The sequence below is a fragment of the Streptomyces sp. NPDC048507 genome, from assembly GCF_043199995.1.
Lineage (GTDB): Bacteria > Actinomycetota > Actinomycetes > Streptomycetales > Streptomycetaceae > Streptomyces.
This window is the reverse complement of record NZ_JBICWZ010000008.1, coordinates 225,441-329,798: the sequence shown is the minus strand read 5'-3', so window position 1 is coordinate 329,798 and position 104,358 is coordinate 225,441. Positions and strand designations below refer to the sequence as shown.

Below are 104,358 nucleotides of genomic sequence, written 5' to 3'. Positions count from 1 at the left end.
GCACGGTTGATGCCGTCGATCAGCGAGTGGCGGCAGCCGTACTTGTTGTCGAACTTCGACTTCGTCACCGCGTCGTTCACGTTGATCGCCGGGAACAGCAGGGTGCCCTCGGACATCATCTCGTAGAGGCGGTGGACACCGGTGGTGGTCTCCTCCGTCACGCCGCGGATCTCGGACGCGAGCTGCGTCCACTTCTGCGGGGACTCGCCGAGGGTGCGGTTGAGGAGCGTGAGGATGTACGCGTACTCCTCGGAGTCCGCGGTGGACGGGTCCGGGGCCGCGCCGGCCTTCTCGAACTCGACGCCCTTGTGGACGAGGAGGGTGGCGTCGCCACCGTCGTCGAGGATCATGTTGGGGCCGCCGGTGGGGGTGTTCGGCCAGGTCAGCGCCTGCTCCGTGCACCACCAGTACTCGGCCAGCGTCTCGCCCTTCCAGGCGAAGACGGGAACGCCCTGCGGGTCCTCCGGGGTGCCGTTGGGGCCCACCGCGATGGCGGCGGCGGCGTGGTCCTGGGTGGAGAAGATGTTGCAGGAGGCCCAGCGGACGTCGGCGCCGAGCGCGACGAGGGTCTCGATCAGGACGGCGGTCTGCACCGTCATGTGCAGGGAACCGGTGACGCGGGCGCCCGCGAGCGGCTGCGCCTCGGCGTACTCCCGGCGGATCGACATCAGGCCGGGCATCTCGTGCTCGGCGAGGGTGATCTCCTTGCGCCCGAAGGCGGCGAGGGAAAGGTCGGCGACCTTGAAGTCCATGGGTGGTGCTCCTCATGGGTCGAGAGGGTGGGTACGGCTGAGCCTGGCACCGGCCGCGTCTGGGCACGGCGGCGCGTCGAGCACAGTCCGTCGGGGGCCCTCTCTCCCCTCGGCCGGTCGCGAGGACCGCCCGACCGCCATCAGCAGCGACGCCTGACACTGGGGTCGAATCTACACCGATCGGCCTAGCGGGCGCAGGCGGCCGGGCTGTGTGCCGGGTGCCGGTTTCGGGCCCTCCGGCGGAACGGTTCGGGGCCTTTCGGACTTTTGATGCGCCGCTTACCTGGGGCAGGATGCCAAGTGGACCGGGTCGCGTGCGCGGTCCCGCAGGACCTATGGCTGAAGGAGATTCCAGTGACCAGTCCAGCAGGCCCTCCCGGTGACGGGGACGCAAGCGGGCGCAGGCGCCTGAAGTTCGTGGCCGTCACCGCCTGCCCGACGGGGATCGCCCACACGTACATGGCCGCCGAGAAGCTCCAGCAGGCCGCTGCCGAGCTCGGCGTGGACATGAAGGTGGAGACGCAGGGGTCGATCGGGGCCGAGAACGTACTCTCTGACAACGATGTCAGGGAGGCGGACGGCGTCATCATCGCCGCCGACAAGGAGGTCGACCGGGAGCGCTTCGCGGGCAAGCGGGTGCTGTCCACGGGCGTCGCCGACGGCATCCACCAGCCGAAGGAGCTGATCGAGCGCGTGCGCAGCGCGCCGGTGCAGACGGGCGGCGCGGCCGACGCGTCCGGCGGCGGGGGCGGGGGCGGCAAGGAGCGCAGCCTCGCCTACAAGGCGCTGATGAACGGCGTCTCGTACATGATTCCGTTCGTGGTCGTCGGCGGTCTGCTGATCGCCATCGCGCTGGCCCTGGGCGGCCACGCCACGGACAAGGGGTACGTGGTCACCCCCGGCACCTTCTGGGACCACCTCTTCCAGATCGGCGTCATCGGCTTCACCCTGATGATCCCGATCCTGTCCGGTTACATCGCGTACGCCATCGGGGACCGGCCCGCGCTGGTGCCCGGCATGATCGGCGGGTTCATCGCGAACACGGGCGCGCTCTACGACTCGAAGTCGGGCGCCGGCTTCATCGGTGCCATCGTGACGGGCTTCCTGGCCGGTTATCTGGTCTTGTGGATCAAGAAGGTCAAGGTCCCGAAGGTCGTCCAGCCGATCATGCCGATCATCGTGATCCCGATCGTGGCGACGACGGCGCTCGGCCTGTTCTTCATCTACGTCATCGGAAAACCCATCTCGTGGGTCTTCGAGAGCCTCACCAGCTGGCTCTCCGGCATGACCGGCACCAGTGCGATCCTGCTCGGCGCGATCCTGGGCCTGATGATCGCCTTCGACATGGGCGGACCGGTCAACAAGACGGCCTTCCTCTTCGGTACGGGGCTCATCGCCTCCGGCAACTACGCGGTGATGGGCATGTGCGCGGCGGCCATCCCGGTCATGCCGCTGGGTCAGGGCCTGGCGACGGTGCTGCGCCGCCGGCTGTATTCCGACCAGGAGCGCGAGACGGGCATGGCGGCCCTGTTCATGGGGATGTTCGGCATCTCGGAGGGTGCCATCCCGTTCGCGGCGGCGCGGCCGGCGATCGTCATTCCGTCCAACATGCTCGGCGGCGCGGTGGCCGGTGCCATCGCCGGTGTGGCGGGCGTGGGCGACCACGTGCCGCACGGCGGGCCGATCGTGGCCGCGCTGGGCGCGGTGGACGGGGTCGTCTGGTTCCTGATCGCCATCGTGGCGGGCACCGTGGTCACGGCGCTGACGACCAACGCGCTGATCGGGATCAAGGAGCGCGGCAACGGCCGCCCCCTGCCCGCGGGCGCCCCGGCCGCGGCCCCCGCGCCGGTGCCGGCGATGGCGGGCGCGGGGGCCGGCCCGGCGGCGATGACGGCGGCGCAGGCCGCGCCCGTCGCCGCCGTCGCCGCCGTGGCGGCCTCCGGGGCTGCGGAGGCGGAGGCGGAGGTGCTGTCGGGCTACCTGACGGAGCGCACCGTCAAGACGGAGCTGGCCTCCGGCTCGAAGGAGGCGGCGATCCGGGAAATGGCCGAGATGCTCGCCACCACCGGCAACGTCCGTGACGTCGACGAGCTGGTGCGGGTGGCCCTGGCCCGTGAGGCGCAGGGCACGACGGGGCTGGGCGAGTCGATCGCGATCCCGCACGCCAAGACCGACGCGGTCGCGCGCCCGACGGTGGGCTTCGCCCGGTCCGGCGAGGGCATCGAGTGGGGTGCGCTGGACGGGACGAAGGCCCGGCTGGTCTTCATGATCTCGGTGCCGGAGGCCGCCGCCGGTGACGAGCACCTGCGGATCCTGGCGCTGCTGTCGCGCAAGCTGATGGACACCGGTTTCCGCGAGCGCCTGCAGTCCGCGCCGGACCGGGCGGCGATCCTCGACGTGCTGCGCGAGATCCGCTAGCGGCGCCGCGCGCCACCGGCCGCATCGGGCCCCGTACCGCTCCGGTACGGGGCCCGGTCGCGTGCGGGCGGTGTCCGAATCGGTATGTCCGGAGTTGGCACAGCGGCCCCCCGGCGGCATCGGGGGCGTCCCCGTCGACCTACGATGCAAGGCAGGTACATCGGAAGGGACGAAATGGAACACAGGCCAGGACACAGACGCGGGATCGCGGCGATCGTCCTGCTGGTGCTCGGAGCGTTCATCCTCGGGGGGGTGACGGTGGCGAAGGCCGTCAGCCCGCCCGCGCGGTACACGGAGGGCAGGCAGGCCGGCTGGACCATGAGGCCGACGTATACCAACGGGGACAGCATCTACCTGGAACCGGTCGCCAAGGGCGGGCTGCGGCGGGGCGACGTCGTGCTCGCCTCCGTGCCGTGGTCCCTGCAGAAGACCCAGATGAACCGGGTCGTCGCAGTCGGCGGGGACCGCATCCGGTACAAGCCCAGCAGCAAGGTCGCGGGCCAGTACCGGCTGGTGCTCAACGGTGCGCCGCTGGACGAGCCGTACCTGGAGGACTGGAAGCACCCGTCCGGCGTGGCCTTCGACATGACGGTGCCCAAGGGGTACGTCTTCCTGATGGCCGACGACCGGATGAACTCGGACGGCTCCCAGTACCCGAACAACGGGCCGGTCCCGGTGGGCAAGATCACCGCGAAGGTCGTGTCGTACCCGATGGCGAAGCTCGCCGTGTGGGGTCAGCTGGCGGGCGGGCTGGTCATGCTGATCGGCGTCGCGCTGGCGGGTGTGGCCCGCCGGGCGCGCGGGCGGGCTCAGGTGGAGGCCGCGACGGCGGCTGCGCCGGCGGCCGCGGTGCCGGCTCCCGCGGACGGGGAGGCACAGGCGCCGTCGGCGGCCGCGGTGCCCGCTCCCGGGGGCGGGGAGGCGCCGGTGGCGCCCGGCGGGCGCGCGGACGTGTCCTCGTAAAGCTTTCCACGGACGTACGAAGGCCCCCGCGGCAGCGCGCCGCGGGGGCCTTCGTGCGTCCGTGGGGGCGCGGCGGGTCAGTTCGCCCCGGCGTTTCCCGCCGCCTCGGGGTGGTAGATGTCCGGCTCCAGGTAGATCACGCGGGCGATCGGGACGGCCGCGCGGATGCGGGCCTCGGCGGCGTTGATGGCGTTGGCCACCTCGGTCGCGGTGTCGTCGTGCTGGACGGCGATCTTGGCGGCGACGAGGAGTTCCTCGGGGCCCAGGTGCAGGGTCCGCATGTGGATGACCCGGGTGACGGTGTCCCCGTCGACGACGGCGGCCTTGATCTTCTCGACCTCTTCGGTGCCGGCGGCCTCGCCGAGGAGCAGCGACTTGGTCTCCAGGGCCAGCACGATCGCGATGACGATGAGCAGGATGCCGATGCAGAGGGTGCCGATGCCGTCCCAGACGCCGTCGCCGGTGAGCAGGGCGAGGCCGACGCCCGCGAGGGCGAGGACGAGGCCGATGAGCGCGCCGGCGTCCTCCAGGAGGACCACGGGCAGTTCGGGGGCCTTGGCGCGCTTGATGAACTGGCGCCAGGTCTGGTTGCCGCGGGTCTCGTTGGACTCCTTGATCGCGGTGCGGAAGGAGAAGCCCTCGGCGACGATCGCGAAGACGAGGACGCCGACGGGCCAGTACCAGGCCTCGATGGCGTGCGGGTCGTGGATCTTCTCGTAGCCCTCGTAGATGGCGAACATGCCGCCGACGGTGAAGAGCACGATGGAGACGAGGAAGGCGTAGATGTAGCGTTCCCGCCCGTATCCGAAGGGGTGCTGCGGGGTCGCCTCGCGCTGGGCCTTCTTCCCGCCGAGGAGCAGCAGGCCCTGGTTGCCGGAGTCGGCCACCGAGTGGACGCTTTCGGCGAGCATCGACGAGGATCCGCTGAAGAGGAATGCCACGAACTTGGCTACAGCGATGGCGAGGTTGGCGGCGAGTGCCGCCACGATCGCCTTGGTACCGCCCGACGCGCTCATGGGTGCCGTTGTCCCTTCCTAGCCACTGACTCCGGCCGCACATTGTTGCAGCCGACTGTGGGGCCGACGGTACGTCAGACCACCACAGTGGCGCGGAAGACGGTACCGGAACCGGACAGTTCGACCTTTTCGCCCGCCGGTACGAAGACGGACTCCCCCGGGGCCAGGGCCAGTTCGCCCGCCACGGGGGTGCCGGCGGTGCAGAGCAGGATCTGCGGGGCGCCGTCCGCGAGGACCTGGGGGGCGCCGCCGGGGGCGAGGACGAAGCGGGACAGCCGGAACTCGTCGATGGGGGTCTCGTAGACCTCCTCGCCGTCGGCCTCGGGGCGCAGGACGCCCGGGGCGCTGGGCTCGAAGAGGACGACCTTCAGCAGCTCGGGGACGTCCACGTGCTTGGGGGTGAGCCCGCAGCGCAGCACGTTGTCGGAGTTGGCCATGAGCTCGACGCCGAGGCCGTCGAGGTAGGCGTGCGGGATGCCGGCGCCGAGGAACATGGCTTCGCCGGGCTGGAGTCGCACGTGGTTGAGCAGCATGGCCGCGATCACGCCCGGGTCGCCCGGGTAGTCGTGGACGAGCGTGGCGTAGGGCGCGTACCGGCCGCCGAGGCGTTCGGCGGCGGCCGCGGCCTCGCTGACCGTACGGGTCATCTCGGCGCGGTCGGCGGTGAGGACGGCGGTGAGGACCTCGCGCAGGGCCGCCTCGACGGGGTGGGCGCGCAGCAGGTCGGCGTACGGCTTGAGGGAGTCGACGCCGAGGCCTTCGAGCAACTCTGCGGCCTCCAGCGGCGGGCGGAAGCCGCACAGGCCGTCGAAGGGGGTGAGGGCGCAGATCAGCTCGGGCTTGTGGTTGGCGTCCTTGTAGTTGCGGTGGCCCGCCTCGATCGGGACGCCGCGGCGCTCCTCGTCCTCGAAGCCCTCCTTCGCCTGGGCCAGGTCGGGGTGGACCTGGAGGGAGAGCGGGGCGCCGGCGGCGAGGAGCTTGAGGAGGAACGGCAGGCGGGGGCCGAACTTGGCGACGGCGGCGGAGCCGAGCTGGCCCTCGGGGTCCGCGGCGATGACGGCCGCCAGAGTGGTCTCGCCCGCGCCGCGGTCGAGGCGGGAGGGGGCGCCGGGGTGGGCGCCCATCCACATCTCGGCCTGGGGTTCACCGGTGGGCTCGGCGCCGAGCAGGGCCGGGATGAGGGTGGTGGATCCCCAGGCGTAGGGGCGGATCGTGTTCGTCAGGCGGTCCATCGTGGTCTTCCGTCGTTCTTCCTGGATCTGTGGATCTTCGGGGCGGGCGCGGGTGTGCGCCTCAGCTGTGTCCCCTGGAGGCCAGCGCCAGGTAAGCGGTGGCGAAGTCGGTGACGGCGAGGAGTTCGGCGAGCTGTTCCAGCTCGGTGCCCTCCTCCGGTTCGAGCTCGCTGATGGCCGTGTCGTGGCTGAGGGCGAGCTCGCGGGCGGCGGGTGCGGCGGAGAGTCCGCCGGTGGGCCGGTCGCGCAGCAGGACGACCCGGGCGCGCAGGGCCTGGGGCTCCTCGACGCGGTCGCGGAAGAAGTCGTCGGGGTCGGCTCCGGCCGCGAAGGCCCCGGCGAGCAGCACGCCGTGGGCGGGCAGCGCCTCGGGGAGGTCGCCGGCGAGCGCGGGACGGCCGGCGAGTTCGGCGAGGGTGGCGGCGAAGCGGCGCCCGGCGGGGCCCGCGGCGGGGCCCTCGCTCCAGATGAGCGGCAGGGAGTCGGCCAGCTCGGAGGCGAGGGTCTTGGCCGGGTTGGAGTAGGTGACGATGGCCGGGCCGCAGCGCTCGGCGGTGCGGTCGAGGCGGTCGGCGACGAGCTGGAGGGTGCCGGGGGCGGCGGCCACCAGCCCGAGCTTGTCCAGCAGGACCAGCAGCGGGGTCAGCAGCGCCCACAGGGCGCCGGGGCCGGCCGCGGCGGACTCGTCGTACTCCTGGTACGGGGCCTTGGCCATCGGTACGAGGACCCCGTGCGCGCCGTCCACCGCCTCGCTCAGCGGCGAGCGTTCGGGGGCGACGGCGACGACGGTGCAGCCGCGCCGGTAGGCCTGCTCGGCGAGGACGGCGAGGCCGGGTTCGGTGCCGTCGGTGGTGACGATGAGCAGCAGGTCGACCGGGCCCGCCCAGCCGGGGAGCGCCCATCGCAGGGCGCCGGGGGCGTGCGCGACGCCGGTGGGGTGCAGGCGGATCACGGGGGCGCTGGCTCCGGCGAGGGCGCCGAGGAGGTCGGCGACGCCGGTGGCGGCGGTGCCGGGCCCGGCGATCAGCACGGCCCGGGGCCGGCCGTCGGGGCGCAGGTCGGCGAGGCCCGCCTCGGTCGCGTGCCGGGCGGCGGTGCGCACCCGCGCCCCGGCTTCGGCGGCGCCGCGGAGCAGGCCGCGGCGGTCGGCCCGGGCGAGATCGTCCGGTGCGTCGAGGAGCGGCTCGTCGAGCATGGCGGCCTCCGGCGGAGTTGACGGCGTCTGCGGTCTGCGGCTGCGCTGCGCTGGTCGGGCGGGGTTCGCGGGGCGGGCGGTGTTACGCGGGGCGGCGGGCCTCGTCGACGAGGAGGACCGGGATGCCGTCGCGGACCGGGTACGCGAGGCCGCAGTCCTGGCCGGTGCAGATCAGCTCGGGTGCCGTCTCGTCCGCCGAGTTGTCCTGGAGGGGAGCGTGGCAGGCGGGGCAGGCGAGGATCTCCAGCAGGCCGGCTTCGAGCGGCATGGGGCGGTTCCCTTCGGGGGTGCGGATCGCTTGGCGCGGATGGGGCGTGGTCAGCGTACCGCCGAGGCGCCCGTCGGTGCGGCTCGGAGGCGGGGCCGGCCACCGGGCCGGGCCGCCGCCCGGGGTGGGCGGCGGCCGGGCCGGCGGCACGGGCGGGTGCGGGCCGGGGGCCCGCACCCGGATCCCGCGCCGCGGACGCCGCCCGCGGTGGCGGTGGCGTCCGGCGGGCGGGGTGGGTCAGGCGCGGACGAGCGCGAGGACCTCGTCGCGGACCTTGGCCAGCATGACCTCGTCGCGGGCCTCGACGTTGAGGCGCAGGAGCGGCTCGGTGTTCGAGGGGCGGAGGTTGAACCACCAGTCGGCGGCGGAGACGGTGAGGCCGTCCAGCTCGTCGAAGGTGACGCCCTCCAGGTCCGCGTAGGCGGCCTTGACGGCGGCCGTGCGGCCGGCCTGGTCGGCGACGGTGGAGTTGATCTCCCCGGAGCCGCGGTAGCGGTCGTACTCGGCGACGAGCGCGGAGAGGGTGCCCTCCTGGCCGCCGAGCGCCGCGAGGACGTGGAGCGCGGCGAGCATGCCGGTGTCCGCGTTCCAGAAGTCCTTGAAGTAGTAGTGCGCCGAGTGCTCGCCGCCGAAGATGGCGCCGGAGGAGGCCATCTCCGCCTTGATGAAGGAGTGGCCGACGCGGGTGCGGACCGGGGTGCCGCCGTTCTCGCGGACGACCTCCGGGACGGACCACGAGGTGATCAGGTTGTGGATGACCGTGCCCGCGCCGCCGTTGCGGGCCAGTTCGCGGGCCGCGACCAGGGCGGTGATCGCGGACGGGGAGACGCCCTCGCCGCGCTCGTCGACGACGAAGCAGCGGTCGGCGTCGCCGTCGAAGGCGAGGCCGAGGTCGGCGCCCTCGGCGATCACACGGGCCTGGAGGTCGACGATGTTCTTCGGGTCGAGGGGGTTGGCCTCGTGGTTGGGGAAGGTCCCGTCCAGTTCGAAGTACATGGGGACGAGGTCCAGCGGGAGGCCCTCGAAGACGGTGGGGACGGTGTGGCCGCCCATGCCGTTGCCCGCGTCGACGACGACCTTGAGGGGGCGGATCGAGGTGAGGTCGACCAGGCCCTTGAGGTGCTCGGCGTAGCCCGGGAGGCTGTCCAGCTCGGTGACGGTGCCCGCGGTGGTGCCGGCGGGGATCGCCGGGGCGCCCTCGTCGGTCCACTTCTCGGCGAGCTCGCGGATGGTGGCGAGGCCGGTGTCCTGGCCCACGGGTGCGGCGCCGGCGCGGCAGAGCTTGATGCCGTTGTACTGGGCCGGGTTGTGGGAGGCCGTGAACATGGCGCCGGGCAGGTCCAGCTTGCCCGAGGCGTAGTACAGCTGGTCGGTGGAGCACAGCCCGATCAGGGTGACGTCCACGCCGCGGGCGGTGGCGCCGCGGGCGAAGGCGGCGGACAGGCCGGGCGAGGAGGGGCGCATGTCGTGGCCGATGACGATCGCCGTGGCGCCGGTGACCTCGACGAACGCAGCACCGAACAGTTCGGCCAGGGGCTCGTCCCACTCGTCCGGTACGACGCCCCGCACGTCGTATGCCTTGACGATGTTCGAAAGATCTGCGGCCACTGCCTGCCCTCCTGAAGGTTCTGTGCGGTGGGGCAAACCTACCCTGTGCGCAGAGTGGCCCTTCAGACGATCCGGGTGTCAGGAGTCCGGCGAGCGCAGGACGCGCAGGTGTCCGCGGCGGGTCTCGCCGGTGACCTGGGGGCCGGGGCCCGCGCCGCCGGCCTCGGCCGCGCGCTCCGGCGGACGGGCCGCCTCGCGCACCGCGTTGGCGAGGGCTTCGAGGTCGTCCCCGCTCGGGCGGGACGGGCCGGACCCGTCGGACAGGCGTACGACGTCCCAGCCGCGCGGGGCGGTCAGGCGCTCCGAGTGCTCGGCGCACAGGTCGTAGCAGTGGGGTTCGGCGTAGGTGGCGAGCGGGCCGAGAACTGCGGTCGAGTCGGCGTAGACGTACGTCAGTGTGGCGACGGCAGGGCGGCCGCACGCGGTGCGCGAACAGCGACGTACAAGGCTCACGACGTTGGACGGTACCGCACTCTTGACCGGGCCGCGACGACTCACCCCCCGGCCGGCCCCCCGTGTCGCCTCCGGCGGGGGCCGCCGCGGGGGCCGCGCGGGCGCTCCGGGGGCCCGGCGGGGGCCGGATCGTTGGGGATGTGACACCGCCGCGACACCAGCTCGTGACCGGATCGGGGCCCTTCCCGCCGGTCGGGTGAGGGCTACCCTGCGGGGGTGACGGACAGTTCCCTTCCTCCCCGGCCCGCGCCTCCCGCCGACACCCCGCCCCCGCACGAGCCGCGGCCGCGGCGGCGCGACCGGCACGGCCGGGGGATGCGGGGGCCGCTGGCGCCGCCGCAGGTGCCGCTGTCCGCGAGCCGTGCGGAGCTGTTCGGGGACCTGGTGCGGGATTCGGTGGAGCGGCTGGAGCGGCGCTGGGCGGCGCAGCTCGCCGAGGTGGAGTTCGTGGTCGCGGACGTGCCGGGGCCGCCGGGCGGCGCGGACGGCGGCTGGAACGACGAGGCGGTCCCGCTGGGCGGGCTGGTCGAGGCCCGCGACGGGCGCCCGGCCCGGGTGGTGGTCTTCCGGCGGCCGGTGGAGATCCGGGCGAAGACGCGCGACGAGCGGGCGCTGCTGGTGCACGAGATCGTGGTCGAGCAGGTGGCGGAGCTGCTGGGGCTGTCGCCGGAGACCGTGGACCCCCGGTACGGGCAGGACTGACGTCCGTACCGGGGCCGGCCGGTCAGCGGATCAGGATCGAGGGGTCCTGGACGGCCTTGGGGACGGAGACCGCCGAGCGGTCGTCGGCGAAGGTCTGGACGGTGAACATCGGGATGCCCTCGTGCGGGAGCGTCAGGGTGCGGGCCGCGTGGACGGGGCCGCCGGAGAGGGTCTCCAGGGTCAGGGCGTAGGCGCCCTTGCCGCCCGTGGGGGCCGGCGCGGGGTTCACCGCGAGGGTGGTGCCCGCCTTGACGGTGACCTCCTTGACGGTGGCCTCGCCGCCCTCGGTGCCCGCCGAGGCGGTGACGCGGACCTTGGCGTCGGCGCCCGTGGCGGTCAGCGCGAGGACGGTGGCCTTGTCGTCGGTGCGGTTGTCGCTGAGGGTGGCCCGCGCCCCGACGGGGGCGCTCGCCGGGACGAAGCCGAGTTCCTGCTTGGCGCCGGTACCGCGGACCACGCGCAGGGCGGCGACCACCGGGACGGCCTTCTTCGGGTCGGCGGGCGTCAGCAGGAGGGAGCCGGCCTCGCCGCGGGTGAGGTTCCCCAGGTCCGCGCCCGCCGTCATGCCGGCCTTGAGGTGGAGCTGGTCGTTGCCGGCCGGGCTGATGGAGCCGGTGGGGCCGGCGAGCTTCAGGCGGAGGTCGGCGTCGTCCTCGCCGGGGGCGAAGGCGACCAGCCGGACGGAGGTGGCGTCGGCGGGGATGCCGGGCAGGACGAGCGAGCCGGCCGGGCCGGTGGACGCGGGCAGCCAGTCGGCGCCGACGCCGTCCTCGCCGATCTGGGCGGAGGCCCCGACCCGGCCCGAGCCGGTGGTCACGTGCGCGGTGACGTCGGCGAGCTGGGCGTCGGGTGCCAGGGAGGACAGCAGCACCTTGGTGGTGGAGCGGGGGTCGACCGCGATGACGGCGTCGGCGGTGCCCGGCTTGCCCTTGACCAGTCCGTCCGGGCCGTACAGCTTGATGTCGACCTCGGCGACGCTGTCGTCGGGGTTGGTGAGGTGGAGGTAGTCCTGGCGGCCCTTGGCGGTGCTGACGCCCGGGAACCAGAAGTCGGTGCCGGGGGCGGTGCAGGCCACGCCGAGCAGCCCGCGGGCCTGGCCGACGGCCACCTTGGTGGTCTGCTGCGCGCTCCAGCCGGGGGCGAGGACCCCGTCGGCGGCGCCCGTGAGCGCGGGCGCCTCGGCGCCGGAGGCGGTGGCCCCGACGGGCTTGCCGGGCTGCTTGGGCTCCAGGACCGCCTTGCCGTCCTTGGTGAGCAGCCGGGCCGTGCCCTTGCCCGTGGCCTTGCCGGGGGTGAGGGAGGTGTACGTGGTCTCGGCGATGTCGGAGGCGCTGGGCGAGGGGCACACCAGCACGGAGCGTTCCACCGGCATCCGGGCGGCGGCCGGGCCGCCGCCGGCCGGGGTCGCGGCGGGGGCGGTGAGGAAGGCCAGGCCGCAGACCGCGGCGAGCGCCGCCGTCACGGCCGCGAGCGTCAGGGGGGCGCGCTGCTTCACTGCTGGGGGCTCCCGTCCGGACGCGGGTCGTGCTGTCCGTAGGTGTCGTACCGCGGGTCGTACTCGTACGGGTGGGGCTGCTGCTGTTGGCCGGGGAAGCCGGGCTGCTGCGGTTCGTACGGCTGCTGGGGGTCGTACGGCTGCTGTTGCGGGTCCGGGAGGTACGGGGCGGCGGCCGGGTAGGGCTGGGCGTACCGGCCCTGGTGGGCGTCCGGGTGGGGCCGGTGCTGTTCCTGGCCGTGGGCGGCGTAGGGCTCCTGGTAGGCGTAGGACTCCTCCCCGTACACCTGCTGCGCGGGGATCTGCGCGTACGGGTCGAGGACGGCCTCGGCGGGCTCGGGCGCGGGCGCGGGGCCGGCGGGGGCGGCGAGGCGGCGGGCGCGGCGGCCCTGTCCGGTCCCGGCCGCGGCGGGGGCGGCGGGGGCCTCCTCCTCGGGGAGGTCGTCGTCGAGGCGGGCCCGGCGGCCGGGCAGGGCCATCACCAGCAGCACCAGGGCGAGCAGGCCCTGCGCCCAGTGCCAGGCATCGCGGGGCAGCGAGTCGGCGTGGACGAGGTCGAGGCGGCCGCCCTCCTTGGGGAGGGCGAAGCCCTGGGCCCAGCCGTCGACGGTCTTGGCGGTGAGCGGCTTGCCGTCGAGGGTGGCGCGCCAGCCGGGGTCGGCGCGGTCGGCGACGCGCAGGGTGCGGCCCTCCTCGCCGGCCGGGATCTTCGCGTGGGCCGTGACGGGCCCGGCGTCGACGGCGATGGGGGCCTGGCCCTGCCTGCCCGGGACGATGGCGACGCGGGCGGGCAGCCGCTGGACCTCCCAGATGGCGGTGCCGTCGTCCTGGTGGCGCTGGCGCAGGCCGGGGGTGCCGTCGAGGATCTGGCGCATGGCGGGGGAGCCGCCGGGCGGGATCATCACGTAGCGGACGGCGAAGGCGCCGAGCTGTTCCGACTGGTCGGCGCCGGAGCCGGAGACGAGGCTGGAGACGGCCTTGGCGAGGCGGGGTTCGGAACCGGCCTCGGTCAGGAGTTCGCCGTCCCCGAGGCGGACGCCGGAGCCGCGGACCAGGGTGTAGGAGACGGTGTCGGGCGAGCCGCCGCCCAGGACCAGGGTGCGGGTGCGGTTGCTGTCGTCGGACTGGGCGGCGACGAACGCGGGGACCTGGACGGGGTCGCGCCGCTGGATCGGCCCGTCGGCCCCGGCCGCCGCCCAGGCGGCGGCCAGGAGCAGCGGACCGGCGGCGGCGGCGAGGGCGACGAGGGCGGCCAGCGGCTGGCGCCAGCCGAAGCTGCGGGCGGCGACGCGTTCCCTGGCACCGTCCGCCCCGAGCACGGCGGCGGCGAGCAGGGCCAATCCGTAGACGAGGGTGGCGGGTCCGGCCCAGCCGTCGTGGTTGAGCAGGACGGCCAGGAGCAGGGCGGTCAGGGCGGTGGCCCAGGCGACGGCGACGGCGAACCGCCGGTCGGCCCGCAGCAGGGCGGCGAGGGCGGCGAGGACGGTGCCGGCGAGCAGGACCGCGGCGGCGGTGCCGGGACCGCCGGGGTTGGCGCCGAGCAGGCCGAGGGGGGTGGCGGAACCGCTGCCGTAGGGAAGTCCGGCCTCGCGCAGGAAACGGGAGGGGTGCGTCAGCAGGCCCAGGGACCAGGGCGCGAGGACGGTCAGGGGGACGGCGAGGCCGGCGAGCAGCCGGGGGGCGTACGTCTTCCAGTGCGCGCGGCGCGCGAGGAGCGCGCCGGCTCCGAGGACGGCGGCGAGCGGCCACACGACGGGGGTGAAGGCGGTCGTCAGGGTCAGCAGGAGGGCGTACGTCCACGCGGCGCGCCAGGATCCGGTGCTCTCGCCGTCGGCGAAGCCGAACGCGGCGACGGCGGAGCGGGCCAGCAGCGGCAGGAACACGGCGAGGACGGCGGTGCCGAGGCGGCCGCCGGCCAGCGCGCCGGTGACGGCGGGCAGGAAGGCGTAGGCGACGGCGGCCCAGGCGCGCAGCAGCCGGGATTCGACCAGCGGCCGGGAGGCGAAGTAGGCGGCGAGTCCGGCGAGCGGGACGGAGCAGACGAGGAGCAGGGTCAGGGCGGCCTGGGTGGAGCCGAGGAAGGGGACGGCGAGGGCGGCCAGGACGGCGAGGTAGGGCGGTGCGCCGGCGGTGGTGCCGGTGCCGACGGGCTGCCAGTCGCCGGTGTAGCCGTGCCACAGGTCGAGGGCGCCGGCCGGGGCGGAGAGCAGGGCGCCGCCCATGAGGGTGCCGCCGGCCAGCAGGGCGCGGCAGGCGGCGAGGGAGACCAGCAGGAGCAGGGCGAAGAGAACGGGGGCGGGCTTGCGGGCGATCCGCTTGAGCCGGCCGAACTGTTCGATCTCCAGGTAGTCGGCGTCGTCGCCGCCGGGGCCGGATTCGACCGCTCCGCCGTGGCGGCCGGCGGGGGCGCTCTCGGCGGTCCGGTCGGAGCCGAAGTACCCGGCGAGCTGTTCGGCGTTGGCGCGCAGGGTGGCGCCGGGCGGCGGGAAGAGGGGGCGCAGGTCGGCGGCGGGGACGGCGGGCCGGCGCCGGGCCCGGCGGGCGGCGAGGACGCGGCCGGGGCGCAGCAGGGTCGCGAGGAGGCCGGCGAACTCGTCGACGGCCTGCCCGGGGGCCTTGCCGATGAGGTAGCCGAGGGTGCGCAGGAGGGTGCCGACGACGAGCCGGAGCAGGACGTAGGGCAGGGCCCGGCCGGAGGAGTTGGCGAGGACGGTGTAGACGGCGCCGGCCTTGTCGACGCGGTGGGGGTCGACGGCGGAACGGCCGGCGCAGTCGACGGTGCGGCGTTCGCGGGCGGCGGCCTCGGCGTGGCGCAGGACGGCGTCGGGGGCGACGAGGACGGTGTGGCCGGCGCTGTGGGCGCGCCAGCAGAGGTCGACGTCGTCGCGCATGAGGGGCAGGCGGCGGTCGAATCCGCCGAGGGCCTCGTAGACGTCGCGGCGCACCAGCATGCCGGCGGTGGAGACGGACAGGACTGCGCGGACCTGGTCGTGCTGTCCCTGGTCCTGTTCGCGGCGGTCCAGGCCGGTCCAGCGGCGGCCGCTGCGGGCGATGGTGACGCCGGCTTCGAGGAGCTGCTTGCGGTCGTACCAGCCGCGCAGCTTGGGGCCGATGACGGCGGCGTCGGGGTTCTCGTCGGCGACGCGCAGCAGTTCGGCCAGGGCGTCGGGTTCCGGGGCGCTGTCGTCGTGCAGGAGCCAGAGCCACTGGACGGGTTCGCCGTGCGGGAGTTCGGGGAGGTCGTAGGCGTCGTCGCGCCAGGTGCGGCTGACGGGGTCCCAGCCGCTGGGGCGCTTGAGGTACGGGAGGTCCTCGGGGGTCAGGACGCCCGCGGAGCGGACGGCCTCGCCGACGGCGGCGCCGAAGCCGGTGCGGCGGGCGAGGTGCAGGACCCGGTCGTCGCCGAAGGCCTCGGTGAGCAGCCGCGCGGAGTCGTCGGCGCTGCCGGTGTCGGCGGCGACGTGGTGCTGCGCGGGGCGTTCCTGGGCGAGGAGACCGGCGAGGGTCTGGGGCAGCCAGCGGGCTCCGTCGTGGGCGACGAGGACCGCGGTGACGACGTGCCGGGGGAACTCGGGGGTGGCGGCCGCCTGGTGGGAGGCCGTCGAGTTGCTGTGCAGGGACATCGCGGTACGGGCCCTCCGGCCGGGGATCCGGGGGTGTTGTGCCCTCGGAGGCTGCTGGACAGCGCCCCACCCTAACGGCTGGCGGGGGGCGGGTCCGCCTCCTGTGCGGAAGGCCTTGAACGCGGCCGTCCGCTTCTGCCGGGGAAGGCCGTGAACGCGACGGTCCGCCTCCTGCGGGGAAGGTGCGGGAGGCGGACCGTTTGCTCTGTGGTCACTCGTGGGTCGCTCGGCGCGGGCCGTGCCGTCGGTATGTGGTGGGTGGTCGGATAGGTGTCCGGGCGGGTGCGCCGCGGCCGGTTCAGACCGCTGCCTTTTTCAGCCGGCGGCGCTCGCGCTCGGACAGACCGCCCCAGATGCCGAATCGCTCGTCGTTGGCGAGGGCGTACTCAAGGCATTCGGAGCGGACTTCACAGGCCAGGCAGACCTTCTTGGCCTCGCGGGTGGAGCCGCCCTTCTCGGGAAAGAAGGATTCGGGGTCGGTCTGGGCGCACAGTGCGCGCTCCTGCCATCCGAGCTCCTCGTCCGCCTCCTCGACCAGCAGTTCCTGAAACAGCTCGGTCATGTGCGCCCCTCGCTCTGTTGTGCGTCCCCGTGGTGTTGCCGTTACCCGGCCACCGGGTAACGACACGAGTGAAATTACAAGTGTGTGGCTCCGGCGCAGTCAAGCCGAGATCTGCTATTGGGCGCCTTATTCACTCTGCGGAACCAAGCGTATGCAGAAAGTGTTCATATCGCCAAAAATCGTGACACATGCCACCGGCACCCCGACATGATCCTTCCTCTTGTTAGCCACGCGCCGCCCGGGGGCGGGGTTGCGGTCCGGCCGAAGATGCGGCGCGGATCACATTCCGGTCACGAGTGGGCGCGGCTGGTTTGAGAACGGTTCAGGCGGGACTGAGCGGCACATGCCCTGGTACGGACTGCACAAACCTTTCTCCGGGCACGGTAACCGGATGAGGTGAAACTTTTCCCCCAAATCAGACATTGGGTTGACAGTCCGCCCCTTTCCCCGTTCTCCTTGTACGCATGTCAGCGCCCGCAGCCGCCACCCGGACCCCCATTCGTGGGTTCCTGCGCGCTGCCCAGGTTCGCTGTTGCTGTTGTAGCTGTTGATGCCCCAGGAGCCTCCGGCTCCCGTGAGCACCGGCCACTCCCCCACGGCAACCGCCCCGCACGACTGACATCCGTCGAGGACACCCCCACGATGAACAGCGCCTCCGCCGCACCCACCACCGCTCCCGCCGCCGACGCCGCCACCCCGGCCTCCGCCGCCGTCGAGAGCGACCTCCAGATCGCCGGCGACATCCTCGCCGTCCAGCACCTCCTGCAGCCCGCCCGCGAACACCCGGTCACCGTCGCCGAGTTCGCCGGGCTCGCCCGCTCCATCGCCGAGGACCGCGCGAGCTGGGAGCACCTCGTCCAGTACGACGCCACCACCCGCTGGTACCACCGCCTGCGCACCGGCCCCGGCTACGAGGTCTGGCTGCTCAGCTGGGTCCCCGGGCAGGGCAGCGGCCGGCACGGCCACGGCGCCTCCTCCGGCGTGCTGACCGTGCTGGAGGGCGGCCTCACCGAGCACAGCGCCCGCGGCCCCCTCGCCCTCGGCCCCGGCTCGCAGCGGGTCTTCGCCCCCGGCTACGCCCACGAGGTCGTCAACGACGGCCTGGAGGGCGCCGTCAGCCTGCACGTGTACTTCCCCGGTCTGACCGAGATGCCCATGCACAGCTGCTCCCCGGCCCGCGGGGAACGCGTACCGGCCTGACACACTGCGGTCCATGCGCATTGTTGTTCTGGCCGGCGGTATCGGCGGCGCCCGTTTCCTGCGCGGACTCATGTCCGCGGTCCCCGACGCGGACATCACGGTCATCGGCAACACCGGTGACGACATTCACCTGTTCGGGCTGAAGGTGTGCCCCGATCTGGACACGGTGATGTACACCCTCGGCGGTGGCATCAACGAGGACCAGGGCTGGGGCCGCACCGACGAGTCCTTCACCGTCAAGGAGGAGCTCGCGGCCTACGGGGTCGGACCCACCTGGTTCGGCCTCGGCGACCGCGACTTCGCCACCCACATCGTCCGTACGCAGATGCTCGGCGCGGGCTACCCGCTCAGCGCCGTCACCGAAGCCCTGTGCGACCGCTGGAAGCCCGGCGTGCGTCTCCTGCCCATGTCCGACGACCGGGTCGAGACGCACGTCGCGATCACCGACCCCGAGTCCGGCGAACGGCGCGTCGTCCACTTCCAGGAGTACTGGGTGCGGATGCGCGCGGCGGTGGACGCCGAGGCCGTCGTCCCCGTCGGCGCCGAGCAGGCCAAGCCCGCGCCCGGCGTGCTGGAGGCCATCGCCGCCGCCGACGTCATCCTCTTCCCGCCGTCCAACCCCGTCGTGTCGGTGGGCACCATCCTCGCCGTCCCCGGCATCCGCGAAGCCGTCGCGGCCGCGGCCGCGCCCGTCGTCGGCCTCTCCCCCATCGTCGGCGGCGCGCCCGTGCGCGGCATGGCCGACAAGGTGCTGGCCGCCGTCGGGGTCGAGGCCACCGCGGCCGCCGTCGCCCTGCACTACGGGACCGGACTGCTCGACGGCTGGCTCGTGGACACCGCCGACGCGGACGCGGTCACGCCCGTGGAGGCCGCCGGCATCACCTGCCGGGCGGTGCCGCTGATGATGACCGGCCTGGAGGCGACCGCCGCGATGGCCCGGGCCGCGCTGGAGCTCGCCGAGGCGTCCCGGTGACGGTCCCCTCGTACGAGGTGCGCGCCCTCGCCGGGATCCCCGAGGTCCGGCCCGGCGACGACCTGGCGGCGCTGATCGCCGCGGCCTCGCCCGGCCTGCTGGACGGGGACGTCCTGCTCGTCACCTCCAAGGTCGTCTCCAAGGCGGAGGGCCGCGTCGTCGCGGCCGCCACCCGCGAGGAGGCCATAGACGCCGAGACCGTACGGGTGGTCGCGCGCCGGGGCGCGCTGCGGATCGTGGAGGACCGGCGCGGGCTGGTGATGGCCGCCGCCGGCGTCGACGCGTCCAACACCGCGCCGGGCACGGTGCTGCTGCTGCCCGAGGACCCGGACGCCTCGGCGGCCCGGATCCGGGCCGGCCTGCGGGAGCTGCTGTCCGTGGACGTCGGCGTGATCGTCACCGACACCTTCGGCCGGCCCTGGCGCAGCGGGCTCACCGACGTCGCGATCGGCGCGGCCGGGGTGCGGGTCCTCGACGACCTGCGCGGGGGCGCCGACGCGCACGGCAACCCGCTGAGCGCGACGGTCGTCGCCACCGCCGACGAGCTGGCCGCGGCCGGCGACCTCGTCAAGGGCAAGGCGGCGGGGCTCCCCGTCGCGGTCGTGCGCGGGCTGGCGCACGTGTGCGGCGAGGGGTCCTCGGCGCGGGACCTGGTGCGGGCCGCCGCCGACGACATGTTCCGGCTGGGCACCTCGGAGGCCGTACGGGAGGCGGTCACCCAGCGGCGTACCGTACGGGCCTTCACCACCGAGCCGGTCGACCCGGGGGCGGTGCGGCGGGCCGTGGCGGCGGCGGTGACGGCCCCGGCGCCCCACCACACCACTCCGTGGCGGTTCGTGCTGCTGGAGTCGGCGGCCGCGCGGCGGGAGCTGCTGGACGCGATGCGGGACGCGTGGACCGCCGACCTGCGCGGCGACGGCAAGTCCGAGGAGTCCATCGCGAAGCGGGTGCGGCGCGGGGACGTGCTGCGCGAGGCGCCGTACCTGGTGGTGCCGTGCATGGTCACCGACGGCGCGCACGACTACGGGCACGCGCGGCGGGACGCCGCCGAGCGGGAGATGTTCGTCGTCGCGACGGGCGCGGGCGTGCAGAACTTCCTGGTCGCGCTGGCCGGGGAGCGGCTCGGCTCGGCGTGGGTGTCCTCGACGATGTTCTGCCGGGAGGTGGTGCGCAAGGTGCTCGCGCTGCCGGAGCACTGGGACCCGATGGGCGCGGTGGCCGTGGGCCACGCGGCGCTGCCCCCGCGCGAGCGGCCGGCGCGGCCGGCGGGGGAGTTCATCGAGGTGCGCTAGGCGTCGGCGGCGCCGCCGAACCGCCCGGGCCGACCCGCCCGGGCCGGCCTAGAACCGGGCGATGTCGCTCCGGTACATGCGCGGGGCGCGGCGCGGCGGGGTGCGGCCCGCGAGGAGGATCAGGCGGGCGGCGCGGTGGCGCTGGCCCGCGTACGGGGCCAGCAGCTCCAGCATCCGGCCGTCGTCGGCGTCCCGCTCTCCGGTGAGGGCGTAGCCGACGATGCCGGGCAGGTGGAGGTCGCCGGTGGTGAGCGCGTCGGCGGCGCCGTTGCTGCGCTGGAGGGTCTCGGCGGAGGTCCACGGGCCGATGCCGGGAACGGCCTCCAGCCGGGCGGCGGCCCGCGGCAAGTCCATCGCGGCGGCCTCCTCCAGCCGGGCCGCGGCGCGGGCGGCGCGGATGATGGTCGAGGACCGCTTCGCGTCCACCCCGGCCTGGTGCCAGCCCCAGGAGGGGATCAGCGCCCAGGCGCGGGCGTCGGGCATCACGTACAGCTCCTGCTCCTGCGGGCCCGGCGCGGGCTCCCCGTACCGGCGGACCAGGCGGCGCCAGGAGCGGTAGGCCTCGTCGGAGGTGACCTTCTGTTCCAGGACGACCGGGACCAGCGATTCGAGGACCAGCCCGGTGCGGGTCAGGCGCAGGCCGGGGCGGCGGCGGTGGCTGGCGTGCAGGAGGCGGTGGCGGGGGACGAAGGCGGCGGGGTCGTCGTCGGCGCCGAGCAGGGCGGGCAGCCCGGTCAGCACCCAGTCGGCGCCGGGCCCCCAGGCCTCCGCGTCGACCGCGCCGTCCGCGGCCCGGGACACGCGCAGGGTGGCGGGGCCCTCGGGGGTGCGGGTGGCCCGCCACACGGATCCGTCGGGCGTGGTGCGGAAGGTCGGGTCGGCGGGGCCCCGGCGCAGCGGGCCGAGGGTGAGGCCGAGGTCGACGGGGGCGCCGGGCAGCCGGTGGCTGCGGCGGGCCCCGGCGGCGGGCCGGTCGCCGGGCCCGGGACCGGGGCCCGGGGGCACCGGGGTGCGGCCGCCGCGGACGGCGGCGCGGCTGAGGGGGTCGAAGCGGCCTGCCATCCATCGAGCGTAGCCCGCCGGAAGGCCGGAGCCGGGGTGAAGGGCCCGGGGGCCGGAGCCGGGCCGGTCCCCCGGCGCCCGGCGGGGCCGGGGCAGCCGGCCGGGGCCGGGGCAGCCGGGGGGCCCGACCGTGGCCGGGGCCGGAACGCCCGACCGTGGCCGGGTCCGGGGCGGTCGGCGCCCGGGACCGTCGGCGCCGGGACGGTCGGCGCCGCCGGGACGGTCGGGGCCCCTGACCGTCGGCGCCGCCGGGGCGGTCGGGACCGGGACCGGGATGCCCGGCGGGGGCCGGGGCCGGGGCCGGAACGCCCGACCGTGGCCGGGCCCGGGGCGGTCGGGGCTGGGGGTCAGCGGCCCTGGAGTCTGGCCGAGGTGGTGCGGGTCGGGGGGAGCTCGTTGTAGAGCAGGCGGCCCGGGCACTCGGTGGCGAAGCCGTCGCGGTGTCCCGAGATGACGTTCATCTTGACGTTGGTGCCCTTCTTGTACAGGTTGCCGCCGCCCGACTTCAGGGTGGTCTTCGCCCGCGGGTCCGCGCCGAAGAGGCCCAGCTTCCAGGCCGTGAGGCGGGCCACCGCGTCCACGGCCGCCTTCGGCGGGGCCGTGGAGGCGAAGGAGCCGATCACCGCGACGCCCATGCTGTCGGTGTTGAAGCCCATGGTGTGCGCGCCGAGCACCGCCTTCGCGACGCCGCCCGCGCGGCCCTCGTAGACCGTCCCGCAGCGGTCGACGGCGAAGTTGTAGCCGATGTCGCGCCAGCCCTCGCTGACCACGTGGTAGCGGTAGAGGCTGCGCAGCACCGCCGGGGCGTCCTTGCAGGCGTAGTTGTTGCCGGAGGCGGTGTGGTGGACGAAGGCCGCCTTGACCGTGTTCGTGTAGCCGAAGCCCGGCTCGCGCAGGCTCTCGTCCGCGCCCCAGCCCCGCCGGGTGACGATCCGCGGGCGCGGGCCGATGTACGGGCGGGCGGCCTCGCTGAGGTTGCCCTCGGCGGCCAGGATCGCGTCGGCGGTGGAGTCGGCCTTGTCGAGCTCGGTGATCTCCAGGGCGCCGAGCGGCGCGTGCGGGACGTTGGCCTCGGAGGACTCGGCGGCCTCCATGCTCATGTCGGGCAGGTTCACCGCCGAGTCGCCCTTGTCGTCGCCGCCCGGCAGGGCCGCGGTGTTCTTGCCGTCGACGACCGTGACGGGCCGCGCCGCGCCCGGGTCGACGAGTTCGATGCGCAGGCCCGACGGCAGACCGGCGGGGGCACGGGTGTCCGGGCCGCCGGTGTCGGCCTGGACCCGGACCTCGACGCCGTCGGAGGCGCCGACCCACAGGGGGGCGGTGCTGCCGCGGACCCGGCCGGTGCCGCGCTCGACGGCGTCCGGGTCGGCGGCGTGCTCGCTGTTGTGGGTCTCGACGTCCTGCCAGCCGGACCAGGTGCCCGTGCCGAGCGCGCGGGTACGGACCTGGACCCGGCCCAGCAGCGCGGTGGCGGCGTCGTCCCAGACCACGCCGACGAGCGAGAAGGACGCCACGTCACGGGCCGCCAGGCCCCGGGCCTCGGGCACGGCGGGCGCCGCGCTCATGCCGGGGACTCCGGGGATCCGGCCGCCCGAGGGGCCGAGGGGGGCGAGCGGGAGGGACTGGGTGGACCCCGCGGGGGTCACGGGGGCGGCCGCGCCCACGGACGGGGTGGCCAGGGCCGGAGTGGGGAGCGCGAGCGGCAGGGCCAGTGCGGCCGCGGTCGCGACGCCGATCGAGGAAGCAAGGAATCCACGCATGGAAGCGATGCTGAACACTGCCACCACGAAGCGCCATCGGAGAACTGACGATCCGTCCGACGGCCGGGGGCCCGGCCCTCCCCTGGACGGACGAGCCGGCGCCCCCCGTACGAGGGAAGGGCCCGCGTACGCTGGGGCGGGTGAACGCCACTGACCGCACCCCTGCCGACCTGCTGCGATCCGCGCTCGCCGCCGATCCGGGCCGCCCCCTCGTCACCTTCTACGACGACGCCACGGGCGAGCGCGTCGAATTGTCCGTCGCCACCTTCGCCAATTGGGTGGCCAAGACCGCCAATCTGCTCCAGGGCGACCTGGGCGCCGAGCCGGGCGACCGGCTCGCGCTGCTGCTGCCCGCGCACTGGCAGAGCGCCGTCTGGCTGCTCGCCTGCGCCTCCGTCGGCGTGGTCGCCGAGGTGGGCGGCGACCCGGCCGCGGCCGATCTCGTCGTGAGCGGGCCCGACACGCTGGAGGAGGCCCGCGCCTGCTCCGGCGAGCGGGTCGCCCTCGCGCTGCGGCCGCTGGGCGGACGGTTCCCGCAGCCGCCGGCCGGGTTCGCGGACTACGCCGTGGAGGTACCGGGACAGGGCGACCGCTTCGCCCCCTTCGTCCCCGTCGACGCCGACGGCCCGGGGCTGGTGGTCGGCGGCGAGGAGCTCTCGTACGCGGACGTGGTCGAGCGGGCCCGGGCGGACGCGGCCGGGCAGGGCCGGGGCGCGGGGGCCCGGGTGCTGTCCGGGCTGGGCTACGACAGCTGGGAGGGGCTGTCGGTGGGCCTGTACGGGGCGCTGGCGACCGGGGGCTCCGTGGTGCTGTGCCGCAACCTGGACCGGCTCGCGCCGGACGCACTGGAGCAGCGGACCGCGAGCGAGCGCGTCACCCACACCGTCTAACGGCGAACCCGCGCGATCTGTCACCCGAACGGCCCTTTACGGGGCCCCGCCCCCGGGCCGTCCCCCGCGCCCGGGGGCAGGATCGGCCCCAGGCCGTACTCACCCGTACGGCTGGTGGCCGGGACGGCGAGGGGACGGAACGCCAGTGACCGACAGCGCGGGCACACCGGGCGGCAGCCGCCCGGCCGGGGGCCCTCCGAGGCCTCCGGCCGGACGCCGGCGCCGGCTGCTGCGCTGGGCCGGGGCGGGGGCCGCCGCGTTCGTCCTGGTGGGGTCGGGCACCGGCTGGTGGCTGTACTCGAAGCTCGACGGGAACATCACGGCGGACACCTCCGCCGAGGCCGAGCTGCGCCGCTACGAGCGCGAGCGTCCGGCGCACCTGGCGGAGGGCGCCCAGAACATCCTGCTGATCGGGTCGGACTCGCGGGCCGGCCGGGAGAACGCGGGCTACGGGCGCGACAAGGGCACGCAGCGCTCCGACACGACGATCCTGCTGCACCTGCCTGCGGACCGGAAGAGCGCCACGGCGGTGTCGATACCCCGGGACCTGATGACGGACGTGCCGAGCTGCCTCACCCCGGACGGCACGCGCACCGCGGAGCGGTTCGCCCAGTTCAACTTCGCCTACGAGTGGGGCGGGGCCGCCTGCACGATCCGTACGGTCGAGAAGCTGACCGGCGTGCGCGTCGACCACCACATGGTGCTGGACTTCGGCGGGTTCAAGAAGATGGTCGACGCGGTCGGCGGGGTGGAGGTCTGCCTGAGCCGGCCGGTGAACGACACCGAGGCCGCGCTGCGGCTGCCGGCCGGCCGCCAGCTGCTGCGCGGTGAGCAGGCCCTCGGCTTCGTCCGGGCCCGGCACAGCCTGGGCAACGGCAGCGACACCGAACGGATGCAGCGCCAGCAGCAGTTCCTCGGCTCGCTCGTCACGAAGGTGCAGAGCAACGGCGTCCTGCTCAACCCGGCGCGGCTGTACCCGGTGCTGGACGCGGCGACCTCGGCGGTGACCACGGACCCCGGGCTGGCCTCGCTGCGCGGGCTGTACGAACTCGTAAGGGGCGTACGGGACATACCGTCCGACCAGATCAGGTTCCTGACCGTGCCCCGGCGGCCGTACCCGCCCAATCCGAACCGGGACGAGCTGGTGGAGCCCGACGCGGGCAGCCTGTTCGAGCGGCTGCGGCTGGACCGGCCGGTGACGGTCGCCCCGCCGGCCCCCGAACCGTCGGGGGCGGCCGGCCGCGCGGCGGCCTCCCCGGCCTCCCCCGCCTCCCCCGCCTCCTTCGCGGAGGCCGTCCGGAAGTCTGTGCGGCCGGAAAGCGGAACCGCCTCAACCCCCACACCCGTCCCCACCTTCACGGGAACCACGGCGGACACGGCGGAGTGCCGGTAAAGCAATCCCCAAGGCGGAGATCCAACCGCACGGGATGGGGGTTTTGGCCCGTTATCGAGGGAGTGGATTTTGTCACCGGCATGGTTTGCAGCTGACCTGGGCGGATAGGGTGAGCGATCCGGTGCACAGGAAACCAAGAGACCATGCACCAGCAGCCGGATCGTTGACCGCGCGCCTGGGGGGAGGCGCGTCGTGAGGCACCGACGGAGGATTCGAGCAACCGTGGATGCGCAAAGCCGTGGGCGGGCGGAAGAGATCGACCCCGCAGACCAGTGGGTGCTCAACCCCCGCACTGGCAACTACGAACTGCGACTGGGTCATTCCCCTGCGCAGCAGACTTCCGCCGGCGCCCCCCGCAGGACCCGCAGATCCGCTGCGGCCCCTGCGGCGCCGGCGCCGACGTCCCCCGCCGTTCCGGGGCCGCGCCGTGGCGACGGCCCGCCCGGCGGCCGGCGCTCCGGCCGGCCCCGCAGGCCCGGCGGCGGTGGCGGAGCGGCCGCGCGGCGGCGCAGGAGGCTGGCCGTCACCGGCGGCACCCTGGCGTTCCTGCTGCTCGGCGGCGGGTTGGGGTCCTACCTCTACTACCAGCACCTCAACGGCAACCTGAAGGTCATCGACACCGGTGGCGCGGGCGGCAGCTTCAAGAAGGACCAGCCGATCAACATCCTGGTCATCGGCACCGACAAGCGCAGCGGCGAGGGCAACCAGGGGTACGGGGACGCCGACAGCGTCGGCCATGCCGACACCACGATCCTCTTCCACGTCTCCAAGGACCGCAGCAACGCCACCGCCCTGTCGATCCCGCGCGACCTGATCACCGACATCCCGGTCTGCCCGACGAAGACCAACGGCTCGGTGAAGCAGATCCCCGGCACCAAGGGCAGCCGCTTCAACAACAGCCTGGGCCAGGAGGGGCGCGACCCGGGCTGCACGATGCGGACGGTCAGGCAGCTCACCGGGCTGGAGGTCGACAACTTCATGATGGTCGACTTCAACGCGGTCAAGGCGCTGAGCACGGCGGTCGGCGGGGTGCCCGTCTGCGTGGCGAAGGACGTCAACGACCGTGATTCCAAGCTGAACCTGAAGGCCGGCGAGCACCGGCTGCAGGGCGAGCAGGCGCTGGCCTTCGTACGGACCCGGCACGCCTTCGGCAACGAGAGCGACCTCGACCGGATCAAGACGCAGCAGCAGTTCCTCAGTTCGATGATGCGCGAGATGAAGTCCAAGGAGACGCTGACCAGTCCGAAGAAGTTCTTCTCGCTCGCGGAGGCGGCCACCAAGTCGCTGACCGTCGACCAGGGGCTGGGGTCCATCGGCAAACTCACCGACCTCGCGGGCGAGCTGAAGGACATGAACCTGAAGAACGTCACCTTCACGACGCTCCCGGTGCTCGACAATCCGAACGAACCGTCCAACCGGAAGGCGACCGTCGTCCTCAACTCCGCGCAGGCGGGGCCCCTGCTGGAGATGATCCGCGGCGACGTCTCGCTCACGGAGGTGGAGAAGAAGGAGCACGCGGCGAAGGAGGCGGCCGACGCCAAGCAGGACGCGCTGCTCCAGGGCAACCGCTCCCCCGCCGGAGACGTCCGGGTGGACGTGTACAACGGCGGCGGCCCGGCCCAGGCGGCCTCGGCCACGCTGACCTGGCTGCAGAACTCCAAGGGCGTCTACAAGGCGAGCAACCACGGCAACGCCTCCGCGCGGCTGGCCGCCACCCAGCTGGAATTCGCCCCCAACCAGGCCGACATGGCACGGGCCCTGGCGGACATGATGGGGCTGTCCGCCGCGGCCATGAAGGTGGGGACGGTGGATGCGGGGCCGAAGACCCCGATGAAACTGACCCTGGGCTCCGACTTCAAGGAGCCCGGAGCACCGCTGGGGGCACCCGAAGCCCCGCAGCAGGCCCCCGACGGCCTGCAGCGGGTCGAAGCGGACAAGGCGGTCTGCGCCAAGTGACGGGGCTGCGGTTACGCGACCGCTCGCCCACCGCCCGCCGCGAGGCGGGCGGTCGCCGGTAGGCCCGGCACCACACCGACCATGAGTTGAATCTGAGGGGGGTACGCGTGAGGCACAGCAGCGTGCGGGGGGAGGGGGCGCCCGACCGGGCCGCCGGTGGCATATCCGGCGGCGGGCCGGGCACGTCCGGCGCGGTGCCCCCACCGCGGTCGGGCCCGGACGGCGCCCGGTCCGGCGGCGGATCTGGCGGCGGGTCCGGCGGCGGCAGACCCGTGCGGCGGCGCCGCCGGCGGGTGCTGTTCTGGGTGTCGTCCGTACTGGCGTTCCTGATCCTCGCAACCTCCGCGGCCGGCTACCTCTACTACCGTCACCTCGACGGGAACATCCGCAGCGGGCAGCGCCTCAGCGGCGACAGCGGCGTGGAGAAGACCCACGCCAACGCCAAGGGCCAGCGCCCGCTGAACATCCTGCTGCTGGGTTCGGACAGCCGGAACAAGCCGGAGAACGTGGAGCTCGGCGGCAGCCGCGACACCGTCGGCAATCCCCCGCTGGCCGACGTGCAGATGCTCCTGCACGTGTCGGCCGACCGGCAGAACGCCTCCGTGGTGAGCATCCCGCGCGACACCAAGGTCGACGTGCCGGAGTGCACGGACCCCAAGACCGGGGAGAAGTTCAAGAAGGCCCGGATCATGATCAACGAGTCCCTCGCGCGCGGCGGACCCGGCTGCACCCTGGCCACCTGGGAGAAGCTGACCAACATCTACATCGACCACTGGATGATGATCGACTTCTCCGGTGTCGTACAGATGGCGGACGCGATAGGCGGCGTGCCGGTCTGCGTCAAGGAGAACGTCTGGGACCGTCCGCTGGCCACCTCCGACGGCGGCTCCGGCCTCAAGCTCACGGCCGGCACGACCAAGGTCAAGGGCGAGCAGGCCCTCCAGTGGCTGCGCACCCGGCACGCGTTCAGCAGTGACCTGGGCCGGGCGCAGGCCCAGCACATGTACATGAACTCGATGATGCGCGAGCTGAAGGGCCAGAACGCCTTCACCGACGTCGGCAGGATCACGGCGCTCGCCGAGGCGGGCACCAAGGCGCTGGAGGTCTCCGAGGAGATCGGCTCGGTGAAGAAGCTCTACAACCTGGCCATGGAGCTCAAGAACATACCGACCAACCGCATCACCATGACGACGATGCCGACGCTGCAGGACCCGCGGGACGAGGACCGGCTGATCGTCAACCCCGGGGACGCGGACCGGCTGTGGGCGATGGTCCGCCAGGACGTGGCCTTCGACAAGAACGGCGCCCCGCAGGCCCCGCCGAGCCCCTCGGCCCCGGCGTCCGCGCCGGCCTCCGCCCCCGCCGCCACCCCGCAGCCCGGCGGCACACCGGGCCAGGAGGCGTCCAGGGCGCCGGTCACCGCCCCCGACCGGATCACCGTCCACGTGGTCAACGGCACGGCGGCCGGCCAGCCGCTGGCTCCCCGGCGGGCGAACGAGGTGGCGCAGGCGCTGGTCTCCAAGGGCTTCACGGGGGCCCGCGCGGACAGTGAGCTGACCCCGGAGAAGACCACCGTCGTGCGCTACCCGACGCCGGACCTGGCGGACGAGGCGCAGAACGTGGCGGCGTCCCTGGGCATCCCCGCGACGGCGGTGCAGCAGTCCGCCGAGGTCACGCGGATCACCCTGGTGGTGGGCGCCGACTGGCGCGAGGGCACCGCCTATCCGCAGCAGGCACCGCCCGAGGCCGGTGCGCTGCCGGACACGGCCGACGCCCTCAACGGCTCGGACAGCGGGGCCTGCATGGAGGTGTACAAGCCCTACCGCTGGTAGGCACCCGCGCGGGGAACACCACGGGGACGGGTATGCGGGCCTGCACGCTCGGGTAGCGGTGTGACGTTACCGCGTACGGGGGAACCGGGTGCGCGGCGGACAAGCGGTACGGACAGAGGCTGATCGTATGGGCCTACTGTTCAGACGAATGTGATGAATGCGCAGGATCCGCCCGGTTTTACCCGCTGTCCCCCGCGGAGGTGTCCCCCGTGCCCCAGCCGCAGCGTCCCGTCCGACGCGCCCCCGGCTCCCCGCCGCCCCAGCAGCAGCGCGCCCGGGGCGGCGGGGGACGCCGGACCGGGCGGCGCCGGAACGACCGGCCGCGGTGGGGCGTGCGGATCGCGGCGGGGCTCTCGCTGGTGGTGCTGGGCTCCGGCGCCGTCGGGCACGCCGTGATGACGGGCCTGGACACCGGGATCGAACGGGTCGACCCGTTCAAGGACATGAAGAACCGCCCGCAGGCCGGCCACGGGGTGAACTTCCTGCTGGTCGGAACCGACGGCCGGGACAAGATCACCCCGGAGGAGAAGCGCGAGTACCGGCTCGGCGGCGCGCCCTGCCACTGCACCGACACGGTCATGCTCGTGCACCTGTCCGCCGACAAGGAGCGGGCGAGCGTGATCAGCCTGCCCCGCGACAGCTACGCCGAGGTCCCCGCGCACCAGGACCTGGTGAGCGGCAAGCCCCACAAGGCGCACCCGGTGAAGTTGAACGCCGCCTACGCCGAGGGCGGGCCGAACCTGACCGTGCGCACGGTCGAGAACATGACCCGCGTGAAGATCGACCACTACCTGGAGGTCGACTTCACCAGCTTCATGAAGACCGTCGACGCGATGGGCGGGGTCGAGATCTGCACGGCCAAGGCCATGCGCGACAGCTACACCGGCCTCGACCTGCTGCCCGGCACGCACCGGCTGACCGGCGGCCAGGCCCTGCAGTACGTCCGTTCGCGCCATGTGGACGGGGCCTCCGACCTGGGCCGCATGCAGCGCCAGCAGCGGTTCATCGCGGCGCTGATCAAGCAGGCCACCGGCGGCGGGGTGCTGCTGAACCCGGTGAAGTTCAAGGAGGTCAGCTCCACCCTCCTCGGGTCGGTGCGCGCCGACAGGGACTTCGGCTCCGAGCAGATGCTGGCGCTGGGCCAGGCCATGCGGGACTTCACCCCCTCCTCGTCGGAGTTCGCCTCGGTGCCGGTCGGTGACGCCTCCTTCCCGGTCAAGGGCATCGGCTCGACGGTGAAGTGGGACGAGCCGAAGGCGGCCAAGCTGTTCGAGGCGCTGCGCCAGGACCGCCCGCTGGCCCCCGCCCGGCCCGGGCGGGCCGCCGCGCACGGGCCCGCCGCCGTACCGGTCGACGTACCGCCCAAGCAGATCCGGATCCAGGTGGAGAACGGCACCCGGATCGACGGGCTGGGCGGACGGGTCGACGCGGCCCTGCGCGCCACCGGCTTCGACACCACCCAGGCCCCGGCGACCGGCGCGAGCCGCGAGGTCCGGCGCACCGTGATCGCCTACGACCCGCGCTGGGACCGCTCCGCGCGGACGGTGTCGACGGCGCTGCCCGGCAGCGAGCTGCGCGCCGTCACGGGGCAGGGCCGCACGGTGCTGGTGATCGCGGGGGCGGACTTCAAGAAGGTCGTGCCGGTGCGGGCCGAGGACCCCTACCAGGGCGAGTTCGGCGTGGTCACCGGCGACCAGGTGGTGTGCCGCGGCTGAGCCGCCGCGGCCGGGCCGCACGGCCTAGCGGGTGCGTTCGAGCAGGGAGACGTGCAGTCCGCGGACGTCGGTGGTCGACGCGATCCGGTAGTGGGCCTTCAGCGCGCGGGTCTGGTCGGCGGGGAGCCGGTCGTACGGGTCGCGCTTGGAGGTGGCCCGGGTGACGAGCCAGATCCGGGCGGTGTCGCCCAGGCACTGCTCGGCGACCGGGCACTCCTGCGGGAAGAGGTCGTCGCGCTGGCGCGCGGAGCGGGCGGCGAAGACATCGCGCGGCCGGACGCCGTCCGGCAGGTAGTACTCGATCTGGTAGTCGACCATGTAGACCCGGTCCTCGCCGCGGACGGGGACGAAGCCGTCGCCGGGCCGGTAGCCCTGGGCGATGACCCGCGCGGCCGCCCGGCCGTCGGAGGTCTCCTTGGCCTGCTCGGTGCGCAGGTGGCGCTGGTCTGGCACGCCGAGCAGGATCAGCCCGGCCAGTGCGGCCGTCCCGGCGGCGCGCGGCTTCAGCGCGGCCAGCCCGGCGGCGGCCAGCAGCGTCCAGGCGGGGACCGTGAAGAGCACGTAGCGGTCGATGAAGTACGAGGTGGAGCCCTGCGAGACCACGTAGACGGCGGCGACCGGCACGGCGCCCAGCAGCAGCAGTTCCACGGCGGGGCGCCGGCCCCGGCTCCAGGCCAGCGGCAGCAGGGCGACGGCGGCGATGCCGAGCGCGACGAGCGGGGACGCGAACAGGTTGTCCCAGAGGCCCGCGAGGTCCCTCAGCCGGGGGGTCTTGATCCAGTTGATCTGCCGGCCGACCTGCTGGCGCCCCAGCAGCACCAGCGGGATCACCACCAGCAGCCCGGCCCCGGCCGCCGCGGCGAAGGAGAGCGCGGTCCGCCCGCGCCGGTCCCCCCACCAGCGCAGCGCCACGATCAGCAGGTGCGGCAGCAGGAACAGCAGGGCCACCATGTGCAGCAGCCCGGCCAGCGCGACGGCCACGGCGTACGCCGCCCAGCGCGCCGGGCGCGGTCGTGCGAGCGCGCGCAGCAGCAGCCAGGTCGCCGCCGACACCGCGAGCACCACGAAGGCGTACGAGCGGGCCTCGGTGCCGTACCGGGTCACGACGGGCAGCAGCGCGAACAGCAGCCCGGCGAAGACGGCGGTGCGGCGGTCGAAGAGGGTCCGGGCGGTCTGCACCACCAGGGCGGCGGAGCCGGCCATCGCGAGCGCGGAGGGCAGCCGGAGCACGGCGGCGGAGTCCCCGAAGAGCGAGACCCAGCCGTGCAGCAGCAGGTAGTAGAGGCCGGAGACGGCGTCGACGTGACCCAGCATGGCGAGGAGCCCGCCGGTGTCGCGGGAGGCGGCGTTCCAGCTGGCCAGCTCATCGCGCCAGAGCTGGGGGGTGCCGCCCCGGAAGGCGGTGACGGCGAGGGTCAGCAGCGCCGCCCACAGCCAGTCGGGCCCGGCCGGCCGCCGCGCGCCGCGCCGGGCGGGGGCGGGCACCGGCACGGCGGTGGTCTGGGTGGCAGTCGGCATCAGGGGTTCTCCGCGGCAGGGCCGGTCGAGGGGCAGGCCGTCGCTCGGGCGGAGCAGCCGGACGTCGGCGGACCAGTCTACGGGGCCGCCGTAAGCCCCGGATATGCCCGGCGCCCCGCGCCCGTCGCCGTACGCCCAGGGTCCGGGGGTCCGGGGGTCCGGGGGTCCGGGCGGGCCGGTCAGTCGGCCAGGCCCTCGGCGGTGCGGCGGGCGCGCAGCTCCGTGATGGCCTGGCGGCGGGCGAGGCGGTGGGTGCGGCGGATCTGCGCCTCCTGGTAGCGGCGCTCGTCCTGCTCGGTCTCCGGGAGGACCGGAGGGACCTGGCGCGGCTTGCCGTCGGAGTCGACCGCGGTGAAGACCAGGTAGGCGCTGCCGACCTGGGTGGCGGGGGTGGACTCGTTCCACCGCTCCGCCAGGACCCGTACGCCGATCTCCATCGAGGAGCGGCCGGTCCAGTTGCACTGCGCCCGGACGTGCACCAGGTCACCGACGCGGACCGGCGCGAGGAAGGCCATCTCGTCCATCGACGCGGTGACCGCGGGCCCGCCGGAGTGGCGCCCGGCGACCGCACCCGCGGCGTCGTCCACCAGCTTCATGATCACGCCGCCGTGCACGGTACCCAGGAGGTTCGTGTCGTTCGCCGTCATGATGTGGCTCAGGGTGGTGCGGGAGGCCGAGATCGGCTTCCCCGCGGGCACGGCCGGTATTTCTGTCATGGGCCCACCTTAAGTGGGTACCGCAGGCATCAGCTCTGCAACAGCCACGGTACGAAGCGACCACCGGGGTGTCGGGCGACACGCCCGGCCGGGCATCCTTGTCCGCATGAGTGACTGGGACGGCCGCAACGGCGAGCGCGACGCGCGCGGCCGTCGCGATGACGGGTACGGGCGCGGCAGCGGGCAGCCGCAGCCGGAGGGCGCGCAGCGGATGCGCCACGTCCAGCGGCAGCCGCAGCAGCCGCCGCAGCGCCCGGCCCGGCCGCCGGTCCCCCCGCAGGCGCCGCCGCCCGGCAGGCGGCCCGCGCCCGGGGTGCCGCCGCAGCAGGCACAGGGCCCGGACGCGTCGTACGACAGCGGCTACAACACCGGCCAGGTCTACGGCCGGCCCCAGGGTCCCGGCGGCGGCGCTCCCGCCGGACCGGGCCGCCCCGGACGTCCCGGCGGGCCGGGCGGGCCCGGACGTCCCGGCGGCGGTCCGGCTCCGGACTGGCGCAAGCGGATCAAGGTCGGCTCGATCGTCCTGGTCTCCGTCCTCGTCGTCACCGGCGTCGGCACCTACTTCTGGGCGGACTCCAAGGTGCGCCGCGAGGTGGACCTCTCCAAGGTGATCGAGCGCCCGAAGGAAGGCGACTGCACCACGTACCTGATCGTCGGCTCCGACAGCCGCGAGGGCATGTCCGACGAGGAGAAGAAGAAGCTCCACACGGGCTCCGCCGAGGGCAAGCGCACCGACTCGATGATGGTCCTGGCCAAGTGCTCCAGCGGGAACACCATGATCTCGCTGCCGCGCGACTCGGACGTGGAGATCCCCTCCTTCGTCGGCTCGCAGTCGGGCAAGAAGTTCCCGGCGCAGGGCCGGCGGGTCAAGCTCAACGCGGCGTACGCGGAGGACGGTCCGGAACTGCTCGTGCGGACGATCGAGTTCAACACCGGGCTGCACATCGACCACTACGCCGAGATCGGTTTCGCCGGTTTCGCGAACATTGTCGACGCGTTGGGCGGTGTGGAGCTCGACATCGAACAGGGCTTCAAGGACGAGAAGTCGGGCGCCGACTTCAAGGCGGGCCGTCAGACCCTCAACGGCGAACAGTCGCTGGCCTTCGTCCGGACCCGGTACGCCTTCGCGGAGTCGGACCTCCAGCGGACGAAGAACCAGCAGAAGTTCCTGTCGGCGCTGGCGAGCCAGGCCGCCACGCCGGGCACGGTCCTCAACCCCTTCGCCCTCTATCCGGTGATGGGCGCGGGCCTGGACACCCTGGTCGTCGACAAGGACATGGGACTGTGGGACCTCGGCCAGATGTTCTTCGCGATGAAGGGCATCACGGGAGGCGACGGCGTGTCGATGAACATGCCCATCTCCGGTCAGCGCGGCGGCAACCTGGTCTGGGACAAGGCGAAGGTGCAGCAGCTGGTCAAGCAGATCCAGAACGACGAGAAGGTCACCGTCCGGGGCCAGTGAACCGGCCGTCGGCGGCTCAACGGGGTCGGGAACGGCGTGAGATAACGCACCCGCTCGCGGGAGTGCATGGACATGCGCGTGAATTCCTCGTAAGACTGTGGTGTTCTGATGCGTCGGGGAAGTTCTCGGAGCGGCCGCCCGGCCAGCACGCCTGTCGAGCTTCCACGGGCCCCGCTGTCCCCGCCGCCCGCCTGCTCTGGAGCGTCGATGTCCCTGCCCCCGTTCCCGCCCCTCCTGGGCGACCGACAGCGGGACGCCTCTCAGTCCGCGCTACGGCCACCGCTGCCGACGCCGCGCGATGCCGCGACGCCGTCCGCGGCGCCGGCCCCCAGGCCGCCGCGGCTGTGGGTGCTCGACGGCCTGCGCATCGTCGCGGCCGTGATGGTGGTGTGCCACCACTACATGCGGGACGCGTTCTGGGGCGGGGACGCCTCCCAGCCGTTCGGCTGGCTGGGCACCGCGAGCCGGTACGGCTGGCTCGGCGTCGAGCTGTTCTTCATGATCAGCGGCTTCGTCATCTGCATGTCCGCCTGGGGCCGCTCCCTGGGTTCGTACCTGCGCAGCCGGGTGATCCGCCTCGGGCCCGCGTACTGGTTCTGCGCGCTGCTCACCGGGGCCGTCCTCACCGTGCAGGCCAAGGCCTTCGACACGACCGCGCCCACGCTGAGCCAGATCCTCACCAATCTGACGATGGTGCAGACCCCGCTCAGGGTCGACCCGCTCGACCCCTCGTACTGGACCCTGTGGGCCGAGGCGCGCTTCTACCTCATCTTCGCGATCGTCGCGTGGTCCGGCCTGACGTACCGCAAGGTCCTCAACTTCTGCTGGATCTGGACCGTCGCGGCCCTGCTCGGGCCGACCTCCGGACTGCCCCTCCTGGACATCGTCGCCGACTCCGTCTACGCACCGCTGTTCATCTCCGGCATCTGCTTCTACCTGATCCGCCGGTACGGTCCACGGGCCGGCGAGCCCTGGGTGCTCCTGGCCTTCTCCTGGCTCCTGATGCAGCGGTACCTCGTCGACATCGTCGGCTGGAACACCGTTGCCGGCGACAAGCTCTCCTGGAGCGTCTGCCTCGCCGTCGTGACGGGCTGCTACGCGATCATGGCGGCCGTGGCGCTGGGCTGGCTGGACCGGATCACCTGGCGGTGGCTGTCGACCGCCGGTGCCATCTCGTACCCGCTGTACCTGCTGCACCAGCAGATCGGCGTCACGCTGCTGCCCCGCCTGACGGACGATCTCGGCCCCTGGCAGCTGGTGTCCCTGCTCGTCGGCGGGATGGTCCTGACCTCGTGGCTGATCCACCGGTTCGTGGAACGGCCCGCCTCGCGCGCGCTGAAGCGCTTCCTGGAGAACCGGCCGACCAGGCCCTGAACCCGCCCGGCCCGCACGGGACATGCGAAAGGGGCACCCCCCGCGGGGGGTGCCCCTTTCGCATGTGCACGGGTCCGTGCGCGGCGGCTACTTGCCGGCGCGGGCGCGGAGCTTCCACGGCATGGCGATGGACTCCAGCTGGACGGCCAGGTTCATCTTGGACTCGCCGACGGTGCGGTCCTCGAAGTGGATCGGGACCTCCATCACCTGGAAGTCGCGGCGCAGGGCCTTGAACTTCATCTCCACCTGGAAGCTGTAGCCGGCGCTGCCGATCGACGCGAGGTCGATCGCCTTCAGCGCGTCGGCGCTCCACAGGTTGAAGCCGCCCGTGATGTCGCGGACGCGGGTGCCCAGGATGGTGCTCGCGTACGCGTTCGCCCAGCGGGAGAGCAGCTTGCGGTGCGCGCCCCAGGCGTCGGAGAGGGTGCCGCCGGGCACGTAGCGGGAGCCGACGACGAGACCGGCACCGGTGGAACGGGCGACGCCCAGCATCTCGGCGATCTTGCCGGCCGGGTGGGAGCCGTCCGCGTCCATCTGGAGCACGTACTCGGCACCGTTCTCGACGGCCTTGGCCATGCCGGCCGCGTAGGCGCGGCCGAGGCCGTCCTTGGCGGTGCGGTGCAGGACGGACATGCGCGGCTTGCCGTCCTCGGTGAGGAAGCCCTCCGCGAGCTCGTCGGCGATCTTGCCGGTGCCGTCCGGGGAGGAGTCGTCGACGATCAGCAGGCGCAGGCCCGGCTGGTCCAGCCCCATGAGCAGCTCGACCATGCCCGGCAGGTTGCCCGCCTCGTTGTACGTGGGCATGACGACGGTGAGCGGCGTGTGCGCCCAGGTGTCGGGGAGCTTCGTGGTAGCGACGTCGGTCGTGCGGGGAGTCTGCTGCTCGCCTATCACAGGTTGTGCCTCACTGGAGTTGGTCACAGGGTCAGCGGTCGGAGGAGAAGCGGACGGCGGCGTCGGGCAGTTCGGCCTCGCACCACACCCGCACCCCTGCGCGAAGTTCGTTGTCGGCTCCTACGACGGCACCGTCACCGATGACCGCGCCGTTCACCACCGTGCGCGAACCCACCGAGGCGCCGGCGCCGATGAGGCTGGCGCTCACCACCGAGTCCGGGCCGAGGGTCGCACCGTCCAGGACGATCGAGCCCCGGACGACCGCGCCCGACTCGATCCGGGCGCCGGCACCCACCACCGTACCGCCCGACAGCTTGGCGCCCTCCGCCACCACCGCGCCCGGGAGGACGAGGGCCTCACCGCGCGGGCCGGGGACGGCCGGGGAGGCCACGATGCCGCGCACGAGGTCGGCGGAGGCCTGCACGAAGGACTCGGGCTTGCCCAGGTCCAGCCAGTACGTGTCCTCGGTGACGCCGTGCAGCTTGGCGCCGGAGTCGAGCAGACCGGGGAAGGTCTCGCGCTCGACGGAAACCGATCGGCCGGCCGGGATGGAGTCGATGACGCTGCGGCGGAAGACGTAGCAGCCGGCGTTGATCTGGTCCGTGATGATCTCTTCGGGGGTCTGCGGCTTCTCGGTGAAGGCCAGCACCCGCCCGTCGGAGTCGGTGGGCACCAGGCCGAAGGCGCGCGGGTCTTCGACCCGCACCAGGTGCAGGGAGACGTCGGCGTCGGCCGCCTGGTGGGACTCGACCAGGCCGGCGATGTCCAGGCCGGTGAGGATGTCACCGTTGAAGACGAGGACGGGCGCGTCCGGGCCGCCGGTCAGCCGCTGCGCGGCGTTGCGGATGGCGCCGCCGGTGCCCAGGGGCTCGTCCTCGACGACGTACTCAAGGGTGATGCCGAAGTCGCTGCCGTCGCCGAAGTAGGGCTCGAAGACCTCGGCCAGGTAGCAGGTGGCCATCACGATGTGGGTGACACCGGCGGCGGCGGCCCTGGCTATCTGGTGGGCGAGGAAGGGAACTCCGGCCGCCGGAACCATCGGCTTGGGGGTGTTCACCGTCACGGGGCGCAGTCGCGTCCCCTGCCCGCCGACCAGCAGGATCGCTTCCGTCATTGTTTTCTCCCCAACCGGTTCGGGCGTACGAAGGTTCAAATTTAGCCCATCCGGGGACATGCCAAGGCCGTGGACGAGCCGGGCGGGGGGTGCTACGGCCACGTTCCGGTTACGGGCGGGCGCCCTCGCGGAGACGGGCGGATTGCGCGTACCGGACACCGCCGCGCACGGCTGTCCCCTATACAAGGGGCACGCCACGGCCAACGCCCGGCCGGTACCGGCATCACCGCTGGTCACAGCCGCGTCCCCGATCCGCCGCGCCCGCGGGGGCCGCTCGCCGCACCCCTGTTCCCCCGTACCGGACCGGGCCCGGGAGGGTGCCCCGGCCGCCGCGGTTGACGACGACTTGTTCCGAACCTGTCGGCAAGCCGTTACGAAGACGGGCTCACTCGCACCGCGGGCGGTACGGCGGCATGGCCCGGCTCCGCCTCCCGCCCCCGGGCTCCCGGGCCGGCCCGGGTCCCCACTCACCGTCACCGTCCCGCACGACGGCGGCGGCTCCCGCAGGGTGCGCAGGAGTGGGGACGGGTCGTGCGGTGGCGTCATGGACGACCGGGTCGGGCCACCCCGGCTCCCTCTGCGACCGCGACCGCGGATTCCCCCGCACTCAACGCGGGTGCGGGGGATCTCGGTCGCGGTCGGCCCTCGCCGCCAGTGGCCTACGGCAGGTTGCGGGCCATGACGATGCGCTGGACCTGGTTCGTGCCTTCGTAGATCTGAGTGATCTTCGCATCGCGCATCATGCGCTCGACCGGGTAGTCGCGCGTGTAGCCGTAGCCGCCGAGGAGTTGGACGGCGTCCGTGGTGACCTCCATGGCGACGTCGGAGGCGAAGCACTTGGCCGCGGCGCCGAAGAAGGTCAGGTCGGAGTCGACGCGCTCCGACTTGGCGGCGGCCGAGTAGGTCAGCTGGCGGGCGGCCTCGATCTTCATGGCCATGTCCGCGAGCATGAACTGCACGCCCTGGAAGTCGCCGATCGGCTTGCCGAACTGCTTGCGCTCCTGGACGTAGCCCTTGGCGTAGTCGAGGGCGCCCTGGGCGATGCCGAGGGCCTGGGCGGCGATGGTGATGCGGGTGTGGTCGAGGGTCTTCATCGCGGTGGCGAAGCCGGTGCCCTCGGCGCCGATCATGCGGTCGGCGGGGATGCGGACGTTGTCGAGGTAGACCTCGCGCGTCGGGGAGCCCTTGATGCCGAGCTTCTTCTCGGGGGCGCCGAAGGAGACGCCCTCGTCCGACTTCTCGACGACGAAGGCCGAGATGCCCTTGGAGCGCTTCTCCGGGTCGGTGACGGCCATGACCGTGTAGTAGTCGGAGACGCCCGCGTTGGTGATCCAGCGCTTGACGCCGTTGAGGACCCAGAAGTCCCCGTCGCGCACGGCGCGGGTCTTCATGCCGGCGGCGTCGGAGCCCGCGTCCGGCTCGGAGAGCGCGTACGAGAACATCGCGTCGCCCTTGGCCAGCGGGCCGAGGTACTTGGCCTTGAGCTCCTCGGACCCGGAGAGGATCACCGGGAGCGAGCCGAGCTTGTTCACGGCCGGGATGAGGGAGGAGGAGGCGCAGACGCGGGCCACCTCCTCGATCACGATGACGGTGGCGAGGGCGTCGGCGCCGGCGCCGCCGTAGGTCTCGGGCACGTGGACGGCGTGCAGGTCGCTCGCGACCAGGGCGTCGAGGGCCTCCTGCGGGAAGCGGGACTCCTCGTCGACCGCGGCCGCGAACGGCAGGATCTTCGCCTCGGCGAGCGAGCGGACCGACTCGCGGAGCATGTCGTGCTCCTCGGCCGGGCGGTACAGGTCGAAGTCGGCAGAACCCGCCAAGATCTCTCACTCCCCAAGGTGACGCGTCCCGCTGATGCGCGATGCGCGATGCTAACTACCGTTAAGTAACCCAAATCTTAGTGTCCGGTCACCGGGCAGCGATATGTACCGCGCACGTGAGCTGCGTGACAGCCCGGACCTCCGCCGGGGAACGTCCCCGCTCGGGGGCCCGACTATGCTCGGTGGCCGCAAACGGCCCCGCACCTCTGGAGCACCCATGGCCCCCCTCAAGATCACTGTGATCGGCACCGGCTACCTCGGCGCGACGCACGCCGCCGCGATGGCCGAGCTGGGCTTCGAGGTGCTGGGACTGGACGTGGTCCCGGAGAAGATCGAGATGCTCGCGGCGGGCCGGGTCCCCATGTACGAGCCGGGACTGGAGGAGATGCTCGCCGCGCACGTCGCCGGACTGCCGGGCTCGACGGGCCGGTTGCGCTTCACCACCTCCTTCGAGGAGGCCGGGGAGTTCGGCGACGTCCACTTCCTCTGCGTGAACACCCCGCAGAAGCACGGTGAGTACGCCTGTGACATGTCGTACGTCGACGCGGCCTTCGCCTCGCTGGCCCCGCACCTGACCCGGCCGGTGCTGGTCGTCGGCAAGTCCACCGTGCCGGTGGGCTCGGCGGCCCGGCTCGCGGCGCGGCTCGCGGAGCTGGCCCCGGCGGGCGCGGACGTGGAGCTGGCCTGGAACCCGGAGTTCCTGCGGGAGGGCTTCGCGGTGCAGGACACCCTGCACCCCGACCGGATCGTGATCGGCGTCGAGGGCGAGCGCGCCGAGAAGGTGTTGCGGGAGGTGTACGCGACGCCGCTGGCGGAGGGGACTCCGCTGGTGGTGACCGACTTCCCCACCGCCGAGCTGGTGAAGACCGCCGCGAACTCCTTCCTGGCCACCAAGATCTCCTTCATCAACGCGATGGCGGAGGTCTGCGAGGCCGCGGGCGGCGACGTGGCCAAGCTGGCGGAGGCCATCGGGCACGACGAGCGGATCGGCTCGAAGTTCCTGCGGGCCGGGATCGGCTTCGGCGGCGGCTGCCTGCCCAAGGACATCCGGGCGTTCATGGCGCGGGCCGGCGAGCTGGGCGCCGACCAGGCGCTGACCTTCCTGCGGGAGGTCGACTCCATCAACATGCGCCGCCGCGGCCACATGGTGGAGCTGGCCCGCGAGGCGGTCGGCGGCTCCTTCCTCGGCAAGCGGGTCGCCGTCCTCGGCGCCACCTTCAAGCCGGACTCGGACGACGTCCGCGACTCCCCCGCCCTGAACGTCGCCGGCCAGATCCACCTCCAGGGCGGGCAGGTCACCGTCTACGACCCCAAGGGCATGGACAACGCCCGCCGGGTCTTCCCCACCCTGGGGTACGCCGGCTCCGCGCTGGAGGCGGCCCGTGGCGCGGAGGTCGTCCTGCACCTCACCGAGTGGCGCGAGTTCCGCGACCTGGACCCGGCGGTCCTGGGCGGGGTCGTCACCGACCGCCTCGTCCTGGACGGGCGCAACGCCCTGGACCCGCAGCGGTGGCGCGCGGCGGGCTGGACGTACCGGGCGATGGGACGCCCGCACGCGTAAGGGAGTTGGGGGCCGCGGGGGGCCGCCGGGGCGGCCTTCCGTAACCCTTTTGTTGGGGCGCCGTCAAGTAAGTGGAATAAATGACTGGGTAGACTTCGCGCCGATGACCACGACCAGCAGCCCTCCGACCAACCCCACCGCATCTGCGACGGCGGCGCCCGCCACGCGTGACCGGCGGGGATCCTTCGAAGCAGCCATGCGAGGACGCGGCGCCCTTCTGGGCATCGCGGGCTTCTGGCTGGCCACCCGGGCCGCGATGCTCTGGATGCTCGTCAACGACTTCTACAGCTCGAACGTCGTACGAGTAGAGATCACCGCGACCTATCACAACTGGTACAACGTCCTCGTCACGTGGACGATGCCGCACAACGACATCATGTGGCAGTACCCGCCGGCAGCCGCGGCGATCTTCCTCTCGCCCGACCTGCTGCCGTTCCTCACCTACTTCCAGGCCTTCGTCGCCCTGACGGTGCTCTGCGACGGCGTGATCCTCGTCGGCCTCATGCGCGCCGCCCGGCGGGGCGACGGCAGCATGGCCGGCGCCGTGCTGTGGCTCGTGACGCTGCCGATGCTGATGGCGACCCCGTTCGCCCGCTACGACGTCCAGGTCACCCTGCTCGCCGTCGCCTCGCTGCTGTGCCTGCGCTACCGCCCGAAGCTCGGCGGGGTCATCGCGGGCATCGGCGCCATGGTCAAGGTGTGGCCGCTGCTCACCCTGCTCGGCACCCCGCGCGGCAAGTCGACGCGCGAGGCGTTCATCGCCGCCGCGCTGTCCTGCGTCGCGCTGCTCGCCGTCTTCGCCGCGCTCTTCCGCGACACCCTCGGCTTCCTGGGCAACCAGGGCGACCGCGGTGTGCAGGTCGAGTCCCTCGGCGGCAGCGCCCTGATGGCGGCCCGGCTCGTGCACCTGTGGCCCGGCAAGATCAACTTCCAGTACGGGGCCTTCGAGTACGTCGGCCCGTACGTCTCCAGCATCGCGCGGGCCTCGCTCGCGCTCACCGTGATCGGCTTCCTGCTGCTCCTGCTGTGGCGCGTGAAGGCCAACCGCTGGTCGACCGCGACGCCGTTCGACGCCGCGCTCTGCGCCATCATGGTGTTCACCGTCACCAGCCGCGTCATCAGCCCGCAGTACATGATCTGGCTGCTCGGCCTCGCGGCGGTGTGCCTGACGTCCCGGCACACCACCCAGCGTCCGATCGCCTGGCTGTTGGTGGCCGCCACCGCGCTCACCACGCTGATCTTCCCGGTCTGGTACGGCTCGGACATCCTGACCAACTCCACGCTCGGCACGATCCTGCTGTGCGGGCGCAACGGCATCCTGCTGTACGCGACCGTGTGGTCGGGCGTGCGGCTGTGGAAGGCCACCGTCCTGCCGAAGGGCGCCCTGGCCGCGGCGGAACCGGCCCCGGTGGCCGCGTCCCGCTAGGGAGTTCTGCGGTGCTGTGCGGCGCGGGCCGTGAACTCCGCGTCGCGCAGCACCCGCTGGGCGTTGCCCCAGGTGAGCAGGGCCAGGTCGGTCTCCGTCCAGCCCCGCTCCAGCAGTTCCGCGATGAGCTTGGGGTACCCGGAGGGGTCGGTGAGCCCGGCCGGGCGGGGGGCGCCCCCCTCGGCGCCGAAGGCGGCTCCGAGGCCGACGCCCTGGGGGCCCGCGAGGGCCCGTACGTGGTCCAGGTGGTCCGCCACCGCGTGCAGGGAGTCCCCGGTCCGGGCGGTGTCGAAGGTGACCATCGCCAGACCGTTCGCGGCCCGTAGCGCGAGCAGCACCTCGTCGGTGACGTTCCCCGGGTGCGGGTTGAGCGCCGCCGCGCCCGTGTTGGAGACGATCACCGGGGCCTTCGAGGCTCCCGCGAGCTGACGGGCCACCAACGGGGAACACCCCGTCAGGTCCAGCAGCATCGCGAGCCGGTTCACCTCCTTGACCACCTCGTGGCCGAAGGCCGTCAGGCCCTCCTCGGCCCAGGGCGCCCCGGCGGGCGCGAGGATCCGTACGCCCAGGGCGTGGAAGGCCCGCAGCGCTCCCAGCGAGCCGGTCAGCGCGCGGCCGGGCACGGGGCCGAGGAACGAGGCGATCCGGCCCCGGTTGCGGGCGTCCGCCATGTCGTCGGCGCTCAGCGCGAGGCAGAGGCCGTCGGGGTAGCGGCGCACCAGGGCGAGCCCGGCGTCGATCTGTTCGAGGGTGTCGGAGACCACCTGGTCAGGGTCCCGCGGCGTGGCACCGTCCCCGGCGGGCGCGCCGGGCGGGACGAGCAGCGACCAGAACTGGGCCCCCACGCCGCCGGCCCGCAGCCGCGGGATGTCGGTGTCCACGCCCAGGTCCGGGGTGTCGATGTCGTGGTACGGGCTCTGACGCAGGGTCCAGACGAGCGTGTTGCAGCCGTCCGCGACGGGGTGCACGGCGAGCAGTGCGGCGGCCCGGTCCAGGGCGCAGGGCGCCACCGCGGGGGCGGGTGCGTCCGGGACTCCCAGGGAGCCGGGCCCGCCGGGGAGGGCGGGGGCGGCGTGCGGGTCGTCCTGCAGGTCGGCCATGGCGTTCGCTCCGGTCTCGGCGGCAGCAGGGAGAGGCAGCGGGTGAGAGCTGTTGCCACCGTGACATGTGTGACGCGATTGCCGCCCGGCGGGTGTGGCGTTCGGGTGGCCGCCCGGGCCCCGGCCGGGGAGCGGCCCGCAGCCCCGCCCGGCGAAGCCCGCCCGGGGGCACGGACGAAGGCCCGGCCTGGGTACGGCGAAGGCCCGGCCGAAGACCGGCCGGGCCTCCTGCGCGGGATCCGGGTGGAGCCCCCGGGCGGGTGCCCGGGTGGGTCAGAGGAATGCGTTGGACGGGCCGCGGGCGGCCGAGAGGTCCCGGGACACCGCTTCGGCGTCGCGCAGCGCCCGTACCGCGTTCGACCAGGTCAGCTTGGCCAGGTCGGCGTGGGACCAGCCGCGTGCGAGCAGCTCCGCGATCAGGTTCGGATAGCCGGAGACGTCGTCCAGCCCGGCCGGGGTGAAGGCCGTGCCGTCGAAGTCGCCGCCGATGCCGATGTGGTCCACGCCCGCGACCTCGCGCATGTGGTCCAGGTGGTCGGCGACCGTGGCCGCCGTGGCGACCGGACGCGGCCGTGCCGCCTCGAAGGCGCGGTGCAGGGCCATCGCCTCGGGGCCGGTGTCCAGGTGGTGCAGGCCGTGCGCGCGCAGGTTCTCGTCGGCGGCCGCCGTCCAGGCCACCGCCGCCGGGAGGATGAACTTGGGCACGAAGGTCGCCATGGCCACGCCCCCGTTGGCGGGGAGCAGCGCGAGGACGTCGTCCGGAACGTTGCGCGGGTGGTCGCAGACCGCCAGCGCGGACGAGTGCGAGAAGATCACCGGCGCCGTCGAGACGGCAAGCGCGTCGCGCATGGTGGTCGCGGCCACGTGCGAAAGGTCCACCAGCATGCCGACGCGGTTCATCTCGCGGACGACCTCGCGGCCGAAGTCCGTGAGACCGCCGTGGCGGGGCTCGTCGGTCGCCGAGTCCGCCCAGTCGATGGTGTCGTTGTGCGTCAGGGTCATGTACCGCACGCCGAGCCGGTGCAGGGCGCGCAAGGTGGCCAGCGAGTTGTTGATGGAGTGGCCGCCCTCGGCACCCATCAGGGAGGCGATCCTGCCCTGCGCCCGCGCCGCTTCCATGTCGTCCGCCGTCAGCGCCCGCACGAGGTCGTCCGGGTAGCGCCGGATCAGCTGGCCGACCGCGTCCATCTGTTCCAGGGTGGCGCTGACCGCCTCGTCGCCCGCGAAGTCGGACCGTACGTAGACGGACCAGAACTGCGCACCGACCCCGCCGGCGCGCAGCCGGGGGATGTCGGTGTGCAGGTGCGCGGACTGGTCGGCGCCGATGTCGCGCCGGTCCAGGTCGTAGCGGACCTGGTTGCGCAGCGCCCAGGGCAGGTCGTTGTGGCCGTCGACGACCGGATGCGCGGCGAGCAGGCCGCGCGCCTCGTCCAGGCGGTCGGCCGCGCTCACTTGCCGAACCCGAACCCGAAGGACTCCGCGCCCGCGACCTTCGTCCGCAGCCGCTTGCCCTTCTCGGTGGCCTGCTCGTTCAGCTCCTGCTGGAAGTCGCGCATCCGGGCCATCAGCTCCTGGTCGTGCGCGGCCAGCATCCGTACGGCCAACAGGCCCGCGTTGCGCGCCCCGGCGACGGACACGGTGGCGACGGGAACTCCCGCGGGCATCTGGACGATCGACAGCAGCGAGTCCATGCCGTCGAGGTACTTCAGCGGCACCGGCACCCCGATGACCGGGAGCGGGGTGACCGAGGCGAGCATCCCGGGCAGGTGGGCGGCGCCGCCCGCACCCGCGATGATCGCCTTCAGTCCGCGGCCGGCGGCCTGCTCGCCGTACGCGACCATCTCGCGCGGCATCCGGTGGGCGGAGACGACGTCGACCTCGTAGCGGATCTCGAACTCGTCGAGGGCCTTGGCGGCGGCCTCCATGACGGGCCAGTCGGAGTCCGAGCCCATGACGATGCCGATGACGGGACCTGCGGAAGCGGTGCTCATGCGGTGATGGTTCCTCTGAGGTAGCCGGCAGCGTGACGTGCGCGCTCCAGCACATCGTCCAGGTCGTCGCCGTAGGTGTTGACGTGGCCGACCTTGCGGCCGTGTTTCACGTCCTTGCCGTACATGTGGATCTTCAGCTGCGGGTCGTGGGCCATGCAGTGCAGGTACGCGGCGTACATGTCGGGGTAGTCCCCGCCGAGCACGTTGGCCATGACCGTCCAGCGGGCCCGGGGGCGCGGGTCGCCCAGGGGGAGGTCCAGGACCGCGCGGACGTGGTTGGCGAACTGGGAGGTGATGGCACCGTCCTGGGTCCAGTGGCCGCTGTTGTGCGGGCGCATGGCCAGTTCGTTGACGAGGATGCGCCCGTCGGTGGTCTCGAAGAGCTCCACCGCCAGGTGGCCGGTCACGCCGAGCTCCTTGGCGATGCGCAGGGCCAGCCCCTGGGCCTCGCCCGCCAGCTCCTCGGAGAGGTTCGGGGCGGGGGCGATCACCGTGTCGCACACGCCGTCGACCTGGATGGACTCCACGACGGGGTAGGCGACGGCCTGGCCGTGCGGGGAGCGGACGATGTTCGCCGCGAGCTCGCGGACGTACTCGACCTTCTCCTCCGCGAGGACCGGGACGCCCGCCTTGAAGGGGGCGTGCGCGTCCTCGGGGGTGCGCACGAACCACACGCCCTTGCCGTCGTAGCCACCGCGCACCGTCTTGAGGATGACGGGGAAGCCCCCGACCTCCTCTGCGAAGGCCGCCGCGTCCGCCGGATCGGTCACGATCCGGTGACGGGGGCTGGGCGCGCCGATCGCGTCGAGCCGGGCGCGCATCACCCCCTTGTCCGCGGCGTGCACCAACGCGTCGGGCCCCGGCCGGACGGGGATGCCGTCCGCTTCCAGGGCCCGCAGGTGTGCGATGGGCACGTGCTCGTGGTCGAAGGTGATCACGTCACAGCCGCGCGCGAAGGCGCGGAGCGTCTCCAGGTCGCGGTAGTCGCCGATGACGACGTCGCTCACGACCTGGGCCGCCGAGTCCTGTGGGGTGTCACTGAGGATCTTGAATCTGATGCCGAGGGGGATGCCCGCCTCGTGGGTCATGCGGGCGAGCTGTCCGCCGCCGACCATGCCGACTACCGGGAACGTCACCTCTCCAGGGTATCCGCCGGTATTCCGCCATCCGGACGGGACCCTGGCGCATACCCGTGTGCCGTGCGTCGCAGGGGGCGCCAAGGCGCGTACGGAGCCCGGGGGCGACACTTAACATGACTGGGTTGACGAAATCGAGTGACGCTCCAGCGGGGGCGACGACGACGGACAGGGACTGAAGGATCACATGAGTACGCCGAAAGCAGCACCGCTGTCCGAGCGCTTCCGCGGTCTCGCCCGGGAGGCGGTCAAGTTCGGCGCGGTGGGCGGACTGGGCGTCCTGGTCAACTTCGGTGTGTTCAACCTGCTCCGGAGCACGACCGACCTCCAGACGGTGCGCGCGAACGTCATAGCCATCGTGGTGGCCATCGTCACCAACTACATCGGCTTCCGCTACTTCACCTACCGCGACCGCGACCTCGGCAGCCGCCGCCGCGAGATGATCCTCTTCATCCTGTTCAGCCTGATCGGCATGGTCATCGAGAGCGGCGTGCTCTACGTGGCCACGTACGGCTTCGGCTGGGACAGCTCGCTGCAGAACAACGTCTTCAAGTTCCTCGGCATGGCCGTGGCGACCGTCTTCCGCTTCTGGTCCTACCGGACCTGGGTCTTCCAGGCGCTGCCCACGCCCGCCGCGCACTCGCTGGTCGTCGAGCAGCGCGACGGCCACGAGGTGCCGGCCGTGGCCCTCGCCGCCGAGGCCGTGGTCCCCGTCGCGCCCGTGGTGCCCGCCGCGAAGTAGCCGCTACCGCACCGTGCGGGCCGGCTCCGGCCGGTCCGGTGCGGTCCGGCTGAGGAACAGCGCGAACACCGGCGGCTGTGCCTGGAGGAGCTCCAGGCGGCCGCCGTCCGCCTCCGCGAGGTCCCGGGCGACGGCGAGGCCGATACCGGTGGAGTTGCGGCCGCTGATGGTCCGCTCGAAGATCCGGTTGCCGAGGTCCGGGGGGACGCCGGGGCCCTCGTCCGTGACCTCCAGGACGGCCTGGTTGCCGGTCACCCGGGTGCGCAGCGCGACCGTGCCGCCCCCGTGCATCAGCGCGTTCTCCACCAGCGTCGCCAGCACCTGGGAGACCGCCCCGGGGGTGCCGACGGCCCGCATCCCGGTCTTTCCCGAGCGCACGATGGCCCGCCCGGCGCTGCGGTAGGCCGGCCGCCACTCCTCCAGCTGCTGTTTGACGACCTCGTCCAGGTCGAAGGGGACCGCCGAGCCGGTCCGCGGGTCCCGCGAGTTGGTGAGCAGCCGCTCGACCACGTCCGTGAGCCGCTCCACCTGGGTCAGGGCGATGGTCGCCTCCTCCCGTACGGTCTCCAGGTCGTCGGTGACGGTGATCTCCTCCAGCCGCATCGACAGGGCCGTCAGCGGGGTCCGCAGCTGGTGGGAGGCGTCCGCGGCGAGCCTGCGCTCGGCGGTGAGCATCCGGGCGATCCGCTCGGCGCTGGAGTCCAGTACGTCGGCGACCCGGTCGAGCTCGGGGACCCCGTAGCGCTTGTGCCGGGGGCGGGGGTCGCCCGATCCCAGCCGCTCGGCCGTCTCGGCGAGGTCGGTGAGCGGGGAGGCGAGCCGGTTGGCCTGCCGCACGGCGAGCAGGACGGCCGCCACGACCGCGAGCAGCGCCACCGCGCCGACCACGGCGAGGGTGCGCCCGACCTCCTTGGTGACGGTGGACCGGGACGCCTCCACGCTCACCGACTCGCCCTGTTCCCCGCGGGCGGTGCCCCGGATGACGCTGTCGGGGATCCGGTCGCCGACCTCGACGACCGGGCGGCCGGGGACGGTGATGCGGGCGTAGGCGCCGAGGTCGAGCTGTTCGGCGAGCGCGGAGGCGTCGACGGGTTTGTTCTCCAGTACGTCCGCCTCGACGATGCCCAGCAGTCGCAGCGCCTCGGACCCGATGCGGGCCTGGGCGCTGCTGGTGATGGTCCGGGTCTCCACGATGACGAGGGAGACCCCGAACACGGCGATGACGACGAGCACCACGGCGAGCGTGGAGTTGATCAGGCGGCGGCGCATGGTTGAGAGGATGCCCTAAAGGAGGGGCCTTGCTCCGCTCCGTCCGGTTCAGCTCTTCTCGAAGCGGAAGCCGACGCCCCGGACGGTCGCGATGTAGCGGGGGTTCGCGGCGTCGTCGCCCAGCTTCTTGCGCAGCCAGGAGATGTGCATGTCCAGGGTCTTGGTGGAGGACCACCAGGTGGTGTCCCAGACCTCGCGCATGAGCTGGTCGCGGGTGACGACGCGGCCCGCGTCGCGGACCAGGACCCGCAGCAGGTCGAACTCCTTGGCGGTGAGCTGGAGCTCCTCCTCCCCCATCCAGGCGCGGTGCGACTCGACGTCGATGCGGACGCCGTGGGTGGCGGGGGCCTGGCTGGCCTCGTTGGCGCCGCGCCGCAGCAGGGCCCGGACCCGGGCCAGCAGTTCGGCGAGACGGAAGGGCTTGGTCACGTAGTCGTCGGCGCCGGCGTCCAGGCCGACCACCGTGTCGACCTCGTCGGCCCGGGCGGTGAGGACCAGGATCGGGAAGCCGTGGCCCTCGGCGCGCAGGCGCCGGGCGACCTCCAGGCCGTCCATCCCGGGCAGTCCGAGATCCAGGACGACGAGGTCGACGCCGCCCTGCAGTCCGGCTTCCAGGGCGGTGGGGCCGTCTTCCCGGACCTCGACCTCGTAGCCCTCCCGGCGCAGGGCGCGGGCCAGGGGTTCCGAGATGGATGCGTCGTCCTCGGCGAGCAGTACACGCGTCATGTGGGTGATGGTAGTCCGCGGCGGCTCCCAGGAGGCGCGTGCCCGCAGACCCCTCTCTTCCTGGGCTTATGAACTACTAACGGCCTTCGAATATGGTGAAACGGTTCCCCGGAATCCTGTGATCCATATCTCAAGTCCTTCCATATCCCGCAGTGTCCTGTCGTATGGTGGCGAGACGCCTGATGCACTACCCAGGGGATCTTTGTGCCGAAAAGCGAGCCAAGGACCTCAAATTCTGCTCTGGTCGGTTTCAACCGGCCCAGATGACAGTGAATGACCTGTGGGCCGGGCCCCGAACGCGAAGGTGCGTTCGGGGCGTGGATCCCGGTGACTGCTGTTCCTTCGTCTCCCGATCGGAGCCGAGACCCCCGGGCGTGGGGTGGGACACCCGTCTGCCGGTGCCGGCCACCCCCCACCGGGCGCTGAACAGCTCACGAAGCCGAGCGTCCCGAGCAAGCAAGGATCGACCATGGCTTCCAGCCTGACGAAGGAACCGGCGGTTCCGTCCGCCGAGAAGACCTTCTTCGGACACCCCCGTGGCCTGGCCACTCTGTTCATGACCGAGATGTGGGAGCGCTTCAGCTTCTACGGCATGAAGGCCCTCCTCCTCGTCTACCTGCTCTCGGGCGGCCCGGACGCGAAGAAGGGCAGCCTGGCCGGCGGCATCGGGATGGACGAGGGCACGGCGATCACCGTGTTCTCCATCTACGTGTCCATGGTCTACCTGCTCGCCATGCCCGGCGGGTGGCTGGGCGACCGCGTGTGGGGTCCCCGCAAGACCGTGACGATCGCGGCCGTGACGATCATGTGCGGCCACATCGTCCTCGCCCTCCCGGGCGGCGCGACCTTCTTCGTCGGCCTCGCCCTGGTGGCGATCGGCTCGGGTCTGCTGAAGGCCAACATCTCGACGATGGTCGGCCAGCTGTACAAGGACGCGAACGACCCGCGTCGTGACGGCGGCTTCACGATCTTCTACATGGGCATCAACGCCGGTGCCTTCTTCGCCCCGCTGGCCATCGGCACGGTCGGCCAGAAGGTCAACTGGCACCTCGGCTTCGCGATGGCCGCCGTCGGCATGGGCATCGGCCTGGTCGCCTTCCTGCTGGGCACCAAGAACCTGAACCCGATCAGCTCGGTCGTCCCGAAGCCGCTGTCGGCCGAGGAGCGCACCTCCTGGATCCGCAAGATCGCCCTCGTCGTGGCGGTCGTGGCCGTGTTCTACACCGCCGTCGGCATGGCCGGCATGTTCACCAAGGCCTGGGCGACGATCCCGCTGACCCTCATCGGTCTGATCGTCCCGACCTTCGTCCTGATCCGCATCAAGCGGGACAAGGACCTCGACCGCGGCGAGCAGTCGAAGATGACCGGCTACATCTGGTTCTTCGCCGCCGCCGCCGTCTTCTGGATGATCTACGACCAGGGCGCCTCGACCGTCCAGTCCTTCGGCGAGACCAAGGCCTCGGGCGCGCTGCTCGGCTTCGAGTTCCCCTCGTCCTGGTACCAGTCGCTGAACCCGATCTTCATCATGGCGCTGGCCCCGGTCTTCGCCTGGATCTGGCTGTGGCTCAACCGCAAGAGCAAGGAACCCTCGACGGTCGGCAAGTTCGCCGCGGGCCTGTTCCTCGTCGGCGTCTCCTTCTTCTTCTTCCTGATCCCGATCGCCCTCGCGGCGAACGGCCAGGAGGTCAGCCCGATGTGGCTGGTCGGGATCTACCTGATCCAGACGGTCGGCGAGCTGTGCCTCTCCCCGGTCGGCCTCTCGGTCACCACGAAGATGGCGCCCGCCAAGTACGCCTCCCAGATGATGGGCGTCTGGTTCCTGGCGGTCACCGCCGGTGACTCCATCACCAGCCTGCTGTCCGACCCGGCCGTGTTCGGCATCGACCTCAACGGCACGGGTGCCGTCGCGATCGAGGCCACCCTGGCCTGCCTGGCGGCCGTCTCGGTCTTCATGTACCGCAAGAAGGTCAAGTCGCTCATGGGCGACGTGCGCTGACGCACCGCCCCGCACGGGGAACGGCCCGGCACACCGCGAGGTGTGCCGGGCCGTTCCTTTTGCCCGCGCGGTGCGCATGGCCGAAAAACACACCGGTATTGCGGCCGGAATCAGGCGCCCATCAGGCGCCCTTCACCTCTGCGGAAAATCCGACGAGGAACGACTTGAATCCGCACCCGACCTTCGCGTGCGATCCGGTGGGCGTCCACTTGCCGTGATAGGTCCGGCGCACGACGTGCTCGCGCGCGCCCTGGACCGTGTCGCAGATGATGACCGCGCGGTGCGCGGCGCCCGAGGGGAAGCGTCCCGTGCAGCGCGAGGTGACGTTCGGACGGCCCAGCCGGTCCAGGTCCGCGGTGGCCTTGCAGCCGCCGCCGAGGCCGCCCGCGGGCGCCGCGGAGGCGGCCGGAGCGGCGAACGCGGCCAGGGCGGCCAGGGCGGCCACCACGGCCGCAAGGCTGTTGGATTTCATCGATGACGCCCGCTTCCGAATGAGGGAAGAAAAGGCGAAACATAGCGGCGGCCCGGACCGGGCCGCGAACACCCTCCGGCATTTCCGAATTGGTGTGGTGATACCACCGGCATCACCGGTGATGCCGGAAAGAAAAGGAAAGCGCGCACCCCGTCGAGCGACGGGGTGCGCGCCTTTCTTTCACCGGGTGCCGTTCCCGGGTCTTCCGCCGCCTAGCGGTTGCCGCGCAGGCGGCGCCAGGGGGTGAAGGTGAAGACCGCCGCGCCGAGCAGGATCACGGTGCCGGCGACGAGGGCGAGGGCCTTGACGCCGCCCGCGTCCTCGGCGCCGGTCTCGGCGAGGCCGCCCGAGGCGGCGCTGCCGCCGGAGGTGCCGGACGTGGTCGAACCGGTGGCGCCGCCCGGCTGGGCGGCGGTGTCCAGCTCCAGCGAGACGCCACTGCTGGCCGCCTTGCAGGGCACGTTGATCGGCGTGGATCCGGGGGCCATCGTGACGTCGATCGTCAGCTGGTCGGGGCTCAGCGTCACCTTGCCCGACTTGCCGGGCTTGTAGGTGCCGCTCATGTCGCTCAAGCTGACCGGCGCCTTGTCCGGGATCGGCTCCGCGTTGGCCGGGCCGGTGACCTTCACCGAGCCGCTGTCGGCACCGCCGAGCTTGATGTCCATCGAGGGCTTGAGCGCCCCGGCGGGCAGGGCCATGGGCGCGGCCATCGCCCCCTTGGCGGTCTTGACGGTGAGGTCGAAGTTCCCGCCGTTCTTCTTGGCGCTGATGGTGACCGGGGTCTTGATGCCGCCGGGGACCACCGCGCCGCAGTCGTACGCGACCTCGACGGCCTTGCCCGGGAAGTCGGTCTGCCCGCCGCTGCCGCCGGTGGTGGAGCCCGCGGTCGACCCGGCCGTGGAACCCGCCGTCGACCCGGCCGTGGAGCCGGCCGTGGAGCCGGCGGTGGAACCCGCCGTGGAGCCGGCCGTCGACCCGGCCGTGGAGCCCGCCGTGGAGCCCGCCGTCGTGCCGCCGGTGGAGCCTTCGGAGACGTCGATGGTGGCTCCGCCGGTCACGGCGCCGACCGGGGCGCACTTGGTGACGAAGGTGCCGAACGGGAAGGAGACGGCGACCTCGTAGCGGCCGGGCGTCAGGGTGACCTTCCCCGCCTTCGTCAGCTTGAGCTTGCCCTTCATGGTCGACATGACCATGGGGGCCTTCTTCGGGATCTCCGGGTTCTTCTTCTCCCCGACGACCTTCAGCTCACCCCCCGGCCCGCCGCCGACCGTGAACCAGCCGGTGGGCACCACGGCGTCCTTCGGGATGACCATGAGGTCGGTGTTGTTGGAGGCGGGCTTGACCGTCTCCCACGACACGTCGACCTCGTCGCCCACCTTGGCCGTGGCCGGGGCCGTGATCTTGGCGGTGGTCTCGCCCTCCACCGGGTCGCCGCCGCCGGCCGGCGGTACGCACTTGACCTTGAACGTGGCGTCGGCGGCCTGGGCGGGCGATGCCGCCATGGCGATTCCCGCGCCGCTGAGCAGCAGCGCAACCACGGCCGCGCTCACCCTCCGTTGGGTCTTCACGAGTGTCCCTTCGTCGTCGGACTGGTGTCCTCGGTCGGTGCGGATGTCTGTGGGGCGGCCGGGTCCGGGCCGGGGGCCGGGTCCGGGGTGAACCAGGGCAGGACCGCCGCCCCGGGCGCGGGCCCGGGCCGCGGCGGTACGGGTCCCCGCGCGTCGGCGATCCGCGGCAGCCGGGCCGTCACCGCCGAGGCGGCGTGCCGCCGTCCCGCGCCGGGGGCCGCGGCGCGCGGGCGGACCCGGTCGACGACGGCCATGCCCACCCGGAAGAGGGCGGTCGGGATCACCACCAGGAGCAGGCCCCAGAACAGCAGCACCCCGTACGGGCGGTCCACGCCCCAGGGCTGGCCGGCCAGGACCGTGTCCCCGTACTTGAGGGAGACGGTGTAGTCGCCGTGGGCGCCGGCCGGGAGTTCCACGTCCAGGGCGATCTCGGCCTTGCCGCCGGGCGGGATGGTGCCCTTCCAGCGGGCCTCCTCCCACTGCGGGGCGAAGACCCCGTGGGCGGTGCCGAGCTGGAAGACGGGGTCCTTGACGGGCGCCGAGCCGAGGTTGCCGACCGTGGCCGTGAACTTCCGGCCGGGCGGGGCCCCGAACCAGGTGAGCACTCCGTCGTCGCCGCGCAGGCGCACCCCGGTGAGCAGGGCGAGGCGGGCGGTGCCGGATTCCGCGGGCAGCGCGGCCACCGGATGGTCGGTGATCTTCAGCGGGACGGCGACGGTGGACTGGTCCCCGTTGACCGAGGTCACGTTCACCACGCAGGGGCACGGCTTGGGGGGTGCCACGACCGGCAGCCGGGCGCCGAAGTGCCCGTCCTCGCCGACCGCGACGGCCACTCCGTCGGCGTTGGCGCAGCTGTTGGTGCCGCCGATCATGTTCTGGCCGCAGACCAGCAGCATCACCATGGTCCTGGCCCGCCAGCCGGTGCCCCCGACGCTGAGCTCGGTGCCCTTGGCCGCCTCGGAGAGGGACAGGGTCACGGCCGGCTTGCCGGTGTCGGCGGCGGCCGGGGCGGGCGGCGGGAGCAGAACCAGGGCGAGGGCCGCCAGGAGGGCCGCGACTCGGCCGCGGATGCCGTTCACCTGGGTGCTCCCGTCAGCTCGGATGCGGATGCGGATGCGGATACGGATACGGATACGGGGCCGTCGTGCGCCCGCTCCGGAGCGCCGCCCGGTGGCGGCCCGCCGGCCCGGCGGCGGGCGGCCCTGCGGCGGGAGCGCAGCAGCACGGCGGCCCCGGCGGCGGCGCCGAGGGCGAGCAGACCCGCGCCGGTCCGGGCGGCGGCGCCCCCGGGCAGGAACCAGGCCGTGGTGTGCGCGGTGGCGGGGGCCGCGCCCGGGGCGGTGACCGTGAGGGTGAAGGCCACCCGGTCCAGGGCGGGCGCGCCGGGCCAGGGCTCGGTCAGCCGGACCCGCTGGCCGGGCAGCAGCTCGACCGGCAGGACGCGGGCGGCGCGGCCGGGGAGGGCGCCGAAGCGGCCCTCGGCCCGGAGCTCCAGCCCGGGGGTGAGGGCGACGTTGCCCCGGTTGACGAGGGTGTAGGCGACGGCGGCGGCCGCGCCCCGGCCGCGTACGGAGACGTCCTCGACGGTGAGCGCGGCGAGCGCCGGGCCGCCGACCCGCAGGTGGACCCGTACGGCCGCCTCGTGTCCGGACTCCGCGGCGACGACGGCGGCCGGGTGGTCCCCGGGCTGCGCGCCGGGCGGCACGGTGACGGTGAAGGGGATCACGGCGCGGGTGCGGGCCGGGACGGTGACGGTGGCGGAGCCGCCGAAGCTGATCCAGGACCCGGCGTCGGCGGTCCGGCCGGCCGGGCGGACCGCGAGGGCGCCGTCGGGGGTGTTGTAGGCGTCGGCGCCGCGCAGGGTCAGCACCCTTTCCCGGTCCGCGGTGTTGGTCAGGGCCACCCGGTCCTCCAGTACGGCTCCGGCGGGGCCCGCGAGGTAGAAGTACGGGCGCGGGGTGCCGGGCCGCCCGGCGGCCGGCCCGGCACTCCAGCCGGGCTCGTCGGCGGCCGCGGCCGCCGTCGGAGCGCCGTGGAGGGCGGCGGCGGCCAGGAGCACGGCGCCGAGCCGCTGGAGGGTGTGGAGCACGCGCATGGACGGGGCGTCTCCGTTCAGGGCCGGCTCTGCTGGGTCCGGCGGCCGCGCCGGGTCAGCCAGAGGGTTCCGGCGGCGCCGGAGAGCAGCACGGTGGCACCGAGGGTGCCGAGGGCGAGCGCGGAATCGGCGGGGCCGGTCTGCGGCAGGGTGTCGCCGCCCGCGGCGTTGCCGGGCGGCGGGGCGGCGCCGCCGCCGGCCGCGGTGACCTCCAGCTCCAGGGAGGGCTTGGGGCTGTTGCCGGGGGTGCAGGTGGTGGTGGTCCCCATGGCCTTGATGGTGAGGACCCCGGCGGTGAAGGTGACCTTGCCGCTCTGCTTCGGGGTGTAGGTGCCCGACAGGTCGGTGATCTTGATGGGGGTGTTGGCGGGTACCGCTTCGGAGTTGGGCGGGCCCGAGACCGGGACCGACGCCTTCTCCGCGCCGTCGGCCTGGATGACGGCGCTGGGGGTCATCGCGCCCTTGCCCAGTTCGATGGGGCTGGAGGAGACGCCCTTCTGGAAGGACATCGTCAGCTTGTAGCCGTCGCCCTCCTTGACGGCCTTGATGTCGATGGGCGAGACCGCCGACTTGTCCCCGATGGGGGTCTGGCACTTGTACTCGACGTCGACGACGTCGGCGTGGGCCGCGGGGGCGGCGAACAGGACCGCCGATCCGGCCACTGCGGAGGCCAGCGCGAGCGCGGTGGAACGTTTCCGGTCGGACACCTTCGTCTTCCCCTCGGGCCACAAGTTACTGACGACACATCAGATTGGTGGCTCAAGGTACGCCCGGGACCTTACGGAGGGAAGACAAAGGACGGCCCGGATCAACGGCCCGCCGGACGGGCCGTTTCACGCCCTTTCGGGCCGGTTCGTACGCCGTGCGGGGCGGCGGCGTGAGCGGCGCGCGGGGCGGCGCGCGGGGCGGCGCGCGCAGTGTCAGACGGCGCGCACCCCGCGCTGCCAGACCGCCGAGACGAGCGGGACGCCGGGCCGGTAGGCGAGGTGGACGTGGCTCGGCGCGTCCAGCAGCGCCAGGTCGGCGCGGGCGCCGGGGACGACGCGGCCCACGTCGGTGCGGCGCAGCGCGGCGGCGCCGCCCGCGGTGGCCGACCACAGGGCCTCGTCGGGGGTCATGCGCATGTCCCGGACGGCGAGGGCGACGCAGAACGGCATGGAGCTGGTGTAGGAGGAGCCGGGGTTGCAGTCGGTGGACAGCGCGACGGTGGCGCCCGCGTCGATCAGCCGCCGGGCGTCGGGCCACCGGGCGCGGGTGGAGAACTCCGCGCCGGGCAGGAGCGTGGCCACGGTGGTGTCCGCCGCCTGGGCCAGGGCGTCGACGTCGGCGTCGGTGAGGTGGGTGCAGTGGTCGGCGGAGGCGGCCGCCAGCTCCACGGCGAGCTGCACGCCGGGGCCGTGGGAGAGCTGGTTGGCGTGGATCCGGGGGATCAGTCCGGCGGCGGCGCCGGCGGTGAGGATGGCGCGGGCCTGGTCCCCGTCGAAGGCGCCCTTCTCGCAGAAGACGTCCACCCAGCGGGCGTACGGGGCGCAGGCGGTCAGCATCTCGCCGGTGACGAGGTCCACGTAGCCGGCCGGGTCGTCGGCGTAGTCGGGGGAGACGATGTGCGCGCCGAGGTAGGTGACCTCCTCGGTGTGTGCGGCGGCGATGCGCAGGGCGCGGGCCTCGTCGGCGACGGTGAGCCCGTACCCGGACTTGGTCTCGAAGGTGGTGGTGCCCTGCCGGCGGGCCTCGTCGAGGTGGCGCACCAAGGTGGCCTCCAGCTCCTCGTCGGTGGCGGCGCGGGTGGCGGCGACGGTGGTGCGGATGCCTCCGGCGGAGTAGGCGCGTCCGGACATCCGGGCGTTGAACTCGGCGGTGCGGTCGCCGGCGAAGACGAGGTGTGAGTGGGAGTCGACGAATCCGGGGATGACGGCGCGGCCGGCGGCGTCGACCGCGGAGTCGGCGGCCGGGGCCGCGGCGGCGGGGCCGACCCAGGCGATCGTCTCGCCGTCGATGACGACGGCGGCGTCCTCGATCAGGCCGAGCGGCGAGCCGTCCCCGAGGGCGGGGTCGTTGGTGACGAGGCTGCCGATGTGGGTGATGACGGTGGTGGACATGCGTTCCTCTCAGGGCGGTTCCGCCCCGCCGGCCCCAGTGCTGCGAAGGGGCGGGGCGGGGCGGGAACGGCGGGCGTCAGCCGCGCAGGGCCGCGATGGACCGCGCCAGGGCGGACGGGACGTCGGGGACCAGGGTGTGGACGCCGTCGCGGACGATGTGGCGGCCCCCCACCACGGTGTGGCGGACGTCGGCGGACGTCGCCGCGAACACGGCGGTCTCGGCGCCGAGCCGGGGCAGCGGTCCGGCCGTGCGCACGGAGTCCAGTGCGACGGTGGTGAAGTCCGCGAGCGCGCCCGGCTCCAGGCGTCCGGCGTCGGGCCGGCCGAGGGCGGCGTGCCCGTCGGCCGTGGCGGCGGTGAGCAGGGCGTTCGCCGTCCAGTGGCCGCGCGTGTGGCTGCGCAGGCGCTCGTTGAGCTCCATGGCCCGGGCCTCTTCGAACAGGTCGATCACCGCGTGGCTGTCGCTGCCGAGGGACAGCGGGCTGCCGGCGCGCTGGAGGCGTCCGGCCGGGCCGGTGCCGTCGGCGAGGTCGCGTTCGGTGGTGGGGCACATGCAGGTGCCGGTGGTGGTGGTGCCGAGCAGCGCGATGTCGGCGTCGGTCAGGTGCGTGTTGTGGACGCCGGTGGTGCGCGGGCCCAGCACTCCGTGGTCGGCGAGGAGCTGGGCCGGGGTGCGGCCGTGGGCGGCGAGGCAGGCGTCGTTCTCCGCCGTCTGCTCGGAGAGGTGGACGTGCAGCGGGGCCTCCCGCTCCCCCGCCCAGGCGGCGACGGTGGCGAGGGCGCCGGCCGGGACGGCCCGCACGGAGTGGATCGCGGCGCCGATCAGGGCGTGTTCGCGGGGCTTGAGGGCGGACACCCGCTCGGCCCAGGCGTCGGCGGTGCCGTCGCAGAAGCGCAGCTGGTGCCGGTTGGGGCCCTCGCCGAAGCCCGAGGCCAGGTAGGCGGTGTCGAGCAGGGTGATGCGGATGCCCGCGGCGGCGGCCGCCTCGATCAGGGCCTCGCCCATGGCGTTGGGGTCGGCGTAGCGGGCGCCGCCGGGGGCGTGGTGGACGTAGTGGAACTCGCCGACGTTGGTGATGCCGGCCAGCGCCATCTCCGCGTACACGGCCCGCGCGAGCGCGAAGTAGGACTCCGGGGTGAGGTTCTGGGCGACCTGGTACATGAACTCGCGCCAGGTCCAGAAGGTGCCCGAGCCGACCTGGACGAGGGAGCGCAGGGCCCGGTGGAAGGCGTGGGAGTGCGCGTTGGCCAGGCCCGGGAGGGTCAGGCCGCGCAGCACCTCGGCGCCGGGCGGCGGGGCGTCCGCGTCCGGCCCGGTGCGCAGGGCGGCGATCCGCCCGTCGGGGGCGACGTCCAGGGCGACGCCCGGCTCGACGTGGGTGCCGAGCCAGGCGTGCTCCAGCCAGTACGTCTTGTGCGCGGTCAGCGGCACGCGAGACCTTCCAGTACGTCGGCGAGGGCGAGGACGCCGGCCACGCAGTCGTCCTCGGCGGCGAACTCCCGCGGGGAGTGGGAGACGCCGGTGGGGTTCCGTACGAACAGCATCGCGGTCGGGACGGCGGCGGAGAGGATTCCGGCGTCGTGTCCCGCCCCCGTACCGAGGACGGGGACGGCCCCGCCGAGGATCCGGTTCAGCTCGTCGCGCAGGGCGTGCTCGAAGTCGACGACCGGGGTGAAGGACTCGCGGACGACGTCGAGGGCGGTCCCGTCGCGGTCGGCGCGCTCGCGGGCGGCCTTCTCGATGGCCGTGACGACCGTGTCGAGGGTGGCCTGGTCGGCGGCGCGGGAGTCGAGCCAGCCGCGGACGAGCGAGGGGATGGCGTTGACCCCGTTGGGCTCCACGGAGATCTTCCCGAAGGTGGCGACGGCTCCGGCGAGGGCCGCCTCGGTGCGGGCCGCGAGGACGGTCGCCGCGTAGGTGAGCATCGGGTCGCGGCGGTCCACCAGGCGGGTGGTGCCCGCGTGGTTGGCCTCGCCGTGGAAGTCGAAGCGCCAGCGGCCGTGCGGCCAGATCGCGGAGGCGATGCCGACGCGGTCCCCGGACAGGTCCAGGGCGCGGCCCTGTTCGACGTGCAGCTCGACGAAGGCTCCGATGCGGGCGAGGCGTTCGGGGTCGGCCCCGATCGTCTCCGGGTCGTAGCCGGCCCGCTCCATCGCCTGCGGCAGGCTGACGCCGTCGCCGTCGCGGAGCTCGTACGCCTTCTCCTTGGTCAGCTGTCCGGCGGCGAGCCGGGAGCCGACGCAGGCCAGCCCGAAGCGGGCGCCCTCCTCGTCGCCGAAGTTGGTGATGGCCAACGGCCGGGTGAACCGGGCGCCGCGGCGGCGCAGTTCGTCCAGGGCGGCGAAGGAGGAGACCACCCCGAGGGGGCCGTCGAAGGCGCCGCCGTCGGGGACGGAGTCCAGGTGGGAGCCGGTCACGACGGCGTCGCCCGCGAGGGGGTCGCCGAGCCAGGCCCACTGGTTGCCGTTGCGGTCGCTCTCGTACGTGAGCCCGCGCGACTCGGCCTGCGCCCGGAACCAGGCACGGCAGTCCAGGTCCGCGCCGGTCCAGGCGTAGCGGCGGTAGCCGCCGGAGCCGCGGTGGCGGCCGATGGGGGCGAGGTCGGCCCACAGGGTGTGGAAACCGCCGCCCGCCGGGGCGGCGGACCCCGGGCCGGAGCCCGGGGCCGCCGGCCGGCCGGTGTCGGAGGTCACTCGGAGTCACCCTCGCGCATCGGGACGCGCACGCCCCGCTCGTCGGCGACGCCCTCGGCGATGTCGTAACCGGCGTCGACGTGGCGGATGACGCCCATGCCGGGGTCGTTGGTCAGGACCCGGCGGATCTTCTCGCCCGCGAGCTTGGTGCCGTCGGCGACGGTGACCTGACCGGCGTGGATGGACCGGCCCATGCCGACGCCGCCGCCGTGGTGGATGGAGACCCAGGAGGCGCCGGAGGCGACGTTGACCATGGCGTTGAGCAGCGGCCAGTCGGCGATGGCGTCGGAGCCGTCGAGCATGGCCTCGGTCTCGCGGTAGGGCGAGGCCACCGAGCCGCAGTCGAGGTGGTCGCGGCCGATGGCCAGCGGCGCGGCGAGGGTGCCGTCGGCGACCATCTCGTTGAAGCGCTCGCCGGCCTTGTCGCGCTCGCCGTAGCCGAGCCAGCAGATGCGCGCGGGCAGGCCCTGGAAGTGGACCCGCTCGCCCGCCATCTTGATCCAGCGGTGCAGGGACTCGTTCTCCGGGAAGAGCTCCAGCATCGCCTTGTCGGTCTTGTGGATGTCCGAGGCCTCGCCCGACAGCGCCGCCCAGCGGAAGGGGCCCTTGCCCTCGCAGAACAGCGGCCGGATGTAGGCGGGGACGAATCCGGGGAAGGCGAAGGCGCGGTCGTAGCCGGCCAGCTGGGCTTCGCCGCGGATGGAGTTGCCGTAGTCGAACACCTCGGCGCCGGCGTCCATGAAGCCGACCATGGCCTCGACGTGCTTCGCCATGGACTCGCGGGCGCGGGTGGTGAAGCCGGCCGGGTCCTTGGCCGCGCTGGCCGCCATGTCGTCGAAGTCGACGCCGACGGGCAGGTAGGCGAGCGGGTCGTGGGCGGAGGTCTGGTCGGTGACGATGTCGACGGGCGCGCCCTCGGCCAGCATCTGCGGGAGCAGTTCGGCGGCGTTGCCGAGGAGGCCGATGGACAGCGGCCTGCGCGCGTCGCGGGCCTCGACGGCCAGCTGGAGGGCGTGGCGCAGGTTGTCGGCCCTGACGTCCAGGTAGCGGTGCTCGATGCGGCGCTCGATGGCGCGCGGGTCGACGTCGATGCAGATGGCGACGCCGTCGTTCATCGTCACGGCCAGCGGCTGGGCGCCGCCCATGCCGCCGAGGCCGGCGGTCAGGGTGATGGTCCCCGCGAGGGTGCCGCCGAACTTCTTCGCGGCGACGGCGGCGAAGGTCTCGTAGGTGCCCTGGAGGATGCCCTGGGTGCCGATGTAGATCCAGGAGCCGGCGGTCATCTGGCCGTACATGGTCAGGCCCAGGTGCTCCAGGCGGCGGAACTCCTCCCAGTTGGCCCAGTCGCCGACCAGGTTGGAGTTGGCGAGCAGGACGCGCGGCGCCCACTCGTGCGTCTGCATCACGCCGACCGGACGGCCGGACTGGACCAGCATCGTCTCGTCCTGCTTGAGGGTCCGCAGGGTGCGCACCATGGCGTCGTACGAGCGCCAGTCGCGCGCGGCCTTGCCGGTGCCGCCGTAGACGACCAGCTTGTCGGGGTGCTCCGCGACCTCGGCGTCGAGGTTGTTCTGCAGCATGCGCAGGGCGGCCTCCTGCTGCCATCCCAGGGTGCTGAGCTCGGTGCCGCGCGCGGCCCGTACGGGGCGGGGTCCTGACATGGCGGTGCCTCCAGACGATGTTGGTCAATCCATTCACATCCTCGCGGTATGAATAGATCCAGTCAACAGCTGCGGGGGGACCGGCCCGGTGATGGGATGGCGGACATGGCCGCCCAGACGCACCTCCCCACGCCCGATCCCGGCCCCGCCGCCCTGCGTGACCTGGCCGTACGCGCCGCGGTCCAGCAGGGCCTGCTGGAGCGCGAGCCCGTCGTCTGCCTGCTGGACGTGGCCGGGATCCGGGCCTCCGCTGCCGCCCTGACCACCGCCTTCGCAGCCGCCGCCCCCGCCGCCCCGGTCCTGCACACCTTCGCGGTCAAAGCCGCCCCCCTCGTCCCCGTCCTGCGGCTGCTCGCGGACGCCGGGATCGGCTGCGAGGTCGCCAGCCCCGGCGAGCTCGCGCTGGCCCGGGCGGCCGGGGTGCCGCCCGGGCGCACGGTCCTGGACTCCCCGGCGAAGACGGAGGCCGAGCTGCGCGAGGCCCTGGCCCTCGGGATCGCCGTCAACGCCGACAACCCCCAGGAACTGGCCCGGCTCGACGCGCTGACGGCCGCGGCCCCGGGAACGGCCCCCCGCTCCCCCGTCGGGCTGCGCATCAACCCCCAGACCGGCGCCGGCGCCATCGACGCCCTGTCCACGGCCACCGCCACCGCCAAGTTCGGCTTCCCGCTGCGCGACCCCGGCGCGCGGGAGCGGCTCGTACGGGCCTTCCTCGACCGGCCGTGGCTGACCCGGCTGCACACCCACTCGGGCTCGCAGGGGGTACCGCTGAAGCTGATCGCCGAGGGAGTGCGGGAGGTCCACGCGCTGGCCGAGGAGGTCAACGCGGCGGCCGGCCGCCGCCAGATCGACACCCTCGACATCGGCGGCGGCCTGCCGGTGAACTTCGCCTCCGACGAGCACGCGCCCTCGTACGGGGCCTACACGGACGCCCTGCGCACGGCCGTCCCGGCCCTCTTCGACGGCTCCTACGGGCTGGTCACCGAATTCGGCCGGTCCCTGCTGGCCAAGCACGGCCTGATCCTGGCCCGGGTCGAGTACACCAAGGAGACCGGCGGCCGCCCCATCGCCCTGACCCACGCGGGGGTCCAGCTCGCGACCCGCACCGTCTACGCCCCGGCGTCCTGGCCGCTGCGGATCCTCGCGTACGACGCCGGGGGCGCCCCGCGCACCGGCGACCGCGTCGCCCAGGACGTCGCGGGCCCGGCCTGCTTCGCCGGGGACCTGCTCGCCACCGCGCGGGACCTGCCGCGGCTGCACCCGGGGGACGTGATCGCCGTCCCGGACACGGGCGCGTACTTCTTCACCGCCCACTACGGCTACAACAGCCTCCCGCGGCCCGCCGTGCACGGCTTCACCGCCACCGCGCGGGGCGGGGTCCGCTTCGCCCTGGCCCGGGCGGCCCAGCCGCTCGCGGACCTGGTCGCCGAGGCGGGCGGCGGCCTGCGCGACGCACTGCTCCCGGACGCGCCGCCGTAGGAACGCCCCGGCGCCCGCCCGGCCCTCAGTCCACGAACAGACTGCGCGCCGCAGCCCTGGCGTCGAAGGCCTCCAGCCGGGCCTGCGCGTCCGGCAGCGCGTCCGCCATCGCCTCCAGCAGCACCCGCCCCAGCAGCATCGGCGCGCACGCCGTGTCGAAGGCCAGTCCGGTGCCGACCGGCGCCGGGATGAGCAGGTCGCTGAGGCGGGCGACGGGCGCGAACGCCGAGTCGGCGACCGTCACCACCGTCAGCCCGGCCCCCCGCGCGTGATCCAGGGCCTCCACGACCTCCCGGGGGTGGCGGGGCAGCGCGAAGCACAGCAGCGCCGAGGCCCCGGCGGCGGCCGCCGCGTCGATCCGGTCGGCCAGCATGGAGCCGCCCTCGTCCAGGAGCCGTACGTCGGGATGCACCTTCGCCGCGAAGTACGCGAACCCGCGCGCCTGCGAGGAGGCCGCGCGCAGCCCCAGCACCGGCAGCGGGGCCGACCCGGCCAGCACCCGGCCCGCCTCCTCGACCGGCGCCGGATCGGCGAGCATCGCCGAGAGCCGCCGCAGGTTCTCGATCTCCCCCTGGACGGCCTGCTGGTACTCGTTGTACGCGTCCTCGCGCGCGGGCTCCGGCCGCCCGGCGGGGGCCACCTCGCGCAGGTGGCGGCGCAACGCCGGGTACCCGTCGAAACCCAGCGCCACCGCGAACCGGGTCACCGAGGGCTGGCTCACCCCGGCCAGCTCGGCGAGTTCCACGCTCGACAGGAAGGGCACCTCCGCCGCGCCGCGCACCATGCAGTGCGCGATCCGCCGCTGGGTCGGCGTCAGCCGGTGCCCCTCGAACAGCTTCTGCAGCCGTGCGGCCGGGCTGTCGCTCATGGCCGTCCCCTCCGTCCCGGGTGAGTTATTCAGTCACCGTGCACTCTGCATGTGGTTATGCAGCTCGGCAAGCCGCGCCCGCGATCCGGATACGGGGGCTATCCCCAGTGCCGGGGGCTCCGCCGGTTCCTACGGTGGGCGCATGACAGCCTCAGCCCACTCCCCGCAGGCCCAGGAGCTCGAGAAGGAGCTCGCCGCGACCCTCGACGCCCGGCGCGAGCTGGGACCGGAGTACGAGGCCGCCCTCGTGGACTCCTTCGTCGAGAAGGTCGACACCCAGGTCCGGCGGCGGCTGGCCGAGGAGCGGCTGCGCTCGGCGCGCGGCGGTCCGGAGGGCGTGGACCGCGCGGCGGCCGCCTTCGGGGAGCGGTTCGGCTTCGCGATCGTCACGCTGGTGCTGGCGATCCCGCTGTCGGCGATCGGCGCCGTCCAGGCGGGCATCGGCGGCCTCCTGGTGACCTGGGCGGGCATCCTGGGCGTCAGCGTCGCCCACGCCGCCGGCCGCTTCCGCCGCCCCGCCCCCGACGCCTGACGCAGCCCGCACCGCCCTCCCGGGCCGAAGGGGCGCGCCGGGGGAACAGGCCCGGCCGCGCGCAGCAAGCGCGAGGAACGAGGGCTTGCGAGCACGGCCGGGCCTGTGAGCCCGGCATCAGCGCCCCTTCGGCCCGGGAGGGCGCAAAAAAGGGAGAGGCGGGAACCGCCGCACCCCCGGTTGCCCGGGGGGCGGGACGACGGCGGTCCCCGCGAGGGACACGGGCCGGGTCAGGGCCGTCCGCGTCCTTGGCGTCCGCGCGGTCCGGGAGCCGCTCCGGAGGCGCGCCGACGCCGTTCGTGGCGCCGGCCGGGTCCCGGTCTCCCGGGCCCTGCCGACGACCACCACTGTGCCGCGCCCGTGTTAAGCCGGTGCTGCCGTCACGTGTCGGGCCCGTACCGTTTGCGCGTCGTGTCTACTTCGCGCCCTTGGCGAGGAACGCCAGCAGGTCCTGGCGGCTGACGACGCCGGTGGGCTTGCCCTCGACGAGCACGATCGCCGCGTCGGCCTCGCCGAGCACCGTCATCAGTTCGGAGACGGGCTCGCCGGAGCCGACCTGCGGCAGCGGCGCGCTCATGTGCTTCTCCAGCGGGTCGCCGAGGGAGGCGCGCTGCGCGAAGAGCGCGGCGAGCAGTTCCTTCTCCACCACGGAGCCGATGACCTCGGCGGCCATGACGTCGGGGTGGCCGGCGCCGGGCTTGACGATCGGCATCTGCGAGACGCCGTACTCGCGCAGGACCTCGATGGCCTGGCCGACGGTCTCCTCGGGGTGCATGTGGACCAGGGAGGGGATGCCGCCCTCCTTGTCGGCGAGGACCGCGCCGATGCGCGCCGCGGGGCCCGCTTCCTCCAGGAAGCCGTGTCCGGCCATCCACTCGTCGCTGAAGATCTTGCTGAGGTAGCCGCGGCCGCTGTCCGGCAGCAGGACGACGACCACGTCGTCCGGGCCCAGGCCCTCGGCGGCCTTCAGCGCCGCGACGACCGCCATGCCGCAGGAGCCGCCGACGAGCAGGCCCTCCTCCTTGGCGAGGCGGCGGGTCATCTGGAAGGAGTCCTTGTCGGACACCGCGATGATCTCGTCGGTGACGTTCGGGTCGTACGCGGTCGGCCAGAAGTCCTCGCCGACGCCCTCGACGAGGTACGGGCGGCCGGAGCCGCCGGAGTAGACCGAGCCCTCGGGGTCGGCGCCGATGACCTTCACGCGGCCACCGCTCGCCTCCTTGAGGTAGTTGCCGGTGCCGGAGATCGTGCCGCCCGTGCCGACGCCCGCGACGAAGTGGGTGATCTTCCCGTCCGTCTGCTCCCACAGCTCGGGGCCGGTGCTCTCGTAGTGCGAGCGCGGGTTGTTCGGGTTGCTGTACTGGTCGGGCTTCCAGGCGCCGGGGGTCTCGCGGACCAGGCGGTCGGAGACGTTGTAGTACGAGTCCGGGTGCTCGGGGTCGACGGCGGTCGGGCAGACCACGACCTCCGCGCCGTATGCGCGCAGCACGTTGATCTTGTCCAGGGAGACCTTGTCAGGGCAGACGAAGATGCACTTGTAGCCCTTCTGCTGGGCCACGATGGCGAGTCCGACACCGGTGTTGCCACTGGTGGGCTCCACGATGGTGCCACCGGGCTTGAGGGCACCGCTCTGCTCGGCGGCCTCGATCATCCGGACGGCGATCCGGTCCTTCACGGATCCGCCGGGATTGAAGTACTCCACCTTCGCGAGGACGGTGGCCCGCAGGCCTTCGGTCACACGGTTGAGCTTCACCAGCGGGGTGTTGCCGACGAGGCTGATCATCGAGTCGTGGAATTGCACCATGTTCTCCAGGGAGGGGACTCCACGGGTTCTCCGGGAGGTTTGGCCAGAGTATGCGGAAAGGGATTGGCCGACCGGCCGTACGGGGCAGGAAGGTCAACAAGACCGATGGAGGTGGCCTGAAGGGTGTCCAGGGCGAGAACGGCCCGCCGGATCGCGGCGGGGGCAGCGTACGGCGGGGGCGGTCTCGGACTGGTCGGGGTCGCCGCGGTGGGGCTGGTGCTGGCCGAGGTCCAGTTCGCGAAGCGGACGGTGGGCAACGGGCTGGCGGATCCGCCGCGGGCCGACGGCCTGTACGGGAGCGAGTTCTCCGGTCCCGAGCTGAGTCCGGGACCGCTGCGCATGGGCATGCTGGGTGATTCGACGGCGGCCGGACTGGGCGTGCGCCGGGCCCGTCAGACGCCGGGCGCGCTGCTGGCCTCCGGGCTGGCGGCGGTCGCGGAGCGGCCGGTGGAGCTGCGGAACGTGGCGCTGTCCGGGGCCATGTCGGACGACCTGGACCGCCAGGTGGGGCTGCTGCTGGACGGGGACGCGCCGCCGCCGGACGTCTGCGTGATCATCATCGGCGCGAACGACGTGACCAAGCGCATGCCGCTGACCCAGTCCGTCCGGCTGCTGACCGCGGCCGTGCGCAGGCTGCGGCTCGCGGGGGCCGAGGTGGTGGTGGGCACCTGCCCCGACCTCGGCACGATCGAGCCGGTGTACCAGCCGCTGCGCTGGATGGCCCGGCGGGTCTCGCGGCAGCTGGCCGCCGCGCAGACCATCGGGGTCGTGGCGCTGGGCGCCCGCACCCTGTCCATGGGGGACCTGCTGGGGCCCGAGTTCGCGGCGAACCCGCGCGAGATGTTCGGCCCGGACTCCTACCACCCGTCGGCGGAGGGGTACGCGACCGCGGCGATGGCCGTGCTGCCGACGCTGTGCGCGGCGCTGGGCCTGTGGCCGGGCTCGGACCGGCTCGACGTCTCGCGGGACGAGGACATGCTGCCGGTGGCGAAGGCGGCGTCCGCGGCGGCGGGCGAGCCGGGCACCGAGGTCACGGCGGCCCGCGGTCCGTGGGCCCTGCTCAAGCACCGCCGCCGCCGGCGGGTCCCGGCGGAGGAGCCCGTCCTGGAGGCCCCGTCCCCGCCGGGCCGCTGAACCGGCCGGGGGCGGGCCGCCGGCCGGCCGGCGCGACCATGGAGGGGGTCCCCCGGTCGCGGGCCGGCCGCGCGGAGCGACCGGCATCACACGCCCGGGCCGGTGACCTCGACCGTACGGGGCGGTAACTTCGCTTGCGGTCCCGCAACGACGCACCCCTTGGAGTCCCGATGCCCGAAGCCGTCATCGTTTCCACCGCCCGTTCCCCGATCGGGCGCGCCTTCAAGGGGTCCCTCAAGGACGTCCGCCCGGACGACCTGACGGCCACGGTCATCCAGGCCGCCCTCGCGAAGGTCCCGGGGCTGGATCCGCGCGACATCGACGACCTGATGCTCGGCTGCGGCCTCCCGGGCGGGGAGCAGGGCCACAACCTGGCCCGCATCGTCGCCGTCCAGATGGGCATGGACTTCCTGCCGGGCGCCACCATCACCCGGTACTGCTCCTCCTCGCTCCAGACGTCCCGCATGGCCCTGCACGCCATCAAGGCGGGCGAGGGCGACGTGTTCATCTCGGCCGGCGTCGAGATGGTCTCGCGGTCCGTCAAGGGCAGCTCCGACGGCATGCCGGACACCCACAACCCGCTCTTCGCGGACGCCGAGGCCCGCACGGCCGCGGTCGCCCAGAGCGAGGGCGCCTCCTGGCACGACCCGCGCGAGGACGGCCTGGTCCCGGACGCGTACATCGCGATGGGGCAGACCGCCGAGAACCTGGCCCGCCTCAAGGGCGTGACCCGCCGGGACATGGACGAGTTCGGCGTGCGCTCGCAGAACCTCGCCGAGGCCGCGATCAAGAACGGCTTCTGGGAGCGCGAGATCACCCCGATCACCACCCCGGACGGCACCGTGGTCTCCGCCGACGACGGCCCGCGGGCCGGCGTCACCCTGGAGGGCGTCGAGGGCCTCAAGCCCGTCTTCCGCCCCGACGGCCTGGTCACGGCCGCCAACTGCTGTCCGCTGAACGACGGCGCCGCCGCGCTGGTCATCATGAGCGACACCAAGGCCCGGGAGCTGGGCCTGACCCCGCTGGCGCGCATCGTGTCCACGGGCGTCACCGGCCTCTCCCCCGAGATCATGGGCCTGGGTCCGGTGGAGGCCTCCAAGCAGGCCCTGAAGCGGGCCGGGCTGACCGTGGGCGACATCGACCTGTTCGAGATCAACGAGGCCTTCGCCGCGCAGGTCATCCCCTCCTACCGGGATCTGGAGATCCCCCTGGAGAAGCTGAACGTCAACGGCGGAGCCATCGCCGTCGGTCACCCGTTCGGGATGACCGGTGCCCGCATCACCGGCACCCTGATCAACAGCCTGCAGTTCCACGACAAGCAGTTCGGTCTGGAGACCATGTGCGTCGGCGGCGGCCAGGGCATGGCCATGGTGATCGAGCGCCTGAGCTGAGTCCGGGCGCCCGGGCCGGGCCGTAGCGCAGGGTGAGGGTTCGGTACGGCCCCAGCGCGGCCACCCAGGCCCCGCAAGGGATCCTCTAGATCCATGCGCTGTACTGACGTCGAATCTAATCCCGTCGCGGCCGAGCTGTGACCGAATCTCCCCCAGGATGTGACCTTTGTCCTGGGGGTTCGGCATTTGCCCAGGTCAGAGGCCATCCCCCGAAGGCTGCCAGGACGAAAGACCTGTCCAATTCATGACGTAATGCACTGCACGCCATTCACAGCACAGGACAAGCTGATGTAGGAAGTCGGGGGATCGAATCAATCAGGAGTTAGTCAGTGAGCGCCATGTCTCTTGCCCTGCTGCTGACCACGGCCGCTGCCACGGCCGTGGGCGCTGCTGCGCTGCACGCCGTCCACGGACTGCGCAAGCAGGTCACCGCCCTGCGCGGTGAACTGACCGCGCCGCCCCACGCGCGCGCCGCGACCGTCCCCCACGCCCGCTCCGCCGCCTCCCCCGCGGCGGAGATACGAGCCGCCGTCGCCGAGGCCCTGGCCGAGGAGCGCGAGCGGGAGCTGGCCGAAGCGCGGGCCTTCTGGGCCGCGCAGGAGGCCCGCGACGCCGCCGACGCCCCCTCGCTGCTGGGCGGCCTGGCCGGCCTCGGCGAGGACGGTCCGGTCTTCCTGCCCCGGCAGGCGGACCTGGTGGGCCTGGAGCCGCTGCCGGGCGAGGACCTCGCCGCGGGCGCCTCCCTGGCGGAGGCGGTCGGCGAGTACCCGGAGGATTCGGCCGAACTGGCCGCCGCCCGCCGGCGCCACCCCTCGCACCCCGACTTCGTCCCGGCCCAGTCGCACCCCGGCGCCGACCACGAGCGCACGGTCAGCCGCCTGGAGGAGCTCGCCGAGGCCCGTACGGCCCTCGCGGACGTCCGGCCGGGCCCGCTGGGCACCCTGGACGTGTACGTCTTCACGGACGGCACCACGCTGTGCATGACCCCGGGCCACCGGGAGACCGCGGAGCGCCTCGCCGAGGCCCTGCGGTCGGGCAGCGCGCCGGTCCTGCTCGGCGGCTCCGGCATCTCGGGCGCCTACGCGCTGACCTTCTCCTGCGGCAGCTCCGAGGACCCCGACAGCAACGTCTACATCCTCGCGGACCGCGTCATCGCATCGCTCTGACTTCCGCCCGCTCCACCAGCGCCACGGCCTCGTCCAGCAGCTCGGACGGGGCCTTCGCGCCGTCCCCGCCCGCGTCCCCGTCCCGCAGCGCGGCCAGCGCCTCGGCGAGGTCCAGGCCGGCCACCGCCACCTGGTCCCCCACGACGAAGATCCCCTCGTCCGGCATGACCCGCGCCGGGAACGCCCCGGACGCGGCGGCCTCCAGCCGCTGCGCCCGTACGGCGAGCTCCCGGGCCAGCTCCAGCGCCTCGGCGGCGGCACCGCGCTGGAGCCGGCTCTGCGGGGCGGCCCGCAGCCGGTCGGCGAATCGTTCCACGGCGGCCGTCAGGGGCGAGGTATCGAGCACCCGGCCGACCCTACGCGCCGCCCCGGCACCATTGCCAACGGGCGAACTCTCCGGCACGGTGACGTGAAGGGAACAGCACGGCGACACCCCCGGAGGCGCCCATGTCCGTAGAGTTCTCCGAGCAGACCCACCGCAACATGATCGACAGAATCCCCCAGACCACCGGTCGTGAGATCACCGACTGGCTCCAGACCGTCGACGAGGGCCCCTCCCTCGTCCGGTTCGAGGAGAAGGTCAGCTGGCTGCGCGGCGCGCACGAGCTCTCGTACGGCCAGGCCAAGGCGATCATCCACGAGTACGACCTGCGCAGAGCCGCACGCCGGTTCGGCTGACCGGTCCCCCCACCCCGCACACGGGAAGGCCCCGCGAGCACGCGCTCGCGGGGCCTTCCCCGTGCTGTGGACGCCCCCGCGGCCGGGAGGCGGTCCGGCTAGTCGTCGCCGGAGAGGATCTGGAAGAGCCGCAGCAGCTCCAGGTAGATCCACACCAGGGTCAGGGTGAGGCCGAAGGCCGCCAGCCAGGACTCCTCGCGCGGGGCGCCGTAGTTCACGCCGTCCTCGACCTGCTTGAAGTCCAGGGCGAGGAAGCAGGCGCCGAGCAGGACGCCGACGAGGCCGAAGACGATGCCCAGGCCACCGCTGCGGAAGCCGAGGCCGTCACCGCCGCCGAACAGCGCGAACAGCGAGTTGGCGAGCATCAGCAGGACGAAACCGAGGGCCGCGGCCATCACGAAGCCGGTGAAGCGGCGCGTGACGCGGATCCAGCGCATCTTGTACGCGAAGAGCACGGCGGCGAAGACGCACATCGTGCCGAGCACGGCCTGGACGACCACACCGGGGCTGATGTAGGTGCTGGTCACCATGCTGATGACGCCGAGGAAGACGCCCTCGAAGGCGGCGTAGCCCAGGATCAGCGCGGGGGACGGCTTGCGCTTGAAGGTCTGGATCATCGCCAGGACGAAGGCGACGATCGCCGCGCCGACGGCGATGCCGTACGACTTGTTGACGTTCGCCGGATCGACGGGAAGCGCGATCCACGCGAGCGTCGCCGTCACGATCAGGGTGCCGAGCGTCATGGCCGTACGGCTCACGACGTCGTCGATCGTCATGGCGTTGCCGCGCACCGGGGCCGCCGGCATGCCGGTGGCCGGGTCGGTGGCGTAAGGATTCGTCGCGTACGGGTTGGTCGCGGTCCCGGCCTGCGCGTGCTGCGCCTCGAAGCCCGCGTAGCCGCCGTTGTCGCGGCTGAACCCCCGTCGCGAGAAGACCGGGTTGCTGCTCCTCATCTCACTCCTCCATGGCCACCGTGCGCGGCCTTGCGTCAAGAGTAATGCGCTCGCAAAGAAAGCACCCTACTGCTGGAGGAGGATCTTAGGAGAAGGCGCGGCGAAGCGCCGGAGACAAAGGTCAGGGGCTGCGGGAGTGCCCGGAGCCGGACTTGAACCGGCACGGCCCGAGGGCCAGCGAGGTTTAAGCTCGCCGTGTCTGCATTCCACCATCCGGGCAGCGCGGCGGGCCCCCGTAAAAGCCTTGAACGCTAAGCCGAGCCTATCGGGAACGCCCTGCCGGGAAGACGGCCGTCTATCCGATGTTGTCTGATTTTATTGGTGATTGAGGGGGCGTCAGCGCCGATAAGTCACGGTCGGCACCGTTCCGGGCGATGCTCTCCGCCGCCCCCGGAATGACGTGATTTCGCTGCCCCGCGCCACCCCGTACGCCACCCCCGGCCACCCCCGGCCACCCCCGCGCCAGGCCTCCCCGGTCCGCCCCCGCGCGGGCGCCCGGCCCGGCCCGGCGGCCGCCGCCCCGGGACTCCTGTCATACCAAAGGAGGAGGCGGACGCGCTCCCGGTCAGACTCCAGTGGGCCTGCGAACGGGCACCGCGGCTGATCCGGAGCGGGGGTGGCCGCCGTGAGGATGGAACGGTCCCACCCCAATCGCAGCAGCCGCTCGACAGGAGTCCCCGTGACCGCCATGAACTACGCCCCGCACCACACCTCCCAGGCCGTGGCCGCCCGTGCCACGCAGCTGTCGAAGGTGTACGGCCAGGGCGAGACCCAGGTGGTCGCGCTGGACAACGTCTCCGTCGACTTCGCCCAGGGCCAGTTCACCGCGATCATGGGCCCCTCCGGCTCCGGCAAGTCCACGCTGATGCACTGCGTCGCCGGCCTGGACACCTTCTCCGCCGGCTCGGTCCGCATCGGCGAGACCGAGCTCGGCAGCCTCAAGGACAAGCAGCTGACCCAGCTGCGCCGCGACAAGATCGGCTTCATCTTCCAGGCCTTCAACCTGCTGCCGACCCTGACCGCGCTGGAGAACATCACGCTGCCGATGGACATCGCCGGGCGCAAGCCCGACCGCCAGTGGCTGGACAGCGTGATCTCCATGATCGGCCTGTCCGAGCGCCTCTCCCACCGCCCCACCCAGCTCTCCGGCGGCCAGCAGCAGCGCGTGGCCGTCGCCCGCGCCCTGGCCTCCCGCCCCGAGATCATCTTCGGCGACGAGCCCACCGGCAACCTCGACTCCCGCTCCGGCGCCGAGGTGCTGGGCTTCCTGCGCAACTCGGTCCGCGAGCTCGGCCAGACCGTCGTCATGGTCACCCACGACCCGGTCGCCGCCTCCTACGCGGACCGCGTCATCTTCCTCGCCGACGGACGCATCGTCGACGAGATGCGCGAGCCCACCGCCGACGGCGTGCTCGACCGGATGAAGGCCTTCGACGCCAAGGGCCGCACCAGCTGACACGGGGCCGCCCGGCGGCACCCCGCAGCCCTCCGCACAGACTTCCAGCCCCAGGACTGAGACCCCCATGTTCCGTACCGCCCTGCGCAACGTCCTCGCGCACAAGGCCAGGCTGCTGATGACGGTCCTCGCCGTCACCCTCGGCGTCGCCTTCGTCTCCGGCACCCTCGTCTTCACCGACACCCTCAGCAAGGCCATGTCCAACCAGTCCGCGAAGTCCTACGAGGGCGTCGCGGTCTCCGTCACCGACCACGGCCGCACCCGCGGCGACGACGGCCAGAAGCAGGGCGACCCCGGCATCGGCCAGCCGGTCCTCGACAAGATCAAGGCCCTGCCGGGCGTCGACTCCGTCTCCGGCCGCGTCCAGGGCTTCGCGGGCGTCGGCGACCAGGACGGCAAGCTGATCGGCAGCGGCTGGGCCAACGCCGGATCCAACTTCGCCCCCGTCAAGGACGGCAAGGACCCGCGCTACACCTTCACCGAGGGCTCCGGCCCCGTCCAGGACGGCCAGATCGCGCTGGACAAGGACAGCGCCGCCAAGGGCAAGTACCACGTCGGCGACAAGGTCCGCGTCGCCACCAACGGCCCGGTCCGGGAATTCACCCTGACCGGCGTCTTCACCACCGAGGACGGCGCCGTCAACGCGGGCGGCAGCCTGGTCCTCTTCGACACCAAGGTCGCCCAGGAGCTCTACCTCCAGCCCGGCTTCTACAGCGAGCTCTCCATCGCGGCGAAGGCCGGCACCGACGCCGACCGGCTGCTCGCCGACGTCAAGCCGTTGCTGTCCGAGAGCTCCGACGCCAAGACCGGCGCCGCGCTGGCCGCCGAGCAGGCCAAGGACATCGAGCGCGCCATGTCCGGCATGAGCACCGGCCTGCTGATCTTCGCCGGCGTCTCCCTCTTCGTCGGCATCTTCCTGATCTACAACACCTTCACGATGCTGGTCGCCCAGCGCACCAAGGAGCTGGCGCTGCTGCGCGCCATCGGCGCCCACCGCGGCCAGGTCAAGCGCTCGGTCCTCGCCGAGGCCGGCGTCGTCGGCCTCGTCTCCTCCGTCATCGGCCTTGCCTGCGGCATCGGCCTGGCGGTCGCGATGCGCTCCGCCATGGAGCTCTTCGACGCCAAGATCCCGGCCGGTTCGCTGGTCATCGCCCCGGCGACCGTCCTGATCGCGCTGGTCATCGGTGTCCTGGTGACCATGCTCGCCGCCTGGCTGCCCGCCCGCCGGACCGCCAGGATCGCCCCGGTGGCCGCCATGGGCAGCGTCCACCTGCCCGCCACCATGAAGTCCCTGGTGCTGCGCAACATCATCGGCAGCGTCCTGGCCGTCATCGGCGTCGGCGTGGTCCTGCTCGGCGCCGGCCAGAAGAGCGAGGGGCGCACGACCATCGCCGCCGGTGCGTTCTTCCTGGTCATCGGCCTGTTCGTGCTGCTGCCGATGCTGTCGCGGCCGGTCATCGCCGCGATCCGCCCGCTGCTGGAGAAGGTCTTCGGCGTCTCCGGCAAGCTGGCCGCGCAGAACGCGGTCCGCAACCCGCGCCGCACCGCCGTCACCGCCGCCTCGCTCACCATCGGCCTCACCCTCGTCACCGCGATGTCGGTCATGGGCATCACCATCGGCCAGGCCGTCGACCGGCTGAGCACGCAGAACATCAAGGCCGACTACCGGGTCACCATGGCCGGCGAGGGCATGAACCTCGACAAGTCGGTGCTCCCCGCCCTGGAGAAGGGCAAGGGGGTCACCGCGGTCTCCCCCAAGACCATGGAGATCGTCAGGTTCGGCGGCGACTCCCGGACGGTCAGCGGCGTCAACCCCGCGGCCCTCGACGCCGTGCTGGCCGTGAAGACCACCGCGGGCGACCTGGCCTCCCTCGGCCGGGGCGAGCTGATGGTCTCCGCGAAGGAGGCGCAGAGGAAGGGCCTGTCGGTCGGCTCGACCGTCGACGTCCGCTACGACGACGGCCGGCAGGGCAAACTCCGGGTCGGCGCGCTGTACGACGGCAAGGACCAGCTCGAGGACTACGTGCTCGACAACAAGATCCTCGCCGCGCACAACGAGTCCCAGTACCTGCCCGAGGTGCTCGTGAAGACCACCGGCGGCACCTCCGCGGCGAGCCAGCAGGCCGTCGTCGACGCCCTGGGCAAGAACCCGGCGATCAAGGTCTCCGACAAGGCCGCCATGCGCGACGAGATGGCCGGCATGATCAACACGGCCCTGAACATCATGTACGGCCTGCTCGGCATGGCCCTGATCATCGCGGTCCTCGGCGTGATCAACACCCTGGCGATGTCGGTCTACGAGCGCCAGCAGGAGATCGGCATGCTGCGGGCGGTCGGCCTCGACCGCGGCAAGGTCAAGAACATGATCCGCCTGGAGGCCGTGGTCATCTCGCTCTTCGGCGCGGTCCTCGGCATCGGCGTCGGCGTCTTCCTCGCCTGGGCCGGCGGCCGGACGATCGCGGGCTCCGTCCCCGGCTACGAGCTGGTGATCCCCTTCGACCGGATCGGGATCTTCTTCCTGCTCGCCGGCCTGGTCGGCGTCCTGGCCGCCATGTGGCCGGCCCGCAGCGCCGCCCGGCTGAACATGCTGACCGCCATCAAGACCGAGTAGCGCGGGCGCGGCGCACGCAGCGTGAGGGCCCCGGGGCACGTGCCCCGGGGCCCTCACGCGTACGTCTTCACCCGTACGTCTTCACCCGTACGTCTTCACCCGTACGTCTTCACGCGTACGTCTTCACGCGCACGCCCTCACGCGCACGCCCTCACGCGCTCCAGGTGCGCGTCCGCAGCGGCATGCCCGAGGCCCCTCCGCCCCCGGGCCGTACCGCCAGGACCTGGTTGACCCCGAGCCGGTTGTGTTCGAACCCGAGCGCGGAGGCCGCCATGTAGAGCAGCCAGACCCGGGCGCGGCCGGGCGAGGTCAGCCGTACGGCCTCCTCCCAGTGCTCCTCCAGCCGGGCCACCCACGCCCGCAGGGTCAGCGCGTAGTGCTCGCGCAGCGCCTGGACGTCGCGCACCTCGAAGCCGGCCCGCTCCAGCTCGCCGACCGTGCCGCCGATCGGGGAGAGCTCCCCGTCCGGGAACACGTACGCGTCGATGAACTCGTCGATCCTGTACGCCTCTTCGTCGGGCTCCGGGCGGCGCGCGATCTGGTGGTTGAGCAGCCGGCCGCCGGGCGCGAGCAGGGCGTAGAGGTTCCCGGCGTACTCGCGGTAGCGGGCGGAGCCGACGTGCTCGGCCATGCCGATCGAGGAGATCGCGTCGTACGGGCCGTCCTTGACGTCCCGGTAGTCCTGCACCCGGATCTCGATCCGGTCGGTCAGGCCCTCCTCGGCGATCCGCTTGCGGGCGTACGCGGCCTGCTCGCGCGACAGGGTCACGCCGGTGGCCCGGACCCCGTACTCGCGGGCCGCGTGCAGCACCATGGAGCCCCAGCCGCAGCCCACGTCCAGGAGCCGGTCGCCCTCGTTGAGGCCGAGCTTGCGGCAGACCAGGTCGAGCTTGTCCCGCTGGGCCTCCTCCAGGGTGCCGCCCGGGCTCCAGTAGGCGCACGAGTAGACCATCGAGGGGCCCAGCACCCGCTCGTAGAACTCGTTCCCCACGTCGTAGTGGTGGCTGATCGCCTGGCTGTCGCGCCGCTTGGAGTGGGCGGGGCCGGCCCGGCGGACGGCCTCCTCGGGGGGCGGCGGCGGCGCGGTCCAGGGCCGGGCCAGCCCCACGAGCTCCCGTACGGCGGCCCGGGCCGCCGGCTCGCGGAGTAACGCGGCCGTCCCGGCGGCGCCGGAGGCCCTGGCGGGCAGGTGCGGGCGCAGGACGGCCAGCTTGCCCAGCCCGGTGCGCGGCGGCGCCTCGGGGGCGGGGGCGGGCTCCCGTTCCCAGAGCAGTCCGGCCACCCGGTGCAGTACCTCGAACAGGTCGCCGTCGACCGTCAGGTCCCCGGCGACCCAGGCGCGGGCCAGCCCCAGCTCTCCGGGCTTCCACAGGATGCGGCGCAGGGCGCGCCGGTGGTTCAGCACGAGCGTGGGTCCGTCGGCGGGACCGGCTTCGCTGCCGTCCCAGGCCCGTATGCGGACGGGCAGGGGGGCGCCCAGCAGGGTCTCGGCCAGGGCGGCCAGCCGCGGCGCGGCGTCGGTCATCGTAGGCACCTCCATGAGTTCCGACCGAACGGCCTACCCATTCCGGGCCCGCGCCAACCGGAAACGGCGCCGGGGTACGCCGAAGGGGCCGCCCGCACCACGGATGGCGGGCGGCCCCTTCGGGGACGTGCTGGTACTGCTCAGGATCCTGCCGGAGCGCGCCGGGTCAGGAGGCCTTGGCCTTGGCGGCCGGAGCCGTCGCGGCGGCGGCCGGGGCCGGAGCCGGCTTGGCGGCCTCGTAGAACTCCTCGCGCGGGGTCTCCAGCGCACCGAGGGAGACGACCTCGCGCTTGAGGAACATGCCGAGGGTCCAGTCGGCGAAGACGCGGATCTTGCGGTTCCAGGTCGGCATGGCCATGCCGTGGTAGCCACGGTGCATGTACCAGGCGAGCCGGCCCTTGAGCTTGATCTTCATCTTGCCCATGACGATCATCGCGACGCCCTTGTGGAGGCCGAGGCCCGCCACCGCACCCTTGTTGGAGTGCGAGTACTCCGACTGCGGGAAGCCGCGCATGCCGGAGATGACGTTGTCGCCGAGGACCTTGGCCTGGCGCAGCGCGTGCTGGGCGTTCGGCGGGCACCAGGCGTTCTCGACGCCGGCCTTGCGGGCGGCCATGTCGGGAACCTGGGCGTTGTCGCCGGCGGTCCAGATGTAGTCCGTGCCCTTGACCTGGAGGGTCGGCTCGGCGTCCACGTGGCCGCGCGGGCCCAGCGGCAGGCCGTAGCGGGCCAGGACCGGGTTGGGCTTGACGCCCGCGGTCCACACGATGGTGTTGGAGTCGACCTCGAGGCCGTTCTTCAGCACCACGTGGCCGTCCACGCAGGAGTCCATGGAGGTGTTCAGGTAGATCTCGATGCCGCGCGACTCGAGGTGCTCCTTGCCCCAGGTGCCGAGCTTGGGCCCGACCTCGGGAAGGATCTTGTCGGCCGCGTCGACCAGGACGAAGCGCATGTCCTCGCGCTTGATCGTGGAGTAGTACTTCGCGGCGTCGCGTGCCATGTCCTCGACCTCGCCGATCGTCTCGGCGCCGGCGAAGCCGCCGCCGACGAAGACGAAGGTGAGCGCACGGCGGCGGACGTTCTCGTCCGTCGTGGACTCGGCCTTGTCGAGCTGCTCGAGGACGTGGTTGCGCAGGCCGATGCCCTCTTCCACGCCCTTCATGCCGATGCCCTGTTCGGCGAGGCCGGGGATCGGGAAGGTGCGCGAGACGGCGCCGAGCGCGATCACCAGGTAGTCGAAGGGCAGCTCGTACGCCTCGCCGACCAGCGGCGTGACGACGGCGACCTTGCGGTCCTGGTCGATGGTGGTGACCCGGCCGGTGAGAACCTCTGCCTTGGGCAGCACGCGTCGCAGCGGTACGACGACGTGCCGAGGCGAGATGCTGCCTGCGGCCACTTCGGGGAGGAAGGGCTGGTAGGTCATGTACGAGCGCGGGTCGACGACCGTGACGGTCGCCTCGCCGTAGCGCATCTTCTTCATGATGCGCTTGGCTGCGTACAGGCCTACGTACCCACCTCCTACAACGAGGATCCTGGGACGCTCCGTGGTGCTCATGCATTGAGTATCCAGCACCCCAAGGGGTGACGCTCGTGAGCCCCTTCACAAGGTGAGGCAGGGCCTCTGTTACACTGCGCGGCCCACGTGACCCAGATCATGGTCCGCGACGGGAACCACGCCCCTTCGGGAATCGTTGTTCACCCGTCCTGAACTGGCCTCCGAGGCCTGAACCGGACTGGACCACCGGCGTTCGTCCTTACCTCTGATACGAAACCCGTCGCGTCCTTTCTTCACACAAACGCACGGAGAAACGGCCCTGCGACCCCCTAGAAGGCCTCGAACGGACCTTCTGTTGACCTTGCGGCCCGGTTTTCCTTGTGAAGAACTTCACGAAGTTCATGTGGACGAAGGGACTTTCGGCCTCCGAAGGCCCCTTCCGGGCCCCTCGCGCGGTCCGCGCGCGGCCCCCGCGCGGCGCCCCCTCGCCCCGCCCACGACCCCGGCATCGGGCGGAACCCGATCTTCAGCCCCACCGGCACCCGGCCGGCACCCCCCGTGGGCCGACGAGTTGCCCGCGCGTGAGGCGGCGGCCGTGCTCGCCGCGGGCGAACCGACCGTGACCATGGCCGAGGAGCTCACGGGGCCCTCCGGCCGCCACAGGCTCCGGGTCGGCAGCTATCGGATCGCCTACCAGGTGCTGGACGGCGAGCTCGTCATCCTCGTCGTCAAGGTCGGAGACCGCCGCGAGGCCTACCGCAACATCTGAACCCGGAACGCGACGGCGGCGCTCCGGTGGACTCACCGGAGCGCCGCCGTTCGGCTGTGTTGCGGTCAGGACCGCTGCTTGCCGGCCTCGGCGTCTTCCGCCGTTTTGATGGCGATGCCGTCGAGGATGTCGTGCTCCGAGACCACGACCTCGCGCGCGCCGGTCCGCTCCATGATCGCCAGGAGGACCAGGGCGCCGGCGCCGATGACGTCGACCCGGCCCGGGTGCATCACCGGGATCGCGGCGCGTTCGGCGTGGGTGGAGGTGAGCATCCGCTCGCTGATCTCGCGGACCCGCTCGTAGGGGATGCGGGCGTGGTGGATCGCGGCGCTGTCGTACGCCGGCAGGTCCAGGGCGATGGCGGCGACCGTGGTCACCGAGCCCGCCAGCCCCACCAGGGTGCGGGCCCGCGCCAGCGGCACCGTCGCCCCGGCCAGGTCGAGCGCCGCCTCGATGTCGGCGCGCATGGCGGCGACCTGGGCGGCGGTCGGCGGATCGCTGACCTCGCCGTCCACCACCAGGTGGCGTTCGGTCATCCGGACGCAGCCCACGTCGACCGAGCGGGCGGCGCTCACGTGCTCCTCGCCGACCACGAATTCCGTCGATCCGCCGCCGATGTCCACGACCAGGAACGGCCGCTCCAGGTCGGTGCGGCCGGCCAGCTCCTTGGTCGCGCCGGTGAAGGAGAACTCCGCCTCCTGGTCTCCGGAGATGACCTCGGGCTCCACGCCCAGGACGTCCAGGACGCCCCGGACGAACTCGTCCCGGTTCTCGGCGTCGCGCGAGGCCGAGGTGGCCACGAACCGCACCCGCTCGGCGCCCAGTTCCTTGATCACCGCCGCGTACTCGCGGCAGGCCGCGAAGGTGCGCTCCAGCGCCTCCGGGGCCAGCCGGCCGGTGCGGTCCACGCCCTGGCCCAGCCGGACCACGGTCATCCGGCGGTCCAGCTCGGTGAGCTCCCCGGTGGCGGGGTCGTGGTCCGCGACGAGCAGGCGGATGGAGTTCGTACCGCAGTCGATGCCCGCGACCCGGGTCACTCGGACTCCTTCCGCTCCGCGCACGGGGTGACGCAGGCGCCCTTGGCCCACCACTCGGGCAGCATCGCCAGGGCCTCGTCGCCGAACGGGTTCACCCCGGGGCCGGCCGCCAGCGAGTGGCCGACCAGCACGTGCAGGCACTTCACCCGGTCCGGCATGCCGCCGGCGCTCGGGAAGCCCTGGAGCACCTCGATGGCGTCGCGGCGCTCGATGTAGTCCTCGTGCGCGGCCCGGTAGGCGGCGGCCAGCTCGGGGTCGTCCGCGAGGCGGGCCTGCATCTCCTTCATGACGCCGTTGGCCTCCAGCGTGCCGATGGCGGAGGCCGCCCGGGGGCACGTCAGGTAGTACAGCGTCGGGAAGGGGGTGCCGTCGGGCAGCCGCGGGGCGGTCTCGACGACGTCCGGCTGGCCGCAGGGGCAGCGGTGCGCGATGGCGCGCAGCCCGCGCGGCGGGCGGCCGAGCTGCTGCTGGAACGCTTCGATGTCCGCGTCGGTCGGCTCGGTCCGGTCGGTCTGGGGCGGGGGCGTCTGCATGCCTGGAGGAAGTCTCTTCGTTCTCGTGGATGGGTGCGGGCGGGCGCGGGGCTCACTCGCCGGGACGGTCGGCCTTGTCGACCCCGTCCCATACGTTGGAGTACCAGGGGCGGTCGGATCCGGCCTCCCCGCCGCGATGGTGTTCCGCGGCTCCGGAACCGGGGTCGGTCATGATGTAGCCGATCTCCCCCGGGCGCAGGAAGTGCAGGTGCCTGCGGGCCTGCTGCTCCGCGTAGGCGGGGTCCTGCCAGCGGGCCTTCTCGTCGCGGAGCTGGTCGAGGCGCCTGCGCGCATCGGCGGCGGCCCGCTGCTGGTCCGCGATCTCCGAGCGCTGGGACACGTACTGGCGCATCGGATACGCGAGGGCGACGACCAGGGTACAGAGGACGAGCACCAGCAGGGCCGCCCGTCCGGTGAGGCGGCTGCGGCGGACGACCCGGCGGGACTGCGAGCGGTAGACGTGCGCCGCGGTGCGTTCGCCGAGCTGGCGCAGCCTGGTCGCCGTCGAGAAGGTGGAGAACCGGTCCCGGTTCCCGGCCATGGTCCCGCCTCCCCTGTGCGCGCACTACGCAATACGTCCCCGCACACGGTACGGGACCGAGTGCGGGGACGTACGGAGGCGAGACCCGCAGGCCCCGATTAGCCCTTGAAGCGGGGGAACGCGGAGCGGCCCGCGTACACGGCGGCGTCGTCGAGGATCTCCTCGATGCGCAGCAGCTGGTTGTACTTGGCGACGCGGTCCGAGCGGGCCGGGGCGCCGGTCTTGATCTGGCCGCAGTTCACGGCGACGGCGAGGTCGGCGATGGTGACGTCCTCGGTCTCGCCCGAGCGGTGCGACATCATGCACTTGAAGCCGTTGCGCTGCGCCATCTCGACGGCGTCGAGGGTCTCGGTCAGCGAACCGATCTGGTTCACCTTCACGAGCAGGGCGTTCGCGGAGCCCTCCTCGATGCCGCGGGCCAGGCGCTCCGGGTTGGTGACGAAGAGGTCGTCGCCGACGATCTGGACCTTGGTGCCCAGCTTGTCGGTGAGGGTCTTCCAGCCGGCCCAGTCGTCCTCGTACAGCGGGTCCTCGATGGAGACCATCGGGTACGCGGAGACGAGCTCCTCGTAGTACTCGGTCATCTCGGCGGCCGAGCGGGACTGGCCCTCGAACTCGTACTTGCCGTCCTTGTAGAACTCGGACGCGGCGACGTCGAGCGCGAGCGCGATGTCCTTGCCCGGGACGTATCCGGCCTGCTTGATGGCCTCGACGATGAGGTCCAGCGCGGCGCGGTTGGACTCCAGGTTCGGGGCGAAGCCGCCCTCGTCGCCCAGGCCGGTGGACAGGCCCTTGGTGTGCAGGACCTTCTTGAGGGTGTGGTAGACCTCGGCACCCCAGCGCAGCGCCTCGGAGAAGGACTCCGCGCCGATCGGGGCGATCATGAACTCCTGGATGTCGACGTTGGAGTCGGCGTGCGACCCACCGTTGAGGATGTTCATCATCGGAACGGGCAGCAGGTGCGCGTTCGGGCCGCCGAGGTAGCGGAAGAGCGGCAGGTCCGAAGCCTCGGACGCGGCGTGCGCGACGGCGAGGGAGACGCCGAGGATGGCGTTGGCGCCGAGGGAGCCCTTGTTGTCGGTGGCGTCCAGGTCGAACATGGCCTGGTCGATCAGGCGCTGCTCGGTGGCGTCGTAGCCGACGAGCTCCGGGCCGATCTGCTCGATGACGGCGAGGACGGCCTTCTCGACACCCTTGCCCATGTAACGGTTGGGGTCACCGTCACGGAGCTCGATGGCCTCGAATGCACCGGTGGAGGCGCCGGACGGGACGGCAGCACGGCCGGTGCTGCCGTCGTCGAGGCCCACCTCGACCTCGACCGTGGGGTTGCCTCGGGAGTCCAGGATTTCCCGGGCTACGACGACGTCGATGGACGGCACGAGCATCTCCTTCTGGGATGTGACGCTGGGTGTGCGGTGGCGTGTCAGGCCGTGGGACGGCCTTGCCGACTAGAGCCTAACCGGCTCCGGGCACTCGACCGTCCGACCGCCCGGGTCCTGGGACGAAAAAGGGACCGAATACCCCTCTTCCCGGACATAAGACTCTGGGAACGGGGCCGGCCGCGGCGGCTCCGGGGGGCGCGCCGGGCGGCGGACAGCACGCCGCCGCCCGGCGCGTGGGGGGATACGCGTCGGGCGGCGGACGGTGTCACGGGTGCCGCGCCGTCAGGGGGCGCGACGGTGTTGCGCGGGAGTTCAGCCGACCTTCAGCTTCTGGCCCGGGAAGATCAGGTCGGCATCGTCGACGATGTCCTTGTTGAGCTCGAAGAGCTTCTCCCAGCCGCCCTGGACGTTGTTGGCCTGGGCGATGGTGCCGAGGGTGTCGCCCTCCTTGACCTCGTACGAGCCGTTGCCGGTCTTCACGGTGTCGGACTTCGGGGCGGTCTTGACCGGCGCCGGGGTCTCGGAGCGCTCGGAGCGGGTGACCGGGGCCTCGGCGGGGCGCTTGGACTCCGACTTCGGGGTGGCCGGCTTGACGGGCGCGGGCTTCGCGGGCTTCGCGGCCTCGGGCTTCGTGGCGGGCTTCGGCTTGGCCGGGGTGGAGGTCGAGCCGCCGCCGTTGTACGAGGAGTTGGACAGGCCGACGCCGCAGGACGGCCAGGCGCCCTTGCCCTGGCCCTTGAGGACCTTCTCGGCGATGGCTATCTGCTGCGACTTGGAGGCCTGGTTGGCCTGCGCGGCGTACGCCTTGCCGCCGTACGCGGCCCACGTGGAGGCGGAGAACTGCAGACCGCCGTAGTAGCCGTTGCCCGTGTTGATGGACCAGTTGCCGCCGGACTCGCAGGAGGCGACCTTGTCCCACTCGGTGGCGGTGGCGGCGCTGGCGGAGCCGGCGGCCATCAGCGGGGCCGCGACGGCGACACCGGCGACACCGGCGAGCGTGACGATGCGGACGGCCTTGGAGCCGCGACGGTGCTTGCCCTTGCCGGAAAGCAGCATGGAGTTCTCCTCACCGACGCCTTCGAGGTGAGCTGTCGGGTTCGGGCGGATGAGTTGCCCGGTCACGTGTCGAGCACGTGGCTTAACCCCTAGCCGGTCGTGACCGTCTCTCAACGGCCGTTCCCGGCGACTACCTTGGTTCCCCCGCTCCTGCCTTCGGCGCTTTACGCGACGACTGTTCCCTCCGTCCGCCGGCAGGATTCGGCGATGCGGTCGAAGGAGCTCGCGGTGGCGAGCGATTCAGAAGGTAGGCAGGTCTCTCCTGGATGTTCAACGCGAGACATCAGGGAGAAACCGGCCTACTTGCGTTCCGAAAGTGCACGTTTGCGCAGGTGGGGGCAGGGTTTGCGGAAGTTCCGGAACCAGACACGCCAGTTGACCGGAAGAGACGCATGTCTCACTTGCCGATAACGGACATTCAGCTCTTTCTGGATGCCCGAACTGCCCCTATTCCTTGGTTAGATCCAGGTTCTGACCGGGCTTGATGAGGTCCGCGTCCCCGCCGATGACCTGCTCGTTGGCCTGGTAGAGGGCGTTCCAGCCCCCCGTGAGCCCGTTGGCGTGGGCGATGGCGGTGAGGCTGTCGCCCGGCTTCACCGTGTACGTGGGCTCCGCGGCGGCGCCTGACGCAGCGCCAGGGGCCGCCGGCACCTCGATGGCCGCCGGGCCGCGGTGCTTGCCCGCGCCGTCGGTCTTCTCCCCCTCGGGGGTGGAGGGCGTGGCCCCGGGGGCGGTGGCTCCCACGGTGGCGCCGGGGACGGCCGGGGCCGTCGGGTCCACGGGGGCGGTCGGGCTGACCGGGGCCGTCGGGGCGGTCGGGTCCGCCGGGGTGGACGGCGTACCCGGGGTGGACGGCGTACCCGGGGTGGTCGCCGGCGGCACGGACGGGTCGGTGGAGGGCACCGGGTAGTCCGGGTCGGGCATGACGGGCAGTCCGCTGGTGGGACCCAGCGGGTAGTCCGGCAGGCCGCTCGGGCCGCCGGAGGGCGAGGAGCCCGGCTGCGGGGTCGGGGCGCCGAAGTCCGTCGGCTTCCCGCCCGAGCCGGTGGCGGGCACCGAGGCGTCCGGCCGGGACGGGGAGGGGGCGACCGGTCCGGGCGCGCTGCCCGGGTCCACCTGGGCGGCCGGCCCCTGCTGGGTCAGCCCGGCCGAGGCGGAGCACAGCGGCCACGCCTGGGGGCCCTGGGAGGCCAGCACCCGTTCGGCGACGGCGATCTGCTGGGAGCGGCTCGCGAGGTCGGGGCGCTCGGCGTAGGCGAGCCCGCCCGCGTTCTTCCACTGCTCCAGGGTGAACTGGAGCCCGCCGTAGGCCCCGCTGCCGAAGTTGGCGCTCCAGGTGCCGCCGCTCTCGCAGTCGGCCACCTTGTCCCAGGTGGCGGTGTCCGCGGCGCCCGCGCTGCCTGCCGCGAGCAGCGGCAGGGCCAGGGCGGAGCCGGTGACTCCGGCGGTGACGACCAGGGCGGGTACCTGGCGGGGACGTCTGTGGCGGCCGTTCCCGGAACGCATGAGGCTGCACCTTTCGCATAACGGCGGGGTAACGGCAGAACCTAGCCGCCTTCGAACGGATGTCACAAGTTCGACGGTGGACTGACTTCCGGTCAGCCGACCGGAAGCCGCCGCCCCGTTGCCGGGCGGCCGCGCCGCCGTCCGGCGGCGCGGCGGGCGCTCAACCGTTTCGGGGTGTGAAGCGGACCGGCAGGGTGCGCAGGCCCCGCATGATGAGCCCGCCGCGCCAGCGCAGGTCGGCAGGGGGAACGGCAAGTTCCAGATCCGGCAGACGCGTCAGCAAAGTCGCGAGCGCCGTCTGGCCCTCCAGACGGGCCAGCGGGGCGCCGAGACAATAGTGGATGCCGTGGCCGTAGCCGAGGTGCTGATTGTCACTCCGCGAAAGGTCCAGGGTGTCCGGGTCCGCGAACCGGTCGGGGTCGCGGTCGGCCGCCGCCAGGACCACCAGGACGGGGTCCCCGGCGGCGATCCCCCGGCCGCCGAGGGTCAGCGGCTCGGTGGCGAACCGCCAGGTGGCCAGCTCCACCGGGCCGTCGTAGCGCAGGAGTTCCTCGATGCCGGTCTCCAGGAGCGCGCTCTCCCCCGCCGCGAGGGAGGCCTGGAGGCGCACGCGCTGGTCCGGGTTCATGAAGAGGGCGTGCAGCCCGTTGCCGATCAGGTTCACCGTGGTCTCGAAGCCGGCGAAGAGCAGGATGAAGGCCATCGCGGTGGCCTCCGCCTCCGTGAGGTGGTCCCCGTGGTCGCTCGCCCGGATCAGGTCCGAGATGAGGTCATTGCCCAGATCATCCCGCTTGCGGTGGATGAGTTCCCCGAGGTAGGTCCGCATCTGCTTGACGGAGCGGGCCACTCCGCCCCGCGGGCCGCCGCCGTGGCGGATCATCATCCCGGCCCAGTCGCGGAAGTCGTCCTGGTCCTCGCGCGGTACGCCGAGCATCTCGCAGATGGCGTAGATGGGGAGCGGGAAGGCGAACTCATGGATGAGATCGGCCTCGCCCGTCGGCGCGTCCCCCGCCTTCTCGACGATCCGGTCGATCAGCTGGTCGGTGAGCTCCTGGACGCGCGGGGTGAACTCGGCGACCCGGCGCGGGGTGAACGCCTTCGACACCAGCCGGCGCAGCCGGGTGTGGTCCGGCGGGTCGATGTTCAGCAGGTGCGTCATCAGCTCCGCCTTGCGCTCCCCGGGGATTCCCGTCTTGCCCTTGGCGTGCGCGGGTTCCGCGTGGTGCGCGGGGTTCTTGCTCAGCCGCTGGTCCGCGAGGGCCTGCCGGGCGTCGGCGTACCGGGTCACGAGCCAGGCCTCGACCCCGCTGGGGAGCTTGGTGCGGTGCACCGGCGCGTGCTCGCGCAGCCAGGCGTAGGCCGGGTAGGGGTCGGTCGCGAACTCCCAGTCGAAGAGCGTCGGGCCCTGGGGGGCGGCGGGGTCGGCGGGGGGCGGAGAGGTCTGCTCATGCACCCGATGACGTTATCCCGCCCGGAAGCCGCCACCCCATATAGGTGGTTCGCCGCGGCTGTCCGTAGATCGGCCGTCGCTTGACCTCGCCTTCCCCGGCCTTCCTACTTTCGGTGTTGTGGATGTGAGGATCTTGAAACGCAGTTTCGCGGTGGTGGAACGACGGGCCGAGCACACGGTCAAGTTCTTCTACGCCCACCTCTTCTGGCACAACCCCGGACTCCGGGCCCTCTTCCCGGCCTCCGCCGACGGCATGGAACGCCAGCGCGACCGGCTCTTCGCCGCGCTCACCCATGTCATCGCCCACCTGGAGAGCGGGACGCTCGTCCCCTATCTGCGCGACCTCGGGCGCGACCACCGCAAGTTCCTGGTCGGCCCCGAGCACTACGCCGCCGTCGGCACCTCCCTGCTCGCCGCCCTCGCCGAGACCTCGGGCGAGGCCTGGACCCCCGACGTCGAGAAGGCCTGGAGCGAGGCCTACCAGTTCATGGCCGACGCCATGACGACCGGCGCCCGCTCCAGCGCCGACCCGCCCTGGTGGGACGCCGAGGTGGTGCGCCACCTGCGCTACGGCCGGGACATCGCCGTCCTGACCCTGCGCCCGCACGCCCCGCTCCCCTACCGGCCCGGCCAGTACGTCAGCGTGAACAGCGAGCGGGTGCCGGCGACCTGGCGCACCTACTCCCTCGGCAACGCGCCCCGCGCCGACACCACCGTCGACCTCCACGTCAGCCGCATCGAGGGCGGACGGCTCAGTACGGCCCTGGTCCGCGAGGTCGGGCCGGGCGAAGGGCTGCGGCTCGGCGCCCCCGGCGGCGGCCTGTTCCTGCGCCGCGCGGACCGGCCCCTGACCCTCATCGGCGCCGGGACCGGCTGGGCGCCGGTCCGGGCCCTGCTGGAGGACCTGGTGGAACGCCCTCCCGATCAGGACGTACGGCTCTTCGTCGTCGCCCGGGACGCCGCCCACCTCTACGACCGCCCGCTCATCGACGCGTACGCCGCCTCCTGCGGCTGGCTCGCCGTCACCTACATCACCCCCGCGCCCGGGCAGCACCGCGACCAGGCCACCGGCCGGCTGGCCACCGCCCTCGGCAACCGGGGCCTGTGGCGGGAGCAGGACGTCTACCTGAGCGGGCCGCCGCCGTTCATCGAGGAGACCGCCCGGCTCCTGGCGGAGCTCGGCACCCTCCCCGAGCGGCTCTTCCACGACGCGGTCCCCGCCCGCGGCGCCGCCGCGGCCCGGCCCCTCGGCTTCGGCGAATGGTTCCTGAGCCGCCCCGACCCGCACTGGCACAACCCCTCGGCACGCGCCCCGCGGCGCGAAGGCTGACCCGACCGCCGAACCGGCCGCCCGACCGGCCTGCGGATCAGCCGCCCGACCGGCCGCCCGCCGGGCCGACGCCCTCGGCCGCCCTGATCGCGTCCCGGTAGGCGCGGGCCGCCGCCCGCAGCGCCGTCTCGGGGTCCGTCCCCTGCTCCTCGGCGCGCGCCGCCAGCGCGAGCAGTTCGTAGCCGATCCCCTCGCCCCGGGGCAGTTCCACCCCGAGGTCCGCGGCGCGGGCCCGGCCGGCGAGCTTGGCCGCGAGCGCGAGCCCGGGCTGCGCGACCGGGATCCCGTCGGTGACCGACTCCCGCTGCTTCTCGACCGCCTTGGTGGCCTGCCAGTGCGCGTTGACGTCCTCGGGGGAATCGGCCCGCGCGTCCCCGAAGACGTGCGGGTGCCGGCGGATCAGCTTGTCCACCAGGTCCCCGGCGACGTCGTCGATGGAGAACGCCGGCGCGCCCTCCCCTTCTTCTCCCTCTTCTCCTTCTTCTCCTTCTTCTCCCGCGGCCGCCGCCTCCTGCGCGATGCGGGCGTGGAAGACGACCTGGAGCAGCACGTCGCCGAGCTCCTCGCGCAGGGCCGCCCGGTCACCGTCCTCGATGGCCTCGACCAGCTCGTACGCCTCCTCGATGGCGTACTTCACCAGGCCCTCGTGGGTCTGCGCGGAGGTCCAGGGGCACTCCCGGCGCACCCGGTCCATCACCTGCACGAGGTCGAGCAGCCGCGCACCCGGCAGGTCGTAGGAGCCGGGCAGCAGCTCCAGGTCGGGCATGCTGACGCGGCCGGAGCCGGCGAGGCGGGCCAGGCCGTCCGTCAGCCGCCGGTCCCCCTCGCCACCCGGCAGCACCACGACCGTACGGCCGCCCGCGCAGGCCCCGATCAGCCCTTCGGCGTCGGGCACCTCCCGCACCACCCGCACCCCCGCCTCCCGCAGGTACGGCAGCTGCGGGTGCTCCGGGTCGGCGCACAGGACGAGGTCCGCGGCGCGCAGGGTCTGCCAGGCCGGCCAGGACAGCAGCCCGGGGGCGACCCGGTGGCTGGCGGTCAGCAGGACGATCCGGCCCACGCCCACGCCCCCGGCGGGGGCGGATGCGGGGGCGCGCGCGGCGTCGGAAGCGGGAGCGGGTTCGGCGGTGTGGTCGGTCACCCTCCGAACCTACCTCCGCCCGCGCGTCACGCGCCGCCGAGGGCCGGTACCTCGGGCCGGGTGCGCTGGGTGATCCACGGGGTCTGCTGGTCGCCGAGGATGATCTGCTGCGCGTCCCACTTGCCGTAGCGCGGGTTCACCTCGATGTGCAGGGCCTTCGCCGCGGCCCCCAGCTGGGCCAGCGCCTTGTCCTGGCTGCCGTAGTGCGCGAAGAGCTTGTCGCGCAGCAGCTTGAAGCGGGCGTCCGCCTCCAGCTGGTCCGGCGCCAGCTGCGCCTGCTGGAGCGCGGCCGCCTCCAGCCCCGCCCGGCCGCCCGCCTGCTGGAGCTGCGTCTTGCGCAGCTCCTCGATCTCCTTGGTGGTCACGTTCAGGCCGGCGTCGTCGGCGGCCCGCTCCAGGACGGCGGTCTGGATCATCTTGTTGAGCTTCAGGCGTTCCAGTCCGGCGGTCGCCTCGATGAGCTGCGCGCCCTGATCGGAACGGTTCTGCGCCGCGCGGACGTCCTTGACCTGGGCCTGGAGGGCGGAGGTGGTGATGCGTTCCCCGCCGACGACCGCCGCCGTACCGGGACGGGTACCGCCGGAACAGGCGGCAAGCAGGGGGGCCGCCGCGAGCAGGGCGGCGGAGACGGAGAGCGCTGTGCGACGGTGCAAAGGAGCCTCCAGGGCCGGGAGATTGTGCGTCGGTGCACAAGGGCCGTGCGGTGATCGATGGTATGCAGTCAGGGTGGTCCGGGCCACCGCTTCGACCAACGATTCCGGGGGTGTTGGGGTGCGAGTTCACTCCCCGGCCACCACCGTGCCCTCCGTCCCTGGGATGGTCGTCTCACCATGTCGACTCAGCAGCTCGCCCCGCACCGCGCCGCGGACCGGCCGGCGTCCCCCACCGCACGGCGTTCCCCGCGCCGGTCCGGCCTGGCCGGATCGGCGTTCGCGGCCCTGGTCACCCTCGTCGCCGTGTGCGGCGGGGACGCGGTCGCGCGGGTGTTCCCGTACGGGCCCCGGCACCGCAGCGTCAACGACCTCGGCAACCAGTTCGTGCCGTTCCACGCGCACCTGTGGGACCTGCTGCACGGCCGGGCGCGGGGCGGGCTCCTCTTCAACTGGCAGTCCGGGTACGGCACCAGCTTCCTGCCCGACCTCGGTACCTATCTGACCAGCCCCTTCGCCGCCCTGGTGGCATTGTTCCCGCGCGCGGACATCGACCTCGCGGTGTACGTGGTCACGGTGCTGAAGATGGCGGCCGCGGCGGCGGCCATGGCCTGGCTGCTGCGCACGCAGCGGCGCGGGCCGTGGTGGGCGGCCGGGCTGCTCGCGGCCTCGTACGCACTGTGCGGCTGGTCGGTGATCGAGGCCTCCTACAACCCGATGTGGCTGGACGGGCTGATCGCCTTCCCGCTGCTGTGCCTGACCGGCGAGTGGGCGCTGCGCGGGCGGCGGCCCGTACTGGGGGTGCTGGTGGTGACCGTCTCGTGGACGGCGAACTTCTACACCGCCTACATGGCCACGCTCGGCGCCGCCCTGGTGCTGCTGGTACGGGTGGTGCTCACCCGGGAGGGGGCGCGCGAGCGGGCCCTGGTGGTGGGCCGGGCGGCGGGGCGGGTCGTGCTCGGCATCGCGCTGGCCGCGCCGGTGCTCGTCCCGCTGTTCCTCAGCTCGAAGCAGGCCTACCCGGGCTGGTCGCGGCAGTTCGGGCCGGTGCCGTGGTCCGACCTGTTCGCGCGGCTGATGCCGGCGACGTACTCCTTCAACTCCCCCGCCGTATTCGTGGGCACCGGAACGCTGCTGCTGGCGGCGGCGCTCCCCTTCCACCGCGCCGTGCCCGCCCGGACCCGCATCTGGTGGGCGGGGCTGGTCGCGGCGGTGCTGCTGTCCTTGCAGTGGGAGCCGACCCATCTGGCCTGGCACCTGTTCGCGACGCCCAACGGCAGCGCGTACCGGCAGACCTTCGTGCTGGCCGGGGTCGTGGTCATCGCCGCGTGGACGGGGCTGACGGCCGGACCGCTGCCGGCCCGGGCCCTCGCCGCGGGCGCGGCGGTGCTCGCGGCGGCGCTCGGCTGGGCGAGCGGCAGCCCCCTCGCCACCGGCTGGGGCTACGGCCTCTTCGGCGGCGGGCTGGCCCTGACGGCCGGCGCCTGGTGGGCGCTGCGCCGGCCGCGGCTGCTGCTGCCCGCGGCCGGGCTGCTGGCCCTGGCGCTGGTGGGGCAGGCCGCGGCGACGACGGCGTACGGGCACAAGGGGAAACTGGCCGGGCTGGACGACTACCCGTCCTGGAACGCGGCGCACGCCCGGCGCGCCGACGCCCTCGCGGAGGCCGACGGCTGGCCCGCGTACCGGACCGACGCGGGACGGCCCGCCCTGTCGGGCAACGACCCGATGCTGCTGGGCGGTGAGGGCGGCGCCTACTACAGCAGCCACACCCCGGACGTGTTCACCCGCACCATGCAGGCGCTGGGCGCGGGCTGGACCTCGCGCGGCCGCAACGTGCAGAGCATCGACAACCCGGTGACGGACGCGGTGTTCGCGGTCGGCGCGCGGCTGAAGCCGGACGGCACGGTGGCCCGCGCCGAGGTCCCGCCGCTGGTCACCGTCCATCCGGCGGAACCCGGCCTCGCCTACGGACCATCCCCCTTCGCCAACCAGGAACTGCTGCTGGGGGCGAAGGTGTACGAGGGCCCCGTCGCGCCCGGGGTCTGCCGGGCGGGTACGGACGCCTACCTGTGGGCGCCGGAGTACAACGCGACGGCCCGCCTGGCCGACGGCCGGCCCTGGCGGCTCGGCGGCAGCGCCCCGCGCAACCGGGCCGCGCTCCAGCCGCTGGGCACCTCGCGCGGGCCCGCCTCGAAGCTGGTCTTCGACCGGCCCGCCCCGCCCCTGTGGGCGCTGTCCTGCCTGGACCGGACCCGTCTGGCGGACGCGGTGTCGGCCCTGCGCGCCTCGGCCGCGACCTCGGTACGGGTGGGCTCCTCCGGGCTGCGCGCCACCCTGCCGCCGGGCAGTACCGGTACGGCGGTGATCGCGGTCCCGGCGGTGGCGGGCTGGACCTGTGACGGCCGGGCCGGCGGGTCCCGGCTCGGCCTGCTGGCGGTCCCCCTGGACGGCCGCACCACCACCGTGACCTGCTCCTTCCGTCCGCCGGGCCTGCTCGCGGGGACGGCGGCGGCCGGGCTGGCGGCGCTGGTGGTGCTGGCGGCGGCCGTCAGGCGCCGGCACCGGGCCCGGTGACCGGGCGCCGGGGCGTCAGCGCACCTGGCCCAGCCACTGGAGGGTGCGGCGGATGTCGACCGGGAGCGGGTGGCCCGGGCCGTGCACCCGGTCCGCGTCGAACAGCAGCCGGACCAGGGTGTCGTGGGCGGCCGGCCGGTCGCCCAGCGAGAGCAGCAGGTGCGCTATCCGGCGGCGGACCTCCAGCGGCAGGCCCGGGTCCGGGTTGGCGTAGTGGTTCTCGAACAGGGGCAGCAGCGAGCGGTACTCGGCGAGGGCGGCCGCGGGCTCGCCGAGCTGCTCCAGGCACTGGGCCGCGTCGTAGCGCAGGCGCAGCGCCTGCGGGTCACCGGCGGGGAACTCGTCGGCGAGGCGGCGCAGTTCGGGCAGGGCGCGGCGGAACTGGCCGTCGTCCATCAGCGTGGCGGCGTACTGCTTGCGCAGGGAGCGGACCACCGGCGAGTGTTCGCCGTGCTCGGTGGCGGCCGCCGGGAGGATGCCGCCGAGGATGTCCACGGCCCGGGTGAGCTGGCCCTGGTCCAGCAGTTTGCGGGCCTCGTCCACGGCGCCGGGGATGTCCGGGCGGGGCGGGGCCGGCGGGTCGGCCGGGCGGGGCGGGACGACCGCGGCCCGGTCCGGCCAGGGTGCCTGGGGGCGCAGGAAGGGGCGGGTGGGATCCATGGGGCCGCTCGGGGTGCGGCTGCCGCGGGCCGGGAGCAGGGGCGCGAGGGCCTCGTACACCTCCTGCGCGGAGCCGGGCCGGTCCTGCGGGTCCTTCGCGAGGAGGCGCTGCATCAGCACTTCGAGCTCCTGCGGGATCTCGGGGCGCTGCGGGCGCACCGGGGCGGGGGGCTCGTAGAGGTGGCGGTGCAGCACGCCGAGGGCGGTGGATCCGGCGAAGGGGACGTTGCCGCTGAGGAGTTCGTAGAGCAGCACGCCGAGGGCGTACAGGTCGGTGTACGGGCCGACCGCGCCGCTCATGGCCTGTTCGGGGGCCATGTAGGCGGGGCTGCCGATCGGGGTGCCGGTGCTGGTGAGCCGGGTGGTGTCGGTGTCCATCACGGAGGCGACACCGAGGTCCAGGACGAGGACGCTTCCGTCCGGGCGGACCATCACGTTGCGGGGCTTGAGGTCGCGGTGGACGATCGGCACCGCGTGCACCGCGGAGAGCACCGCGCACAGCTGGGCGACGACGGCGACCGCCCAGGTCCAGGGGTACGGGTCGTGCGCGGCGAGGTGGTCGGCGAGGTCGGAGCCCTCGACGTAGCCCATGACGAGGTAGAGCTCGTCGCCGTCGTTGCCCGCGTCGTGGACGATGACCAGCCCGGGGTGGTCGACCTGGGCGGTGACCCGGCACTCGCGCACGAAGCGGCGGCGCAGTTCCTCGGCGACCGTGCCGGGCCCGGCGACCTTGTCGGGGCGCAGCAGTTTGACGGCCACGCGCCGGTCGAGGCGCCGGTCGTAGGCCGTCCACACCTGGCCCATGCCGCCCTGGCCGAGGATGGTGGCGAGCTGGTAGCGCTCGCCGATCAGGCGTTCCCGCTCGGTCACCGGTTCGGGTCCTGGATCGCCGTGCTGTTCGGGTCCTGGTAGGGGCCGCCGGGCTGCGGGGGCTGCGGCGGGCGGTCCCGGCCCTGCCGGCGCAGGAGCTCGCTGAGCTCGTCGAGTTCGGCGCGGACCTGCCCGATGCGGGGCGGCGGGGTGTGCGGGGACGTCTGCGGCGGGACCTGCGGGGGCGGCGGCGCGGGGGCCTGGCCCCGCGCGGGCGGGTAGCCGTAGGAGGGGGTGGTCTGCTGCCCGGTGTACGGGGGCTGCGGGGCCACCGGGTACCAGGGCGCGGCCGGGGCGAGGGCCTTGGCCTCGTGGTGGCGGATGTCGCAGACGAGGTAGTACACGCAGATCGCGAAACCGGTGAGGATCGAGCCACCGGCACCCAGGTCGCTCTGCCAGCCGCTGGTGTCGGGCGTGTGGTCCATCTCGATGAAGGCGATCCAGACCACCATCAGCACCCCGCTGATGACGAGCAGGGCCCAGTCGCGGGCCTTGCGGGTGAGGATCGCGAGCCTCAGCATCGACCCCCAGGAGAAGAACCCGCAGCTGAGGACGGGCAGCGCCGTGAACAGCACGCGCAGCGTCATGTCGCTCCCCGACAGGGGGCGGTGGCCGTGGGGGCCGGGCTGCGGCGGGAGGCCGGGGCCGTGCATCGGTGCTCCTGACGAGGCGTACGGAAGGGGTCGGGGTCTGAGCGTATACAGCCTTTCCGGCCGTCCGTGAGGGGATGGACGCAACCGTTGCAGGGTCGCAGTACGGCCGGGACGGCGCGCACCGCCGCCCGCCGCGCCCGGCCGCCCCTGACCTACGCTCGGGGCAGGAACCGTTCTTCCACGGGGGAAACAGCATGCGCAGCCGTACCAGAACCACCGCCGCGGCCCTCGCCGCCACGACCCTGCTCGGCGCGGGGGCGGGCGCCTGCGTGCCCGGCGGGGGCGCGGGCAGGGCGGCGGAGGCCGGGCGCGCGGCCCGGGCCGAGGCGTCCCCGTCCGCCCCGGGCACGGCTTCGCCACCCTCCCCGGGCGGCGGCCCGCTCGCCGGCCGGTCGGGGCAGGAGGTCCTGAACCGGGCCTACGCGGCCACGCGGGCGGCCGGGTCGGCACACGTCTCGGCCCGGCTCGACTTCCTGGGCAAGGAGATGCGCATCGACCTCTCGCTGGACAAGAAGGGCGACTGCAACGGCGCCGTCCGCCGTGAGGGCATGGGCACGATGGACATCATCAAGTCCACCGAGCTGGTGCACTTCCGGGGCGACGCCGCCTACTGGCGGGGCGCGGCGAAGGAGCAGGGCACCCCGCAGTGGCAGACGGAGCAGGTGGTGGCCGCCTTCGCCGGCCGCTGGGTCAAGCTCCCCCTGTCGGACCGGCGTGCCGCCCCGCTGACCCGTGCCTGCGACCTCGGCATGCTGACCGACGGCTTCGGCAAGGGCAGCCCGCTCGCGCGCAAGGGCGAGAGCACCACGGTCGGCGGGAAGCCCGTCCTGGCGGTCACCTCCCCGGCCGCGAAGGGCGCGCAGACCGATTACGTCGCCACCGAGGGCGAGCCGTACGTCCTGAAGTCGGTCGTCAGCGGGGACCACGACGGCGAGGCGCTGTTCTCGGACTTCGACGTCCCCGTCGACACCGCTTCGCCGCGGGACTCCGAGGTCGTCGACCTGTCGGGGACCGGCGGCGCGGCGGGCGAGGCGATCTGAGCGGGACCTACGCGGACCCGCGCCGCCGTACGTGCAGGTGGCCGCTGAGCGGGAACTCGGGCGGCGCGGCGGGCAGTCGCCCCTCCAAGCCGTACCCGCTCTTGACGGCGACGCGGCAGGAGGCCTCGTTGTCCTCTTGGTGGAGGAGGTCGAGGCGCTCCAGCCCCGCGCCGGCGAAGGCCCCGAAGGCCCAGGCGGTGAGGGCCTCCAGGGCGCGCGGGGCGACGCCCAGGCCGCGGGCGTGCGCCGCCGTCCAGTAGCCGACCTCGGCCGACGGCCCGGTGACGGCGGGCCGCTTGAGGACGGTGGCCCCCACCAGCAGACCCGCCTCCTCCTCCAGTACCGCGAAGCCGTACCGGGTGCCCAGCTCCCGGTCCCGGGCGTGGTCCTCGACGAACATCAGGCCGTCGGACTCGCTGTCGACCGGGTACCGGGTCCGGCGGCGCAGCACGGGATCGGCGTACGCGCGCCGCAGCGCGGGCACGTCCGCCCGCCGCCAGGGGCGCAGGAGCAGGGCGGGGCGGCCCGCCGTCGGGGCGCAGCGGAGCGTGACGCTGGGGGTCATCATCCGATGATAGGCAGCCCCGCGGACGCGTCCCGGCCGGTCCGCGGGTCCGCCCCGCCCGCCGGACGGCCTACGAGCCGAGGATCGTGGTGAGGAACTCCCCGGTCCAGCCCAGCAGTTCGCGCCCGACCAGCGGCTTCCCGCCGACCCGGGCCGTCTTCGGCCGGGGCACCAGCACCTGCGAGGTGGCCGGCTTGAGCACCGTCCCCGGGTAGAGCCGCTTCAGCCGCAGTTCCTGCGACTCGCGCAGCTCCACCGGGCCGAAGCGGATGTTGGGCCCCTGGAGGGTGATGTCGCCGACCCCGCAGGCCCGCGCGAGCATCCGCAGCCCCGCCACCAGCAGCAGGTTCTCCACCGGCTCGGGCAGCTTGCCGTAGCGGTCGGTGAGTTCCTCCCGCACCGCCTTGACGTCCGCCTCGGAGTTGGCCGCGGCGATGGACCGGTAGGCCTGCAGGCGCAGCCGCTCGCCCGGCGCGTAGTCGTGCGGGACGTGCGCGTCGACCGGCAGTTCGATCTTGACCTCCAGCGGCGGCTCCTCCTCCGCGCCGCCCTCGATGGCCGCCCGGTAGTCGGCGACGGCCTCGCCGACCATCCGGATGTAGAGGTCGAAGCCGACGCCCGCGATGTGGCCGGACTGCTCGCCGCCCAGCAGGTTGCCCGCGCCGCGGATCTCCAGGTCCTTCATCGCCACGTACATGCCCGCGCCCATCTCGGTGTGCTGGGCGATCGTCGCGAGCCGCTCGTGCGCGGTCTCGGTGAGCGGCTTCTCCGGCGGGTACAGGAAGTACGCGTACCCGCGCTCGCGGCCGCGCCCCACGCGCCCGCGCAGCTGGTGCAGCTGGGAGAGGCCGAAGTTGTCGCCGCGCTCCACGATCAGGGTGTTGGCGTTGGAGATGTCGATGCCGGACTCGACGATCGTCGTCGAGACGAGGACGTCGAACTTCTTCTCCCAGAAGTCCACCACGACCTGTTCCAGGGCCTGCTCGGACATCTGCCCGTGCGCCGTCGCGATCCGCGCCTCGGGCACGATCTCGCGGAGCTTGGCCGCCGCCCGGTCGATGGACTCGACCCGGTTGTGGATGTAGAAGCACTGCCCCTCGCGCAGCAGCTCGCGGCGGACCGCGGCGCCGATCTGCTTCTCCTCGTACGGGCCGACGAAGGTGAGCACCGGGTGCCGTTCCTCCGGCGGGGTGGTGATCGTCGACATCTCGCGGATGCCGGTCACCGCCATCTCCAGGGTGCGCGGGATCGGGGTGGCGGACATGGTGAGCACGTCCACGTTGGCGCGGAGCTTCTTCAGCTGCTCCTTGTGCTCGACGCCGAACCGCTGCTCCTCGTCGACGATGACCAGGCCCAGGTCCTTGAACTTCGTCTCCTGCGAGAACAGCCGGTGGGTGCCGATGACGATGTCGACGGAGCCCTCGCGCAGGCCCTCCAGGGTGGCCTTGGACTCGGTCTCGCTCTGGAAGCGCGACAGCGCCTTCACGACGACGGGGAACTGCGCGTACCGCTCGGAGAAGGTCCCGAAGTGCTGCTGCACGAGCAGCGTGGTCGGTACGAGGACGGCGACCTGCTTGCCGTCCTGGACCGCCTTGAAGGCCGCGCGCACCGCGATCTCGGTCTTGCCGTAGCCGACGTCGCCGCAGATCAGCCGGTCCATGGGGACCGACTTCTCCATGTCCTCCTTGACCTCGGCGATGGTGGTGAGCTGGTCGGGCGTCTCCGCGTACGGGAAGGCGTCCTCCAGTTCCCGCTGCCAGGGGGTGTCGGGGCCGAAGGTGTGGCCGGGGGCGGCCATGCGGGCGCTGTAGAGCTTGATGAGGTCGGCGGCGATCTCCTTGACCGCCTTCTTGGCGCGGGCCTTGGTCTTCGTCCAGTCGGCGCCGCCGAGCCGGTGCAGCGTCGGGGCCTCGCCGCCGACGTACTTGGTGACCTGCTCCAGCTGGTCGGTGGGGATGTAGAGCCGGTCGCCGGGCTGGCCGCGCTTGGCGGGCGCGTACTCGACGAGGAGGTACTCGCGGGTGGCGCCCTGGACGGTGCGCTGCACCATCTCGATGTAGCGGCCGACGCCGTGCTGCTCGTGGACGATGTAGTCGCCGACCTCCAGGGTGAGGGGGTCGATGGACTTGCGGCGCCGGGTCGGCATCCGGCCGAGGTCCTTGGTCGCGGTGCGCTGGCCGGTCAGGTCGGTCTCGGTCAGCACGGCCAGTTTCAGCGCCGGGTCCACGAAGCCGTTGTCGAGGGAGCCGCACGTCACGTGGACGAGGGACGGTTCCAGGGTCCGCAGGTCGGACTCCAGCCGGGCCGCGATCCCCTCACCGCCCAGCACCTCGACGGTACGGGCGGCCGGGCCGTGGCCCTCGGTGAGGTAGACGGTGTGCCAGCCGTCCGCGATCCAGCCCTTGGTGTCGGCGAGCGCCCGGGCGGTGTCGCCCCGGTAGGCCTCGGGGGCGTGCATGCCGAGCTTCAGGGTGTCCGCGGCCAGGCCGGTGTCGTCGGCGGCGAACGGGGACACCGACCACCACATCATGCCGAGCTCGCGGGCGTGGTCGCGGACGTCCGCGATCCCGCGCAGCGAGGCCGCGCCGACGTCGATGGGGGCCTGGCCGCCGCCCGCGGTGGCCGCCCAGGAGGCCATCAGGAACTCCTGGGAGGTCGCCACGAGGTCGGCGGCGCGGGTGCGCACCCGCTCGGGGTCGCAGACCACGGCCATGGCCCCGGCGGGCAGGACGTCGATCAGCAGCTCCATGTCGTCGACGAGGACCGGCGCCAGGGACTCCATGCCCTCGACGGCGATCCCCTCGGCGATCTTGTGGAGCAGTTCGCCCAGCTCCGGATGGGCTTCGGCCAGCGCCGCGGCCCGCTCGCGCACCTCGTCGGTGAGCAGCAGTTCCCGGCAGGGCGGGGCCCACAGCCCGTGCTCGGCGATCTCCAGGGAGCGCTGGTCGGCGACCTTGAAGTAGCGGATCTCCTCGACCTCGTCGCCCCAGAACTCCACGCGCAGCGGGTGCTCCTCGGTGGGCGGGAACACATCGAGGATGCCGCCGCGCACGGCGAACTCGCCGCGCTTCTCGACCAGCTCGACGCGGGCGTACGCGGCCGCCGCGAGGGCCTCGGTGACCTCCCCGAGGTCCACGCTGCGCCCCTGTCGCAGGCTGACCGGCACCAGGTCGCCGAGCCCCTTGACCTGCGGCTGGAGCACCGAGCGGATCGGCGCCACGACCACCGAGACGGGGCCGGCGGCCGGGTCGTCCTTGCTGGGGTGCGCGAGCCGGCGCAGCACCGCGATGCGGCGGCCGACGGTGTCGCTGCGCGGGCTGAGCCGCTCGTGCGGAAGCGTCTCCCAGGACGGGTAGTCCACCACCTCGTCGGGCGGCAGCAGCGAGCGCAGCGCGGCCGCGAGGTCCTCGGCCTCCCGCCCGGTGGCGGTGACCGCGAGCACGGTCCGCTCGGTCCGGGCGGCCAGCGCGGCGATCGCGAAGGGCCGGGCGGCGGGCGGGCCGACGAGGTCCACGTGCATGCGGTTGCCGTCCCCGGCCGCGGTGACCGCCTCGGCCAGCGCGGGATCCCGGGTGACGGCGTCGAGCAGTCCGTGCAGGCTCATGAAGGGGGCTTTCCATCCTGGGGAAGGGCGTGGAGGGACAACGCGAAGGGCCCGACACGAGAACGGGCCGGGGGTTCCCACCCTACGACGCGACGATGTCCCCCGCGCGGGGGATTGCGGCCCCCGCGGGGTGACACCGGCCCGGAGCGGGGGGTTCCGCACCGGGATGACAATCTGTCCGTATGTCCACGTCCGGGATCCCCCAGGCCGCCCGGGAGCCCGGCGCCGCCGCCGCCGCATCCAGCCCGCCGCCCGTTCCCGGCCCCCCGGTCCCGCGGACGGACGGGCGCCCGCGGGCGCGGGCGCGCCTGTCGGCGGCCCTGCACCCCGCCCGGATGCGCAACCTGCCCGGAGTCCTGCGCCGCCCGCCCCGGGGCGGGCTCCCCGCGCGGCCGGGACGGGCCGCGCACCGGGCCCCGTACGCGCTCGTCGGCGCGCTGTTCCTCGCGTACGCGGTGCTCTCCGTCTCCCGCCACCGCCGGCTGGAGGAGAGCTCCTGGGACGTGGGCATCTTCGAGCAGGCGGTCCGCGCGTACGCGCACCTGCGCCCGCCCGTGGTGGACCTGAAGGGGCCGGGGTTCAACATCCTCGGCGACCACTTCAGCCCCGTCATCGCGCTGATCGCCCCGCTCTACCGGGCCTTCCCGACACCCGTCACCCTGCTGCTGGTGCAGGCCGCGCTGTTCGCGCTGTCGGCCCTGCCCGTCACCCGGGCCTCGGTGCGGCTGCTCGGGACGGCGCGGGGGCTCGCGCTGGGGGCGGCCTACGGGCTGTCCTGGGGGATCCAGCGGGCCGTCGACTTCGACTTCCACGAGATCTGCTTCGCCGTGCCGCTGCTGGCCTTCTCCCTGGAGGCGCTGCTCGCGCGCCGCCGGCGGGCCGCGCTGGCCTGGGCGCTGCCCCTGCTGCTGGTCAAGGAGGACCTCGGCGCCACCCTCGCCGCGCTCGCGCTGGTGGTCGCCTGGCGGGCCCGGGGCGAGGGCCTGCGGGCCGTGCGTCCGGCGCTCGCCACCGCCCTGGCCGGGGTACTGGCCGCCGCGGTCGTCTTCACGGTGGTGATACCCGCCTTCGCCGCCGACGGTTACCCCTACTGGGAGAAGCTCGACGGCGACGGCGGCCCGCTGGGCGGCCTCGGCACGAAGCTCACCACCCTCGGCTGGGTCCTGGTCCCCACCACCGGGCTGCTGGCGCTGCGCTCCCCGCTGCTGCTGGTGGCCGTGCCCACCCTCGGCTGGCGGTTCCTGTCGGGGGACGCGCACTACTGGTCCACCGACTTCCACTACAGCGCCGTCCTGATGCCGGTCGTCTTCCTCGCGCTGGCCGACGCCCTCGACGCCGCCCGGCGCGACCGGCGGCCGTGGCTGCGCGCGTACGCCCTCCAGCTGCCCGGCGCCCTGCTCGCCGCTGCCCTCGCGCTGAGCGCCACGAGCCTGCCGACGGCCCGGCTCGGGGAAGCGGCGACCTACCGGGAGCCGGCCCGGGTGGCCGCCGTCGAGGCACTGCTCGCGCGGATCCCGGACGGGGCGGACGTGGAGGCCGACAACGGCGTGCTGACCCGGCTGACCTCGCGCTGCCGGGTCTTCTGGATCGGCAACACCCAGGGGGTGCTCCCGGCGTACCTGGTCTTCGACAACTCCACCGGCTGGGCCGGGGAGGACCCCGTCGCCTACGCCGCCCAGCTGCACCCGGGGTCGCGGTTCGTCCCGGTGGGCGCGGCGGGCGGGGTGGTCCTGCTCCGGCGGGTGCTCTGAGGAACGGCCCGGACGGACGGCGGCGCCGGTCCGGTGCCGCCCTCGCGGACGGCCCCGGACCGGCGCCCCTTCCCCCGTGCTCCCCCCGTTCCCCCGTTCCCCCGTACGACCGCCCCGCGCCGGTTACTCGCTGGCGATCGCGTTCAGCACGTTCATCCGCCCCGCCCGGAACGCCGGGACCAGCGCGGCGAACAGGCCCACCAGGGCCGAGCCGGCGAACACCCCGAGGATGGTCGGCCACGGGATCTCCAGCACCTTCAGGCCCTGGAGGGCGAGGAGCTGCTGGGCGGTGGCGCCCCAGCCCATGCCCAGCCCGAGGCCGAGCAGCGCGCCGAACAGGGCGATGACCACCGACTCCAGGCGGATCATGCGGCGCAGCTGGCGGCGGGAGAGGCCGATGGCGCGCATCAGGCCGATCTCGCGGGTCCGCTCGACCACCGAGAGGGCCAGGGTGTTCACGACACCCAGCACGGCGACGATGATCGCGAGCGCGAGGAGGCCGTAGACCATGTTGAGCAGCTGCCCGACCTGGTCCCTGAGGTTCTCCTTGTAGTCGGTCTGGTTGCGCACCGTGTACTGCGGGTACTCGGCGAGCGCCGTCTTCAGCGCCGCGTACGCGCTGTCGGCCTGCCCCGGCTGCGCCTTGCCCATCAGCATGAAGGGGTGGGCCAGCTGCTCGGCCGGGACGTTGGCCTCGGCGGTCGCGGTGCTGATGTACTTCACGCCCTTGTCGATGTTGCCCTCGTCCGAGGTGATCGCGGCGACCTTCAGCCGGACGGTCTTGCCGCCGGTGAAGGCGACCGTCAGCTCGTCGCCCACCGTGACGTGGTGCGCTTCGGCGTAGAGCGAGCCGACCGACATGGCGCCCGGCGCGTACGCGTCCTCGTGCCGGCCGGCGAGCGTCTTGCGGCGCAGGTCCTGGGCGTAGGTCGGGTCGGTGGCGCTCAGGTCGCCCTGCAGGCTGGAGCCGTCGGGAGCGGTGATCTTCGCCTTGACCTCGCGGTAGGCGGTGACGTGGTCGAGGCCCTTGACGGCGCGCATGGCCTGCTCGGCCTGCGGCACGACCGGCTGCATGGCCGCGGAGTCGACGATGTAGTCGGCGCCGACCGTCCGGTCGAGTTCGTCGGTGGCCGAGGACACCATCGAGGAGCCGACCACCGAGAGGCAGGCGACCAGCGCCAGTCCGATCATCAGCGCGGCGGCCGTGGCACCCGTACGGCGCGGGTTGCGCAGCGCGTTGCGCTCGGCGAGCCGGCCGACGGAGCCGAAGGGCCGCAGCACCGGGGCGGCGAGCAGCCGCACCACGACGCCGGCCAGCAGCGGGCCGATGACGATGAAGCCGATGAGGCTGAAGAACACCCCGAGGGCCAGCCACAGCGATCCGGTCCCGGCCTTGTCCGCGGCGGCGGCCAGGAAGAGGGCCGCGCCGCCGACGGCGGTCAGGACCAGGCCGAGGGCCGCGCGGATCCGGCCGGCCTTGCGGTCGCCGGGGGTTCCGGCGTCGCGCAGCGCGGCCATCGGGGAGACCTTGCCGGCCCGGCGGGCCGGGACGTAGGCGGCGACGACGGTGACGACGGTGCCGAGGGCCAGGCCGATGACCGGGGTCGTCCAGCTGACGGTCAGATCGTCGGTGGACAGGTGCATGCCCATCTGGCCCATGAGCTTCATCAGGCCGACGGCCAGGCCCACGCCCGCCGCGACTCCGGCGAGGGAGCCGGCCACACCGAGCAGCAGGGCCTCGATGAGGACGGACCGGTTGATCTGCGAGCGGTCGGAGCCGATGGCCCGCATCAGGCCGATCTCGCGGGTGCGCTGGGCGACCAGCATCGAGAAGGTGTTGAAGATCAGGAAGATTCCGACGAGGAAGGCGATCCCGGCGAAGCCGAGCATCACGTACTTCATGACGTCGAGGAAGCCCATGTCCTTCTTGTTGGCGGCCGCGGCCTCCTTCGCGGTCTGCAGCTCGTAGGTGCCGGCGCCGACGGCGGCGGCCACGTTCTCCTTGAGCCGCTCGTCGCTCACGCCCTCCTTGGCGGTGACGTTGACGTGGGTGAACACGCCGGTGGCGCCGAGCAGCTTCTCCTGCGCGGTGGCGGTGTCGAAGTAGACGACGGCCGCGCCCGGGTTGGTCACGGTGAAGGCGGCGATGCCGCTGATCTTCGCGCGGACGTCACCGGTGACGGCGATCGTGCGCAGCTCGTCGCCGAGCTTCAGGTGGTGGCCCGCGGCGGTGTCGGCGTCGACCATCACCTCGGTGGGGCCGCGCGGCGCCCGGCCGGAGGTGATCTTCATGGACTTGAGTTCGTTCTCGGTCCAGTTGCCCGCGATGGTGGGCGCGCCGGTGGTCGAACCGAGGTTCTCGT

Annotated in this window: 82 protein-coding genes, 1 tRNA gene and 1 riboswitch (1 of these 84 cut by a window edge); of the genes, 30 read left to right on the top strand and 53 right to left on the bottom strand. The window is 73.3% G+C overall.

Annotated elements, in window-relative coordinates; translation table 11 throughout:
* On the bottom strand, positions 1-752 hold a 752-nt coding region (locus ACGFXC_RS23910), incomplete at its 3' end, for an adenosylhomocysteinase (protein ID WP_393715866.1).
* 354 nt (positions 753-1,106) lie between these two features.
* On the opposite strand from ACGFXC_RS23910, the gene ACGFXC_RS23905 reads away from it, so the two are divergent.
* Both ACGFXC_RS23905 and lepB read left to right on the top strand, forming a co-directional pair.
* Positions 1,107-3,170 (top strand): fructose-specific PTS transporter subunit EIIC, encoded by a 2,064-nt coding sequence (locus tag ACGFXC_RS23905; protein ID WP_393715865.1) that lies wholly within the window; start codon positions 1,107-1,109, stop codon positions 3,168-3,170.
* Between the two features lie 174 nt (positions 3,171-3,344).
* Positions 3,345-4,133: a signal peptidase I gene (gene lepB, locus ACGFXC_RS23900; RefSeq protein WP_393715863.1), complete on the top strand. Its 789-nt coding sequence runs from the start codon at positions 3,345-3,347 to the stop codon at positions 4,131-4,133.
* A gap of 77 nt (positions 4,134-4,210) precedes the next feature.
* Here lepB and ACGFXC_RS23895 read toward each other — a convergent pair whose 3' ends face one another.
* The 6 genes from ACGFXC_RS23895 to ACGFXC_RS23870 all read right to left on the bottom strand — a co-directional run bounded on the left by ACGFXC_RS23895 (position 4,211) and on the right by ACGFXC_RS23870 (position 9,950).
* Positions 4,211-5,149 (bottom strand): cation diffusion facilitator family transporter, encoded by a 939-nt coding sequence (locus tag ACGFXC_RS23895; protein WP_393715861.1) that lies wholly within the window; start codon positions 5,147-5,149, stop codon positions 4,211-4,213.
* A gap of 74 nt (positions 5,150-5,223) precedes the next feature.
* Positions 5,224-6,381, bottom strand: a complete 1,158-nt coding sequence (gene manA / locus ACGFXC_RS23890) for a mannose-6-phosphate isomerase, class I (protein WP_393715859.1) — start codon at positions 6,379-6,381, stop codon at positions 5,224-5,226.
* A gap of 61 nt (positions 6,382-6,442) precedes the next feature.
* Positions 6,443-7,576 carry an SIS domain-containing protein gene (locus ACGFXC_RS23885; RefSeq protein ID WP_393715857.1) on the bottom strand — a complete coding sequence of 378 codons (1,134 nt, stop codon included), beginning with the start codon at positions 7,574-7,576 and terminating at the stop codon, positions 6,443-6,445.
* An 82-nt stretch (positions 7,577-7,658) separates the two neighbouring features.
* Positions 7,659-7,844 (bottom strand): Trm112 family protein, encoded by a 186-nt coding sequence (locus ACGFXC_RS23880; RefSeq protein WP_351829954.1) that lies wholly within the window; start codon positions 7,842-7,844, stop codon positions 7,659-7,661.
* 237 nt (positions 7,845-8,081) lie between these two features.
* Complete coding sequence (locus ACGFXC_RS23875; RefSeq protein WP_393715855.1) at positions 8,082-9,452, bottom strand: phosphomannomutase/phosphoglucomutase; 1,371 nt, start codon at positions 9,450-9,452, stop codon at positions 8,082-8,084.
* 78 nt (positions 9,453-9,530) lie between these two features.
* Entirely contained in the window at positions 9,531-9,950 is a 420-nt protein-coding gene (locus ACGFXC_RS23870) for a DUF3499 domain-containing protein (RefSeq protein ID WP_351829958.1), read from the bottom strand.
* Positions 9,951-10,121: 171 nt separating this feature from the next.
* On the opposite strand from ACGFXC_RS23870, the gene ACGFXC_RS23865 reads away from it, so the two are divergent.
* The gene (locus ACGFXC_RS23865) at positions 10,122-10,607 is read left to right on the top strand and encodes a metallopeptidase family protein (protein WP_393715854.1); all 486 of its coding nucleotides are present in this window, start codon (positions 10,122-10,124) and stop codon (positions 10,605-10,607) included.
* A gap of 22 nt (positions 10,608-10,629) precedes the next feature.
* On the opposite strand, the gene ACGFXC_RS23860 is transcribed toward ACGFXC_RS23865, so the two are convergent.
* The 3 genes from ACGFXC_RS23860 to ACGFXC_RS23850 all read right to left on the bottom strand — a co-directional run bounded on the left by ACGFXC_RS23860 (position 10,630) and on the right by ACGFXC_RS23850 (position 16,287).
* On the bottom strand, positions 10,630-12,102 hold the full coding sequence (locus ACGFXC_RS23860; RefSeq protein WP_393715853.1) for a DUF5719 family protein: 1,473 nt from the start codon (positions 12,100-12,102) through the stop codon (positions 10,630-10,632).
* Complete coding sequence (locus ACGFXC_RS23855; RefSeq protein ID WP_393715851.1) at positions 12,099-15,725, bottom strand: glycosyltransferase family 2 protein; 3,627 nt, start codon at positions 15,723-15,725, stop codon at positions 12,099-12,101. Before ACGFXC_RS23855 ends, ACGFXC_RS23860 begins: the two co-directional genes overlap by 4 nt.
* Before the next feature lie 298 nt (positions 15,726-16,023).
* A complete protein-coding gene (locus tag ACGFXC_RS23850) occupies positions 16,024-16,287 on the bottom strand; it encodes a WhiB family transcriptional regulator (protein WP_003983763.1) in 264 nt (87 codons plus the stop codon).
* 642 nt (positions 16,288-16,929) lie between these two features.
* Between ACGFXC_RS23850 and ACGFXC_RS23845 the strand changes: the two genes are divergently transcribed.
* From ACGFXC_RS23845 to ACGFXC_RS23835, 3 genes are read left to right on the top strand one after another with little or no spacing between them, the layout of a single operon-like run.
* Positions 16,930-17,487: a cysteine dioxygenase gene (locus tag ACGFXC_RS23845; protein ID WP_393715849.1), complete on the top strand. Its 558-nt coding sequence runs from the start codon at positions 16,930-16,932 to the stop codon at positions 17,485-17,487.
* 13 nt (positions 17,488-17,500) lie between these two features.
* Positions 17,501-18,460, top strand: a complete 960-nt coding sequence (gene cofD / locus ACGFXC_RS23840; RefSeq protein ID WP_393715847.1) for a 2-phospho-L-lactate transferase — start codon at positions 17,501-17,503, stop codon at positions 18,458-18,460.
* Positions 18,457-19,752, top strand: a complete 1,296-nt coding sequence (locus ACGFXC_RS23835; protein WP_393715845.1) for a coenzyme F420-0:L-glutamate ligase — start codon at positions 18,457-18,459, stop codon at positions 19,750-19,752. The genes cofD and ACGFXC_RS23835 overlap by 4 nt, the downstream gene beginning before the upstream one ends.
* Positions 19,753-19,800: 48 nt before the next feature.
* Here ACGFXC_RS23835 and ACGFXC_RS23830 read toward each other — a convergent pair whose 3' ends face one another.
* The gene (locus ACGFXC_RS23830; protein WP_393715843.1) at positions 19,801-20,814 is read right to left on the bottom strand and encodes a DNA-3-methyladenine glycosylase family protein; all 1,014 of its coding nucleotides are present in this window, start codon (positions 20,812-20,814) and stop codon (positions 19,801-19,803) included.
* 347 nt (positions 20,815-21,161) lie between these two features.
* A complete protein-coding gene (locus ACGFXC_RS23825) occupies positions 21,162-22,574 on the bottom strand; it encodes a peptidoglycan recognition protein (RefSeq protein ID WP_393715841.1) in 1,413 nt (470 codons plus the stop codon).
* A gap of 140 nt (positions 22,575-22,714) precedes the next feature.
* Here ACGFXC_RS23825 and ACGFXC_RS23820 point away from each other — a divergent pair, with 140 nt between their 5' ends.
* The 5 genes from ACGFXC_RS23820 (at position 22,715) to ACGFXC_RS23800 (ending at position 30,360) form a co-directional block, all read left to right on the top strand.
* Positions 22,715-23,464 carry a TIGR03089 family protein gene (locus tag ACGFXC_RS23820; protein WP_393715839.1) on the top strand — a complete coding sequence of 250 codons (750 nt, stop codon included), beginning with the start codon at positions 22,715-22,717 and terminating at the stop codon, positions 23,462-23,464.
* A 145-nt stretch (positions 23,465-23,609) separates the two neighbouring features.
* Positions 23,610-24,857 carry an LCP family protein gene (locus tag ACGFXC_RS23815; RefSeq protein WP_393715837.1) on the top strand — a complete coding sequence of 416 codons (1,248 nt, stop codon included), beginning with the start codon at positions 23,610-23,612 and terminating at the stop codon, positions 24,855-24,857.
* Between the two features lie 222 nt (positions 24,858-25,079).
* Complete coding sequence (locus tag ACGFXC_RS23810; RefSeq protein ID WP_393715835.1) at positions 25,080-26,813, top strand: LCP family protein; 1,734 nt, start codon at positions 25,080-25,082, stop codon at positions 26,811-26,813.
* Positions 26,814-27,109: 296 nt separating this feature from the next.
* Positions 27,110-28,645 carry an LCP family protein gene (locus ACGFXC_RS23805; protein ID WP_393715905.1) on the top strand — a complete coding sequence of 512 codons (1,536 nt, stop codon included), beginning with the start codon at positions 27,110-27,112 and terminating at the stop codon, positions 28,643-28,645.
* Between the two features lie 332 nt (positions 28,646-28,977).
* A complete protein-coding gene (locus ACGFXC_RS23800; protein ID WP_393715903.1) occupies positions 28,978-30,360 on the top strand; it encodes an LCP family protein in 1,383 nt (460 codons plus the stop codon).
* A 24-nt stretch (positions 30,361-30,384) separates the two neighbouring features.
* Here ACGFXC_RS23800 and ACGFXC_RS23795 read toward each other — a convergent pair whose 3' ends face one another.
* A complete protein-coding gene (locus ACGFXC_RS23795) occupies positions 30,385-31,878 on the bottom strand; it encodes a glycosyltransferase family 39 protein (RefSeq protein WP_393715833.1) in 1,494 nt (497 codons plus the stop codon).
* A 179-nt stretch (positions 31,879-32,057) separates the two neighbouring features.
* On the bottom strand, positions 32,058-32,594 hold the full coding sequence (locus ACGFXC_RS23790; protein WP_393715831.1) for an acyl-CoA thioesterase: 537 nt from the start codon (positions 32,592-32,594) through the stop codon (positions 32,058-32,060).
* A gap of 106 nt (positions 32,595-32,700) precedes the next feature.
* Between ACGFXC_RS23790 and ACGFXC_RS23785 the strand changes: the two genes are divergently transcribed.
* Both ACGFXC_RS23785 and ACGFXC_RS23780 read left to right on the top strand, forming a co-directional pair.
* Positions 32,701-34,056 carry an LCP family protein gene (locus ACGFXC_RS23785; protein WP_393715829.1) on the top strand — a complete coding sequence of 452 codons (1,356 nt, stop codon included), beginning with the start codon at positions 32,701-32,703 and terminating at the stop codon, positions 34,054-34,056.
* A gap of 207 nt (positions 34,057-34,263) precedes the next feature.
* Positions 34,264-35,430, top strand: coding sequence for an acyltransferase family protein (locus ACGFXC_RS23780; protein WP_393715827.1), 1,167 nt, complete (start codon positions 34,264-34,266; stop codon positions 35,428-35,430).
* 87 nt (positions 35,431-35,517) lie between these two features.
* On the opposite strand, the gene ACGFXC_RS23775 is transcribed toward ACGFXC_RS23780, so the two are convergent.
* The 3 genes from ACGFXC_RS23775 to ACGFXC_RS23765 form a co-directional block, all read right to left on the bottom strand.
* Entirely contained in the window at positions 35,518-36,234 is a 717-nt protein-coding gene (locus ACGFXC_RS23775) for a polyprenol monophosphomannose synthase (RefSeq protein ID WP_393715901.1), read from the bottom strand.
* 121 nt (positions 36,235-36,355) lie between these two features.
* A complete protein-coding gene (locus tag ACGFXC_RS23770) occupies positions 36,356-37,438 on the bottom strand; it encodes a sugar phosphate nucleotidyltransferase (RefSeq protein ID WP_393715825.1) in 1,083 nt (360 codons plus the stop codon).
* A gap of 659 nt (positions 37,439-38,097) precedes the next feature.
* Positions 38,098-39,255 carry an acyl-CoA dehydrogenase gene (locus tag ACGFXC_RS23765; RefSeq protein WP_393715823.1) on the bottom strand — a complete coding sequence of 386 codons (1,158 nt, stop codon included), beginning with the start codon at positions 39,253-39,255 and terminating at the stop codon, positions 38,098-38,100.
* Between the two features lie 217 nt (positions 39,256-39,472).
* Here ACGFXC_RS23765 and ACGFXC_RS23760 point away from each other — a divergent pair, with 217 nt between their 5' ends.
* On the top strand, positions 39,473-40,816 hold the full coding sequence (locus tag ACGFXC_RS23760) for a UDP-glucose dehydrogenase family protein (protein WP_393715821.1): 1,344 nt from the start codon (positions 39,473-39,475) through the stop codon (positions 40,814-40,816).
* A gap of 103 nt (positions 40,817-40,919) precedes the next feature.
* On the top strand, positions 40,920-42,242 hold the full coding sequence (locus tag ACGFXC_RS23755; protein WP_393715819.1) for a glycosyltransferase 87 family protein: 1,323 nt from the start codon (positions 40,920-40,922) through the stop codon (positions 42,240-42,242).
* Here the strand turns inward: ACGFXC_RS23755 and ACGFXC_RS23750 are convergent.
* The 4 genes from ACGFXC_RS23750 to ACGFXC_RS23735 form a co-directional block, all read right to left on the bottom strand.
* A complete protein-coding gene (locus ACGFXC_RS23750; RefSeq protein WP_393715817.1) occupies positions 42,239-43,342 on the bottom strand; it encodes a membrane dipeptidase in 1,104 nt (367 codons plus the stop codon). The two genes, ACGFXC_RS23755 and ACGFXC_RS23750, sit on opposite strands and share 4 nt — an antisense overlap.
* 273 nt (positions 43,343-43,615) lie before the next feature.
* Positions 43,616-44,794: a dipeptidase gene (locus ACGFXC_RS23745; RefSeq protein ID WP_393715815.1), complete on the bottom strand. Its 1,179-nt coding sequence runs from the start codon at positions 44,792-44,794 to the stop codon at positions 43,616-43,618.
* Positions 44,791-45,333 carry a 5-(carboxyamino)imidazole ribonucleotide mutase gene (gene purE / locus ACGFXC_RS23740; protein WP_393715813.1) on the bottom strand — a complete coding sequence of 181 codons (543 nt, stop codon included), beginning with the start codon at positions 45,331-45,333 and terminating at the stop codon, positions 44,791-44,793. Before purE ends, ACGFXC_RS23745 begins: the two co-directional genes overlap by 4 nt.
* Positions 45,330-46,469, bottom strand: coding sequence for a 5-(carboxyamino)imidazole ribonucleotide synthase (locus ACGFXC_RS23735; RefSeq protein WP_393715811.1), 1,140 nt, complete (start codon positions 46,467-46,469; stop codon positions 45,330-45,332). The genes purE and ACGFXC_RS23735 overlap by 4 nt, the downstream gene beginning before the upstream one ends.
* 187 nt (positions 46,470-46,656) lie before the next feature.
* Between ACGFXC_RS23735 and ACGFXC_RS23730 the strand changes: the two genes are divergently transcribed.
* On the top strand, positions 46,657-47,211 hold the full coding sequence (locus ACGFXC_RS23730; RefSeq protein ID WP_393715809.1) for a GtrA family protein: 555 nt from the start codon (positions 46,657-46,659) through the stop codon (positions 47,209-47,211).
* Positions 47,212-47,214: 3 nt separating this feature from the next.
* Here ACGFXC_RS23730 and ACGFXC_RS23725 read toward each other — a convergent pair whose 3' ends face one another.
* Positions 47,215-48,480, bottom strand: coding sequence for an ATP-binding protein (locus tag ACGFXC_RS23725; protein WP_393715807.1), 1,266 nt, complete (start codon positions 48,478-48,480; stop codon positions 47,215-47,217).
* A gap of 48 nt (positions 48,481-48,528) precedes the next feature.
* Positions 48,529-49,206 carry a response regulator transcription factor gene (locus ACGFXC_RS23720; protein ID WP_393715805.1) on the bottom strand — a complete coding sequence of 226 codons (678 nt, stop codon included), beginning with the start codon at positions 49,204-49,206 and terminating at the stop codon, positions 48,529-48,531.
* Between the two features lie 469 nt (positions 49,207-49,675).
* Here ACGFXC_RS23720 and ACGFXC_RS23715 point away from each other — a divergent pair, with 469 nt between their 5' ends.
* The gene (locus ACGFXC_RS23715; RefSeq protein WP_393715803.1) at positions 49,676-51,202 is read left to right on the top strand and encodes a peptide MFS transporter; all 1,527 of its coding nucleotides are present in this window, start codon (positions 49,676-49,678) and stop codon (positions 51,200-51,202) included.
* Positions 51,203-51,323: 121 nt separating this feature from the next.
* Here the strand turns inward: ACGFXC_RS23715 and ACGFXC_RS23710 are convergent, their stop codons facing one another.
* The 9 genes from ACGFXC_RS23710 to hutU all read right to left on the bottom strand — a co-directional run bounded on the left by ACGFXC_RS23710 (position 51,324) and on the right by hutU (position 61,791).
* A complete protein-coding gene (locus ACGFXC_RS23710) occupies positions 51,324-51,674 on the bottom strand; it encodes a hypothetical protein (RefSeq protein WP_393715801.1) in 351 nt (116 codons plus the stop codon).
* Positions 51,675-51,886: 212 nt separating this feature from the next.
* Positions 51,887-53,242, bottom strand: a complete 1,356-nt coding sequence (locus tag ACGFXC_RS23705; protein ID WP_393715799.1) for a hypothetical protein — start codon at positions 53,240-53,242, stop codon at positions 51,887-51,889.
* Positions 53,239-54,312: a hypothetical protein gene (locus ACGFXC_RS23700; RefSeq protein ID WP_393715900.1), complete on the bottom strand. Its 1,074-nt coding sequence runs from the start codon at positions 54,310-54,312 to the stop codon at positions 53,239-53,241. Before ACGFXC_RS23700 ends, ACGFXC_RS23705 begins: the two co-directional genes overlap by 4 nt.
* Positions 54,313-54,317: 5 nt before the next feature.
* Entirely contained in the window at positions 54,318-55,337 is a 1,020-nt protein-coding gene (locus ACGFXC_RS23695) for a hypothetical protein (RefSeq protein ID WP_393715797.1), read from the bottom strand.
* Between the two features lie 17 nt (positions 55,338-55,354).
* Entirely contained in the window at positions 55,355-56,044 is a 690-nt protein-coding gene (locus tag ACGFXC_RS23690) for an LPXTG cell wall anchor domain-containing protein (RefSeq protein WP_393715795.1), read from the bottom strand.
* Between the two features lie 213 nt (positions 56,045-56,257).
* Positions 56,258-57,436 carry an imidazolonepropionase gene (hutI, locus tag ACGFXC_RS23685; RefSeq protein ID WP_393715793.1) on the bottom strand — a complete coding sequence of 393 codons (1,179 nt, stop codon included), beginning with the start codon at positions 57,434-57,436 and terminating at the stop codon, positions 56,258-56,260.
* A 76-nt stretch (positions 57,437-57,512) separates the two neighbouring features.
* A complete protein-coding gene (locus ACGFXC_RS23680; RefSeq protein ID WP_393715791.1) occupies positions 57,513-58,868 on the bottom strand; it encodes a formimidoylglutamate deiminase in 1,356 nt (451 codons plus the stop codon).
* A complete protein-coding gene (locus tag ACGFXC_RS23675; protein ID WP_393715789.1) occupies positions 58,859-60,130 on the bottom strand; it encodes an allantoate amidohydrolase in 1,272 nt (423 codons plus the stop codon). The genes ACGFXC_RS23680 and ACGFXC_RS23675 overlap by 10 nt, the downstream gene beginning before the upstream one ends.
* On the bottom strand, positions 60,127-61,791 hold the full coding sequence (gene hutU, locus ACGFXC_RS23670) for a urocanate hydratase (RefSeq protein ID WP_393715787.1): 1,665 nt from the start codon (positions 61,789-61,791) through the stop codon (positions 60,127-60,129). Before hutU ends, ACGFXC_RS23675 begins: the two co-directional genes overlap by 4 nt.
* Positions 61,792-61,896: 105 nt before the next feature.
* Here hutU and ACGFXC_RS23665 point away from each other — a divergent pair, with 105 nt between their 5' ends.
* The gene (locus tag ACGFXC_RS23665) at positions 61,897-63,270 is read left to right on the top strand and encodes a diaminopimelate decarboxylase (protein WP_393715785.1); all 1,374 of its coding nucleotides are present in this window, start codon (positions 61,897-61,899) and stop codon (positions 63,268-63,270) included.
* 25 nt (positions 63,271-63,295) lie between these two features.
* Here the strand turns inward: ACGFXC_RS23665 and ACGFXC_RS23660 are convergent, their stop codons facing one another.
* On the bottom strand, positions 63,296-64,138 hold the full coding sequence (locus ACGFXC_RS23660) for a MurR/RpiR family transcriptional regulator (protein WP_393715783.1): 843 nt from the start codon (positions 64,136-64,138) through the stop codon (positions 63,296-63,298).
* 142 nt (positions 64,139-64,280) lie between these two features.
* On the opposite strand from ACGFXC_RS23660, the gene ACGFXC_RS23655 reads away from it, so the two are divergent.
* Complete coding sequence (locus tag ACGFXC_RS23655; RefSeq protein WP_393715781.1) at positions 64,281-64,670, top strand: hypothetical protein; 390 nt, start codon at positions 64,281-64,283, stop codon at positions 64,668-64,670.
* A gap of 415 nt (positions 64,671-65,085) precedes the next feature.
* On the opposite strand, the gene ACGFXC_RS23650 is transcribed toward ACGFXC_RS23655, so the two are convergent.
* Complete coding sequence (locus ACGFXC_RS23650; protein ID WP_393715899.1) at positions 65,086-66,471, bottom strand: cystathionine beta-synthase; 1,386 nt, start codon at positions 66,469-66,471, stop codon at positions 65,086-65,088.
* A gap of 126 nt (positions 66,472-66,597) precedes the next feature.
* Here ACGFXC_RS23650 and ACGFXC_RS23645 point away from each other — a divergent pair, with 126 nt between their 5' ends.
* From ACGFXC_RS23645 to ACGFXC_RS23635, 3 genes are all read left to right on the top strand, one after another.
* Positions 66,598-67,608, top strand: a complete 1,011-nt coding sequence (locus tag ACGFXC_RS23645; RefSeq protein ID WP_393715779.1) for an SGNH/GDSL hydrolase family protein — start codon at positions 66,598-66,600, stop codon at positions 67,606-67,608.
* A gap of 170 nt (positions 67,609-67,778) precedes the next feature.
* Entirely contained in the window at positions 67,779-68,999 is a 1,221-nt protein-coding gene (locus ACGFXC_RS23640) for an acetyl-CoA C-acetyltransferase (protein ID WP_393715777.1), read from the top strand.
* Between the two features lie 338 nt (positions 69,000-69,337).
* Entirely contained in the window at positions 69,338-70,165 is an 828-nt protein-coding gene (locus ACGFXC_RS23635) for a hypothetical protein (RefSeq protein WP_393715897.1), read from the top strand.
* Here the strand turns inward: ACGFXC_RS23635 and ACGFXC_RS23630 are convergent.
* On the bottom strand, positions 70,149-70,511 hold the full coding sequence (locus ACGFXC_RS23630; protein WP_393715775.1) for a hypothetical protein: 363 nt from the start codon (positions 70,509-70,511) through the stop codon (positions 70,149-70,151). The two genes, ACGFXC_RS23635 and ACGFXC_RS23630, sit on opposite strands and share 17 nt — an antisense overlap.
* A gap of 101 nt (positions 70,512-70,612) precedes the next feature.
* On the opposite strand from ACGFXC_RS23630, the gene ACGFXC_RS23625 reads away from it, so the two are divergent.
* Positions 70,613-70,843, top strand: a complete 231-nt coding sequence (locus tag ACGFXC_RS23625; protein WP_351820582.1) for a DUF4287 domain-containing protein — start codon at positions 70,613-70,615, stop codon at positions 70,841-70,843.
* Positions 70,844-70,941: 98 nt separating this feature from the next.
* Here the strand turns inward: ACGFXC_RS23625 and ACGFXC_RS23620 are convergent, their stop codons facing one another.
* Positions 70,942-71,796 carry a Bax inhibitor-1/YccA family protein gene (locus ACGFXC_RS23620; RefSeq protein WP_393715773.1) on the bottom strand — a complete coding sequence of 285 codons (855 nt, stop codon included), beginning with the start codon at positions 71,794-71,796 and terminating at the stop codon, positions 70,942-70,944.
* 137 nt (positions 71,797-71,933) lie between these two features.
* Positions 71,934-72,015, bottom strand: a tRNA-Leu gene (locus ACGFXC_RS23615).
* Between the two features lie 469 nt (positions 72,016-72,484).
* Here ACGFXC_RS23615 and ACGFXC_RS23610 point away from each other — a divergent pair.
* Complete coding sequence (locus tag ACGFXC_RS23610; RefSeq protein WP_393715895.1) at positions 72,485-73,252, top strand: ABC transporter ATP-binding protein; 768 nt, start codon at positions 72,485-72,487, stop codon at positions 73,250-73,252.
* Positions 73,253-73,319: 67 nt separating this feature from the next.
* A complete protein-coding gene (locus ACGFXC_RS23605; RefSeq protein ID WP_393715771.1) occupies positions 73,320-75,863 on the top strand; it encodes an ABC transporter permease in 2,544 nt (847 codons plus the stop codon).
* A gap of 151 nt (positions 75,864-76,014) precedes the next feature.
* On the opposite strand, the gene ACGFXC_RS23600 is transcribed toward ACGFXC_RS23605, so the two are convergent.
* Together ACGFXC_RS23600 and ACGFXC_RS23595 are read right to left on the bottom strand one after the other, a co-directional pair.
* Complete coding sequence (locus tag ACGFXC_RS23600; protein ID WP_393715769.1) at positions 76,015-77,388, bottom strand: class I SAM-dependent methyltransferase; 1,374 nt, start codon at positions 77,386-77,388, stop codon at positions 76,015-76,017.
* A gap of 166 nt (positions 77,389-77,554) precedes the next feature.
* Positions 77,555-78,943, bottom strand: a complete 1,389-nt coding sequence (locus ACGFXC_RS23595) for an NAD(P)/FAD-dependent oxidoreductase (protein WP_393715767.1) — start codon at positions 78,941-78,943, stop codon at positions 77,555-77,557.
* Between the two features lie 565 nt (positions 78,944-79,508).
* Between ACGFXC_RS23595 and ACGFXC_RS23590 the strand changes: the two genes are divergently transcribed.
* Positions 79,509-79,652 carry a type II toxin-antitoxin system RelE/ParE family toxin gene (locus ACGFXC_RS23590; protein ID WP_393715893.1) on the top strand — a complete coding sequence of 48 codons (144 nt, stop codon included), beginning with the start codon at positions 79,509-79,511 and terminating at the stop codon, positions 79,650-79,652.
* Positions 79,653-79,717: 65 nt separating this feature from the next.
* On the opposite strand, the gene ACGFXC_RS23585 is transcribed toward ACGFXC_RS23590, so the two are convergent.
* From ACGFXC_RS23585 to ACGFXC_RS23555, 7 genes are all read right to left on the bottom strand, one after another.
* Positions 79,718-80,689 carry an exopolyphosphatase gene (locus tag ACGFXC_RS23585; protein ID WP_393715765.1) on the bottom strand — a complete coding sequence of 324 codons (972 nt, stop codon included), beginning with the start codon at positions 80,687-80,689 and terminating at the stop codon, positions 79,718-79,720.
* Positions 80,686-81,222, bottom strand: a complete 537-nt coding sequence (locus tag ACGFXC_RS23580; protein WP_393715763.1) for a DUF501 domain-containing protein — start codon at positions 81,220-81,222, stop codon at positions 80,686-80,688. The genes ACGFXC_RS23585 and ACGFXC_RS23580 overlap by 4 nt, the downstream gene beginning before the upstream one ends.
* Before the next feature lie 52 nt (positions 81,223-81,274).
* The gene (locus ACGFXC_RS23575; protein ID WP_393715761.1) at positions 81,275-81,763 is read right to left on the bottom strand and encodes a septum formation initiator family protein; all 489 of its coding nucleotides are present in this window, start codon (positions 81,761-81,763) and stop codon (positions 81,275-81,277) included.
* 98 nt (positions 81,764-81,861) lie between these two features.
* Positions 81,862-83,148: a phosphopyruvate hydratase gene (gene eno, locus ACGFXC_RS23570; RefSeq protein ID WP_266628651.1), complete on the bottom strand. Its 1,287-nt coding sequence runs from the start codon at positions 83,146-83,148 to the stop codon at positions 81,862-81,864.
* Positions 83,149-83,457: 309 nt separating this feature from the next.
* On the bottom strand, positions 83,458-84,201 hold the full coding sequence (locus ACGFXC_RS23565) for a transglycosylase family protein (protein WP_393715759.1): 744 nt from the start codon (positions 84,199-84,201) through the stop codon (positions 83,458-83,460).
* A gap of 2 nt (positions 84,202-84,203) precedes the next feature.
* Positions 84,204-84,373, bottom strand: a riboswitch (cyclic di-AMP (ydaO/yuaA leader).
* A gap of 275 nt (positions 84,374-84,648) precedes the next feature.
* The gene (locus ACGFXC_RS23560) at positions 84,649-85,707 is read right to left on the bottom strand and encodes a transglycosylase family protein (protein ID WP_393715757.1); all 1,059 of its coding nucleotides are present in this window, start codon (positions 85,705-85,707) and stop codon (positions 84,649-84,651) included.
* A gap of 160 nt (positions 85,708-85,867) precedes the next feature.
* Positions 85,868-87,160, bottom strand: coding sequence for a cytochrome P450 (locus ACGFXC_RS23555; RefSeq protein WP_393715755.1), 1,293 nt, complete (start codon positions 87,158-87,160; stop codon positions 85,868-85,870).
* A 121-nt stretch (positions 87,161-87,281) separates the two neighbouring features.
* Here ACGFXC_RS23555 and ACGFXC_RS23550 point away from each other — a divergent pair, with 121 nt between their 5' ends.
* On the top strand, positions 87,282-88,487 hold the full coding sequence (locus ACGFXC_RS23550) for a globin domain-containing protein (RefSeq protein ID WP_393715753.1): 1,206 nt from the start codon (positions 87,282-87,284) through the stop codon (positions 88,485-88,487).
* Between the two features lie 37 nt (positions 88,488-88,524).
* Here ACGFXC_RS23550 and ACGFXC_RS23545 read toward each other — a convergent pair whose 3' ends face one another.
* A complete protein-coding gene (locus ACGFXC_RS23545) occupies positions 88,525-89,628 on the bottom strand; it encodes a nucleoside triphosphate pyrophosphohydrolase (RefSeq protein ID WP_393715751.1) in 1,104 nt (367 codons plus the stop codon).
* A gap of 26 nt (positions 89,629-89,654) precedes the next feature.
* On the bottom strand, positions 89,655-90,281 hold the full coding sequence (locus ACGFXC_RS23540; protein WP_393715749.1) for a SurA N-terminal domain-containing protein: 627 nt from the start codon (positions 90,279-90,281) through the stop codon (positions 89,655-89,657).
* Between the two features lie 177 nt (positions 90,282-90,458).
* Between ACGFXC_RS23540 and ACGFXC_RS23535 the strand changes: the two genes are divergently transcribed.
* Complete coding sequence (locus tag ACGFXC_RS23535) at positions 90,459-92,852, top strand: YfhO family protein (protein ID WP_393715747.1); 2,394 nt, start codon at positions 90,459-90,461, stop codon at positions 92,850-92,852.
* Positions 92,853-92,867: 15 nt separating this feature from the next.
* On the opposite strand, the gene ACGFXC_RS23530 is transcribed toward ACGFXC_RS23535, so the two are convergent.
* Both ACGFXC_RS23530 and ACGFXC_RS23525 read right to left on the bottom strand, forming a co-directional pair.
* Complete coding sequence (locus ACGFXC_RS23530) at positions 92,868-94,382, bottom strand: protein kinase (protein ID WP_393715745.1); 1,515 nt, start codon at positions 94,380-94,382, stop codon at positions 92,868-92,870.
* The gene (locus ACGFXC_RS23525; protein ID WP_393715743.1) at positions 94,379-95,035 is read right to left on the bottom strand and encodes a hypothetical protein; all 657 of its coding nucleotides are present in this window, start codon (positions 95,033-95,035) and stop codon (positions 94,379-94,381) included. The genes ACGFXC_RS23530 and ACGFXC_RS23525 overlap by 4 nt, the downstream gene beginning before the upstream one ends.
* A 194-nt stretch (positions 95,036-95,229) precedes the next feature.
* Here ACGFXC_RS23525 and ACGFXC_RS23520 point away from each other — a divergent pair, with 194 nt between their 5' ends.
* Positions 95,230-96,075 carry a hypothetical protein gene (locus ACGFXC_RS23520; protein WP_393715741.1) on the top strand — a complete coding sequence of 282 codons (846 nt, stop codon included), beginning with the start codon at positions 95,230-95,232 and terminating at the stop codon, positions 96,073-96,075.
* 7 nt (positions 96,076-96,082) lie between these two features.
* Here the strand turns inward: ACGFXC_RS23520 and ACGFXC_RS23515 are convergent, their stop codons facing one another.
* Both ACGFXC_RS23515 and mfd read right to left on the bottom strand, forming a co-directional pair.
* On the bottom strand, positions 96,083-96,640 hold the full coding sequence (locus tag ACGFXC_RS23515; RefSeq protein ID WP_393715739.1) for a GNAT family N-acetyltransferase: 558 nt from the start codon (positions 96,638-96,640) through the stop codon (positions 96,083-96,085).
* A gap of 70 nt (positions 96,641-96,710) precedes the next feature.
* On the bottom strand, positions 96,711-100,244 hold the full coding sequence (mfd, locus tag ACGFXC_RS23510; RefSeq protein ID WP_393715737.1) for a transcription-repair coupling factor: 3,534 nt from the start codon (positions 100,242-100,244) through the stop codon (positions 96,711-96,713).
* A 182-nt stretch (positions 100,245-100,426) separates the two neighbouring features.
* Between mfd and ACGFXC_RS23505 the strand changes: the two genes are divergently transcribed.
* Complete coding sequence (locus ACGFXC_RS23505; protein ID WP_393715736.1) at positions 100,427-101,995, top strand: DUF2079 domain-containing protein; 1,569 nt, start codon at positions 100,427-100,429, stop codon at positions 101,993-101,995.
* Between the two features lie 123 nt (positions 101,996-102,118).
* Here ACGFXC_RS23505 and ACGFXC_RS23500 read toward each other — a convergent pair whose 3' ends face one another.
* A protein-coding gene (locus tag ACGFXC_RS23500; RefSeq protein WP_393715734.1) for an ABC transporter permease crosses the window boundary here: on the bottom strand, positions 102,119-104,358 show its 3' portion. The gene runs 346 nt beyond the window's last position; the window shows 2,240 of its 2,586 coding nt (coding positions 347-2,586); its start codon lies off the right edge, out of view; its stop codon occupies positions 102,119-102,121.

Excerpts from the sequence above, each read along its gene's own strand:
- lepB (WP_393715863.1), top strand. The coding sequence starts at position 3,345 with ATGGAACACAGGCCAGGACACAGACGCGGGATCGCGGCGATCGTCCTG.
- ACGFXC_RS23895 (WP_393715861.1), bottom strand. The coding sequence starts at position 5,149 with ATGAGCGCGTCGGGCGGTACCAAGGCGATCGTGGCGGCACTCGCCGCC.
- manA (WP_393715859.1), bottom strand. The coding sequence starts at position 6,381 with ATGGACCGCCTGACGAACACGATCCGCCCCTACGCCTGGGGATCCACC.
- ACGFXC_RS23885 (WP_393715857.1), bottom strand. The coding sequence starts at position 7,576 with ATGCTCGACGAGCCGCTCCTCGACGCACCGGACGATCTCGCCCGGGCC.
- ACGFXC_RS23880 (WP_351829954.1), bottom strand. The coding sequence starts at position 7,844 with ATGCCGCTCGAAGCCGGCCTGCTGGAGATCCTCGCCTGCCCCGCCTGC.
- ACGFXC_RS23855 (WP_393715851.1), bottom strand. The coding sequence starts at position 15,725 with ATGTCCCTGCACAGCAACTCGACGGCCTCCCACCAGGCGGCCGCCACC.
- ACGFXC_RS23850 (WP_003983763.1), bottom strand. The coding sequence starts at position 16,287 with ATGACCGAGCTGTTTCAGGAACTGCTGGTCGAGGAGGCGGACGAGGAG.
- ACGFXC_RS23845 (WP_393715849.1), top strand. The coding sequence starts at position 16,930 with ATGAACAGCGCCTCCGCCGCACCCACCACCGCTCCCGCCGCCGACGCC.
- cofD (WP_393715847.1), top strand. The coding sequence starts at position 17,501 with ATGCGCATTGTTGTTCTGGCCGGCGGTATCGGCGGCGCCCGTTTCCTG.
- ACGFXC_RS23830 (WP_393715843.1), bottom strand. The coding sequence starts at position 20,814 with ATGGCAGGCCGCTTCGACCCCCTCAGCCGCGCCGCCGTCCGCGGCGGC.
- ACGFXC_RS23825 (WP_393715841.1), bottom strand. The coding sequence starts at position 22,574 with ATGCGTGGATTCCTTGCTTCCTCGATCGGCGTCGCGACCGCGGCCGCA.
- ACGFXC_RS23795 (WP_393715833.1), bottom strand. The coding sequence starts at position 31,878 with ATGCCGACTGCCACCCAGACCACCGCCGTGCCGGTGCCCGCCCCCGCC.
- ACGFXC_RS23790 (WP_393715831.1), bottom strand. The coding sequence starts at position 32,594 with ATGACAGAAATACCGGCCGTGCCCGCGGGGAAGCCGATCTCGGCCTCC.
- ACGFXC_RS23785 (WP_393715829.1), top strand. The coding sequence starts at position 32,701 with ATGAGTGACTGGGACGGCCGCAACGGCGAGCGCGACGCGCGCGGCCGT.
- ACGFXC_RS23780 (WP_393715827.1), top strand. The coding sequence starts at position 34,264 with ATGTCCCTGCCCCCGTTCCCGCCCCTCCTGGGCGACCGACAGCGGGAC.
- ACGFXC_RS23775 (WP_393715901.1), bottom strand. The coding sequence starts at position 36,234 with ATGCCCACGTACAACGAGGCGGGCAACCTGCCGGGCATGGTCGAGCTG.
- ACGFXC_RS23770 (WP_393715825.1), bottom strand. The coding sequence starts at position 37,438 with ATGACGGAAGCGATCCTGCTGGTCGGCGGGCAGGGGACGCGACTGCGC.
- ACGFXC_RS23760 (WP_393715821.1), top strand. The coding sequence starts at position 39,473 with ATGGCCCCCCTCAAGATCACTGTGATCGGCACCGGCTACCTCGGCGCG.
- ACGFXC_RS23755 (WP_393715819.1), top strand. The coding sequence starts at position 40,920 with ATGACCACGACCAGCAGCCCTCCGACCAACCCCACCGCATCTGCGACG.
- ACGFXC_RS23750 (WP_393715817.1), bottom strand. The coding sequence starts at position 43,342 with ATGGCCGACCTGCAGGACGACCCGCACGCCGCCCCCGCCCTCCCCGGC.
- purE (WP_393715813.1), bottom strand. The coding sequence starts at position 45,333 with ATGAGCACCGCTTCCGCAGGTCCCGTCATCGGCATCGTCATGGGCTCG.
- ACGFXC_RS23730 (WP_393715809.1), top strand. The coding sequence starts at position 46,657 with ATGAGTACGCCGAAAGCAGCACCGCTGTCCGAGCGCTTCCGCGGTCTC.
- ACGFXC_RS23725 (WP_393715807.1), bottom strand. The coding sequence starts at position 48,480 with ATGCGCCGCCGCCTGATCAACTCCACGCTCGCCGTGGTGCTCGTCGTC.
- ACGFXC_RS23720 (WP_393715805.1), bottom strand. The coding sequence starts at position 49,206 with ATGACGCGTGTACTGCTCGCCGAGGACGACGCATCCATCTCGGAACCC.
- ACGFXC_RS23715 (WP_393715803.1), top strand. The coding sequence starts at position 49,676 with ATGGCTTCCAGCCTGACGAAGGAACCGGCGGTTCCGTCCGCCGAGAAG.
- ACGFXC_RS23710 (WP_393715801.1), bottom strand. The coding sequence starts at position 51,674 with ATGAAATCCAACAGCCTTGCGGCCGTGGTGGCCGCCCTGGCCGCCCTG.
- ACGFXC_RS23695 (WP_393715797.1), bottom strand. The coding sequence starts at position 55,337 with ATGCGCGTGCTCCACACCCTCCAGCGGCTCGGCGCCGTGCTCCTGGCC.
- hutI (WP_393715793.1), bottom strand. The coding sequence starts at position 57,436 with ATGTCCACCACCGTCATCACCCACATCGGCAGCCTCGTCACCAACGAC.
- hutU (WP_393715787.1), bottom strand. The coding sequence starts at position 61,791 with ATGTCAGGACCCCGCCCCGTACGGGCCGCGCGCGGCACCGAGCTCAGC.
- ACGFXC_RS23665 (WP_393715785.1), top strand. The coding sequence starts at position 61,897 with ATGGCCGCCCAGACGCACCTCCCCACGCCCGATCCCGGCCCCGCCGCC.
- ACGFXC_RS23660 (WP_393715783.1), bottom strand. The coding sequence starts at position 64,138 with ATGAGCGACAGCCCGGCCGCACGGCTGCAGAAGCTGTTCGAGGGGCAC.
- ACGFXC_RS23655 (WP_393715781.1), top strand. The coding sequence starts at position 64,281 with ATGACAGCCTCAGCCCACTCCCCGCAGGCCCAGGAGCTCGAGAAGGAG.
- ACGFXC_RS23640 (WP_393715777.1), top strand. The coding sequence starts at position 67,779 with ATGCCCGAAGCCGTCATCGTTTCCACCGCCCGTTCCCCGATCGGGCGC.
- ACGFXC_RS23635 (WP_393715897.1), top strand. The coding sequence starts at position 69,338 with ATGTCTCTTGCCCTGCTGCTGACCACGGCCGCTGCCACGGCCGTGGGC.
- ACGFXC_RS23625 (WP_351820582.1), top strand. The coding sequence starts at position 70,613 with ATGTCCGTAGAGTTCTCCGAGCAGACCCACCGCAACATGATCGACAGA.
- ACGFXC_RS23620 (WP_393715773.1), bottom strand. The coding sequence starts at position 71,796 with ATGAGGAGCAGCAACCCGGTCTTCTCGCGACGGGGGTTCAGCCGCGAC.
- ACGFXC_RS23610 (WP_393715895.1), top strand. The coding sequence starts at position 72,485 with ATGAACTACGCCCCGCACCACACCTCCCAGGCCGTGGCCGCCCGTGCC.
- ACGFXC_RS23605 (WP_393715771.1), top strand. The coding sequence starts at position 73,320 with ATGTTCCGTACCGCCCTGCGCAACGTCCTCGCGCACAAGGCCAGGCTG.
- ACGFXC_RS23600 (WP_393715769.1), bottom strand. The coding sequence starts at position 77,388 with ATGACCGACGCCGCGCCGCGGCTGGCCGCCCTGGCCGAGACCCTGCTG.
- ACGFXC_RS23595 (WP_393715767.1), bottom strand. The coding sequence starts at position 78,943 with ATGAGCACCACGGAGCGTCCCAGGATCCTCGTTGTAGGAGGTGGGTAC.
- ACGFXC_RS23590 (WP_393715893.1), top strand. The coding sequence starts at position 79,509 with ATGGCCGAGGAGCTCACGGGGCCCTCCGGCCGCCACAGGCTCCGGGTC.
- ACGFXC_RS23580 (WP_393715763.1), bottom strand. The coding sequence starts at position 81,222 with ATGCAGACGCCCCCGCCCCAGACCGACCGGACCGAGCCGACCGACGCG.
- ACGFXC_RS23575 (WP_393715761.1), bottom strand. The coding sequence starts at position 81,763 with ATGGCCGGGAACCGGGACCGGTTCTCCACCTTCTCGACGGCGACCAGG.
- eno (WP_266628651.1), bottom strand. The coding sequence starts at position 83,148 with ATGCTCGTGCCGTCCATCGACGTCGTCGTAGCCCGGGAAATCCTGGAC.
- ACGFXC_RS23565 (WP_393715759.1), bottom strand. The coding sequence starts at position 84,201 with ATGCTGCTTTCCGGCAAGGGCAAGCACCGTCGCGGCTCCAAGGCCGTC.
- ACGFXC_RS23560 (WP_393715757.1), bottom strand. The coding sequence starts at position 85,707 with ATGCGTTCCGGGAACGGCCGCCACAGACGTCCCCGCCAGGTACCCGCC.
- ACGFXC_RS23535 (WP_393715747.1), top strand. The coding sequence starts at position 90,459 with ATGTCGACTCAGCAGCTCGCCCCGCACCGCGCCGCGGACCGGCCGGCG.
- ACGFXC_RS23525 (WP_393715743.1), bottom strand. The coding sequence starts at position 95,035 with ATGCACGGCCCCGGCCTCCCGCCGCAGCCCGGCCCCCACGGCCACCGC.
- ACGFXC_RS23520 (WP_393715741.1), top strand. The coding sequence starts at position 95,230 with ATGCGCAGCCGTACCAGAACCACCGCCGCGGCCCTCGCCGCCACGACC.
- ACGFXC_RS23515 (WP_393715739.1), bottom strand. The coding sequence starts at position 96,640 with ATGACCCCCAGCGTCACGCTCCGCTGCGCCCCGACGGCGGGCCGCCCC.
- mfd (WP_393715737.1), bottom strand. The coding sequence starts at position 100,244 with ATGAGCCTGCACGGACTGCTCGACGCCGTCACCCGGGATCCCGCGCTG.
- ACGFXC_RS23505 (WP_393715736.1), top strand. The coding sequence starts at position 100,427 with ATGTCCACGTCCGGGATCCCCCAGGCCGCCCGGGAGCCCGGCGCCGCC.